Here is a 113,412-nt window from a genome sequence, read left to right on the forward strand (position 1 = left end):
ACCGCTCGCACGTGATCGACATGCTCGATGCGATGGCGCTGCGGGCGCTGATCGCCCAGGAGCAGCCGCACCTGGTGGTGCCGGAAATCGAGGCCATCCACACCGAGACCCTGGTCCAGCTGGAACAGGAGCAGGGCCTGCGGGTGATCCCGACCGCGCGCGCCGCACGCCTGACCATGGATCGCGAAGGCATCCGTCGCCTGGCCGCCGAAACCCTGGGCCTGCCGACCTCGCCGTACCGCTTCGTCGATACCGAGGCCGAATACCGTGCTGCCGTCGCCGCCATCGGCCTGCCGTGCGTTGTCAAGCCGGTGATGTCGTCCTCGGGCAAGGGCCAGAGCACCCTGCGCAGCGAGGCGGACATCGCCCCGGCCTGGGACTACGCGCAGACCGGTGGCCGCGCCGGTGCCGGTCGCTGCATCGTCGAAGGCTTCATCGATTTCGATTACGAGATCACCCTGCTGACCGTGCGCCATGCCGGTGGCACCTCGTTCTGTGCGCCGATCGGCCATCTGCAGAAGGATGGCGACTACCGCGAAAGCTGGCAGCCGCAGCCGATGTCGAGCGCGGCACTGGCGCGTGCCGAAGAGATTTCGCGCGCGATCACCGATGACCTCGGCGGCTGGGGCCTGTTCGGCGTGGAGCTGTTCGTGAAGGGCGACGAAGTGTGGTTCAGCGAAGTGTCGCCGCGCCCGCACGACACCGGCCTGGTGACGCTGGTATCGCAGGAGTTGAGCGAGTTCGCGCTGCATGCGCGCGCCATCCTCGGCCTGCCGATCCCGGTGATCCGCCAGAGCGGCCCGTCGGCGTCGTGCGCGCTGTTGGCACACGGCGAGGGCGTGCCGTACTTCAACAACGTCGCCGCTGCATTGCAGGTGCCGGATACTGCCGTACGCCTGTTCGGCAAGCCGAGCGTGCATGGCCATCGCCGCGTCGGTGTCACCCTGGCGCGCGCGGAAACCATCGACGAGGCGCGCGCCATCGCGCGAGATGCCGCCGACGCCATCGGCGTCGAACTGCGCCCGTAAAGCAAAAAGGGGACGGAGGGGATTAAGTCGTTTGTGCCACAAACGACTTAATCCCCTCCGTCCCCTTTTCAGGGCCGTCGACTCTACCGCACGTCCACCCACACCAGGTGGTGGTCGCTGCCGTCGGCGATCTTCGCTTCCGGGCTTTCATTGGCCGGCCAGAAGATGCCGCTGCCGACGTACTCGAAACCGGTCGAGGGCAGTACGTAGTCCAGGCGCATCGTGCCGGACTTCGGGCCGAAATCGCCGGTGGCATGGAACGGTGCGCCCTTGCGCTCGATGCCCTTGGCCGCATAGGCCAGGCTGGTCTGCTCGCCACCGACGCTGCGTGGGGTGGGGTAGCGCAGCACGCGGGCGTTCTCGATCAGTTCGACGATCGCCTCATGGCGGCCATCGCCATCGACCGGGTCGTTGTTGAGGTCGCCGAGGATCACGAAGCGCGCGTCCTGCGCCAGGCCGCCGCACTGACCCTTGTCGTCGCACAGCCATGGCTTGTCACCCTTGGACAGGTATTCCTGCCACAGGCGCAGTTCGTCATGGTTGCGCGCCGCGTTGCGCTTTTCCGGGCCGTCGAACACCGGCGGGGTCGGGTGCGACACCAGCGCGTGCACCACGCCGGCCGGGGTCTTCACCGGCACGTCCCAATGCGACTTCGACGACAGGCGCAGCTGCGACCACACATGGTCGTTGTAGAAGCTCTGGCCGGTACGTGGGTCGACCGGGCGGATCGCGCCGGGCATCGCGCTCCACTTCAGTAGCTGGAAGCTGCGCACCCTGGCTTCGTCGATCGGGTAGCGCGACAGCACCAGCATGCCGTACTGGCCCGGGTGCAGGCCGTAGCCCCAGGCATCGTTGCCGCGGCTGCGGCCTTCGCCACCGACCACACCGTTGTTGTCCAGGTCCAGGCCGCTGGGCACGCCGGTGTTGACCGGTGCCAGATAGCGGTAGGCGAAGTGCAGCGGCTTGCCGCCGCCGGGCTGGGCGACCTCCAGGTAGCGCTTCTGGAACAGGTCGGCGGCGCGATGGGCGTCGTCGAAGTCGAATTCGTTCAGCAGCACCAGGTCCGGGCGCACCTGCTGCAGCACCGCGGCGATCTTGCGCGCGTGTTCGCTGTCGCCTTCCAGCTCCTTGATCAGGCCACCGGCGTCATCGGAGTACAGCGAGGTGTTGTAGGTGGCCAGGCGCAGCGCAGCGGACGGCTTTTCGGTCATCGCAGGGGACGTGGCGAAGGCAGGGGCGGTGGCGCCGCAGAGCAGGGCCAGGGCGAGGATCAGGGGATGGCGGCGGGTCATGTTCATGGGCCGTATTGTGCACCCGGCCCGGTGTCAGCGGTTTGTCAGCGCCCGTCCAGATCCTTGTCGAAATCGTGCCAGCGGCGGCCATCGTAGGCTTCCAGCGGATGGAAGCGGCGCTTGTAGTCCATCTTCTGGTGGCCGCGGATCCAGTAGCCCAGATACACGTGCGGCAGGCCCTCGCGGCGCGCCCACTCGATCTGCTGCAGGATCGCGAAGGTGCCCAGCCCGCGCGCGGGGTGGTCCGGGTCGAAGAAGGTGTAGACCGCCGACAGGCCGTGCTCGGTGACGTCGGTCACCGCTACCCCCAGCAGCTGGCTGGGCTGGCCGTCGTGGCCGGGCAGGCGCATCTCCATGAAGCGGGTGTGCGACCAGCTGCCGATCAGGAACTGCTCGAACTCGTGCGGGCCGTGGTCGTCCATGCCGCCGTTGGCATGGCGGTGGGTGAGGTAGCGGTGGTACAGCGCGAACAGGTCATCGCGGGCGGTGGCGGCGGTGATCCGCACCTCCAGGTCGTCATTGCGGGTGGCACAGCGGCGCTGGCTGCGGTCCGGGGCGAAGCGGGCCACCGGGATGCGCACCGCCACGCAGGCCTGGCAGTGCGCGCAATGCGGCCGGTAGACCAGGTCGCCGCTGCGACGGAAGCCCCAGCTCAGTGCCAGTGGATAGAGTGCGCCGAGGCGGCGGTCGTTCGGGTCCAGCACCAGGTCGCGTGCCACCCGGTCCGACCAGTACCCGCAGGGGTGCTCGCCGGTCTGGAAAAGTCGCAGTTCGTCGTCTCTGTCGCCATGTATCGCCATGGGCACAGCATAGCCCCAGGTTGTCGCAGTGGCGGCGACTGTCCGCCGGATGAATGGAATCGGCAGTAGCGTCAACCGACGTCGCGCCCGGGCGTTGTTGTCCCCCGAGGGTGAAGTGATCACCCCGACGCTGTTCCCATCCCCAGGAGTGACCTCATGATCCGTACCCCCCTGCTGCTGGCCCTGCTGCTCGGCACCTCCGCATCCGGTATCGCGCTGGCGGCCGACACCCCGGCCACGCCGGCACCGCGCCCGGCCAAGCTGGACACCAACGGTGACGGCGTGATCGACCGCAGCGAGGCGGCCGCCAACCCGCGCCTGGCCGCGAAGTTCGACGAGCTGGACAAGAACAAGGACGGCAAGCTCTCGCGCGACGAGCTGCCGCGCTGGCAGCATGGCCGTCGTGGCCACGGCGGTGAGCGCTGGGCCGCGCTGGACGTCAACAAGGATGGCCGCATCAGCCGCGAGGAAGCCAAGGCCGATCCGCGCCTGGCCGCGCGCTTCGACCAGCTTGATCTGAACAAGGATGGCTACCTGGACAAGGCCGACCGCGAGCTGCGCATGAAGCAGCATCGTGATGCCTGGTTCGCCGCCGCCGACACCAACAAGGACGGCCAGCTGAGCAAGGCCGAGTTTGATGCGGCCAAGGGCCCGATGCATGGTGGCCCGCGCCATGGCGGTCCGCGCGACGGCGGCGCACCGAAGCCGCAGCGCTGAGGGTCAATGCAGTGAATGACGACAACGCCGGCGGCACTGCCGGCGTTGTCCGTTACAGGCGGCCGCTGCGCATCAGCGAGTACGCCACAAGCGCAATGACCATCAGGTTCATGGCGATGATGGCGGTGCGGCCGTACATCGATTCGAACTTCCAGTTGATGCCGGTTCGCCCGCGCCGCGCCGAATCGCGCGCGATCATCGGCGCCATCACCCGCTGCAGCGTCACCAGGCACTGGTAGTTGACCACGCCCAACCCGACCGCCAGCACCGTCAGCTGCGTCCAGACCGGTGCCTGCAGCACCACAGCCAGCAGGATCGCCAGGCACCAGAACATGCCGGTGGTGATGTTGAGGTAGAGGAAGCGGCGCACATCGGCCCGCTCTGCCGCAGTTTCGGTGTACGACATCAGGAAGCGCCCGCCGAGGTAGCTGCCGATCGCGCCACCCACCACGCCGCCGATCACCGCCCCCCAGCTTTCGGCCGGCAGCACATGCAGCTGGCCCAGGGTGGCGGTCAACGAGCCCATCGCGGTGCCTCCGGCAACGCTGGCGCCGCCGAGACCGAGCTTGCTGCCACCGACGCCGACGCCGGTGCCGATCAGGATCGCGGCACTGGCGGTGCCGGGTGCGGCCACCAGCACCATCGACACCACGGCGGTGGCGAATGCGGCGCTTGGTGCACTACTGCGCGCGAATTCGCCGAAGCGCTGCAGCAGGCCTTCGCGCACCAGGGCACGTGCACGCGACAGGCGCTTGCGCACGGCCGCATCGCTGAGCCCGAGCAGGTCGGCGACCTGTTGCGAGCGCTGTCCTTCGCGGTAGTACAGCAACAGGACTTCGCGGCTGTCGGCGGGCAGGGCGGAGATGATGTCCTCGGCGGCGATCTCCTCTTCCACCCGCTGCAGGCGATCGGCCGCACCTGGGGCCGGGTCGGCGGCCATGCCCATCGCCACCTCCGCGGCCTCGCCGGTCAGCGGCCGCCCACGCTGGGCGCGCAGCCAGTCGCGGGCCAGGTTGCGGGTGATCTGCCGCAGCCAGGGCAGGAAGCTGGTCGCGCTGCGCAGCTGGTGCAGCTGCTGCCAGCCCTTCACGAAGGCCTCCTGGGCGATGTCCTCGCTGGCCTGGCGGTCGCGGGTGATGGCCAGGGCGATGGCGGTGACCGTGTTCTGGCAGGCCAGCACGATGCGGCCGTAGGCATGCTGGCAACCGCTGGCGGCGGCGGGCAGTTCGCGTTCCAGGGTCTGGTCGATCGATGCGGCGAACGTCGTCATGGCGGCGGCTCTCCTGCTGGGATTGTGTCCCATGACGGAGCCGCGCGCCCAATGTGACCGACTTTCTGTGCTGACAAAAAAGGGACGGAGGGGATTAAGTCGTTTGTGCCACAAACGACTTAATCCCCTCCGTCCCCTTTTTGCAGTTGCCGGCCAGCGGCGGGTACGACCCGTGGGTTATTTCGATGGCTGGATGCGGACCCGGACTTCATCCTCTTCCGGTGCGGCCTGCGGGGCCGGTTGCGCCTGCTTCGGCTGGGCCTGCGGGGCAGGGGCCGGTGCTGCCGGGGCCGGGGCACCGCGATGGCGCAGGCCGATCACCAGCGCCACGCCGGCGATCACCACCAGCAGGGCGATGCGGATGCGCCAGGCCCAGCTGCGGCCGCCGCTGCCCTGTTCCGGCGTGTCGCGGAAGGCGAACTCGGCGGTCGGATGGTCGCGGCGGGTGGTGTCGAGCAGGCGCGCCTCACGCAGGATCTCGCGTGCACGCGGCTGGTCGTCGGCGCGCACGATCCATACCGCCGGGTAGGCGTTGGCGTTGCCGAGGTCGGTATAGCTGAACTGGCCGCGGCGACGGGTCTTGTACGAGCGCCCGTTGGTCACCTTGACGTCGATGCCATGCCCGCGCAGGAGCTCGGCCACGCCTTCGACGGTTTCCACGCGCTGGCTGCTGAAGATCTGGCGCATGGGTTTACTCCTTGGCCGGCACGGCGGCCGCGGCAGCCTGGTCGGGAACCACGCGGATCAGGCCTTCCTGCGCGGTGCTGGCCACCAGCACGCCATTGCGGGTGAAGAACTGGCCGCGGGCCAGGCCGCGCGAATCCTGCGCGCTGGGGCTGTCCAGCGAGTACAGCAGCCAGTCGTCGGCACGGAACGGGCGGTGGAACCAGATCGCGTGGTCGAGCGAGGCCATCTGCACGTGCGGGTGGTAGTAGCTGATGCCGTGCGGGAACGTCGCCGTGCCCAGCAGGTGGAAGTCCGAGGCATAGGCCAGCAGGGCCTGGTGCAGTTCCGGAGCATCGCCGACCGGCTCGCTCAGGCGCAGCCACACCTGGTGGTAGGGCGGGCGCTTGGGCGGGTTCAGTTCGTCGCGCGGGTAGACGTGGCGGAATTCGAACGGGCCGCCGCGCGACAGCCAGCGCTGCACCTTGATCGGCAGCCGCTCCAGCACTTCGGCCGGCAGCGGCCGGTTCGGTTCGATGTCTTCCGGCTGCGGCACTTCGGGCATCTTGTGCTGGTGCTCGGCGCCGGTCTCGGCCTGCTGGAACGATGCCGCGCAGAAGAAGATCACCTTGCCGTGCTGGATCGCGGTGACCCGGCGCACCGAGAAGCTGCCGCCGTCGCGGGTACGGTCCACGTCGTAGACGATCGGGTGGTCGATGTTGCCGGCGCGCAGGAAATAGGCGTGCAGCGAGTGCACGTGGCGGCCGTTGTCGACCGTGGCCTGTGCCGCAGCCAGCGCCTGGCCCAGCACCTGCCCGCCGAACACGTACTTGGTGCCGATGTCGCGGCTCTGCCCGCGGAACAGGTTGTCCTCCAGCCGCTCCAGCGTGAGCAGGTCGATCAGCTCGGAGACGACGGGTTCGGGCGTGTCGTTCAAGGGGGCGGCCACAGCAGTGAAAGAGGGCCTGATTATACCGGTCAGGGGTCAGATCCCTTTCGCCCGGCGAAAGGGATCTGACCCCGGGCGGGGCAACCGCTATTTGCCCAGCCGGGCTACCAGGGCCTGCAGGGCGTTCTGCGCATCCGGGGCGAACCAGGCCTCGACGAAGCGGTCGAGCTGGATCAGGTCCGGCTGCAGCGCCACGTGCAGGTCGGCGCGGGCGATGGCGCGGGTCAGCAGCATCGGCTGGCGCGGCTGCCTGAGCAGGTCCTGCAGCCAGGCAATCGCGCGTGCCACCACCAGGTCCCCCTCTGCCAGCTCATCCACCAGGCCGATCTGCACCGCCTGTTCGGCCGGTACCAGCGAACCGGTGGTCAGCAGCACGCCGGCGCGGTGCACGCCCACCGCACGGCGCAGCAGGCGCTGGATGCCCTCCGGCGCGATCAGGCCCACCTGCACCTCGTTCAGGCCGATGGCATATGGCCGCGACGGATCGGCGCTGCGGGCCATCACCCGGTAGTCGCAGCACAGGGCCAGCACGCAGCCGCCCGCCGGGGCGTGGCCGGTGATCGCCGCGACCACCGGGATGCGGCTCTCGGCCAGCGTGCGTACGGCGCCAAAGAAGGCGTTCCAGGTGTCCAGCAGCTTGTGCTTGTCATCGCCATGCGAGAGCAGGTGCGGCACGTCCATGCCGCCGGTGAAGATGCGCTCGCTGCCCGACAGCACGATGCCGTGCGCGTCTTCGGCCATGGCCAGCTCGATGGCATGGATCAACTGCCGGCACAGGTCGGTGTCCAGTGCGTTGACCGGCGGCCGCGCCAGGCGCAGTTCGCGGATGGGGCCATGGTTGATCACCTCGATGAGCGTCGTCATGCTGCGGTCTCGTTGCGAAGAAGGAACCTGGGCGATGATAACCAAACCATTCGTTGGCGTACTGTGGCTTCTGTGTGCGGCCGCAGCATCGGCCTCGGCGGCGGAATCGGGCTGCGTCACGGTGGATCAGGGCTGGGCGCGGTTGCCACCGAATCCGGCAATGCCGATGACCGCTGGCTACGGCGTCATCCACAACGGCTGCGGCAAGGCGGTGGTGATCACCGGCGCGACCAGCAGCAGCTTCAATGATGTGTCGCTGCACGAAACCACGATCACGGATGGGGTCAGCCGGATGCGCGCGATCGAGCGCCTGCCGCTGGCGCCGGGTGCACGTGCCGAGCTCAAGCCCGGTGGCCTGCACCTGATGCTGATGCAGGGCAAGGGCGCGCTGAAGGAGGGGCAGGCGGTGCCGCTACGGCTGCAGCTGGAAGGCGGCGGCGAAGCAAGTGCGACGCTGGCCGTACGCAAGGCTGCGCCGTAGCGGGATGGTCGTGCCGGCCGCTGGCCGGCAGCACGGGCAATGCCGGCCAGCGGCCGGCACTACCGCAGGGCCTTACGACCAGTCGTACGAGAACAGCACGGTGCGGCTTTCCGGCTCGTACAGCACCTCGACCGCGTCGGCGCCGGTGGCGCAGAGGATCGTGTAGTACCGGCCGCTGGCCGGCACGATCAAAGGGCCTTACGACCAGTCGTACGAGAACAGCACGGTGCGGCTTTCCGGCTCGTACAGCATCACGATCGCGTCGGCGCCGGTGGCGCACCAGTTGTAGCCGGCTACGCCGGCCACAGCGAAGAACTTGTTGCCGTTGCGGGTGATGATCACCGTTTCGGCATCGTCCGCAGCGTTGGGATCATCGGCAGCGTCGGTGAAGCCCAGTTCGAAGGCCGCGGGAATCTCCGCGGTCTCGGTCCAGTTGCCGAAGCCTATCGGTCCGCCCAGCGTATCCAAGTAGTCGCGTTCGCTGGCCTCACCCTTGCCGTAGCGCGAGTAGCAGGCGAGACGGCCGTGCGCGGCATGGTAATCGCGGGCCTTGGCGTAGCTGTCGCGCATCTGCGCGATGTGCTCCTGCGCATCCTTGTCCTGCACCGCCTCGCCGATGAAATAGCCCTCATTGCCGAGGAAGCGCATCTGGTTGCCGGCGGTCAGTTCGAAGGCGATCCAGTTGGTGCCGGTGAAATCGTTGTGGTGTTCTTCGGTGGTCTCGCCGATGCAGCCGTCGTACGGCTCGATCGGGCACAGCATCGTCGCCACCTGGCCGGCCAGTTCCGGCCGCAGCACGCCCAGGTCGATCTTCAGCAGCGGCAGCAGGTGCTGGCCGAGCCAGGCCTGGTCGGCGGGAAAGACGTCGGTGGGGAAGGGGACCATGCCGGGCAGCAGGTCGCGCAGTTCAGTCTGGTGGATCATGTCAGTCCATTGAATGGGATCGGTAGTGCCGGCCGCTGGCCGGCAACCTCATTGCAGCCAAAGCGTGCCGACCAAGGTCGGCACCTACCAGGGCGCGTCAAGTGGAGGCGCTGCGGATCGCCTCCGGCAGCGGTGCGCTCTTGCCGGTCTGCGTATCCATCCACACCACCACCACGTTGCCATCCGAGTACAGCTTCGACGCGTCCTGCTGGTCGACGATGCGGTGGCCGATGGTCACGCTGCTGTTGCCCAGGCGCTCGACGAACAGTTCGACCAGGATGTCGTTGGGCCACACGATCGGCAGCCGGTAATTGACGTTGGTCGCGGCCACCACCGGTGCGATGCGGTCGGTCATCGATACGCCGTCCACGCCCAGCATCCAGCGCACGCGCGCTTCTTCCAGGTAGGAAATGTACTTGGCGTTGTTGACGTGGCCCATGCTGTCCATGTCACGCCAGCGCACGCTGATCGGGATGCGGGCCAGGATCTTGTGTTCGCTGCTCATCAGGCGTCCTTCTTCTTCGATGTGCTCTTGCTGGCCTTGCCGGTGCTCTTGGCGGCCGCGGCCTTCTTGGCAACCTTGGCCGGCTTCTCAGGCTTCACCTTGCGTGGCGGGCGGGCGTCGGGCTTGTTGGCCACGGCAGCCGGCTGTTCCGGGCGCGCGCTGGTGGACGGCAGCATGCGCGCCAGGAACTGGCCGGTATACGACTGCGGACAGGCCGCCACGTCTTCCGGCGTGCCGGTGACCAGGATGGTGCCACCGCGGTGGCCGCCTTCCGGACCCAGGTCGACGATCCAGTCGGCGGTCTTGATCACGTCCAGGTTGTGCTCGATCACCACCACCGTGTTGCCTTCGTCGCGCAGCTTGTGCAGCACGCCCAGCAGCGCTTCGATGTCGTGGAAGTGCAGGCCGGTGGTCGGTTCGTCGAGGATGTACAGGGTGCGGCCGGTATCGCGGCGCGACAGTTCCTTGGACAGCTTCACGCGCTGTGCTTCACCACCGGACAGCGTGGTCGCGCTCTGGCCCAGCTTGATGTAGCTCAGGCCGACGTCGACCAGGGTTTCCAGCTTGCGTGCGATCGACGGCACCGGTTCGAACAGCTTCAGTGCATCCTCGACGGTCATTTCCAGCACGTCGTTGATGTTGAAGCCCTTGTACAGGATCTCCAGCGTCTCGCGGTTGTAGCGCTTGCCATGGCAGACGTCGCAGGGCACGTATACGTCCGGCAGGAAGTGCATCTCCACCTTGATCAGGCCGTCGCCCTGGCAGGCTTCGCAGCGGCCACCGCGCACGTTGAAGCTGAAACGGCCCGGCGAATAGCCACGCGCACGCGCTTCGGGCACCTGTGCAAACAGTTCGCGCAGGGGGGTGAACAGGCCGGTGTAGGTGGCCGGGTTCGAACGCGGGGTGCGGCCGATCGGCGACTGGTCGATGTCCACCACCTTGTCGAACAGGTCCAGGCCATCGATCTCCTTGTACGGGGCGATCGGGTGCGAGGAACCGTTGATCTCGTTGGCGGCCAGCGAGAACAGGGTGTCGTTGATCAGGGTGGACTTGCCGGAGCCGGATACACCGGTCACGCAGGTCAGCAGGCCCGACGGAATCGCCAGGTCCACGCCCTTGAGGTTGTTGCCGCTGGCCCCGCGCAGGTGCAGGGTCATCTTCGGGTTCGGCTTGTGCCGGCGCGCGGGGATCTCGATCGCGCGCTTGCCCGACAGGTACTGGCCGGTCAGCGAGCGCGGTGCCTCCAGGATGTCCTGCAGGGTGCCCTGGCCGACGATCTCGCCGCCATGCACGCCCGCGCCCGGGCCGATGTCCAGCACGTAGTCGGCCAGGCGGATCGCATCCTCGTCATGCTCGACCACGATCACCGTGTTGCCGAGGTCGCGCAGGCGGGTGAGGGTGCCGAGCAGGCGCTCGTTGTCGCGCTGGTGCAGGCCGATGGACGGCTCGTCGAGCACGTACATCACGCCGACCAGGCCGGCGCCGATCTGGCTGGCCAGGCGGATGCGCTGTGCCTCGCCACCGGACAGGGTGTCGGCCTTGCGTTCCAGGGTCAGGTAATCCAGGCCCACATCGACCAGGAAGCCGAGGCGCTCACCGATTTCCTTGACGATCTTCGCGGCGATCTCGCCACGCCAGCCCGGCAGGCTCAGTTCGCTGAAGAACTTCAGCGCCTCGTCGATCGGCAGCACCACCAGCTCCGGCAGCGGGCGGTCGGCCACGAACACGTTGCGTGCCGCCTTGTTCAGGCGCGCGCCATAGCATTCCGGGCACGGCTGTTCGCTGATGTACTTGGACAGCTCTTCGCGCACCGCCGGCGATTCGGTTTCCTTGTAGCGGCGCTCGAGGTTGGGAATGATGCCCTCGAAGCGGTGCTTGCGCTGGGTGCGCCCACCGGCTTCGGTGAAGTAGGTGAAGGTGATCGCCTCATCGCCGCTGCCGTACAGCACGGCCTGCTGCACATTCTGCGGCAGCGAGTTCCATGCCGCGTCGACGTCGAACCGGTAGTGCTTGGCCAGCGAGGCGATCAGCTGGAAGTAATAGGCGTTGCGACGGTCCCAGCCGCGCACCGCGCCGGCGGCCAGCGACAGCTCGGGATGCACCACCACGCGCGAAGGATCGAAGAATTCGGCCATGCCCAGGCCGTCGCAGCCGGGGCACGCGCCCATCGGTGCGTTGAACGAGAACAGGCGCGGTTCCAGCTCCGGCAGCGAGTAATCGCAGACCGGACAGGAGTACTTGGAGGAGAACAGCGTCGGCGAAGCGTCGGCACTGTCCAGGCTCTGCACCGAGGCCATGCCGTCGCCCAGCTTCAGCGCGGTCTCGAAGCTCTCGGCCAGGCGCTGCTTGATGTCCTCGCGCGGGCGGAAGCGGTCGATCACCGCCTCGATGGTGTGCTTCTGGCGCAGCGCCAGCGGCGGCACCGCATCGATTTCATGCAGCTCGCCGTCCACGCGCACGCGCACGAAACCCTGCGCGCGCAGCTGGTCGAACACCTGGGCATGCTCGCCCTTGCGGTCGCGGATGACTGGGGCCAGCAGCATGTAGCGCTGTTCCGGGTCCAGGGTCAGCACCTGGTCGACCATCTGGCTGACCGTCTGCGCCTCCAGCGGATAGCCGTGGTCCGGGCAGCGCGGGGTGCCGACGCGGGCGTACAGCAGGCGCAGGTAGTCGTAGATCTCGGTGATCGTGCCGACCGTCGAACGCGGGTTGTGCGAGGTCGACTTCTGCTCGATCGAGATCGCCGGGGACAGGCCCTCGATGTGGTCCAGGTCCGGCTTTTCCATCACGCTCAGGAACTGGCGCGCATAGGCCGACAGCGACTCGACATAGCGGCGCTGGCCTTCTGCATAGATGGTGTCGAACGCCAGCGAGGACTTGCCCGAGCCGGACAGGCCGGTGATCACGATCAGCTTGTCGCGGGGCAGGTCGAGGTCGAGGTTCTTCAGGTTGTGCGTCCGCGCGCCGCGGATGCGGATGAAATCCATCGCCATGGGGGATCCGGTTGTGGGGGCGTTGGCTGGGTGCCGGGCCAGCAGGGAACGGCAATCGGTCAGCCTACCGAGGTGACCAGATGGGGGCAATGGGCGACAATGCCAGCCCGATGTCTCATCTGGTGAGACAGGCCGTCAGGCAGGGGTCAGATCCCTTTTCACGGGGTGAAAAGGGATCTGACCCCGTTCCGGAGCCGTCCCCAGCGGCGTTCGGGGGTTGACTTGACCCGCGCCCGCTGATCTGCGTACAATTCCGCTCCTGTCCGCCCTCGATGGCGGCAGCTCAGACCACAATAACTACAGAGGAAGGCCTGGTCATGTACGCAGTACTGGTCACCGGCGGTAAGCAATACCGCGTGGCGCAGGGCGAAAAGCTCCGCATTGAAAAGCTCGAAGTCGAAGTCGGCAGCGAGATCAAGTTTGACAACATCCTGATGCTGGGTGACAGCGACGGCGTGAAGCTGGGCGATGCGCTGAAGGGCGCTGCCGTCACCGCCAAGGTCCTGTCCCAGGGTCGTGCTGACAAGGTCCGGATCATCAAGTTCCGTCGCCGCAAGCACCACATGAAGCGTCAGGGTCACCGTCAGTACTACACCGAAATCGAGATCACCGGCATCGCCGGCTAAGCATCAGGAGAAGCAGTCATGGCACATAAAAAGGGCGTAGGCTCCTCGCGCAACGGTCGCGACTCCAACCCGAAGTACCTGGGCGTCAAGATCTTCGGCGGCCAGGCCATCGAAGCCGGCAACATCATCGTGCGTCAGCGCGGCACCCAGTTCCACCCGGGCACCGGCGTTGGCCTGGGCCGTGACCACACCCTGTTCGCCCTCGTGGACGGCAAGGTGGAGTTCTCGGTCAAGGGCGCCAAGAAGCGTCGCACCGTCAGCATCGTCTCGGCCGACGCCTGATCCAGGCATCGCCGGCACCCGTGCCGCGGCATGGCCGTGCTGGATGAAGAGCACGCTGCATGGAGAGCCCCGCTTCGGCGGGGCTTTTCGTTAGAGTTGAAGCAAGACCGGCTGGGCCGGGTTGCCGGCCCGCGGCCGGCATGACATTCAAGGTGGCGGCCAACAGGTCGCGCCCATCGCAGGCATCGAAACAATGAAACTGGTAGACGAAGCAGAAATCGAAGTGTTCGCCGGCAACGGCGGCAACGGCTGCATTGGCTTCCGTCGCGAGAAGTTCATTCCGCTCGGCGGCCCGGACGGCGGCGACGGCGGTGCGGGCGGCAGCGTGTACATCCGCGCCGACGAAAACCTGAACACCCTGGTCGACTTCCGCCATGAGCGTATCTTCAAGGCGCAGCGCGGCGAGAACGGCATGGGCCGCCAGGCCTATGGCAAGGGCGGCGAAGACCTGACCATCACCGTGCCGGTCGGCACCGTGGTCATCAACGTTGCCACCGATGAAGTCATCGGCGACCTGACCCAGCACGGCGACCGCCTGCTGGTGGCCAAGGGCGGTCGCGGTGGCCTGGGCAACATGCACTTCAAGAGCTCGACCAACCGCTCGCCGCGCCAGGCGCTGCCGGGCGAGCCGGGCGAAGAGCGCACGCTGAAGCTGGAGCTGAAGCTGCTGGCCGATGTCGGCCTGCTGGGCTTCCCCAACGCCGGCAAGAGCACCCTGATCCGTGCCGTTTCGGCGGCAACGCCGAAGGTGGCCGATTACCCGTTCACCACGCTGTACCCGAACCTGGGCGTGGTGAAGGTGGAGAACCACCGCAGCTTCGTGATCGCCGACATTCCGGGCCTGATCGAAGGCGCTGCGGACGGCGCCGGCCTGGGTGCGCAGTTCCTGCGCCACCTGCAGCGCACCCGCCTGCTGCTGCACCTGGTGGACATCTCGCCGATGGAAGGCGGCGTGGAGGGCATTTCGCCGGTGGAGCAGGTGCGTGCGATTGAACGCGAGCTGGAGAAGCACGATCCGGAGCTGCTGAACAAGCCGCGCTGGCTGGTGCTGAACAAGGCTGACCTGATGTTCGAAGACGAGGCGCAGGCCGCGGCCGAGCAGATCGTCGCCGAGCTGGGCTGGAAGGAGCCGTGGTTCCTGGTTTCCGCGCTGGGCCGCGAAGGTACCTTCCCGATCATGAGCCGGATCATGGCCTTCTTCGATCGCCAGAAGGAAGACGAGCTGGAAGCCCGCAACGCGGAGTGAATGCCGTTGTGGTTCCATGCGGAAAACCCGGCTTCGGCCGGGTTTTTCATTTGGTAGTGCCGGCCGCTGGCCGGCAATCCCGGTGAACCGCAGGCAACAAAAAACCCGGCCGGGGCCGGGCTTTTGTCTGCTGCCCAACCCCGAAGGGCAGGGCGGCAACGCCGGATCAGGCGGCCTTGAGGGCCTTGATGCGGTCGTTCAGGCGGCTCTTGTGGCGAGCAGCCTTGTTCTTGTGGATCAGGCCACGCGCGCTGAAGCGATCCAGGATCGGCTGGGCAACGGCGAAGGCGGCTTCGGCGCCGGCGGCATCGTTGGCGTCCAGCGCCTTGATCACTTTCTTGACAGCGGTGCGCAGCATCGAGCGCTGAGCCACGTTGCGCGCGTTGCGCACGACGGTCTGCTTGGCGCGCTTCTTGGCGGACTTGATATTGGCCACGGTGGTGGTTTCCTGAAAAAATCGGTGTTATGGGAACAGCAAGCTAGCTAGTATGATGGCCCGAGAAATGCACGTCAAGTCGATTGTCAAGAGGGACGCTGAGTGAGTTCACCGAAGATGTTGCGGGGCCTGCTGTCGTTCAGCAGCATGACCATGGTCTCGCGGGTTCTCGGACTTGTCCGGGATCAGGTGATCACTACCACGTTCGGCACCAATGCGGTTACCGATGCGTTCTGGGTTGCCTTCAGGATACCCAATTTCCTGCGCCGGTTGTTCGCGGAGGGGTCCTTCTCCACCGCCTTCGTGCCGGTGTTCACCGAGGTGAAGGAGACCCGCAGCCACGCCGAACTGCGTGAGCTGATGTCCCGGACCGCCGGCACCCTGGGCGGGGTGCTGATGCTGGTCACCGCCCTGGCGCTGATCTTCGCGCCGCAGCTGGCGGTGGCATTCTCAAGTGGTGCTGACACCGACCCGGTCAAGCAGACCCTGCTGGTCGACCTGTTCCGCCTGACCTTCCCGTTCCTGCTGTTCGTGTCGCTGACCGCGCTGGCCGGCGGTGCGCTGAACAGCTTCCAGCGCTTCGCGATGCCGGCGCTGACCCCGGTCATCCTCAACCTGTGCATGATCGCCGGTGCGCTGTGGCTGGCGCCGCGGCTGGGCGGCACCCCGGAGAAGCAGATCCTGGCGCTGGGCTGGGCGGTGCTGGCGGCCGGTCTCCTGCAGTTGCTGTTCCAGCTGCCCTCGCTGAAGGGCATCAACCTGCTGACCCTGCCGCGCTGGGGCTGGAACCATCCGGGCGTGCGCAAGGTGCTGACGCTGATGGTGCCGACCCTGTTCGGTTCGTCGGTGGCGCAGATCAACCTGCTGCTGGATACCCTCATCGCGGCCAAGCTGACCGACGGCTCGCAGTCCTGGCTGTCGCTGGCCGATCGCTTCCTGGAGCTGCCGCTGGGTGTGTTCGGCGTGGCGCTGGGCACGGTGATCCTGCCGGCGCTGGCCCGCCACCATGTCAGCACCGACCGCGAGGGCTTCTCGCGCTCGCTGGACTGGGGCCTGCGCATGACCCTGCTGATCTCGGTGCCGGCGATGCTGGGCCTGGTGCTGCTGGCCGAGCCGCTGATCGCCACCCTGTTCCAGTACCGCCAGTTCACCGCGTTCGATACCCGCATGACCGCGCTGTCGGTATACGGCCTGAGCTTCGGCCTGCCGGCGTTCGCCCTGCTCAAGGTGGTGTTGCCGGCCTTCTACGCCCGCCAGGACACCAAGACCCCGGTGCGCGCCGGTGTTGCCGCGCTGGTGGCCAACATGGTGTTCAACTTCGCCCTGCTGGCCGTGCTGTACCAGGTGATGGTGCCGGACGCGCTGAAGGCACAGGGCGTGATGGCGGCCATCGGCAAGCAGCCGGGCCTGCACCTGGCACTGGGCATCGCCAGTGCGCTGTCCAGTTACCTGAACCTGGGCCTGCTCTGGTACTGGCTGGGCAAGACCGACGTCTACCAGCGGCGGCCGGGCTGGGGCGGCTATCTGGTGCGGCTGGGGGTGGCCTGCGCGGCCATGGTCGGCGTGCTGCTGGCCCTGCTGCACTGGGTCCCCGACTTCACCGGCATGGACAAATGGCACCGTATCGGTGGCCTGATGCTGCTGGTCGGCGGCGGCGGCGCGACCTACGTGGTGGCCATGCTGGCGATGGGCTTCCGCCCGCGCGACCTGCGCGGGCATTGATCGCGGTCCGTGGCGGCTATACTTCAGGGTTACACCATTGAAGCGGCGGCCCCGGTCGGGCCGGAACGAGAGTTGATGAGCAGGCTGTTCAGAAGCGTCGAGGGCGGGGAGCTGTTCCCCAACGGAAGCGTGGTCTGTATCGGTGCATTCGACGGCCTCCACCTGGGCCATCGTGCGCTGGTCCGCCACGCGGTTGCCCGCGCGCGCGCCTTGGGCGTGGCCGCAGTGGCCGTGGCATTCGAGCCGCTGCCGCGTGAATTCTTCGCCCAGGGCACGCCGCCGCCGCGGCTGACCCTGGCGCGCAGCAAGGTCGAGATCCTGCGCGAGCTCGGCGTCGATGCGATCGGCCTGCTGCGTTTCGACGCGGCGATGGCGGCGATGCCGGCCGAGACCTTCGTGCGCCGGTTGCTGGTGCACCGGCTGGGCGCCCGCGAAGTGTGGATCGGGCCCGAGTTCTGCTTCGGCAACCGCCGCCGCGGTGATCTGGCACTGCTGCAGGGGATGGGCGCCGAACTCGGCTTCACCGCGGGCGAGATCGAAGCGGTGGACCTGCATGGCGAGCGCATCTCCAGCACCCGCATCCGCCAGCTGCTGCAGGAGGGCGATTTCGCCCGCGCCAACGACCTGCTCGGCCGCCCCTACGCGATCAGCGGGCGGGTGGTGCGCGGGCGCCAGCTCGGCCGTACGCTGGGCTTCCCCACCGCCAACCTGCGCTTCCCGAAGACCCCGGCACTGTCGGGCATCTACGCGACCTGGGTGCACGGCGTGTTCGACCAGCCCTGGCCTTCGGTGTCCAGCTTCGGTACGCGGCCGACGGTGGAGGGCGTGGAGCCGCTGCTGGAAGCCCACCTGTTCGATTTCCAGGGCGACCTGTACGGCCGCCACATCGACGTGGAGTTCGTCGCCAAGCTGCGCGACGAAGAGAAATTCAATGATCTGGCGGCGCTGACCGACCAGATGCACCGCGACGCCGAACAGGCGCGCGCCATCCTTTCCGAACATAGATTGCGAGCCACTGCGTGAGCCAGGACTACAAGACCACCCTGAACCTGCCAGCCACCGAATTCCCGATGCGCGGCGACCTGCCCAAGCGCGAGCCGGGCATTCTGGCGCGGTGGGAAGAGCAGGGGCTCTACCAGCAGCTGCGCGACAACGCCGCCGGCCGCCCGCTGTTCGTGCTGCATGACGGCCCGCCATACGCCAACGGCCGCATCCACCTGGGCCACGCGGTCAACAAGATCCTGAAGGACATCATCGTCAAGTCGCGCTACCTGGCCGGCTTCGATGCGCCCTACGTGCCGGGCTGGGACTGCCATGGCCTGCCGATCGAGATCGCGGTCGAGAAGAAGTGGGGCAAGGTCGGCACCAAGCTTGACGCCGTCGAATTCCGCCAGAAGTGCCGCGAGTTCGCCGAAGAGCAGATCAACATCCAGCGCGTGGACTTCAAGCGCCTGGGCGTGACCGGTGACTGGGACAACCCGTACAAGACCCTGAGCTTCGATTTCGAAGCCAACGAGATCCGCGCGCTGGCCAAGGTCGTGGCCAACGGCCACCTGGTCCGCGGCGCCAAGCCGGTGTACTGGTGCTTCGACTGTGGCTCGGCGCTGGCCGAGGCCGAGATCGAGTACCAGGAAAAGGAATCGCCGGCGATCGACGTCGCCTACGCTGCACGCGATGCGCAGGCCATCGGCCAGGCGTTCGGCGTGAGCGTGCCGGTCGACGTCGAAGTGGCCGTACCGATCTGGACCACCACGCCGTGGACGCTGCCGGCCTCGCTGGCGGTGTCGCTGGGCGCGGAGATCAACTACGTGCTGGCCGAAGGCCCGGCCCACAACGGCAAGCGCCGCTGGCTGGTGCTGGCCGCGGCCCTGGCCGAGCGCGCGCTGCAGCGCTATGGCGTGGACGAAGTGGTGCTGCACGGTGAAACCACCGGCGCTGCGCTGGAAAACCAGCTGCTGGCGCATCCGTTCTACCCGGAGCGCGAGATCCTGGTGCTCAATGGCGACCACGTCTCCGACGAGGACGGTACCGGTGCGGTGCACACCGCCCCCGGCCACGGCCAGGAAGACTTCGTGGTCAGCCAGAAGTACGGCCTGCTGGACAAGTACAACGCTGGCCAGGTCACTCCGATCGACGGCCGCGGCGTGTACCTGGAATCGACCCCGCCGGCCGGTGACGTGGTGCTGGCGGGCCAGCACCTGTGGAAGGCGCAGGAGGCCATCGTCGGCGTGCTGCGCGACAACGGTTCGCTGCTGGCGTTCCATCCGATCCGCCACAGCTACCCGCACTGCTGGCGCCACAAGACGCCGGTGGTGTTCCGCGCCACCCCGCAGTGGTTCATCTCGATGGACAAGGCCAACCTGCGCAACGATGCGCTGGCCGCCATCGACACCGTCGGCTGGTTCCCGACCTGGGGCAAGGCGCGCATCCAGAGCATGGTCGACGGTCGCCCGGACTGGACCATCTCGCGCCAGCGCACCTGGGGCGTGCCGATCGCACTGTTCACCCACCGCCAGACCGGCGAGATCCATCCGCGTTCGGTGGAGCTGATGCAGCAGGTCGCCGACCGCGTCGAAGCCGAGGGCATCGACGTGTGGTATTCGCTGGACGCCGCCGAACTGCTCGGTGCCGACGCGGCCGACTACGAGAAGGTCACCGACATCCTCGACGTCTGGTTCGATTCGGGCGTGACCCATGAAGGCGTTCTCGCCGCGCGTGGCTTCGGCAAGCCGGCCGACCTGTACCTGGAAGGGTCCGACCAGCACCGCGGCTGGTTCCAGTCCTCGCTGCTGACCGGCGTGGCGATCGACAAGCGCGCCCCGTACAAGCAGTGCCTGACCCACGGCTTCACCGTGGACGAGCACGGCCGCAAGATGTCCAAGTCGCTGGGCAATGGCATCGAGCCGCAGGACATCATGAACAAGCTGGGCGCGGACATCCTGCGCCTGTGGATCGCCTCGGCCGACTACAGCAACGAGATGTCGCTGTCGCAGGAGATCCTCAAGCGCAACGCCGACGCCTACCGTCGCCTGCGCAACACCGCACGCTTCCTGCTCGGCAACCTGGACGGTTTCGACCCGGCGCAGCACCTGCAACCGCTCGAGCAGATGGTCGCGCTGGACCGCTGGATCGTGCATCGCGCGTGGGAGCTGCAGGAGAAGATCAAGGCAGCCTACGACGGCTACAACATGGCCGAGATCGTGCAGCTGCTGCTGAACTTCTGCAGCGTGGACCTGGGCTCGCTGTACCTGGACGTGACCAAGGACCGGCTGTACACCATGCCGACCGATTCGCACGGTCGCCGTTCGGCCCAGAGCGCGATGTACCACATCGCCGAAGCGTTCACCCGCTGGGTGGCGCCGATCCTGACCTTCACCGCCGACGAGCTGTGGGGCTACCTGCCGGGCGAACGCGCCGGCCACGTGCTGTTCACCACCTGGTACGACGGCCTGGCGCCGCTGCCGGCCGATGCCCAGCTCAACGCCACCGACTTCGACCAGCTGCTGGCCGTGCGCGAGCAGGTGGCCAAGGTGCTCGAGCCGATGCGCGCCAACGGTGCGATCGGTGCGGCGCTGGAAGCGGAGATCACCATCGCCGCCAGCGAAGAACAGGCCGCGCGCTGGCAGCCGCTGGCCGATGAACTGCGTTTCCTGTTCATCAGTGGCGACGTGCAGGTGCGCCCGGCGACCACCGACGAGGTGTTCGTCAGCGCCCAGCCGACCACCAAGGCCAAGTGCGTGCGCTGCTGGCACCACCGCGCCGACGTCGGCAGCAACGCCGACCATCCCGAGCTGTGCGGCCGTTGCGTGAGCAACGTGACCGGCGCCGGCGAAGTGCGGAGCTGGTTCTGATGGCCGCGCCCCGTCCGCATCCGAACGCCCTGGTCTGGCTGCTGCTGTCGGTGGCCATCATCGGCCTGGACCAGTGGTCCAAGGCCTGGGTGCTGTCCAGCCTGCCGGAGTTCCAGCCGGTGGTGGTCATCGACGGCTTCTGGAACTGGTACCGCACCTACAACACCGGCGCGGCATTCAGTTTCCTGAGCGACGCAGGTGGCTGGCAGAAGTACTTCTTCACCGCGCTGGCGATCGCCATCAGCGGGCTGATGGCGTGGTGGCTGCGCGGCACCGCCCGCGGCAACTGGAAGGCCGCGGTGCCGTATGCGCTGATCATCGGCGGCGCCATCGGCAACGTGATCGACCGCCAGGTGCACGGCCATGTGGTCGACTTCATCCAGTGGTACGTGGGCAGCTACACCTGGCCCTCGTTCAACATCGCCGACTCGGCCATCGTGGTGGGTGCCATCGGCATCGCGCTGTTTGGCCTGTTCGACGGCAAGTCCGCCAAAAAGGCGGATAATGCCAACCCGAAACCGTAAGCCGGCTGCCGCCGGGAGACTGAACTGATGGATGTGCTGCTCGCCAACCCGCGTGGTTTCTGTGCCGGTGTCGATCGTGCGATCGAGATCGTCAAGCGCGCGATCGAAACGCTGGGCGCGCCCATCTATGTCCGCCATGAAGTGGTGCACAACCGCTTCGTGGTCGACGACCTGAAGCAGCGCGGCGCGATCTTCGTCGAAGAGCTCGACGAGGTTCCGGACAACAACACCGTGATCTTCAGCGCGCATGGCGTGTCCCAGGCCGTGCGCCAGGAAGCCGAGCGCCGTGGCCTGAAGGTGTTCGACGCAACCTGCCCGCTGGTGACCAAGGTCCACTTCGAGGTCGCGCGCCACTGCCGTGCCGGCCGTGACGTGGTGCTGATCGGCCACGCCGGTCACCCGGAAGTGGAGGGCACCATGGGCCAGTGGAACCGCGAAGCCGGGACCGGGCAGATCTACCTGGTCGAGGATGTCGAGCAGGTCGCGACGCTGCAGATCAACCAGCCGGAAAACTTCGCCTACACCACCCAGACCACGCTGTCGGTGGATGACACGCGCGGCATCATCGATGCGCTGCGCGAGCGTTTTCCGGCGATGCAGGGCCCGAAGAACGACGACATCTGCTACGCCACGCAGAACCGCCAGGATGCCGTGCGCGACCTGGCCAAGCGCTGCGACCTGGTGCTGGTGGTCGGTTCGCCGAACAGCTCCAACTCCAACCGTCTGAGCGAGCTGGCCCGCCGCGAAGGCGTGGAATCGTACCTGATCGATGGTGCGCACGAGATCGACCCGGCATGGGTGGCAGGCAAGCAGCACATCGGCGTGACCGCCGGCGCCTCGGCGCCGCAGGTGCTGGTCGATGGCGTGCTGGCGCGTCTGGCCGAGCTGGGCGCCACCGGCGTGGGCGAGCTGGACGGCGAACCGGAATCGATGGTGTTCGCGCTGCCGAAGGAACTGCGCCTGCGCCTGGTCGACTGACCGGGCCTGACTCTGGTGGGTGCGAACCTTGGTTCGCACTGCGCAATGCGCCTGCATGCGCATCATCCGCTCCATATCTGGATGGATGCTACAACCATGGCCTTTGGTGACGGTGCTGCGCCTGCTACTGGTCTGGCAGCGGGGCCTCTCTCATGGCTGAAACTTGTCTGATGATGAAGACCCGTGCTCTCGCGCCGCTCATGGCTTGTTTAACAGGGTGATCATTTTGACGTGAATGTGACGCACTGTGATGAGCGGTCGTATCGCCTGTATGACCCTGGAACCTCTCTGCGAGCATTCAGCGTTGTGGTCTCACGCGCCTAGCCCTTGCCCCTTGGTGCCGGAAAGTTCGAAGGCCTTCTCGTTTCAGGTGTGATCGGTTGCAGGTAGCGGAGTCTTTAGGAGTTTTCCTATAGAGAGAAAAGATCCTTAGCGCCAGGATTTGAGCCGGATCGCTGGGATCCGGGGAATGGGGCTGGAATATGGTATGGAAATACCTGATTTTGATCTTTTCACTTATTTGTCCCGTCTACGCGAAGGCGCAAACTTATCCTGTAACTGGTTTGGGCCAATGCGTAGACTTCATCTCCGCTGCATCCACAACACTTACCTCGCAGATCCAGGCTCATTCGGGCGTCAGGGCATATGGTCTCCCTCCCAGCTATGACCCGCTTACGGCGAAAATACTGGTTCCGCCGTACTCTTGTGATAGCTTTGATCTGCCCGGGCTCTACAAGACCGTAGGCTATCTCAGTCATGAGCTTGGTCATCACGTGGCTGGTGTTCCCAATATTGATGCTCCGATTACCAAGGCGCAGTACGTTGAAAGAAATTGTGTGTGGGAGGCCAAGGCCGTTGTCAATAACGCGGTCGTGAGTGATCAGATTCGAGGATTTTCGGAAGGAACCGTTGAGATTCCGCTGATTTCCGAGAATTCCGCTACGCTTTGGGGCATGTGGTCAAGTGGTGCTTCGCTTGTGGATATTGGCAAGGCATTCTGTGACAACAACCATGTCGCATCGGGGAAAACCTATACCAAGCAGCATGAGGACTACTACGATGCCAACTATCCTTGGTGAATTCGTGAGAGTGCCCCTGAAAGCACTACTCATCTTGTCTGCGGTCATTCCCCTCGCAGCGGTTGCGGTGACACCTCCTTCTCAAATGTGGAGTGCCGCCTCAAGGGACTCCCAACTAGCAGCACTGGATTACATCGAGAGGCTGGAGGTGGTGCGAAGTGCTGGGCCGCAGGCCGCCGCTGATGCATTGGGTATTGAGAATGGCTTCCGCGCGAACTCCGCTTCGGCTTCCGGCATCGCCCGCAATTTCGGCGATATCGCGCTTCTGCCCCAACTTGAACAGCGATCCGGCCAGGTAACGATCGTCGTGAAGGCGTCGGGCGGATGCATCGAGCGGGATGTTGCCAAGGCTAGACTGCTCCTCGGAAAAATCGTATGGGCGCCGTTGGCCGATTCCCCCGCGCCGGTGTTTGGTTATGCACACTTCCAGGGCGGCTCCGCATCGACAGTGTTTTTCGATGCGACCGGCTCCAAGTGCTTGACCGGTGTGAGGATCGAAGATCCGACGAGATTGAAGGGGGCCATTGAGGCGGCTTACAAAGAAGGCGCATCAAACTAGACTTCCCTTCCGGGCGGCTTGCCAGGCCGGCGATCGGTCTGGCAAGCACGTTCCCTCATGGATTTGCGTAGACAGTTCTCTCGCCCCATGACCTTTGGCCATGGGGCAGGGCACGGCACAGGCCTAGCATCGGAAGATTCTCCGTTGTTGGAAGTTGCCCGATGAAGACCCGAGCCCTGGCGATGTCGTTGCTGTTCGCGCTGGCGGCCACGCCTGCACTTGCGCAGACCTCGCCACCGGCCAACGCGGCAGCCCCAGGACTGCTGCGCATCGATGTGGACGCGCGCGATCTGGCCCGGCGCATCTTCAAGGTGACCGCCACCGTGCCGGCCAAGCCCGGCCCGATGACCCTGCTGTACCCGCAGTGGATTCCCGGCAACCATTCGCCCACCGGCCCGATTGACAAGCTGGCCGGCCTGCGCGTGACCGCCAACGGCAAGCCCCTGGCCTGGCAGCGCGATCAGTACAACGTCTATGCGTTCAAGGTGAACGTGCCCGAGGGCGCCAGCGAGATCGTCGCCCACTTCGATTTCCTGTCCTCGCAGGGTGGCAGCCAGGGCCGGGTGGTGATGACCCCGGAAATGCTCAACCTGCAGTGGAACGCCAACTCGCTGTATCCGGCCGGCATCGACGCGCGCCAGCTGCAGGCGCAGGCCAGCGTGACCCTGCCCAAGGGCTGGTCGTTCGCCACTGCATTGGAGACCGCGCGCCGCGACGGTGACACCGTGGTGTTCAAGCCGATCTCGTATGACCATCTGGTCGATTCGCCCTTGTTCGCCGGCGAGCACTATCAGCGCATCGATCTCGATCCGGGCGCGAAGGTACCGGTGCACCTCAACGTGTTCGCCGACGACGCCAAATCGCTGAAGCCGAGCGAGGCGCAGATCACCCTGCATCGTGCGCTGGTGCAGCAGGCCGACAAGCTTTACGGCGCGCGGCACTACAACCACTATGAGTTCCTGCTGGCATTGACCGACCGCCTCGGTGGCATCGGCCTGGAGCATCACCGTTCCAGCGAGAACAGTGCCGACCCGGGCTACTTCACCGAGTGGGACAACAACGCGTGGATGCGCGATCTGCTGCCGCACGAGTACACCCATTCCTGGAATGGCAAGTACCGTCGCGGCGCCGATCTGGCCACCGCCAACTTCAACACGCCGATGGGCGATAGTCTGCTGTGGGTCTACGAAGGCCAGACCCAGTTCTGGGGCCAGGTGCTGGCGGCGCGTTCAGGGCTGTGGTCGGCCGCGCAGGCGCGCGACATGCTGGCCAACGTGGCCGCGACCTATGACCGTGGTCGCCCGGGCCTGGCCTGGCGGCCGCTGCAGGACACCACCAATGACCCGACCATCGCGCAGCGCCGCACGCTGCCTTACCGCAACTATCAGATGAGCGAGGACTACTACTCCGGCGGCCAGATGCTGTGGCTGGAAGTGGAGGGCAAGCTGCGCGAACTGAGCGGCAACCGGCGTAGCCTGGATGACTTCGCACGTGCGTTCTTCGGGGTCGGCAACGGCGACTGGGACGTCAACCCGTACACCTTCAACGATGTGGTCGCGACCTTGAACGGCATCGCGCCGTATGACTGGGCGACGTTCCTGCGCGGGCGCCTGGACGGCCACGGTTCGTTGACCGGCGGCCTGGAACTGGCGGGCTGGAAGCTGGTCTACCGCGATACGCCGAACGATGCCTACAAGGCACAGGAAAAACGCGCCAAAGCGGCGCTGCTGGCGTACTCGCTGGGTGCGACCGTGCTCGACAGCGGCGTGGTCGGCGACGTGATCTGGGACAGCCCGGCATTCAATGCCGGCCTGGCGCCGGGCATGAAGGTGATTGCCGTTGGCGGGCGCGAATACAGCAGCCAGCGCTTGAAGGATGCGGTAGCTGCGGCGGCGAAGGACAAGGCGCCGATCGTGTTGCTGGTGAAGCAGTTCGACCGCATCGAAACGATGAACATCGCCTACCACGGTGGCCTGCAATACCCGGCGCTGGAGCGCATCGCCGGCAAGCCTGACCGCCTTGCGGACCTGTGGAAGGCGCGATGAAGCCGCGCGCGCGCGAGGGTCTGATCCTGCTGATGGCGATCCTCGCCATCATCGGTGCGTTCCTGCACAGCGACGGGCACTGGCTGCATTGGCTGGCCAAGCCCACGACCACGCTGCTGATCGCTGCCATCGCCTGGCGAGTGCACGATCCCGCGCAGCCGTCTTACCGCCGCGCGGTGCTGGCCGGCATGCTGCTGTCGTGCGTGGGCGATATCGCGCTGATGTTGCCGGTGGATGCGTTCGTGCCGGGGCTGGTCGCGTTCCTGCTGGCGCACCTCTGCTACATCGTCGCCTTCCGCGATGGCCTGCGTGCCGGACGTGGCCTGCTTGCCGCCAGCGTCCTGCTCGGCGCGTTCGCTGTACTCAACGTGCTTGGCCTGTGGCCGCACCTGCCGGCACCGATGCGCATTCCGGTGCTGGCGTACGTGGTGGTGCTGGCATCGATGGCGGTGCTGGCCCTGGCGCGGCAGTGGCGCAGCCCGAAGCCCGATGCCGTGGATGCCAGCAGCTCCCGCTGGGCGGCCGCCGGTGCGCTGCTGTTCGTCGCCAGCGACTCGCTGCTGGCCTGGGACCGCTTCGCCGGCGGCCTGCCACTGGCCAGCCTGCTGGTGCTGTCCACCTACTACGGCGCGCAGTACGCCATCGCCCGCTCCGTGAAACAGCAAAAAGGGGACGGAGGGGATTAAGTCGTTTGTGCCTTGGTGCCGTCTGCGACTTAATCCCCTCCGTCCCCTTTTTGCGTTGACTATCGGAGGGTCGCGTTGCCGGAACGGCCCTCTGCGTCGAAAGAGAGGCGTGCGGACTGGCGATCACCGGCGACCTCGTCCGGCAGCCAGACCAGAGTGCCACCCTTGCGCACGATCACATAGACGTGGCCGACTTCACCGGGAGTGCCCATCAATGCGTTGCGCTGTGCCTGCAGTGCCTGGGCCACGCGCGGCACCGCCTCGAAATCGATGTTGGCCAGCGCCGTGCTGCTGCGGCGCAGGGTGATGGTGGGCGCGAAGCGCTGCGGATTGACCGGGTCGCCCTTGCGCCACTGGCCGCGTTCGAAGTGGTAGCTGTCCACGCGCGACGGCTGCTGCGGATCCACCAGGTCCAGATTGATCCGGCCATCGTCGTAGAAGTGGATGCTGTGGAATATCGTCAGCCGGTGCCCGGCCAGCGCAGGCATCTGTTCCAGTGCCTGGCGGGCGGCCAGCAGGTAGTCCGCATCGAACAACCGGTTGTTGCGTTCGGGCACCGGCGGCAACCGCGGCTCGGTCATCGGCGCGAGCGAAGCTGGCCTCTCGCGCGCTGGCGGCATGGCGATCGGCGCGCTTGCGCTGTCGGCCTGCACCGAATGGCCCAGTGTTTCGCCCAGCGTCTGCAGGGCTCCGCCTGCCACGGCGACGCCGGCCATCACCAGCAACACCACGGAGAACACCAGCCGGGTCGAGGGCGGCTGCTTCATACACCCTCCAGGCGAACGTTGCGGCGATCTTCCGGGTCGTACAACAGCGTGACCCGCTCGCGCGGAAGATTGGCCAGCTCGATCAACGGGATGAAGCGGCGCACGCTCACCTGCTGCACGCCACCTTCGCGGTCGATGTATTCCAGCTGGAACTCCACCTGCGGCTGCTCGTTGAGATAGGTGCCGGTCTGGCGCAGCTTCAGCACCTTCGCATCCACGCCGATGCCGCGATACTTCAGCGCGTCACCGCGGGCGTCGGCCTGCAGCAGCCGGCCGAGCAGGCGCAGGCCCAGCGCGTAGCCGCACAACACCAGCGGGCACACCAGCAGCGGATGACCGAGCGACAGGAAGGTCCAGCCCAGTCCCTCACTCTGCAGCCGATAGGCGGCCACATAGGCACTGGCCACCGCCACGATGCCGATCGCTGCGCCGACACCACGACGCCAGAGGCTGGCGACATCCAGTTCAGGCTGGGCACCCTCCAGCACCACGTTGGGGAACGCGCCCGGCATCCGGCTCAGGCGTACCTCGATACGCTGGCCGGCAACGAAACGCTGCAGGTGCGGCTTGCTGTCCACCACCAGCATCTGTTCGTTGATGGGCGTGCCGGACAGGTTCTGGAAGCCCAGCTGCAGCTTCCACTGCGCGAAGCCGCGCACGTGCACGCCGGTCTGCTCGGCCTGTTCGATCAACGCGTCGCGCGGCTCACCGCCGGCCAGGATGTTGCGCACCCGATGCAGCGCGCGCGGCGGGCCCAGCAGCAGGTAGTGCAGGAAGGCGAGCAGCAGGGCCAGCCACAGGATCACCGACAGCGCGAGCAGCAGCAGGGCCAGCCATGGCGCGCTGCGGTCGGCCAGTTGCACCGGCCACGACGTGCCGACATAGAGGATGCAGGGGAAGGGCAACGCGAAGAACAGCAGGAACGCGCCCCAGAACCAGAGATAGGCCTTCATGGGGTGGTGGGGAACCGATGGAACAGGGCGCGTAGGGTACTACGCTCAGCGGATCTGCAGGGTCAGCAGGAAGTAGCGGCCGAGCGGATCGTCGAGCCCCGGCATCTGGCCACCGTTGCCAACCAGATAGTTCACCGGTTGCGTGTCGAGCACGTTGTGCACGTCCAGCGCGGCGACCACGCGCGGCCCCAGGCGTCGTGCGAGATGCAGGTTCCAGCGCAGCTGCCGGGGGTTCATGCAGTGGTTCTGCTCGCGCTGTTCCTCCGGGCATTCCGCACCGGGCAGCCAGGCGCGCGTGCGCCCCACCTGGTTGCCGCGCAGGGCGATGTCCCAGTTGCTGTTCTGCCACTGCACGTTCAGCACGGCGGCCATCGTCGGCGTGACATGGCCGCGCAGGTCCACCGTTGCATCATGGCCACGTTCGCGGCGCAGTTCCTGCTGCTTCAGCGCATCGAGCGAGAACAGCCACTGGCCGGTGCTGCCGGTATCGATGTGGTACTCCCCGCGCAGTACAAAGTTGCGCGAGGTGGTGCGGCCGATGTTGTCGAAGGACAGGCGCAGGTTGCTCAGGTGGCCGTCCTCGTCCAGCTCCCAGGTGCCGGGGTTCCACACCGCGTCGGCCGGTTGCAGGGCCAGGATCTCGTTGCGCAGTTCGACGATGTTGTGGGTGAGTGACAGCGAGAACGTATCGGTCGGCGTCCAGGTCGCGGCCAGGGAATGGCTGCGCGACCGCTCGGCCTTCAACGCATCGTTCTCCACCACGTCCACGGTGACGCTGCAGCGCCCGTTGCCGCTGCTCTGCGCGCAGTCGGGCAGGGCGCTGGAGGCCGGCAGCTCGATCGCACCGAAATAGCCCGGGGGGCGCCGCTGCTCGAACAGGCTGGGCGCACGGTAGCCGCGCCCGCTGGCAAGCAGGAAGGACCACCGGGGCGTGGGGCTCCAGCGCAGGCCCACGCGGGGTGAAAAGGCCTGGTAGTCGCCATCGCGGTCCCAGCGTGCGGCCAGGTCCATGCGCAGCGTGTGCGCCAGGGGCAGGCCGAGTTCGGCGTAGGCGCCGCCACTGCGGCGCGCCAGGTGGCGCTGCTCCTGCGGCAGGCCCAGCGCCAGGTCACCCTGGCTCAGCAGGGCGTCGGGATGCGAGGTCCAGCGCTCCTGGCGCAGGTCGATGCCGGTGGCCAGCTGTGCAGCACCTCCGGCCAATGGCATCAGCTCCCGCTGCATGCCCCACCAGCCCTGCCACTGCTCGGTGCGCCCGCGATTGCGGATCGACGGGAACAACTGCTCGGCCGCGCCCGCCGGCAACGAGGTGAAGCCGGGCAGGAAATCCAGTGTCTCGGCGACCCGCAGCAGGGGCTCGGCGCGCACGGTGCCCGACGTGGACAGGCTGACATCGCTGCGCTGTGCGCTGATGCCGGCATCCCAGCTGCGCCGGCCCTGGTCGCGGCCAATGCCGGAGGTGACGTCGGCGTCGGTGGCACGTACATGCGGACGCACGTTGCCAGCTTCGCGCAGCACGCTGTTGAAGGTGAACCCGTACAGGCCGATGGCAACGGCGGTTGGACCAAGGTCGAAGCGTTGCCGGTTGTGGCTGGCCCGCGCCTCGGCGTAGGCATAGCGACCTTCGCCGCGCTCATGCCGGTAGCGCAGGTAGGCCGAGGCGGTATCCGAGGCCGGTTGCAGCGAGCGTGGTCGGGCGCTGTCGAACCAGCAGGCACCATCGCGCCGCGTCAATGGGCCTTCGCAGCGTTCTGCCGGCCAGTAGCGTCCATCGCGGAACGCGCCGATCAGGTACTGCGAGGTTTCCGCATGCCATTGGCGGCGATCACCGGCCACGTGGTCGATGCGGTGCAGGTCGATGCCGGCGAACCAGCGGTCCCCTCCGTCGCGCACGCCGCCGGTGGCCGCCTGCACGCGATACTGGCCAGCGTCGCCGCGCCCGCTCAGGCCGGTCTGCAGCATGGCTTCCGGGCCGTCAGCCTGGTCGCGCAGGATGATGTTGACCACGCCGGACATCGCGTCGGCGCCATAGATGGCCGAGGCGCCGCCACGTACCAGCTCGATGCGTTCGACGAAGCTGAGCGGAATTCCCCCAAGATCGGTGAGCCCACCCTGTTCCAGCGACACCATGGGATAGCGTGGCAGGCGACGGCCATTGACCAGGAACAGGGTCGCACGCGGGCCCATGCCGTCCAGGCTGGTGGTGGTGGCCGCACCCACCGGCAGGTACTGCGAATCGCCACTGCGCGAGGTGCTCATCGCCGGGTGGCCGTTCATGCCCGGCAAGTGCCGCAGCAGGTCGAACAGGCTGCCGTAGCCGCTGCGCAGGATGTCATCGCGGTCGATGATGGTGACCGGCAGCGTGGTCTGCACGGAGGTGCGCGGCAGCCGGCTGCCGGTGACATGGATCGGCGCCAGTTCCACCTGCGGCGGCGCGTTGGCGGACTTGTGTGGCGAACCTGCTGCGGGCGTGGCGCGTGCCGCGACCGACGGTGGCGATGGTGGCGCGGGGCGGGTGCGGCGGACGACGAATCCGCCAGCAGGCGTACGCAGGATGTTCACCGGCATGCCCGCGACCAGTTCCTTCAGGGCCGCAGCCGCATCGCGGTGGCCATGGGTGCCGGCCGTGCGCAGGCCATCCAGCTCACGCGCATCGAACAGCAGGGCAATGCCGCTCTGGCGCGCCCATTGCTGCAGGGCCGGCGCCAGCGGGCCTGAGCCAACATCGACCTCCAGGGTGCCCGCTTGCTCGGCCGCAGCGGCGGACGGCAGCGCGGGGATGCCCAACGCGAGGCAGAACAGGGTGCGGAGCAGCAGCCCCCCCTGCAGCGCGCCCGGTACTGCCATCACCGCAGGCCTCCTCAGTACGTGCGGCGCAGTTCCAGCGCGCCATCCGGTCGCGTCTGGCCAGCCACCGACCAGCCCAGTTCCAGTGCCGACAGCAGTTCCTGCGCGTCGCCGGCACGGAAGGTACCGCTTACCGCCAGGCTGGCGATCTCCGGATCGGCGATCACCAGCGGCGTGTGGCCGTAGCGGTTCATGCGTTCGACCACGATCGACAGCGGTGTGGCATCGAACACCAGCTGTCCCTGCAGCCAGCCTTCAGCAGCGGCATTGGACGACAGTGCCGGACCGGGCTGGATGCGGCCCGACGGCAGTACCTGCAGTTGCTGGCCGGGCGCCAGGGTGTGCTGGGTGCCCCCGCTGCTGACTTCCACCGCACCTTCCAGCAGTGCGACTTCGACCAGGCCATCATGCAGGCGTTCTACCTGGAAGGTGGTGCCGATGTCGCGGATGGTGCTGTCGCCGGCGCGTAGCTGCAGGGCCTTGCCCGACGGTGCGACCTGCAGCTGCAGGCGGCCACGTTCCAGCACCAGGTTGCGATGGCGCCAACCGAAACGGGCGTGCAGGGTGGTGCCCGCATCCAGCGTGGCCACGCTGCCATCGGCAAGCGTCTGCAGCCGGGGCTGGTGGGAATCGTTGGCGTAGCGCAGCGGCGTGGGGTTGCCGTCGACGGCAATCATCCAGCCGATCCCGATGGCCAGGCAGACGCCTGCGGCAGCGGCCACTGCCGGCAGCCAGCGACGCGGCGCCGGGCGTGCCGCACGTGCCTCGGCGGTGCGCAGCCACGGGTCGGCGGCCAGTTCCTCGCCCTGCTGGAACAGGGTCTCGGCCTGGACCCAGGCAGTAACATGGGCCGGGTCCTCGGCCAACCAGTCCTCGAACGTCTCGCGCTCGCCCGGCGTACAGTCCGGAGCCTCCAGCCGCGCCACCCAGGCGCTGGCGCGTTCGAACAGCTGCGTATCTTCCCTGGGCCTGGCGTGACTCATCCGTTGTCCCTGTCGTTGTGCAGCGGATCCGTTCCGAGTTCCTGGCGCAGGCCCTGCAGGGCGCGGGCGATGTGTTTTTCCACGGTCTTGGCAGTAATTCCACAGTGCCGCGCGATCTGCGTGTAGCTCATGCCGGTGATCCGGTTGAGCAGGTACACCTCGCGCGCGCGCTCGGGCAGCTTGAACAGGGCCTGCCGCAGCAGGGACAGCATCTGCCCGGACTCGGCCTGGCGCAATGGATCGGGCGACGTGCTGGAAGGCTCGTTGCCGCCATCATGTTCGGCGAGGGACAGATGCGGCCGCGACTGCGACGAACGGCCGCGGTCTGCCAGGCGGTTGCGGGCGATACGATACAGCAGCAGCCGCAGCTCGTCGGCACTGTGCGCGCGATAGCGGATCAGCCGCTCCATGCAGTCCTGCGCGATGTCCTCGGCATCCTCCGGCCCGACACCGCGCGTGCGCAGGAACGCACACAACGGCGCGCGTTCCTCCCGCACGAACGCAATGAACGCGTCCGCCGGCGCGGACAGGTCCGGCGCGCGATGGATCAGAGGAGAGGGGGCGGACAGGGCTGGCCTCGGACGTCGGTGGCGGGTACGTCTTCGAGTTTTACGCGACGATGACCGGATGGGGAAGAGTGTGCGTGGCCCACGAATCCATTGTGAATGCGTTCATGTTTCGAGGGGCGCTGCACTGGGGGAGGGCGCACCGTCCGGACGTTGAACTTTCGACCCGTGCGTTGCGGGTGGAGAGAGAGAACACATGAAGCATTCGAAGTTGAGCCTGGCCCTGGCAGCGTTGCTGGGCATCACCGCCATGGCGGCGGTTGATGACGTCATGGCAATGAATTATCACGTGCAGGACGATCGCGTCTTCCTCAGCGGCGGCGTAACCGTTGCCGATGTGGTGGCGCTGCCCGCGCTGCTGGCCAAGGCGCAGGCCGAAGGACGCCCGATCCGCGAAGTCGTGCTTCGCACGTCCAACGGTGGCGCGCTGATCGCCGGCGAGTGGCTGCAGGCGGTGATCCGCACCCAGGGCCTGGACACGATTGTGTCCGGCCACTGCATTTCGTCCTGCTCGATCATGCAGTCCGGCGGCGTCAACCGTTATCTCGGCGGCGACCTGCCGCTGGTCGATTCGGTGCAGATCCATGCCGCCAGCAGTGGTGGCAGGATCACCTACGCACCGTCGCCGCGCATGACCCAGATCTACACCGGCAACTATGGCGGCGGCATGGATGCCGGCCTGCTGCACAAGGCCATGTATGAGGTGGTGCGGCCCAATGGCCTGCTGGTGTTCCGCGACCCGGCGCGCACCACGGGTACCTCGGTCACCTTCGATCCGGATGGCAGCGGCAGCAAGCTGGAGTCGTTCCCGGGCCAGGACATCCGCGGCAACAACATCATCAACACGGCAGGCTATCGCGATCCGGGCGACACCCTGCATGTGACCAGCAACGTCAGCGGCGACATCAATCCGGGCTACCTGCGCACCGCGCGCCAGTTGCAGGCCTTCGTCGACGACGATTTCGCGCGCTGGAACACCGACTGGGCCAGCACCTACATCAACTACGCGGTGAGCCTGTACAACGTCTCCACGCGGGGGCCGAACGGCATCGGCACGCAGTCGCTGCAGCAGCTGCTTGCCGACCCCGACCTCCAGGATGAGCTGCGCGGCCAGTTGCGGCTGGCCGATCTGGATGCGTCCACCCTGGCAGGTTCGGCGGGCGTGATCCGTGTCAGCAATGGCGCCACCTGGCGCACCGCCGAAACCACCGGCGCCGATTTCATGCTGGTCGACAACGGCACCATCGCGCTGGAGGGCGGCGCGCTGCGTACCCCCGAGCTGCGGGTGATGCCGGGCAGCGTGGTGGTTGGCCATGGCGATATCGCATCGGTCGGCACCGACAGTGATGCGTTGCTGGATGGCACCGGCCCGTCCTGGCGCGAAGACGGCTTCAACCGACTGCGCGTGTTCGGCACGCTGATGCCGCGTGGCGGTGATCTGGTGACCCACGGCTACGTCAACATCATGCCCGGCGGGCAGGTGCTGTTCGATGTTACCGAGGCCGGGGGCACCGGCAGTGGCCGCCTGCGCGTCGGCAGCTTCTACGATGGCGGGGCCGAAGAGGGGGCGCTGGTGATCGCGCAGGGCGCACACCTGGCGTTGAACGTCGCCCAGGGCTTCTATGCCGGCACCTACCGCCGCGATCTGGTGGAAGGGCCGATCTACCAGGGCGGTTTCCAGGATGCCGTGCGACTGGGCGACACCGGCTACAGCGCCAGCATCACCGCGGGCGAAGTATTCCGCCCGCGCCACAATTCGCTGCTCAGCTTCAACGTCAACCAGACGGCCGACGGGCTGTGGCTGACCGCCAACCCGGGCTTCGATCAGCTGGGCCTGTTTGCCAACGGCACCTCCGGCGATGGACTGGGGCGCGCGCTGGCAGCCGCATCGGATCGCCAGGACAGCGGCCTGAAGTCGCTGCTCGGCGCACTGCAGTTCGCCGACCGCGATGTGATCGCACAGCAGGCCGGCGCCCTGCGCGGTGATGCACACGCCAGCCTGCGCCTGGCCGACAATGCACTGCTGGGCAGCATCGGCAACGTGGTGCAGCAGCACCAGGCGGCGATGCGCAGTGGCGGCGATGCCGATGGCCTGGCCTCGCAGGCGGCGCAGTCGGTGTCGGCGCAGCCGGGCATGCGCCATGGCAGCCTGTTCAACCAGCTGGCCATGCATCTGGTCGAGCCGGCCGGCGAGGCTGCTGGCGACAGCCGCGCGGCGGGTGGCAGCCGTGGCCTGTGGGCGCGCGGTTTCGCCAGCCATGGCCGCATCGACGCCGACGGTGGCGTGGCCGGCCTGAGCCATAACATCGGCGGCATCGTGGTCGGTGCCGACACGCACGTGGCCGATGACCGCGTCACCCTCGGCGTCAGCGTGGCCGCCGCGGACATGTCGACCAAGGCCAGCGATGGCTCCGGTTTCAGTGGCGACGTGCGCGCGCTGGATGTGGGCGGCTACCTGGATGCGACCTATTCGCGTGGCTACCTGTCGGCGGCCGTGCGCTACACCGACCTGCGCCACGATACCCGCCGCAGCCTTTCGGCCATCGATGGCCTGCAACAGCCGCTGCGCGCCCGATACAGCAACGACGCGATCTCGGCGCGGGTCGAACACGCGTTCTCCTTCACCACCGGCAAGGGACTGGTGATCCAGCCGCTGCTGCCGGTGGTGGATTACGCGCGGACCTCGGCCACCCGCTTCAACGAAGAGCAGGGCGCTGGCGCGCTGGTGGGGCGCAGCGGCAGCCTGGAGAGCATCCGCGTGGGTGCCGGCCTGCAGCTGTTCAAGACCTTCGAGGGCAACAACGGCGAGCGCATCACCCCGCGTGCCCGCGTGGCCTGGCAGAAGGAGCTGGGCGATTCACAGGCGCGCTACAGCACCGGTTTTGCTGCGGCCCCGGACCTGGTGTTTGGTGCCAGCAGCCAGGCCGTGGGCGAGCAGGTGCTGGCCTGGAACGTGGGCGTGACCAGTCGCGCCAGCGAGCGCCTGTCGATCATGGCCGACTACGTGGGTGAGCGCCGCGACGGGCAGATCCGGAACGGCGTGATGCTGGGCCTGGGCTACCGGTTCTAAGGGGTACCCGGCCCCGGCGATATGCGTATCGCCGGGGCCATCCCATCAGGGCGGGTGCTGCGGTAAGGTCGGCAGGGAACTCCCGCCAGGCCCCGTCATGCAGATCGCCGTCTTCAGTGCCCGCCCCTACGATCGTCGTTTCCTCGACGAGGCCAACCAGCGCGATGCGGCCGGGCAGGGCTTTGCATTCGTGTATTTCGATGCCGCGCTGGACGTGCATACCGCTGCGTTGGCACAGGACTGCGCCGCCGTCTGCGTGTTCGTCAATGACCGCCTCGACGCGCCGGTACTGCACGCGCTGCATGCGCTGGGCGTACGCGCCGTACTGCTGCGCTGTGCCGGCTTCAACAATGTGGACCTGGCCGCCGCGAAAGCGCTGGACCTGTTCGTCGCACGGGTGCCGGCCTATTCCCCCGAAGCCGTGGCCGAGCACGCGCTGGCGCTGGTGATGACGCTCAACCGGCAGACCCATCGCGCCTACAACCGCGTGCGCGAGGGCAACTTCATGCTCGATGGCCTGCTCGGGCGCACCCTGCATGGGCGCACGGTCGGCATCGTCGGCACCGGCAAGATCGGCCTGGCCACCGCGCGCATCTTCAAGGGCATGGGCTGCACCGTGCTGGGGCATGATCCGTATCCGTCGCCGGCCTTCGCCGGCGTGGGCGACAGGGTTGGTCTGGATGAACTGCTGGCGCGGGCCGACATCGTATCGCTGCATTGCCCGCTGACGCCCGATACCCAGCACCTGATCAACGACGCCTCGCTGGCGCGGATGAAGACCGGCGCGATGCTGGTCAACACCTCGCGCGGCGCGCTGGTGGATACCCATGCGGTGATCCGCGCGCTGAAATCGCGGCGGCTGGGTCATCTGGCCATCGACGTCTACGAGCAGGAAAGCGCGCTGTTCTTCCAGGACCTGTCCGGCGAGATCATCGACGACGAGGCCTTCCAGCGCCTGATGACCTTCCCCAACGTGCTGGTGACCGGCCACCAGGGCTTCTTCACCGTAGAGGCGCTGCAGGAGATCTCGGCAATCACGCTGGGGAACCTGCGGGATTTCGCCGAGGGGCGGGTGTGTGCGAACCGGGTGGGAGCGTAGACACGCTGCGGAAGTGGGCCTCACCCAGTCCCCACCTGGGGTATTTACTTTGGGTGAATATCATATGAAGCTGTCGTGAAGGGGGGCTTGTCCTCCCTTGAAGTACAGGGGGCGCAAGGGACGGCGCAGCTGCTTTCTGGCCGGAACATGACGCCAGCACACGTCGGTGGATTACAGATCGTCTGGTGATTGCCGACGCAATTGGACAAAGGGATGTTCCATGCGTATCTGGCAGTGGCAGGCGTTGTTGGGCGCGGCATTGGTCGTGTCATCCGGGTGGACCTGGGCGAGTAGCCCGGTCACCCCGCATACCGAGTACTACAAAAAGATCAAGAACAGCGAGGGGCTGGCACCGCTGACCTCGAGCCTGTTCGGGGATAGCATCAGCCCCAGCTCGGGGTCGACCGAATTTGTCGTTACCGACATCGACTTGCCAGGCAACAACGCGCTGCCGGTGCGATTGCAGCGTCGTCTCGCTGTGCAGTCCTTCAAGGACCGGCAGCCGTTGGGGGGATTCGGCAGCTGGGACATCGAAGTCCCCTACATGCACGCCACCTTCGACTCCATCTGGAAGTGGAACGAGTCGGGTAATGGCGCCACCCAGCGTTGCTCGCAGACCTTCTACCCCAAGACGCGTACCGGCGTGGGCACCTTCGAGATATGGACCGGCGTGCAGGTGCGTGTCCCCGACCAGGGCGAGCAGGAGATGCTGCTGATCGCCAACGCCTCCAACCCTAAACCCACCAACGGTGAAACCTATCGCTGGGGTACTCGGGGCAACATGCGCCTCAGTTGCCTGGGCTCGACGGCCAATGGCTATCCCGGTGAGGGATTCCTGGGCGTGGATGCATCGGGGAATCGCTACTTCTTCAATGTGGGTATTGAACGAACAGCCGGTTTCATGGATCTCGGCCAGGGCGTAGGTTCAAAACTGGTGCGTGTTCTGCTGATGGCCAGTCGGGTCGAAGATCGCCACGGCAACTGGGTAGCCTATGACTATTCGGGCGACAAGCTGGTTGGCATTCGCGGCAGTGATGGTCGCGCCATCTCCATTGCCTATGCCGGGGACCGTATTGCAAGTGCAACAGCCAATGGCCGTACCTGGAGCTATGAGTACAACGAGGGCTCCGGTGCAATGGGATTCGCACGCTGGCCTGCGCTGCGTGCCGTGCAGCAGCCGGATGGTGCTCGCTTCGGCTATGAGTACAGCTGGCAGGACGGCGGATTCGGGGGCCTGAACCCGGAGTATCAGAGCTGGGATGGTGAACCGAAGCTCTGCATCAAGCCCACGTTCGAGCAGTCTGGATTCACCCTGATCGCGACCCATCCATCAGGAACGCGTGGACAGTTTGAGTTCAAGTACCTGCGCCGCACCCGGCTGGGTGTAAAAAGTACCGCTTGCGCAGACATGGGCGGTGGGCGCTACGCGCAACGCGCCTCCAATGCGTTCGACCTCTTCGCGATCACCAGCAAGACGCTGACGGGGCCCGGGTTGGGCAGTTTGACCTGGACGTACGAGTCGGGCGGATATGACTCGGGCCTGGCCAACTCCGCAGTGTCGACGATTGTGGAGCCAGATGGTACGCGCCGTCACAGTGTGTTCGGACGAAAACTCGACGAGAACGAGGGGCAGTTGCTGCAGGAGGCGGTGCGTGCGCCGGACGGTCAGATCGTCCAGGTCATCACCAATACCTATATGAGTTCGGACGAGGTCCAGGCCGGACCGTTCCCGGACAGCTACGGTTCGATGACCGCGGCCGATGATCCCTTCGCCGTCAAGATTCGTCCCCTGAAGCAATCTGTGCTCAGCCAGGATGGCGTCAACTTCGTCAATACGACCGATCAGTTCGATGCGCATGTGCGGCCGGTGGTGCAGACCGAGAGTAACTCGTTGGGGCGCGCGCGAACGCTGAGAACCACCTACTTCGACGACACGGGTCGTTGGATACTCAGCCAAGTCGCGCGCAGCACACAGAGCGTTGGCGGCGTTGAGATTGAGACCGAACGCACCGAGTTCGACTCGATGGCGCGCCCGCAACGTACCTACGCCTTCGGCGCGTTGCAGCAGACGCTGGGCTATCACGCCGATGGCACGCTCGCCTCCGTGGCCGATGGCAAGGGCAATGCCATTGCGCTTGGCAGCTGGAAGCGTGGCCTGCCGCAGAGTGTCGCGTACCCGGACGGCAGCAGTGCCTCGCTGCAGGTCGATGACAATGGCTGGGTGCGCGCAGCGGTGGAGCCCAATGGTGCCAGCCGAAGCTTCGACTACGACGGGATGGGCCGAATCGTACTGGCGACCCAGGCCGCCAATGACAGCGTGGCCTGGAATCCTTCTACAACGCGATTCTTCCAGGTGGCGGGAGCGGAGATCGGGCTGGAAGCGGGACATTGGAAGCGCGAGTCCAGTACCGGCAACGCACGCGCGGTGACGTACTACGATGGGTTGTGGCGCCCAGTATTGGAAGAGTCGTTCGACGCTGCGGACCGTGGCGGTACATTGCGCCAGACGGTGACCCGTTATGACAGCAATGGGCGCCTGGTTTTTACCTCCTATCCGACGCGCGCGGCGTCCGACTTCCGCTCGGCGCTGCCCGGCACCCATACCGGCTATGACGCGCTCGGGCGCCCCAATCGCAGCGAGCAGGACAGCGAACTGGGCCGGCTTGTCACGACCACCGAGCAGATCGGCGGAGGCAGCGTAAGGGTGACCAATCCGCGCGGCATTGCCACCACCACCGACTACTTGATGTACGGCAAGCCCAGCCAGGACACGCCCATCCGGATTCTCCACGCGGAAGGGGTAGTGACGGAGATTCAGCGCGACACGCTGGGCAAACCGCTGTCGATCCTGAGGCGCAACTACGATGGCAGCGTCAGTGTACGGCGCCAGTACGTCTATGACGGCGCCCAGCGGCTGTGCAAGAGCATGGAGCCTGAGACCGGTGCGACCGGCATGGGCTATGACGCTGCAGGCAATCTGCTCTGGTCTGCCTCGGGCCTGACGTTGCTGGGCCCTCAGTGCGACAGCGACGCTGCCTATGCGTCGCCTTCGCGGGCTGACCGCAGCTACGACAGCATGAATCGCTTGCTGACCCTGCGTTTCTCTGATGGCCAGGGTGATCAGGACTGGAGTTATTGGCCGGGCGGGAAAGCCAAGCGTGTGCAGACGCGCAACAACGGCGCCGTCACCACTAACGACTACACCTACAATCTGCGTGGACTGCCCACGTCCGAGAGCGTGGCCTACGACGGTGGCGAGGCCTGGGCGCTGGGCTATGGCTACGATGCAAACGGCGCCTTGGCAACCCATGTGCAGCCGTCCGGCCTGACGATCGACTACGGCCCGAATGCGCTGGGGCAGCCGACGCGAGCCGGAGCCTTCGCCACCAACGTGCGCTATTACGCGAACGGCGGCATGAGCGGCTTCACCTATGGCAACGGCGTCGTGCATCAGATGACGCAGAACGCGCGCGGCCTGCCCGATCGCAGCACCGACAGTGGTGCAGGTGGCAAGGTCATCGATGACGGCTACGACTACGATGCCAATGGCAATGTGGCGGCCATCAGTGACGGCCTGCCGGCAGCCCCTGGAAACCGCGACATGCGTTACGACGGCCTGGATCGTCTGACCACGGTGACGGCGGCCAGCTTCGGAAACGCAAGCTATGCGTACAACGTTCTGGACAATATCGTCACCGCCAGCGTTGGTGCACGGCGGCAGTCCTTTGAGTACGACTTCAACAATCGGTTGACGAACGTGCGGGATGTCGGCAGTGGTGCGACCGTGACCGGGCTTGGCTATGACAGCCAGGGTAACCTGAAGATCCGCAATGGCGTGGCGTTCCGGTTCGACTACGGCAATCGCCTGCGCGAGGTCGATGGCAAGGAGGCCTATCAGTACGACGCGCATGGACGCCGCACCCTGGCCAGTGCGCCCAATGGCAACATTCGTTCCCTCTATGGGCAGGATGGCGTGCTGCGCTATCAGCACGATCAGCGCCAGGCGAAGGGCTTTGACTATATCCAGCTCAACGGCAGCCTTGTTGCCAAGCGTGCCGTGGATATCGCGCCTGCAGCACTGGTCGTAACGGTTCCGGGTTACAGCGCGGACGGTGCGTTTGCGGTGCAGTGGACAGCCGTTGCCGGTGCGCAGCGTTACGAGGTGCAGGAGTCGGGTGGCGGTGACTGGCAGGCTGTCTATCAAGGGCCTGCGCTGAACGTTTCGCTGGCCGGGCGAAGCTCCGGCGTCTATCGCTATCGTGGCCGTGCCTGCAATGGCACTGTCTGCGGTGCTTGGGGTGTGGAAGCCTCCATCCAGGTGGAGCTTGCTCCCACCGCTGCGCCGGTGATCACTGCACCGGCGCAAGGTATCAACGGAACCTATTTCCTGAGCTGGTCAGCGGTACAGGGTGCCGCCCGCTTTGTGCTTGAAGAGGCCGTGGGTGGCGGATGGAGCGTGGTCTTTGATGGTGCTGGCCGCACCTATCAAGTGACCAGCAAACCGGCAGGCACCTATCGCTATCGGGTCAAAGCATGCAATCCACAGGGCTGCGGCGTCTACTCGGCCGAAGCGGCGATTACCGCGCTGTATGCCCCATCCGTACCCGCACTGTCGGTACCTGCTGCGAGCTACAACGGCAGCTACGCCGTCTCTGTTTCGAGCGTGGCACAGGCCAGCAGCTATCGCATTGAAGAACAATTCAACGGAGCAGCATGGACTGAGATCAACCGGATCAGTGGGAATCAACTGGCCATCAGCGGACGAATCGCCGGCAGTTACGCCTATCGTGCCTTTGCATGCAATGACGCCGGGTGCAGTGCGTCAAGCGCCGTAGGCAGTATCGTCGTGACATTGCCACCGGTCCAAGCCACGGCGATCAATCTCGGTGGCGTGAGCTACAGTTCAACCGTGAGCATGTGGTGGGGCGCAATCCCCGCAGCGACGAGCTATCAGCTGATGGAGCAGCTCAATGGGGGTGGCTTCGGACTCGCCCAGGAAGACGGTGCGACCGCCGTGGCCCGAGGCGGCCGCTGGCCGGGACAGTGGGACTACCAGGTGCGTGGCTGCAATGTCGCCGGTTGCGGACCGTGGTCCGCGGTAGCGGGCGTGCGCGTGATTGGTCCTCCGGCGACCCCGGTTCTGCGCGTGCCGGATGGGGTGGGAATCGGCGCGGCTTACTCGATCTCCCTGCTGGAAGTGGCGGACGCGACGCGCTATGAAATCGACGAAAGTACTGACGGCGCCAACTGGTCGCTGATTGCGGGGGATCGAGCCGTTTCCCTCAGCAAGGGCGGCGGAGGCAACTTCTACTACCGTGGTCGTGCTTGCAATCCCGCAGGCTGCAGCCCCAGTTCTGCTGCTGGCCTGGTTGCGATTTCCAGTGCGCCGGCCGTACCTACGGGTGTGAGGATCGTAAAGAGCGGCCCCAACATCTGCTCGGTCATCTGGAATGCGTCGCCGGGTGCCACCTACTACAACATGCGTTCAAGCAGCGGCGGCGCGACCTATAGGGCAGAAGGCATCGGCTACGACCTCGATACGCGCTGCCAGGGTGGTTACAAGGTGCGTGCCTGCAACGCGCAGGCGTGCTCGGCCTGGTCGAACTGAGGTGGGCGCGATGAACGCAGGAATGAAGATGCTGGTGAGTCGAACCGTAGGTGGGGCCGCGCTGATTCTGGGTGGACTGTTCAATCAGGCTGCTGCGGAGACGATTACCTATATCCATACCGATGCGTTAGGGTCACCGGTCGCTGAGACTGACGCGGCTGGCAGCGTTATCCGGCGTACCACCTATGAGCCCTATGGCGCCGTGGTTGGTGGGTCCGTTGCTGATGGGCCTGGCTATGCAGGGCACGTGAGTGATGCTTCGACGGGCTTGAGTTACATGCAGCAGCGGTATATGGATCCAATCCTTGGTGTGTTCCTTAGTGTGGATCCGGTGTCGCCCCAAAGCGATTCGGTGGGAGCATTCGGACGCTACAGGTATGCCAATTCGAACCCATATCGCTACTTTGATCCCGATGGCCGGCGAGCATGTGGCAAAGACACTGACTGCCAGTTGGAGCAGGGGGCATACGGTGGTTCTTCTGCAGGTCGAGGAACGATGGGCACGGGGGCAGTGGGAAGCAGGCAGTCAACTTCGGCGTCACCAAGTTACGGTCGCTCTCCGCAATCGACTGATCCTGCTTGGACGAGAGATCCTGGGCTGAAGCGGCAGATGGAGCGAGCTTGGCAGGACTCCAACCCCGATGCGCCAACTGTATTGTGGGGGCAACCTGGATCGCTGAAGCGGGAACAAGGAGGGTGGATCGTGGCTCCGAACCTGGTTGGCGCCCCTCAATTGATTCGTGCTCAACCTGGTACTCGTGCTCAAATGGGGCAGGATGTGCTTTTCAAGCCTTCAGAGTTTCAGTGTGGTTGCCGAGTTATAGGATTCTTCCATACTCACCCGAATACTCGGGAAGAGGGTTATCGCCCTGCAGCTAACGGGTATGACTATCAGTTCCTTGAAGAAATGGGAGTGCCTGGGATGATTAGAAGTCATGAGGGTTATGAGTTCGTACCTATCATGGAGGGACGCAGATGAAACGCTCAGTCATCTTGAAAGTGGGGCTGCTGTTTTCATTGCTGATGGCAGGCGGCTGTGCAGCGAAGGAGCCCCGAGGTGAGAAGGGGTTGGAAGGGCTAGAAAGATGCGTGACGACAATCGAGACTTACGTCCAAGAGACGAGGGGATGGAAACGGGAGATGTATCGCATTGCGGAGGAGTCTTCCGGCACCGCAGATATTGGCTTCTCAGTCCAGCACGTCCATGACAGGGTTCTGCTGCCAGAAGGTGGACTGAAGTCATTTCATGTTGATCTCGACCAGCGATGTTCCAAGGTCATCCGTGAAAGCCACTATCAGTAGCTGGTAGCGGCTTGTTGGCCCATGAAGAGGGTAGATGCGCAGCCATTGACCGCATGTTGCTTGTAGTCCTACAATGTCCAGCTAGGCCGGAATAGCTCAGTTGGTAGAGCGGCGCATTCGTAATGCGTAGGTCGCAGGTTCGACTCCTGTTTCCGGCACCAGTTGTAGTGAAAAGCCCCGGCCTTTGGTCGGGGCTTTTTGTTTGCGCCCGCCGGTTATCATAGGATGGTGACCTCACTGAAGGCTGCAAGCCTTCAGCAACGTCTCGTCATCCCCGCATCCCGTGCCAGCCACCACGCGAGCTGCCGGAGATAACCACCTGCAGCTCCCGCCAACGCGCCGATCAGCAGGGGTGCAAGCACCGTGGTCCCACGCGCGGCCCGCTCCCGCACCCAAGGCAGGACCGCCACCACCTGCGCAGTCAGCAACAGCATCAGCACGTCCAGCCCCAGCGCATCCACCACCGGCAACAACGGCAGCAGATCCGGATTGCAGGCCAGCACGATCACCAGTGCGGCACCCAGCACGGCCATCAGGCGGCGCCCGGCGGGCAGGGTGGTCCAGTGCAGCAGTCGGTTGATCAGGTGCATGGCATTCCTTGTGTCATGTGCCGGAATCCTCATCAGGCTTGATCGGCCGCACCGGCTGCCGCAGCACGGTTTTCAACCGCGCCGCGTCGGTCCTGCGCGGGTCGCTCAGGTAGATCTCATGATGGGGGCCGGCGAAGGTGTAACCCAGTGCGGGCATCACTTCGTCATGCAGATGCGCCAGGACGGGGCCTTCGTCGTCGTAGGCGCCCACGTGCAAGGTCTGCAGGCTGGGGCCCTCGGCAAGGATTTCATGGCGGAGGCTGGGCGGCGCATCCCCCAGTTTCGCGCGCGCCTTGCTGATCGCGGCCTGCCACTGCGTAGGGCCGATGCCCTCGGGCGTGCGGATCATTACGGTCCAGGCCCACTCATCCTTGCGTCGCGCGATGAAGCTGGCCGGGTCCTCGGCGCTCCACAGCGCCTCCAGCGGTGGCACCACGTAGTCGCGCCCTTCGGCCTTCAGCGCGAACTTCAATGCATAGCTCACCGAATACAGCCACTGCACGGCCTGCAGGTAGGCGGGGGCCGTGTTCGGGTCGCCGCGACCATCGACCATCAGGTAGGGCAGGGGCGGCACATCGACCGGTACGAACCTGCCGGCGGGCGGTTGATAGAGCGCCCGGTCGCGCTTCTTGAAGTCGATCTTGTCCATCGGGGGCTTCCTCCTGTGCAGAGCATCCCACGCCAGGTACCCGCCAGTACGCTGAACCGGTTCAGGTGACTTTGCCGAACGAGGGCGAATGGCCCCACGAGCGCGCGGGGCCGCGACGCAGTCCTGGGTCATGGGCCCGTCACACCTGCGCGGTGCGACAACGTGTCGCAGCCAGAATCGGGCCTTTCCTGCGCTCGATCAATGTCAATGCCTTTCTTAAATGGTGGGTGACGGCCTAAAATTGAAAGGCTGACTCGACCCCACCTCCCTGCCTGTCTTCCGGACCGGTGGGACCGGCTTTTGGCCGGAACAGGCAGGGACGGGGAACGGCATTCCCTCGCAATTGGATCGACCGATGATTCCGTTGAAAACCCTTGGGCGCTGGTTGCGCCCGGGCCTGCTGCTGTCGTTGCTGGTGATGCTCACCGGTTGCGATGCGGTGGCCATCCTCAGTCCGAAGGGCCAGATCGGCCAGGATGAGAAGACCCTGCTGATCACGGCCACCGTGCTCATGCTGCTGGTCGTCATCCCGGTCATCATCATGACCCTGACGTTCGCGTGGAAGTATCGCGCCTCCAACACCAAGGCCCGTTACGAGCCGAAGTGGTCCCACTCGACGGCGATCGAGGTGGTGGTGTGGTCCATTCCCTGCATGATCGTGCTGGTGCTGGCGGTCCTGACCTGGCGTTCGTCGCACGCACTGGACCCGTATCGTCCGCTGGATTCGGACGTCAAGCCGGTCACCATCGAGGCGATCTCGCTGGACTGGAAGTGGCTGTTCATCTATCCGGAAGAGAAGGTGGCGGTCGTCAACGAAATCAAGTTCCCGGTCAACACGCCGCTGAACTTCAAGATCACGTCCGATTCGGTGATGAATGCGTTCTTCATCCCGCACCTGGGCAGCATGATCTACTCGATGGCTGCGATGGAGACCAAGCTCCACCTGATCGCCAACGAGACCGGCGAATTCCCGGGCATGTCCTCGCACTACAGCGGCGCGGGCTTCGCCAAGATGCACTTCACCGCCTACTCGGTCACCGATGCCGAATACCGCCAGTGGCTGGACCAGGTCCGCGCCGGCGAGCAGACCCTGGACAAGGCCTCGTTCAAGGCGCTGGGTGAAGCACGCAACGCCGAGTGGTATCCGGTCACCTACTTCGGCAAGACCGAAGAAGGCCTGTTCGACTGGGTCATCGCCAAGCACATGGGCGACAACAAGCATTACGGCATGAAGCACTCGCATGCCGGTGCCGCCGCTGCCGATGCCGCCACGCATGAAGCGCACGAGGGCCATGCCCCCAGTGACGCGCATGATTCCAAGGAATCGGGTGAAAACCTGGATGCCAACGAACACGAACACGCAGGCCATGCCGGCCACGCGGGTTCGGGAGAATGAACATGTTGGGAAAACTCTCTCTTGAGTCGATCCCCCACGATCCGATCGTCCTGACGACGTTGATCGGCGCGGTTCTTGGTGGCCTGGGCGTCGTCGCCCTGATCACCAAGTTCAAGCTGTGGGGCTATCTGTGGAAGGAGTGGTTCACCTCGGTGGATCACAAGAAGATCGGCGTGATGTACCTCATCGTCGCCTTCGTCATGCTGCTGCGCGGTTTCTCCGACGCCATCATGATGCGTACCCAGCAGGCCATCGCCGTCGGTGGCTCCGAGGGCTACCTGCCGCCGCACCACTACGACCAGATCTTCACCGCCCACGGCGTGATCATGATCTTCTTCGTGGCGATGCCGCTGATCACCGGCCTGATGAACCTGGCCGTGCCGCTGCAGATCGGTGCGCGCGACGTCGCGTTCCCGTTCGTCAACTCGCTCAGCTTCTGGCTGTTCGTGTCCGGTGCGGTGCTGATCATGCTGTCGCTGTGGATCGGTGAGTTCGCTGCCACCGGCTGGCTGGCATTCCCGCCACTGTCGGGCATCGAATACAGTCCAAGCGTCGGCATGGACTACTACATCTGGGGTCTACAGGTCGCAGGCCTGGGTACCACGCTGAGCGGTATCAACTTCTTCATCACCATCCTGAAGATGCGTACCCCCAGCATGAAGCTGATGCAGATGCCGGTGTTCACCTGGACCGCCCTGGTGACCAACGTGCTGATCGTCGCTGCCTTCCCGGTGCTGACCATCACCCTGGTGCTGCTGACCCTGGACCGTTACCTGGGTACGCACTTCTTCACCAATGACGGTGGCGGCAACGCCATGCTGTACATCAACCTGATCTGGATCTGGGGTCACCCGGAGGTGTACATCCTGGTCCTGCCGGCGTTCGGTGTGTTCTCCGAAGTCATCGCGACCTTCTCGCGCAAGGCGCTGTTCGGCTACAAGGGCATGGTCTATGCCACCGCCTGCATCGGCGTGCTGTCGTTCATCGTGTGGCTGCACCACTTCTTCACCATGGGCTCCGGTGCCAACGTCAATGCCTTCTTCGGCATCACGACGATGATCATCTCGATCCCGACCGGCGTGAAGATCTTCAACTGGCTGTTCACCATGTTCCGCGGCCGCGTGCACTTCACCACCCCGGTGCTGTGGACCATCGGCTTCATGGTCACCTTCGTCATCGGCGGCATGACCGGCGTGATGCTGGCGATCCCGGCCATCGACTTCGTGCTGCACAACAGCCTGTTCCTGATCGCCCACTTCCACAACGTCATCATCGGCGGCGTGGTGTTCGGCATGTTCGCCGGCATCACCTACTGGTGGCCGAAGATGTTCGGCTTCCGCCTCAATGAGTTCTGGGGCAAGTGCGCGTTCTGGTGCTGGTTCATCGGCTTCTACGTGACCTTCATGCCGATGTACGTGCTGGGCTTCATGGGCATGACCCGTCGCCTGCAGAGCACGGTCAACCCGGCCTATGAGCCGCTGCTGCTGATCGCCGCCGCAGGTGCCTTCATCGTTGGCGCCGGCATCCTGTGCCAGATCATCCAGGTGGCCGTCTCGATCCGCGACCGCAAGAAGACCGTCGACCTGACCGGCGACCCGTGGGATGCCCGTACGCTGGAGTGGGAAACCTCTTCGCCGCCGGCCTTCTACAACTTCGGCACGCTGCCGGAAGTCACCGAGCTGGACGATTTCTGGGAGCGCAAGCAGCGTGGTGAAGCCTGGCCGAAGCCGGCCAAGTACACCGACATCCACATGCCGCGCAACACCGGCACGGGCGTTGTCATCGGTGCTTTCAGCCTGGTGTTCGGCTTCGCGATGATCTGGCACATCTGGTGGCTGGCCATCGTCGGCTTCGTCGGCATGATCGCCACGTTCATCTACCGCACCTTCGACCAGGACGTGGACTACTGGGTCCCGGCCGCCGAGGTGGAACGCATCGAGAACGAACACCGCAAGCACCTGGAAGCCCAGGGCCTGGTGAAGTCGGAGCTGAAGGCATGAGCACCAATACCTCGACCCTGAGCCACGGGCACGCCGCGCACGCGGCGGCCCATGGCCATGACGACCACGAGCACCACGACACCGGCGGCAACACCGTCTTCGGTTTCTGGGTGTACCTGATGAGCGACTGCCTCATCTTCGCCTCGCTGTTCGCCACCTACGTGGTGCTGGCAGGCGGTACCGATGGTGGCCCGACCGCGAAGGACCTGTTCGAACTGCCGTTCGTGGCGTGGGAAACCGCGCTGCTGCTGACCTCGTCGCTGACCTTCGGCCTGGGCATGATCGCCATGCACCGCAAGCAGGTTGGCCAGATGTTCCTGTGGCTGGCGGTTACCTGGCTGCTGGGCTTCGGCTTCATGTGCATGGAAGTCTATGAGTTCCAGCACCTGATCCATCAGGGCTACGGTCCGGACCGCAGTGCCTTCCTGTCGGCGTTCTTCGCCCTGGTCGGCACCCACGGCCTGCACGTCAGCGCCGGCCTGCTGTGGCTGCTGGTGATGTTCGTGCAGCTGAAGAAGTACGGCCTGACCCCGACCAACAAGACCCGCATGGCGTGCCTGAGCCTGTTCTGGCACTTCCTGGACCTGATCTGGATCGGCGTGTTCTCCGTCGTCTACCTCAATGGAGCGCTGTAATGGCACATGACAACCACGCACACGACCACGGCACCGGCGGCGAAAGCCACGGCAGCGTGAAGTCGTACCTGATCGGCTTCGTGCTGGCGGTGGTGCTGACCGTCATCCCGTTCTGGATGGTGATGTCGGGTGATTTCTCGCGCACCGTCAACGGTGTGGTGATCGCGGTCACCGCGGTGCTGCAGATGCTGGTCCACCTGGTGTTCTTCCTGCACCTGGACCGCTCTTCGGAAAGCCGCTGGAACGTCAACGCTGCGGCCTTCACCGTTGTGGTGATCGGCATCATCGTGATCGGCACCCTGTGGGTCATGCACAACATGAACGTGCACATGATGCACTGACGTCCTCGCGACGTTGCCACGCAGAAAGGCCGCCCTCGGGCGGCCTTTCTGTTTGCTGTGGTTGCGCGTTTGGTGCACCCACCAGGCTGGTAGTGCCGGCCGCTGGCCGGCAATTACGCGAAGCCGGCCAGCGGCCGGCTCTACCAGGAGATCCACGCCATGCGTGGATGGGGTCAGATCCCTTGCCTGCGGCAAGGGATCCGACCCCGGACCTGGCGCCTCACCCCACCCGGCGCAGGAATTCCTCGGCGTCCATCGGTCGGCCCAGGTGGTAACCCTGCAACTGATCACACCCCAGTTCGCTCAGGTACTCGCGCTGCGCCTGCGTCTCCACGCCCTCGGCCACCACCTGCAGCTGCAGGGTGCGGCCCAGCGCGATGATCGACGAGACGATGGCGGCGTCCTCGTCATTGCGCTCCAGGTCGTGCACGAACGCACGGTCGATCTTCAGTTCGGTGGCCGGCATGCGCTTGAGGTACAGCAGGCTGGAATAGCCGGTACCGAAATCATCGATGGCGATGTGCACGCCCATTGCGGTCAGGTCGTTGAGAATCGCGAGGCTGGCATCGACGTCCTTCATCGCCGTGGTCTCGGTGATCTCCAGGGTCAGCCGCGCCGGTTCGATCCGGTGCCGGTGCAGCACCTCGCGCACGCTGTCCAGCAGTGCCGGCGAGGCGAACTGCAGCGGCGAGAGGTTCACCGCCATTGTCCATTCCGTATGCCCGGCCTGGTGCCATGCCCGCAGCTGCGCACAGGCGCGGTCCAATACCCAGTCACCGATCGGCAGGATCAGGCCGCTGCGCTCGGCAATGGGGATGAACACGTCCGGCGCCAGCAGGCCCAGCTCCGGGTGCTGCCAGCGCAGCAGCGCTTCGGCCCCGGTGGCCGGTGCGCCGGCGGCAGGGAACTTGGGCTGGTAATGCAGGATCAGTTCGTCGCGGGCGATGGCCTTGCGCAGGTCCTGCAGCAGGCGCAGCTGGCGGTTGGCACTGAGCTGCATCGACGGGGTGAAGAAGGTGTAGCCGTTCCGCCCGGTTTCCTTGGTGTGGTACATCGCCGCATCGGCGTGGGCCATCAGCTCGCGCTCGTTGCCGGCGTCATCCGGGTACAGGGCAATGCCAAGGCTGGCGCTGACCTGCAGTTCGGCCGCATCCAGCAGGAACGGTTCGCCGGCCGCGGCGATGATGCGCTCGGCCACCACCACCGCATCGTCGGGAATGTCGATGGCCAGCACGATCACGAACTCATCGCCGCCGAGGCGGGCCAACGTATCCTGCGGTCGCAGCTGGCCGCCGATGCGCTGTGCCACCGCCACCAGCAGGCGGTCGCCGAGCTGGTGGCCGTACGCATCATTGACCGCCTTGAAGCCGTCCAGGTCGCAGAACATCACCGCCACTGCATGGTTGCGGCGCCGCGCCTTCTCGATGGCCTGCTCGATGCGGTCCTGCAGCAGCATGCGGTTGGGCAGCTGGGTCAACGGGTCGTGCAGCGCGGCCTGGATCAGCTTGTCGTTGGCGTGCGCCAGCGAATCGGCCAGCAGACCGGTGCGCACGCGCATCTGCCGGTCGAACAGCGAGGCGACCAGGGCGATGCCCAGCGTGGCCACGGTGGTGACGATCACCAGCACTGCCAGCCAGCGCGTGTCGATGCCGCCACTGCCGACGGCGCCACAGATGCTGCCTTCGGGGAAGCGCGCCGCCGCCATGCCGGTGTAATGCATGCCGACGATGGCCAGGCCCATCACCAGCGAAGCAAGCGCGCGCAGCAGCAGGGTGTTGCGCCGCTCGGCGCGCAGGCGGAAGGCGATCCACAGTGCGGCGCCGGCGGCACCGATGGCCACCGCGATGGAGGCGGCAAACCAGCCCGGGTGGTAGTCGATGCCGGGCTGCATGCGCATCGCCGCCATGCCCAGGTAGTGCATGGTGGCGATGCCCAGGCCCATCAGCACGGCCCCGGCCAGCAGCCGGCGCCACGGCAGGCTGGGCCGCGACACCAGCCACAGCGCATAGGCCGAGGCGCCGATCGAGACCGCCAGCGAGTACAGGGTGATGCCAAGGTCGTAACCCACCGGAATCGGCAGGTCGAAGGCGAGCATGCCGATGAAGTGCATCGACCAGATGCCCAGGCCCATGGCCGCCGCGCCGCCGGCCAGCCACCAGCGGGCCACGCGACCCTCGGCCGTGGCCAGGCGCCCGGCCATGTCCAGCGCCGTGTACGAAGCAAGAATGGCCACCAGCAGGGAGATGATGACCAGGCTCTGACTGTAGCTGCCAGTCATGATGAATCCAGTGGGGGAGGGAGGGGCGCCCGCAAGGCGCACGCCCGCGACCCCTATCGGCGCAGGTGGGCAGGACTTGAGTGGTCGCAGCACCTGCGACCCGGCTCGGCTATCCTGCCACGCCTGTTCCCGTTGCTGGAAATCATCCGATGGCAAAAGCCCGCACCGCCTACGTCTGCAATGAATGCGGCGCCGAATTCAGCAAGTGGCAGGGCCAGTGCACCGAGTGCAACGCCTGGAACTCGCTGTCGGAAATCGTGCTGGAAAGCGCGGCGGCGGCCAAGGCGCCGGCTTCGCGCCGGGCCGGCTGGGCCGGCAAGATCGACCCGCCGAAGATCACCGCCCTGAAGGACGTGGAGCAGACCGAGCATCGCCGGGTCTCCACCGGCATCGGCGAGTTCGACCGGGTGCTGGGCGGTGGCCTGGTCGAGGGCGCGGTGGTGCTGGTCGGTGGCGATCCGGGCATCGGCAAGTCGACCCTGCTGCTGCAGGCGGTGGCGAAGATGGCGGCCGAACTGCCGGTGCTGTACGTCACCGGCGAGGAATCGCTGGCGCAGGTCGCCGGCCGCGCGCACCGCCTGGAGCTGCCGCTGGACGGGGTCAACGCACTGGCCGAGACCGGGGTCGAATCGATCCTGCAGCATGCGTCCAAGGCCGGCCCGCGGCTGATCGTGGCCGACTCCGTGCAGACCCTGTGGACCGAGAGCCTGACCGCTGCGCCGGGATCGGTCAGCCAGGTGCGCGAGAGCGCGGCGCGGCTGGTCCGGTTCGCCAAGGAGACCGGCACCGCCGTGTTCCTGGTCGGCCACGTGACCAAGGAGGGCGGCATCGCCGGCCCGCGCGTGCTCGAGCACATGGTCGACGCGGTGCTGTATTTCGAGGGCGAGAGCGGCAGCCGCTTCCGCCTGCTGCGCGCGTTCAAGAACCGCTTCGGTGCGGTCAACGAACTGGGCGTGTTCGCGATGGGCGACAAGGGCCTGAAGGAGGTCTCCAATCCATCGGCGATCTTCCTGTCCGGCGGCAGCACCCATCAGCCGGGCAGCTGCGTGATGGTCACCCGCGAGGGCACCCGGCCGCTGCTGGTCGAGGTGCAGGCGCTGGTCGATGCGTCGCCGCTGTCGAATCCGCGCCGTGTCGCGGTCGGCCTGGAGCAGAACCGCCTGGCCATGCTGCTGGCGGTGCTGCATCGCCATGGCGGCGTACTGGTCGGCGACCAGGACGTGTTCGTCAATGTGGTCGGTGGCATCCGCGTGCAGGAGACCGCGGCCGATCTGCCGGTGCTGCTGGCGGTGTTGTCGTCGCTGCAGGACCGGCCGCTGGCGGAAAAGACGATTGCGTTCGGCGAGGTGGGCCTGTCCGGCGAGATCCGACCGGTGCCCAATGGCGAAGACCGCCTGCGCGAGGCCGCCACCCATGGCTTCAAACGCGCCATCGTGCCCAAGGCCAATGCGCCCAAGGGCGGATCGGTGAAAGGCATGGAAGTGATCGCGGTGGAGCGCCTGTCCGAGGCCATCGACGCGGCGTGAGGCACTGGGGGGACTGCTGCGGGGCCTGCCTCCACATACGTCATATACGGCAACGGTCAGGCTGGCTGTGCTAGTTTTTCCCGCTCGACGAAGGCGCCCTCTGGCGCCTTTCCGTGCCCAGGAGTAAACGATTACATGCAGGACACCGCGCTCACCGCCCCCAACGCCGAGATCCGTCGTGCCGGGGTCGATCTCAATGGACTGATGACGGTGCTGGGCAAGCACCTGTATTCCACCCCGGTGGTGGCGCTGCGCGAACTGGTGCAGAACGCGCACGACTCGATCATCCGCCGCCGCATCGAGCAGCCCGGCGTCCAGGTGCCTTCGCGCATTTCGGTGCAGGTCGATGCCGGTGCCGGCGTGCTGCGCATCACCGATACCGGTGCCGGCCTGACCCGCCAGGAGATCCACGACTACCTGGCCACCGTCGGCGTCGGCTATACCCGTGGCCTGCGCCAGGGCGGCGAGGATGATGAAGGCCTGATCGGCATGTTCGGCCTCGGCTTCCTGTCGGCCTTCGTGCTGGCGCGCCGGGTCAGCGTGCGTACCACCTCGTACCAGACGCCGGAGCTGGGCCATCTGTACGTGTCCAGCAATGCCGAGCAGTACACCGTCAGCGAAGTGCCGGCACGTGCGGTCGGCACCGAGGTGGAACTGGAGCTGCATCCGGACTTCCTGCCGCTGGCCAACGAGGCGCGCCTGCACGAGGTGCTGGGCCGCTACTGCGCGCTGCTGTCCGAACCGATCTTCATCGGTGCTGCGACCGAAGCGCTCAACCCCGAGCCGCCGCCGTGGCGGGGGCAGGGTGACGTGGCCGTGCACCCGGTGCAGGCACGCCGCCAGGCACTGCAGTTCGCCGCGCGCTTCGAGCACGATTTCGAGCCGATCGTCACCGTGCCGCTGCGTGCCGACGGCAACAGCGATGCCACCGGCCTGCTGTGGGTGCAGGATGGTGCCACCTATGGCACCAGCGACAACCGCAACCTGTCGGTGTTCGTGCGCGGCATGCTGCTGGATGACGATGCCCGTGACCTGCTGCCGCCGTGGGCTGGCTTCATCGGCGGGGTGATCGAATCCTCGCGGCTGACTCCCACCGCCAGCCGCGAAGACCTGCAGCGCGATGACCAGTACCGCGCTGTGCAACATGCCTTGCTGGAGGCGCTGATCGATGGTCTGGCCGACGTTGCGCGGCAGCAGCCGGAGGCGTGGCGACGCGTATTGAGCCGCCACAACGAGGCGCTGCTGGGCGCGGCGCTGTGCGATGACCGCCTGTTCGACCTGCTGATGGAGCATGTGCGCGTGCCGACCTCGCAGGGCGACCTGCCGGCCAGTGCCCTGCCGGCGCGCGGTGCCGTGCATGTCATCCTCGACAATGGCGGTGGCTTCGAAGAGATGCTGTTCCGCGCGATGGGGGTGCCGGTCGCGCATGGCCATCGTTACGCGGTGGTGCCGTTCCTGCGGCGCTGGGCCCAGGCCAAGGGCCTGCGCCTGGTTGAACTCGGCACCGAGCAGGGCAATCGCGCACTGTTCCGCAGCGATGACAGCCTCGACGATGCGCAGCTGGCCTGGCTGCGCGAACAGCTGGGTGATGGCGAGCAGCTGCTGCCGGCGCGTTTCAGCCCGGAAGCACTGCCGGTGGTGGTGGTGCCCGACCGCGAGGCCGAACTGAAGCAGCGCCTGGAAGACGACGAGAACGACAAGCGCGTTTCGATGGCGGCGCTGCGCCTGGCGCGCCAGTTCACCGCACGCATCGAATCGCGCGCACCCTCGCGGCTGTACCTCAACCTCGACAACCCGGCGGTGCAGGCGCTGCTGCGCGCCCAGCGCGAGGGCCACCCGCAGGCCGAAGCGGCGGCGCGCCTGCTGCGCTCGCTGAAGATCATCGTCGCTGCGCAGGGCCGTCCCTTGGCCCGGGCAACGACCGCCACGCAGGGCCCGGATCTCAACGGCGCCTTTGCCGATATCGCCGGTGCCCTGCAGCAGATGCTGCGCTGAGCACCGCGCCCTCTCATCCAGCCTTCGCTAGACAGGAGTACTTACCCCATGGACATCTGGAACTGGGTCGAAAAACTGCAGGGCGACCTGCGCCAGGCCGGCCAGGCGCAGAACGCGCACCTGCTGAACCGCCTCGCCGACGAGGTCAGTGAACTGCAGATCGACCGTGTCGATGCACTGCTGCCCGAAGCACGCGCACTGGGCAAGGCGCTCGACAACCCCTGGGTCGACGTCTACGTCGGCCACTGGGCGCTGCGCAACCGCGTCGGCAACCGTGTTGAAGGCGAGAGCGCGCTTGGCGAAGCCGTTTCGCTGTTCGAGCGGGCACACCGCGAAGACACCCTGGAATGCCCGCAGTCGATCTGCGTGACCCAGGACCTGGCCGCCTGCTACGGCAACATCGATGGCCCGGGCTGGGTGCCCGAGCGCATCGAGGTGTGCGACGAGACCCTCGGCCGCATCGATCCCAGCTGGGCCTGCTTCCAGTGCCTGAGCTGCGAGAAAGCCGATGCGCTGCTCGACGATGGCCGTGGCCAGGAGGCGCTGGATTACCTGCAGGCGCAGGCCGACGCCGTGGAGGCCTGTGGCAAGGAAGTGTTCGACAGCTTCCCGGAGATGCAGATCAAGATCCTGCTCGCTGTCGGCCGCGCCGACGAGGCACTGGCGCTGATCGAGAAGCGCGAAGCCGAAGTGGCCGCCTCCGGGGAGTACGAGCCGGCCAACTGCACGGTGCCGCGTCGCCTGTCCAAGGCATGGGCGTTGGCCCAGCTGGGCCGCGACGAAGAAGCGCTGCAGCAGCTGGTGCCGTGGAGCGAGCTGACCCCGAACTACTGGCGGCTGTGGGCGAACACCGCCGCAGCGCTGTGCCAGCGTGACCCTGCGCGCAATACGTGGGACCTGGGCACGCGCTTCAACACGATCATCGAGCACTTCGCCCGGGTCGGATCGCATCGCCTGCTGATCGAAGTGGCAGCGCTGAGCCTGGAGCTTGCCCTGCAGCGTGGTGCGCGCTGGGTGGCGCTGCGCCAGCTGGAACTGGCCCGCACCCATCTGGCGCAGCTGCGCCAGGACCGGGGGGCGGCAGCGCTGGTGGCCGGCCTGGCGGCACGCATCGATGCATTGCCGGATGTCGCACAGCTGCCGGTGCCGGCCGGCGAGCTGCTGGCATGGCTGGACGCGCAGGGTGAACAGAACCAGGCGCGCGACCCCGAGCGCGAGGCGCAGTGGTTGCTGCAGGCGCAGGCGCAGCTGCCCGATGACGAGGCCTTGGCCGAGATGGCCGCCTCGGCGCTGAGCGCCTGCGGCGCGCAGGCCGAGGCGCGAGCGCTGTTGTGGCGGTTCGTACGCAGCCATGCGCAGAACGATGGTCCCGCAGCCTACACGCTGATGCGCTGGCTGGCCGAGCAGGGGGACGACGACGGCCTGCGCCAGCTGGCCGAGGTCTACCGCAGCAGCGTGCCGGTGTTCGCGCACTGGTGCGACGTGCAGCGCGCACGCCGGGTGTCCGACTGGCCGGCGCTGGAGCAGGCGGCCCGATCGCTTCTGGAGCTGTCTCCGGGCTCGCACGGCGCGCGCGGCACGCTGGCGCGCATGTACATGGAAACCGGCCGCTTCAGCGAGGCCCAGGCCTGCTATGCGCAGTTGGTGGAGCTGCTGGACGAGCCGAACGCCGCGCATTGGGACCACATGAGTGCGGCCAGCGCGGCGCGCGACTGGGACGCGGTGCGCCGCTCGGCCGCGGCGATCGGCATGGAGCTGTCCAGCCAGGAAGGTGTGGTCGAGGAGCCATGGGGCTGGGTGATCATCCGCAGCGAAGAGAACGGCGAGCCGATGGAGTACTACGCCCGTCGCAGCGGCCCGGTGACCGCGCGCATCGTCGAGAATGCGCCGTCCAACCGCGCCCAGCAGGTGGGCGACTGGGTGGTGTTCGATGCCGCACTGGTGCATCCGGCACCTGAGGAGGAGGAAGCGCGCGAGCATTTCATCCCGACCTATGCGCAGGTGCATGTGCTGGAGCGCGGCGGCTTCGCCCGCAGCTGGATGATCGATGGCGCGCACCCGGGCGAAGAGGCGTGGAATGCCTTCGTCGAGGCGGCCGAAGCACAGGGTTGGAAGGTGTGGTCGCACAGCCGCCCGGACTACACCGTCACCGACCCCGGTAGGGAGGAGGGCACGCTGCCCGGCCTGCTGTTCACCGTCGCCCAGCCGCAGGACCATGCGCCGCTGGCGCTGCACCGCTTCCTCCAGCAGCACACCGCGACGTGGCCGCATCCGCATTGCTGGCTGCGCCTGGCTGAAGCCTGTGACCAGGATCGCCAGCCGCACCTGGACGTGATCGAGCGTTACGGGCTGTAAGCCGGGTATCGGGTAGTGCCGGCCGCTGGCCGGCAGCACCGGGATATCCTGTAGTGCCGGCCAGCGGCCGGCACTACCTCAGGGACAGATACATGCGAAAGACAGGGATGTTCGTGATCGCCGGGCTGCTGCTGGCCCCCACCGTGCAGGCCGCACCGGCCTGCCAGGAACCCATGGCCGTTGCCCGTGCCTTCTTCGAAGCCACGACCGGCAATGGTGACCTGCTGGAGCCACTGCCCGCGCTGGTCAGCCCGGCGTTCGGCAAGGCACTGCGTGGCGAGCGTGCCTGCCAGCAGCGCGAAGAGGGCATCTGCACGATCGATTCCGACCCGTGGCTGGATGCGCAGGACGGCGACATTGAAACCCCGGTGCGTTATCGCTGGAAAGAGGCCTCGGCCACTGCCGGCCAGGTCGAGATGCGCTATGCGGTATGGAAGAAGGCCTACGTGACCCGTCTGCCGATGGTGCGCCAGGGCCAGGGCTGCTGGCAGGTCGATGACATCCTCACCAACAGCGGCCGTTCGGTGCGGAAGATCCTGGCGCAGCCGGTGCCCTGACCGGCGGCAGCATCCACGCAGGGTGCGGTCCAGTTGCCGGCCAGCGGCCGGCACTACCAGGTGATGTTGGGTGGGTGCCGACCGTTGGTCGGCATGCCTTTATCGCGAATGCCCGAACACCAGTTCGATCACGAACTGGCTGCCGAAGAACGCCAGCAGCAGCAACAGCATTGCCGCCAGCGTCCAGTGCACCGCCTTCATGCCGCGCCAGCCGTAGCGGCGACGGCCGATCATCAGCACGCCGAACACGATCCACGACAGCACGCTCAGCACGGTCTTGTGCACCAGCTTCTGCGCCAGCAGGTCATCGACGAACAGCACGCCGGTGACCAGGGTCAGGGTCAGCAGCGCGAAGCCGACCGTGATCACCCGGAACAGCAGCGATTCCAGGTCGGCCAGCGGTGGCAGCGCGCGCAGCCACGGGCGGAACTCGCGGCGGCGCAGGGCGCGTTCCTGCAGCCACAGCATGATCGCCAGCAGCGCGGCGATGCTCAGCGTGGCGTAGGCCAGCAGCGCCAGCCAGGCATGGCTGGCCAGGCGCCAGCCCAGCACCTTGCTCGGCTCGTGGCCGTAGCCGTGATAGGCCAGAAGCAGTACCGCGGCCAGTGGGAACACCACCACGCCCAGCGCCGACATGCGGCCGCGCGCGCCCACCAGCGAGGTCAGCCAGGCCATGCCCAGGCCGACCAGCGACAGCGCGGCGAAGAAGTGCATGTCCGGCCCGCCGTTGGTGCGCATCGCCACCATCACGTGGTAACCGCCATGCAGCAGCATCGCTGGCAGGGCCGGCCACAGCCAGGTGGGGGAGCCGGTGCTTTCATCGCGGCCGAGCGCGCGCACCAGCAGGGCACTGGCAGCCAGGTAGAGCAGGACGGCGATGAGAACGATTGTCATCGTTGCAGTTTCGCATACCCCTGTGATGCTGGCGACGGCCCGGTGGTCGCAGTCCGGGCGGACAGCCGGACCCGTTATACTGTCTGCCTTATTGTCCCCCGCTTTCAGACAGGTTGCGCCGCATGTTCGAGTCCTTGACCCAGCGCCTTTCCGGCACCATCGAGCGCCTGCGTGGCCGCGGCCGCCTGACCGAGGAGAACATCCGCGAGGCGACCCGCGAAGTACGCATCGCGCTGCTCGAAGCCGACGTCGCGCTGCCGGTGGTGCAGGCCCTGATCGAGCGCATCAAGGTGCGCGCGGTCGGCCAGGAAGTGCTGAAGTCGCTGACCCCGGGCCAGGCCCTGATCAAGGTCGTGCGCGACGAGCTGACCGCGGTGATGGGTGCCGAGGCCAGCGACCTGAACCTCAATGTGCCCGCTCCGGCCATCATCCTGATGGCGGGCCTGCAGGGCGCCGGCAAGACCACCACGGTGGGCAAGCTGGCCAAGCACCTGAAGGAAAAGCGCAAGAAGAAGGTGATGGTGGTTTCGGCCGACGTCTACCGCCCGGCCGCGATCGAGCAGTTGAAGACCCTGGCCGAGCAGGTCGGCGTGCTGTTCTTCCCGTCCAGCGCCGACCAGAAGCCGGAAGCCATCGTCCGCGCTGCCATCGACGATGCCCGCAAGTCGTTCGTCGACGTACTGCTGGTCGATACCGCCGGCCGCCTGGCCATCGACGAAGCGATGATGGCCGAGATCAAGGCCCTGCACGCTGCCGTGAACCCGGCCGAAACCCTGTTCGTGGTCGACGCCATGACCGGCCAGGACGCGGCCAACACCGCCAAGGCCTTCGGCGACGCGCTGCCGCTGACCGGCGTGGTGCTGACCAAGACCGACGGTGACGCCCGTGGCGGTGCCGCGCTGAGCGTGCGCTACATCACCGGCAAGCCGATCAAGTTCGTCGGTGTCAGCGAAAAGCCGGAAGGCCTGGACGTGTTCCATCCGGACCGCATCGCCAGCCGCATCCTCGACATGGGCGACGTGCTGTCGCTGGTCGAGCAGGTGGAGCAGCAGGTCGACAAGGACAAGGCCGCCAAGCTGGCCGAGAAGGTCGCGAAGGGGAAGAAGTTCGACCTGAACGACATGCGCGACCAGCTCGAGCAGATGCAGAACATGGGCGGCATCGGCGGCCTGATGGACAAGCTGCCGGGCCTGGGCAACATCCCCGACCACCTGAAGCAGCAGGTCAGCCAGGGCAAGGAAGTGCCGCGCATGATCGCCATCATCGGCTCGATGACCAAGAAGGAACGGCGCAACCCGAACCTGCTCAACGGCTCGCGCCGCGCGCGCATCGCCAAGGGTTCGGGCGTGACCCCGGCCGACGTCAACAAGCTGATGAAGCAGTACATGCAGATGGAAAAGATGATGAGCAAGATGGCCGGCGGCGGCATGAAGGGCATGCTGCGCAGCATGAAGGGCATGATGGGTGCCATGGGCGGCCGTGGCATGCCGTTCCGTTGATGACGGCCCCGTCCGCAGTGTGATGTAGCGCCCGAGCCCACGCTCGGGCGGCGGCGCGCAAGCGCCGCAGCAGGTGGTCGGGCAGCAGGCTCGACTCTTCCCCTGTCCCGCGCGCACCATGGGGGCCTGTCCGAAACGATGGGCCATCATGCAGAGTTCCGCTGTAACTTCCCGCGTCGAGGCGTTCTGCCGGCGCTTTGGCATTTCCGTTCCGATCCTGCTGGCACCGATGGCCGGTGCCTGCCCCGTACCGTTGTCCGCCGCGCTGGCCAATGCCGGCAGCATGGGGGCGATGGGCGCGGTGCTGTCGTCGTCGGCCGATATCGGTCGCTGGATGGAGGACTTCCGCGCGACCTCCACCGGCCCGGCGCAGGTGAACCTGTGGCTGCCGGACCCCGCACCGAGCCGTGATGTCGCTGCCGAGGCCGCCAGCCGCGCTTTCCTCGCGCAGTGGGGCCCGGACGTGCCGGCCAGCGCCGCCGACGCCACGCCTGCCGATTTCGAAGAACAGTTCGCTGCGTTGCTTGCGGCACGCCCGACGGTGGCGTCGACCATCATGGGCGTGCTGCTGCCGCGCCACGTGCAGCAGCTGAAGGACGCCGGCATTGCCTGGATCGCCTGCGCGACCACCTTGTCCGAAGCGCGTGCCGCACAGGACGCCGGTGCCGACGCCGTGGTGGCGCAGGGCATGGAGGCCGGTGGCCATCGCGGTGCGTTTGATCCGGCAATGGCCGAACGCCAGCTGGTCGGGCTGTTCGCGCTGTTGCCGCGCCTGGCCGATCACCTGCAGATTCCGGTGATCGCTGCCGGTGGCATCGCCGATGGCCGTGGCATTGCTGCCGCACTCACCCTGGGGGCCAGCGCCGTCCAGATCGGCACCGCCTTCCTGCGCACGCCCGAGGCGGCGATCGCGTCGGCGTGGGCCGATGGGCTGGCCGCCAGCGAACCGGAAGATACCTGGCCGACGCGCGCGTTCAGCGGCCGCCTTGGCCGTGGCCTGGCGACCGCGTATGTGCGCGCCGCTGCTGCCGAAGGCGCCCCTGCGCCGCGCCCGTACCCGGTGCAGCGTGGCCTGACCGCGCCGATGCGCAAGCAGGCCGTGCAGGAAAATCGCCTGGCGGCGATGCAGGCCTGGGCCGGGCAGTCGGCGTGGATGGCGCCTGCACAGCCGGCCGCCGACGTGCTGCGCGGCATGTGGGAACAGGCGCAGGCGCTGCTGCGATGAGGGTCACCTGCAATGGCCAGCCGGCGCAGGTGGCGGACCTGCTGCCGGCGCTGGTGAACTACGGCCACTTCACCTCGCTGCAGGTGCGTGGTGGTGCAGTGCAGGGGCTGGACCTGCATCTGGCGCGGCTGTCGCAGGCCACGCGCGAACTGTTCGGCAGCGAACTGGACACGGTGCAGGTGCAGGCGTGGATGTCGCAGGCGCTGCGGCAGGCCGGCCTGGCCGATGCCTCGCTGCGGGTGACGGTGTACTCGCGCCGCTTCGATTTCCGCAATCCGCTGGCGGCCGTGCCGGTGGACGTGCTGGTGGCAGTTTCAGCGCCGGTGGCCCTGGCCGCGCCCAAGCGCGTGCGCAGCGTGGCCTGGCAGCGCGAAATGCCGCAGATCAAGCATGTGGGCACGTTTGGCCTGTTTGCCGAGCGGCGCGCGGCGATGGCGCAAGGATTCGACGATGTGCTGTTCGTAACCGCCGATGGCGACGTGAGTGAAGGGAGCACCTGGAACCTGGCCGTGCACGATGGTGAACGGCTGCTCTGGCCGCAGGCGCCGGCCCTGCGCGGGACCGCCGAAACGTTGCTGAAGCAGCATTGGCCCGGCGCACAGTTGACGCGGCCGTTGGCGCTGGCTGAACTGGACAGTGTGAAGGCCGCTTTTGCCTGCAACGCCAGCGGCCTATGGGCGCTGGACGCCATCGACGGGCATGCCCTGCCAAGCTCGCAGACGCTGGCTGAACAGGGCAGGGCGGTGCTGGCAGCGGTGCCGTGGCAGCCGCTTTCCTGAACGAGGCGCGTGATTGCCGATCGCTGGGCATAGCCGGACGCTACCTTGAAGCGTTGCAGCCGGTAGCGCCGGGCCATGCCCGGCGGATGCGTCCGCAGCGAACAACACTCAGGAGTTCCAATCAGATATGGGTACGGTCACCGAGCAGCATCGCGCGGTAGCGATGCACGCAATCAAGGTCATGGGCGCTGAGGGGCGGCCCAAGGTCCAGGCCTTTCACGATGATCATCGCCTACGTTCGGTCGATATCCTCACGATGTTCAGCTCTCCGGAAGCAGGGCTGAAGTCCATCTCGTCCATCGGCCTATCGGATTCTGTGTTATGTCATGCGGAGGGGCACGAACTGGAAACGCGCGTCGAGCTGTGTGCGTGTGCAGAACAGGACGCGCTGCATTGGGACAACGTCGTCGCCTCGACGGCTTTCGCGATCATGCGCGATCGTGCGGCGGTGCAGCCTGGTAGCGTGATTCCCGACATCCTGCAGGAATACTTCCCGTCGACCCGGATGCCGCACGTCTATCTGGTGCCGCCCTTCTTCTGGAATGACGCCAGGTTCCCGGGGCTGCAGTTCCCGCCGGTTGCCATCAACTGGCTGCAGTGCATCGCCATCCACGAATCCGAGCGGCAACTTGTCGAGCGGATTGGCGGCGATGCATTTGACGACCTGCTGCAGCGGCACGAGGTAGATGTGCTGGACATGCATCGGGCGCCGGTAGCGGGAGCGCTCTGACGCTATCGCCCCGGGAATCTTGGAGGGGCGGTCGGAGGTTGATCACTTTGCTGAACGAAAGTGGCGAGGCATAGCACTGCGCTACCGTGAAGATGGATACAGCCCGGGGTTGGCTCGGCCGGGCTCTGCCGCTATAATCGCCCGCTTACCTCGCCATCCTGGCGACTGGGCAATAGGAAAAACACCATGGTCAAGATTCGACTGACCCGCGGCGGCGCCAAGAAGCGTCCGTTCTACCACATCATCGTCACCGACGTGCGCAGCGCGCGCGACGGCCGCAACATCGAGCGCGTTGGCTTCTACAACCCGGTTGCCCAGGGCGCCGAGAAGCGCATCGAGCTGGACCTGGCCCGCGTTGACCATTGGGTCAAGAACGGCGCCCAGCCGACCGACAAGGTCCGCAACCTGATCAAGGAAGCGACCAAGTCCCAGGCCGCTGCGGCCTGATCCTGACGGGCCACGCTTCGGCGTGGCCCTCTTGGTTGAAGCAGATGAAAGATATCGAGCGCCGCATCCTGCTGGGCAGGGTTGTCGGCGCTTTTGGTGTGCGCGGCGAAATCAAGCTCGAGTCCTGGACCGAGCCACGTTCCGCCATTTTCCGTTACCAGCCGTGGATCGTGCGCAGCCCGTCCGGCGTGGAAACCACGATTGAAGGTGTGCGTGGCCGCGACAGCGGCAAGCACCTGGTCGCCCGTTTCCCCGGCGTCGAGGACCGCGATACCGTCGAAGCGATGCGCGGCACCGAGATCTACGTGGCCCGCAGTGCATTGCCGCCGCCGAAGCCCGATGAGTACTACTGGGTGGACCTGGAAGGCCTGGACGTGAAGACCACCGAGGGCGTTGCCCTGGGCCAGGTCTCGCACCTGTTCAGCACCGGCGCCAACGACGTGGTAGTGGTCCGCGGTGACCGAGAGCGGATGATTCCGTTCGTGCAGCCGGACTTCGTCAAGTCGGTCGACTTCGAGGCCAACCTGGTCGTGGTCGACTGGGATCCCGAGTTCTGAATGTGAGCATGCGTTTCGACGTCATCACCCTGTTCCCCGAGTTCCTCGCCCAGTCCGCCGGACTGGGCGTGGTCGGGCGCGCGCAGGAAAAGGGGCTGTTCAGCCTGCACGGCTGGAACCCCCGTGATTACGCCGAAGGCAACTACCGCCGCGTGGACGACCGTCCGTTCGGTGGTGGCCCGGGCATGGTGATGCTGATCGAGCCGTTGCAGGCCTGCCTGCAGGCGATCCGTGAGGCCGATCCGACCCCGGCGCGGGTGATCTACCTCAGCCCGCAGGGGGCGCCGCTGACCCAGGCCAAGGTGCGGGAACTGGCGGCGCTGCCGCGCGTGGTCCTGCTCTGCGGCCGCTACGAGGGCATCGACGAGCGTTTCCTGGAGGCCAATGTCGACGAGGAGATCTCCCTCGGCGACTACGTGCTGTCCGGGGGGGAACTGGGCGCGGCGGTGATCATCGACGCCGTGGCCCGCCTGCAGGACGGTGCCCTGAACGACGCCGAATCGGCGGCGCAGGACAGCTTCGAGGGCGACCTCGGCCTGCTCGACTGCCCGCACTACAGCCAGCCGGCCCAGCACCCGCTGGGTGACGTGCCGGACGTGCTGCGCTCGGGCAACCACGCGGCCATCGCCGCCTGGCGCCGCCAGCAGTCGCTGCTCCGGACCGCCGAGCGGCGCCCGGACCTGCTGGATGAACAGGCACTGGGCAAGGCCGACCGCAAACTGCTGGAGCAGGGCCGCCAGACCCGGAACCAGAAGGCCAGCCCCTAGCGCAGGGCTGGCGTTATCGGCTATCATGGCCAATTCCCGTCGGCCCTGGTCGGCGCGCGCAGTACCCAAAACAAACGTGCAGCACAGTCCGGTGACTGCATGAGCCTACGTTGTCGATACGACACGCCCACCCGAACAAGAATCGGTGTAACCCATGAGCAAGCTGAACAAGTCCATCGTCGCGGAATTCGAATCCGCCCAGATCACCCGTGAACTGCCGAAGTTCAGCCAGGGCGACACCGTTGTCGTCAACGTGAAGGTGAAGGAAGGCAGCCGCGAGCGCGTGCAGGCCTACGAAGGCGTCGTCATCGCCACCAAGAACGCCGGCCTGAACTCCTCGTTCACCGTCCGCAAGATCTCGCACGGCTACGGCGTCGAGCGCGTTTTCCAGACCCACAGCGCCATCATCGACTCGGTCGAAGTGAAGCGTCGTGGTAAGGTCCGCGCCGGCAAGCTGTACTACCTGCGTGGCCTGGAAGGCAAGGCCGCCCGCATCAAGGAAGACCTGGCTGCCGCTGCTGCCGCCAAGGCTGCCCGTCTGGCCGACAAGGCCTGATAAACAACTTCGGTTGTTGCCGCGACGGCCACCTTCGGGTGGCCGTTTGCGTTTCCGGCATCGCATCGGCCACGATCAGGTGATGAACGACATCAACCTTCGCTATCCGGCCGTGATCCAGTCGGCGTTGCGCTTTCTCGACGGCAAGGGGCTGGCACGCGTGCAATCGGCGCCGTTGCTGCATCGCCTGTTGTGGCGCCTGGGCATCGCACTGCCGCCACCGATCCTGGCCGGCTTTGGCACCAACGCGTTGGTGCAGGGCCTGCTGTTCGGGCTGTTCTGGACCGCGCTGATGTGGCTGATGCTGTGGCAGGGCAGCGAACGTCCGCTGGTGCTGTTGCTGGTGGCCGGTCTGGTGGCCGGCGCGCTGTTCGGCCTTGTGATGGCGGCGCTGATGCGCTCGCTGCGCCGCCACCGCAAGCTGCCGGATTGGCGCCAGTTCCGGGCGCGGCAGGCGGACTGAGCCGATGGCGCACTGCGCCGTGACCGCTGGCTACGGGCCGCGCTAGGCTGCGGTTTCATCCCGATGGACGTGCCGTGCGATGCCTGCCAAGCGAACCGCACCTTCCACCGCGCCCACGCTGTTGTCCGGCGGCAACCCCCGGATCGCCAAGGGCGAGGGCGATGCTCCGGTGCAGGCATACATCGCCGCCATGCCGGACTGGAAACGCCCGGTCGGCGCACAGCTGGATGCGTTGATCGAACGGGCCGTACCCGGCGTGCACAAGGCGGTGAAGTGGAACTCGCCGATGTATGCGGTGGCGCCGGGCGAAGGCTGGTTTCTCAGCTTCCATTGCTTCACCCGCTACATCAAGGTGGCGTTCTTCCGTGGCGCGGCGCTGAAGCCGGTGCCACCCGAGCCGTCCAGGAGCGCCGATACGCGCTACCTGCATATCGCGCAGGATGGCGTGCTGGATGAAGCACAGTTCCTCGACTGGGTGCGCCAGGCCGCCGCGTTGCCCGGCGAGCGCATGTAAGCCCGGCATTCCGATTCCTTTCCCGAGAGACCCTGATGGCCATGCATGCTCCGAACCCTGACGATGCCGGAACCCCGGCGACCGAACTGATCGATGCACGCATCGCCGAACTGGGAGACTGGCGCGGCGAAACGCTGGCACGCATGCGTGCGTTGATCCACGAGGCGCTGCCCGACGTGCAGGAAACCTGGAAATGGCGGGGTACACCGGTGTGGGAGCACAACGGCATCCTGTGCACCGGCGAAACCTACAAGCAGGCAGTGAAACTGACCTTCGCCAACGGTGCGGCGCTGGCGGACCCGAAGGGCCTGTTCAACGCCAGCCTGGAGGGCAACACGCGGCGTGCGATCGACATCCATGAAGGCGCGATGCCGGATGCCGCTGCGTTCAAGGCGCTGCTGCGCGCAGCGGCGGCGTTCAACGCGGCGAAGAAGAAACGGTAGAGCCGGCCGCTGGCCGGCTGTTGCGCGATGCTGCTGGAGAGGTGTGAGGTTGCCGGCCAGCGGCCGGCACTACCTTGTCATTGGCCGGTCCATGAGGTTGCCGGCCGGCGGCCGGCACTACCGCAGCGGTGCGGCATCCGGGTCGGCCACCGGCGACGGCGGACAGGCCGGAATCTCCGACGGCGTCGCCAGTTCTTCGGCATGCGAGGGCTTGCCCATCATCTTCGCCTTGCGCCAGCCGCCCCAGCGGTAATACGCCAGCGACAGCAGCATCGACATCAGCGAGCTGACCGGGAAGCTCCACCAGATTGCATCGGCGCCCCAGTACGGCTGCAGCAGTTCGGCGAACGGCACGCGCACGCCCCACAGCGAGCCGGCCAGGATCAGCAGTGGCGGAATCACCGCGCCGGTGGAGCGCACCACGCCGGAGATCACGAAGCTGACGCCGAAGAACAGGAACGAGCCGATCACCACATGGTTGAGGTGGCGGGCGATGTCCAGCGCCTGGCTGGCCGGCGGCAGGAACAGCGCCAGCAGCTGGCGATCGAACACAACCAACGGCAGGATCAGCGCGCCGGTCAGCAGGAAGTTGAACAGCACGCCCTGGCGTGCGGTACCGCGCACGCGGTCCCAGCGCTGCGCACCGACGTTCTGTGCGGCCATCGAAGAACACGCCGCACCGATCGCCATCGCCGGCATCTGCAGGTAGTTCCACAGCTGCAGGGCAGCACCGTAGCCGGCGGCGGTGTCGGTGCCGTACTGGTTGACCATGGTCATCAGCAGGATCACCGACAGCGAGATCAGCACCATCTGCAGGCCCATCGGCACGCCCTTGACCACCAGCGCCTTGAGGATGGTCATGTCGAGCTTGAACAGGCGCAGGTCGGCGCGGCCCAGCCACAGGGTGTGGCGCTTGTGCCGCATGTACAGCAGCAGGCCGGCCAGCGACAACGTCTGCGCGACCAGCGTGGCCCAGGCCGAGCCGGCGATGCCCAGCGCGGGGAAGGGCCCCATCCCGAAGATCAGTACCGGGTTCAGCACGATGTCCAGTGCCACCGATACCATCAGGAAGCGGAACGGCGTGCGCGAATCACCGGCACCGCGCAGGGCGGCGGTGAGGAAGGCGAACGCGTACAGCGTCGGCATCGCCAGGAAGATGATCTGCAGGTAGGCCTCGGCCAATGGCAGCGAGGCGGCCGGCGTGCCCATCGCTGCCAGCAGCGGATGGGCCATGAACCAGCCGGCGATGGCGATGATCACCGACAGGCCGATGAAGAAGGTGGCACTGGTGCCGACCACGCGCCGCGCCTGCGCGATGTCGCGCGCGCCGATCGCCTGTCCGATCAGGATGGTCGAAGCCATGCCGAAGCCGAACACCGAGCCGATCAGGAAGAACATGATGTTGTTGGCGTTCGCGGTGGCGGTCAGTGCCGCCTCACCGAGGAAGCGCCCGACCCAGACCGCATTCACCGAACCGTTCAGCGACTGCGCGATGTTGCCTGCCAGGATCGGCAGGGAAAACAGCAGGAGATTGCGGCCGATCGGGCCGGAGGTCAGGTCAAGCGGCGCTTTGGCCATGGAGTGGTGATCGAATCCCGGGAGGCGCACACTAGCACCAAGCCGGTTTGCGGGATGTGGCAATGCATCAACGACTGCAGGTGAAGTGGAGCCTGGCGCTGGCCTTGATCAGCGTCGTACTGGCCGCATGTTCGACAGGTGACCGGCCGGGCGATACCCAGGTGCGGCCCACCGACCGGCCCGAGTGCCTGGTCGGCAGCCAGCGCCAGGATCTTTCTGCCGGCGTACCCACCCTGATCGGGGGCAGCGGCTGCCGCACCGACCCCGACAACCCGCGTCCCCTGAACAAGCGAACGGAGTAGTCCCTGCCGATGACCGAGCTTTCCCCGCTGCCGCCCAGTGTCCGACTGGACATCTGGCTGTGGGCGGCCCGTTTCTTCAAGACCCGCAGCCTGGCCAAGCAGGCCATCGAGACCGGCAAGGTCAGCGTGGCTGGGCAGCGCCCGAAATCCTCACGCGCGGTGCGCGTCGGCGAGCAGCTGCAGGTGGATCGCGGCGAGGAGCATTTCGAGATCCAGGTGCTGGGGCTGAGCGATCAGCGCGGGCCGGCGCCGGCGGCGCAGCAGCTGTATGCCGAGAGTGAGGCCTCCAGGGCCCGCCGCGCCGAGCAGCGGGCGCGGCGCATCGCCGCACGCGATGGTTTCCAGCCGCCGGAGCACAAGCCGGACAAACGCGCACGGCGGTTGATCCGCGCGCTCGGCGATATCGACGCGTTGTAAGTTGCAGGGCGCCAGACCGGGTCCGGCGCCGCCTTGGCTCAGCGCTTGCCGCCCAGCAGGCTGCCGCCGATCTTCAGCAGATCGCCCACGCCGAGCTGGCCGTCACCGTCCTGGTCCAGCACGCTGCCAAGCAGGCCGCCGGCAAGACCACCCTGTTGCTGCACCTGCTGCTTTTCCTGGCCGAGGGCCTGGCTGAGCGAGCCGGCATCGGCCTGGCCACCACCAAGGCGCTGGGCGAGGAAGGCCATCACGATCGGTGCAAGGATCTGCAGCAGCTGGCTGGTACGGCCGCTGTCGAGCTGGGTGGCCTGGGCCAGGCCGGTTTCCACCTTCTGCTGGCTGCCGCCGAAGATGTGGCCGAGGATGCCGGCACCGTCGCTGGCGGCGCCACCGCCACCGCCGCCCAGTACCGAGCCGAGCACGCTTCCCAGGTCCAGGCCGCTGTGGTTGTTCTGCAGTGCACCGAGCAGCGCCTGTGCGCCCTGCGGCTGCGAGGCGTTGTTGCCCAGCGCGCCCATCAGCACCGGCAGCGCGGCACTGATCGCACCGGAGGCCTGGGTATCGCTGATGCCGAGCTGCTGCGATACCTGCTGCAGCGGGGCGCCCTGCAATTTGGCGAGAAGTTCGTCGGTCAGGCTCATCTGCGGAATCCTTGATTGGGGTTGGGCGTGCAGAAGGTACGACGCAGACCGTTAAAACGGCGACGCCGCCTCACGGGGAGGCGGCGTGGCGTTCACGGGGCAGGGCGATCAGAGCTCGATGTCTTCGGCACCCGGGGTCGCGGTGGGGAAGTCCGCTTCCGGCTGGGCCGGCTTGAACGGATCCGTTGGCTGGCTGGCCAGCGCCTTCAGCGCCGCGGCAACACCAGCGCCATAGGCCGGGTCGGCCTTGCTGCAGTTGTCGATGTGGCGCTGCTTGATGAAGTCCGGCGCATCGCCCAGGGCACGGGCGGTGTTGGCGAACAGTCGCTCCTTCTGTGCCTGGTTGTAGCTGCGGAACAACGCACCGGGCTGGCTGAAGTAGTCGGCGTCGTCCTCACGGAAGTTCCAGAAGTCGGCGTCGCCCCGGATCTTCATCGGCGGTTCGCGGTACTGCGGCTGTTCCTGCCACTGGCCGTAGCTGTTGGGTTCGTAGTGCGGCAGGCCGCCGTAGTTGCCGTCCACGCGCATCGCACCGTCGCGGTGGTTGCTGTGCACCGGGCAGCGCGCCGCGTTCACCGGAATCTGGTGGTGGTTGACGCCCAGGCGGTAGCGCTGCGCATCGGAGTAGGCGAACAGGCGCGCCTGCAGCATCTTGTCCGGCGACGGGCCGATACCCGGCACCAGGTTGCTCGGCGCGAACGCCGACTGCTCCACGTCCTGGTACCAGTTGACCGGATTGCGGTTCAGTTCGAACTGGCCCACTTCGATCAGCGGGTAGTCGCTCTTCGGCCACACCTTGGTCAGGTCGAACGGATGGATGCGGTAGGTTTCCGCCTCCAGTTCCGGCATGACTTGGATGAACAGTTTCCACTTCGGGAAGTCGCCCTTCTCGATCGCGGCGAACAGGTCGCGGCCGTGGCTTTCGCGGTCATGGCCAACCAGGATCTGCGCCTGCGCGTCGGTCAGCGATTCGATGCCCTGCTGGCTGACGAAGTGGAACTTCACCCAGAAGCGCTCGCTGTCGGCGTTGGTGAAGCTGTAGGTGTGCGAGCCGAAACCGTGCATGTGGCGGAAGCTGCGCGGAATGCCGCGGTCGCTCATCACCACGGTCACCTGCAGCAGGGCTTCGGGCAGCAGCGTCCAGAAATCCCAGTTGTTGCGTGCGCTGCGCAGGTTGGTATGCGGGTCGCGCTTGACGGCCTTGTTGAGGTCGGCGAACTTGCGCGGGTCGCGCAGGAAGAACACCGGCGTGTTGTTGCCGACCAGGTCCCAATTGCCTTCTTCGGTGTAGAACTTCAGGGCGAAGCCGCGGATGTCACGCTCGGCGTCGGCGGCGCCACGCTCGCCGGCCACCGTGGTGAAGCGGGCGAACATCTCGGTCTGCTTGCCGACCTTCTCGAACAGCTTGGCGCGGGTGTACTTGCTGATGTCGTGAGTGACGGTGAAGGTGCCGAATGCGCCCGAGCCCTTGGCGTGCATGCGGCGCTCGGGAATGATCTCGCGGTTGAGGTTGGCCAGCTTTTCCAGCAGCCACACGTCTTCCATCAGCAGCGGGCCACGCGGGCCGGCGGTCTTGCTGTTCTGGTTGTCCACCACCGGTGCGCCGAAGGCCGTGGTCATCGGCGTGACCGGTTCATCGCCGTGCTTCTGCTTCGGGGTAGTGCTCAGCTCGCGCTGCTGCTGGGCGCCTTCCGCAGGCGACGGCGCGGTGTGATACGGACATTTCGGGCTGTTGTTATCGGACTGGCTCATGGCTGGCTCCTGCGGGTGAAGACGGGATGGAACATCTTCACTCGACTTTAGCTAGGGCCGGATGAAATGAATAATCGAATGATCCGCTCAGTTTGATAGTTTTTGTCAATTGAAACGAAGAATCAGATTTGCCGGATCTTTCGATAGGCCTCCCGCATGGCGGCGGGAAGCCAGGGGTGCGCGCTGCGGTTACAGCAGTGCTTTCAGTCGGTACAGCGCTTCCAGTGCCTGCTTCGGCGTCAGTTCGTCCGGATCGATGGCGGCCAGTGCTTCCTGTGCCTTGTTCGACGGCGCCGCGAACAGGCCGAACTGCTGCGGTGCATCCAATGCCTGCGGCGCCAGCTCGGCGGCATGGCTCTCACCGCCGCGCTGTTCCAGCTCGGCCAGTCGACGGCGCGCCTGCGCCACGGTGGCGCGCGGCAGGCCGGCCAGTGCGGCCACCTGCAGGCCGAAGCTGCGGTTGGCCGGGCCGTCCTTAACGGCGTGCATGAACACCAGCGCTTCACCGTGCTCGACGGCATCCAGGTGCACGTTGGCGATGCCGCTGCGGCCGCCCTCGTGCTGCTCGTCGGCCAGCGCGGTCAGCTCGAAGTAGTGGGTGGCGAACAGCGTGTAGCAGCGGTTCTGGTAGGCCAGGTGGCGGGCCACCGCGTCGGCCAGCGCCAGGCCGTCGTAGGTGGACGTGCCACGGCCGATCTCGTCCATCAGCACCAGCGAATGCGCGGTGGCGTGGTGCAGGATGTAGCTGGTCTCGGCCATCTCGACCATGAAGGTCGACTGCCCGCGGGCGAGATCGTCACCGGCGCCGATGCGGGTCAGGATGCGGTCGATCGGGCCGATCAGCGCCCGGCTGGCCGGCACGAAGCTGCCGATGTGGGCCAGCAGCACGATCAGCGCGTTCTGCCGCATGTAGGTCGATTTACCACCCATGTTCGGACCGGTGATGACCAGCATGCGGCGGTCCGGATGCAGATCCAGATCGTTGGGTTCGAACGGCTGCTCGCGCACCGCCTCGACCACCGGATGGCGGCCACGCTCGATCTTCAGGCACGGTGCCGTTTCAAGTTCCGGTCGCGACCAGTCCAGCGCCTGCGCGCGTTCGGCGAAGGCGGCCAGCACGTCCAGTTCGCTCAGCGCAGCGGCGCACTGCTTCAGCGGTTCCAGCTGCGCGCCGAGGGTATCCAGCAGCTGCTCGTACAGGTACTTCTCGCGCGACAGCGAACGGTCGCGCGCGGACAGCACCTTGTCCTCGAATGCCTTCAGTTCTTCGGTGATGTAACGCTCGGCATTGGTCAGCGTCTGGCGGCGGGTGTAGTGCACCGGCGCGCGATCGGACTGGCCCTTGCTGATTTCGATGTAGTAGCCGTGCACGCGGTTGTAGCCCACCTTCAGGGTGGGAATGCCGCTGCTCTCGCGCTCGCGCAGTTCCAGGTCAACCAGGAACTGGTCGGCATGGGTGGACAGGCGGCGCAGCTCGTCCAGCTCTTCATCGAAGCCATCGGCCAGCACGCCGCCGTCGCTCAGCTTCAGTGGCGGCATTTCGGCGATGGCGCTGGCCAGCAGCTGTGCGCACGCGTCGTGCTCGCCCAAGGCGGCATGCAGTGCCTGCAGGCGCGGTGAATCCAGCGGCGCCAGCACTTCGCGCACCGCCGGCAGCAGGCCCAGGCCATCGCGCAGGGTGGAGAAATCACGCGGGCGCGCCGAACGCAGTGCGACGCGGGTCAGGATGCGTTCCAGGTCGCCGAGGCGGCGGAACTGTTCGCGGATGTCGGCATCGCTGCCGCGATCGATCAGGGTTTCCACCGCATGGTGGCGCTGTACCAGTACCTCGCGCAGGCGCAGCGGGCGGTGCAGCCACCGGCGCAGCAGGCGCCCGCCCATCGGCGTCACCGTGCTGTCGAGCACGCCCAGCAGGGTATTGCGGGTATCGCCGTCGACGCGCGTATCCAGTTCCAGGTGGCGGCGGGTGGCGGCGTTCATCGCGATCGCCTCGCCGGCGGTTTCCATCGCGATCGAGGTCAGGTGCGGCAGGCGCTGCTTCTGGGTTTCCTCGACATAACCGAGCAGGGCGCCGGCGGCGGCGGTGGCACGTGGCTTGTCATCGATACCGAAGCCGCTCAGATCGTGCAGCTTGAAGAAGTTCAGCAGCTGGCGGCGGCCGCTGTCCGCGTCGAACAGCCACGGCGCACGGCGGCGCACGCCGGTGCGCTGGCGCAGGAAGTCGGGCCAGTTCTCCTCGTCGGGCACCAGCAGCTCGGCCGGTTCCAGTCGGGCCAGTTCGGCTTCCAGCGCGTCGTCGGTCTCGACTTCATTGACCAGGAAGCGGCCACCGGCCAGGTCGGCCCAGGCCAGGCCGTAGCCCTGCTTCGTGCGCGACAGCGCCATCAGCAGGGTGTCACGGCGCTCATCCAGCAGCGCTTCGTCGGTGACGGTGCCGGGGGTGACGATGCGCACCACCTTGCGTTCGACCAGGCCCTTGGCCAGCGCCGGGTCGCCGATCTGCTCGCAGATCGCCACCGACTCGCCCAGCGCCACCAACCTCGCCAGGTAGCCTTCATAGGCATGTACCGGCACGCCGGCCATCGGAATCGGCGCGCCGCCGGAGCTGCCACGCTGGGTCAGGGTGATGTCGAGCAGGCGCGCGGCCTTGCGCGCGTCGTCGTAGAACAGCTCGTAGAAGTCGCCCATGCGGAAGAACAGCAGCAGGTCCGGATACTCGGACTTGGCTGCGAAGAACTGCTTCATCAGCGGGGTGTGTTCGGCGGACTTTTCTTTGGACATGGGGCTCGTGAATCCGGGGCGTCCGTTCGCGCCGGAGGGCAGCGGCAACGGAGCGGGTACAGGGCCGTCCATGGTAACTGCTGGGGCACAGGGCTGCGGCTACCGGTGGCAGGCGGGTACCGCACAGCAACGGGGTCAGGCCGGGACCAGGGTGATCTGCCGGTGGCTGGCAAAGATATCCATCACGATCTCGAAGTAGGTTGGGCCCTCGCCCCGTTGCAGGGCGTCCAGCTGGCGCGCAATGGTCCGCGTGTTGAAGGTGCCCGGGGCTTCCAGCTTGGACTGCAGCCACTGGCATGTGCTAGTTCGTCCCAGTGCGGCGCGGCTGTGCTCGATATCACTCCAGATCACCGTTGCCCGCTCATGGCCGGCCAACGCGCCATGGACGCCATGCAGCAGATCATCCAGGGCGTCCAGGCTTGGCCCGAGCTGCCAGTCCTCGCCGGGCATGAACACGCGGTTGATCTCCGCGTACAGGCTGGGGATGTCGTGAATGGCACAGCCTTCGATCTGCAGGATGAGCGACATATCTCGACTGTAGCGTTGTTCCCTGTGCGTTGGACATGGCTGAGCGCCGGATGCTTTGCGGACCCATGCTGGGGTTTGGCAAACTACTTTGCTGAGTCAAAGTGCTCGGCACTCCCGTCGTGGCGCGCGCCGGTTTGCAGGGAAGAAAACGACGTGACCCATCGCCAATAGCAGGGCCATCAGCTGGTAGAGAGTTCGCCCGAAGTCTTCTTCTTCATTGATTGGTGCCATCGGCAGCAGGACCCCCTCGGGCGCGTTCAACTTCCACTGTCAATGATGACTGGCTGGGTGATGGAAATAGATTCTCCTCCTGTATCATCGGCAAGAAAGGTCTGGGAAATTGTTTCTGGGATGGTCAGTAAGTTTGTATCTGCATCTCCGGTGCGATGGGGGTTGTTTGATCTGTCCCCGTTGTGAGCAGGGTGAGGTGTTGAAAGCTCAAGTAAAGGAGCGCGGCGTTCAGATATTTGTCTGCGACGAGTGCGATGCCGTGTGGTTCTCCTTCGCTGCTATAGGGGTCTCTCCGTTCAGAGACCTTGAGCGGTATCTTGAGGAAATTTCCGTCGCGCGGTCCTGGGAGTCAATTTCCGTGGACAGGCATGAGTAGAAAGTACGCAGTTTCCATGCACTCCTCGACCGTATTGCCTCAGCGCAGCGCGTGGGTCAGTGCAGCATGGGGTGACCTTCCCGTCTCCCACTTCCAGAGCGACGAAAATCTCAATGACTGCAGTTTTATTGACTTGAAGGTCAATAAGTGGGAGATCAGTGGCAGTCGATTGCAATGGGGTCTGGACCCCTTCATCAGGGTTGAAATACTCAAGGGTCGGGGCCCTGCGATGGCAGATGCCAGATTGCAGCCCTGACGGTAGTCGCGAAGCAGCGCGTTGTTCCTCTGGACAGAAGGGTGCCGGAATCGATGGGCTTCATCCTCCCCCTCCGTCCATCAAGTGACGGTTTCTGCGGTCACGACTCGCAAGCGCTGCGTGATGACTGCGATTGATGTGCTCGTGCATTGATATGCCCGGCAGGAATAACCACCTCCATTAAGTGTTTCCTTCACACCTGTCTGCACAGTTCCATAGATTTGGATCGATACAATAATATCGACCCATAAAGTTTCCCTGTGCTGCGCCGCCATCGATCGTACGGCCATGATCAAGGGAATTGAGATGCTCGCCTTACGCAACCTCCGAGTGGGATCCCGGCTGGGTGCCGGGTTTGGATTGCTGCTGCTGTTCATCGTGGCCATCGTTGGCCTGGCGCTGTACGGAAATCACCTGAAGTCCGCCCAGTTCGAGAAAGTGGTGGACGTCAACATGGTGAAGATGCGGCTGTTGAACGACATGCTGGATACCAACAACGCGGTGTTGATGCACCGCCGCCTGATGGTGATCAAGCGCGGCGAGGATTTTGACAGGGATTATCAGAAGGCGCAGGAGCTGTCGCAGACCTACGACGGTATCTGGGCCAGGTACATCAGGATTCCGCGCGACGCGACCGGCGATACCCTGGTGGCGAAAATCGACGCGGCACGCAAGGCCACCGACGCCTCCACCCGGCATCTTCACGAGCGCATGAAGGCCGGGGATTTCGACGGCGCGGCCAAGGAACTGCTTGCCGAGCAGGGGCTGGCAACCGCGTGGAACGAAGCGATCTCGACCCTGCTGCGGCATCAGGAGACACTGACCGAGCGCAGCCGCGAGGAATACCGTTCAACCGAATCCTGGACCGGCACGCTGTCGATCGTGTTCGGCGTGTTGAGCCTGGTACTGGGCTCGCTGGCCGCGTGGGCCATCACCCGCAGCCTGACCCGCCCGCTGGAAGGCGCGGTGAAGCTGGCCGACGGCATCGCCAATGGGCGGCTGGACAACAGCATTGACGCCTCCGGCAACGATGAGGTCACGCAGCTGCTCAGGTCGATGCAGCGCATGCAGGCGCAGTTGCAGTCGGTGATGGCGGCGCAGGGCGAGTTGGCGCGCCAGCACGATGCGGGCAGCCTCAGCTATCGCATGGACGAGAGTGCCTTCCCTGGTGACTACGGGCGCATGGTGCACGAGACCAACGCGCTGGTCGGCTCACACGTGCAGGTACAGAACCGGCTGATCGAAGTGATGAAGCATTACGCCCGTGGCGACCTGTCGGTGGACATGGATCCGCTGCCGGGCGAGAAGGCGGCGATCACCCAGGCAATGGACGAGACCAAGACCAGCCTGTCGGCGATCAACAGCGAGATCCGCCGGCTGGCGACGGCCGCGGCGGCGGGCGACTTCAGCCTGCGCGGCGATGAAGATCGCTTCGCCTACGATTTCCGCGACATGGTGGCCGGGCTCAATCGCCTGATGCAGACCACCGACGAGAACCTGGTGCAGGTGTCGACCCTGCTGCAGGCGATCTCGCGCGGTGACCTCACTGTGCGCATGCAGGGTGACTTCCACGGCGTGTTCGCCCGCATGCGCGATGACTGCAATGCGACCGTCGATCAGCTCAAGCAGATCGTCGGCCGCATCCAGGCCAGTGCGTCCAGCATCAACCTGGCGGCAGGCGAAATCGCCTCGGGCAACACCGATCTGTCGCGGCGCACCGAGCAGCAGGCGGCGAACCTGGAAGAGACGGCGGCGTCGATGGAGGAGCTGACCTCCACCGTGAAGCAGAACGCCGAGCACGCCCGCCAGGCCAACCAGCTCGCCATCGGTGCGCACGGTGTCGCCTCGCAGGGCGGCGAGGTGGTCGGCCAGGTGGTCACCACGATGTCGGCCATCGAGGCCTCGTCGAAGAAGATCGCCAAGATCATCTCGGTCATCGATGGCATTGCCTTCCAGACCAACATCCTGGCGTTGAACGCGGCGGTGGAAGCCGCGCGTGCCGGCGAGCAGGGCAGGGGCTTTGCGGTGGTGGCCAGTGAGGTGCGCACGCTGGCACAGCGCTCGGCCGGTGCGGCCAAGGAGATCAAGGGCCTGATCGAAGATTCGGTTGGCAAGGTCGCCGATGGATCGGCGCTGGTCCGACAGGCAGGCACCACGATGGGCGAGATCGTTGCTTCCGTGCAGCGCGTGACCGACATCATGGCCGATATCTCTGCTGCCTCGCAGGAGCAGAGTTCGGGCATCGAACAGGTGAACCAGGCGGTGGTGCAGATGGACGAGACCACGCAGCAGAATGCGGCACTGGTGGAAGAGGCCAGTGCTGCGGCGCGTTCCATGGAGGAGCAGGCGAACCTGCTGGCCGAGGCGGTTTCGGTGTTCCGCACCGGCGCGGTAACGGCGGCTGCAGCCGTGCGTCCGGCCCTGGCTGCGGTGGCCGCGAAGGTCACCCCGGTGCGCAGGGCGGCAACGCTGTCGCCGCGCATCGAGCCGACACTGGCAGCCAATGCCGGGGGGTGGGAAGAGTTCTAGCAGAGGGCAATGCCGGCAGGGAGACGGCGCCCATCACGATGGCTGATCGTGATGGGCGCGGATTTTCTTCCTGAACGCGCGATGGCCGATGAGGCCGCGGACACGCGCATTTCACTTCCGGTTGCCAGCCGCGGGAGGACACTTGCGCCATACCGGAACCTAGGAGATGGCCATGAAGACCTCGACCCGATTGCTTGTGCTGGGCACCCTGCTGGCGGCTTCGTCGGTGGCCGGCGCGCAGACCTATGGCCCGCGCGATGAAGGACGCCGATTCAACGATGGCAGCCGCGTGGTCTGCAAGAACGTGGAAGTGCAGCGCAACTCGCGCGATCCGAACCGCATCGCCGGTACGGCCACTGGCGCGGTGATCGGCGGCCTGCTGGGCAACCAGGTGGGCGGCGGCAATGGCAAGAAGCTCGCTACCGTGGCCGGTGCTGTTGCCGGTGGTGCGGCGGGCCGCCAGATCCAGGGCAACAGCCAGCAGAAGAACGGCGACCGCGTGGTCGAGCGCCGCTGCGAACGCGTCTATCGCTGATCGATCGCCGACGGCCCCCGTTTTTCCCCTTCCACATCGCAGTACTCGAACGCCGGCCTTGCGCCGGCGTTCTTCATTGCAGGAAAAAGGGACGGAGGGGATTAAGTCGTAATCCCCCAACCGGCCGCTTACGACTTAATCCCCTCCGTCCCCTTTTTTGCGAGGAGGCGCCAGGTGGCGAGGCTGCCGTAGAGCAGCAGCAGGACGGTGAGGGTGATCAGTTCGTGGCTGACTTCGGCCAGGCTGGCGTCCATCTGGTTCAGGCGCACCATCAGGTTGATGCCGGAGGTGGTCGGCAGCAGCTGCGCCAGCCAGACCAGCGGTTGTGGCGTCATCACCGAGGGCCACGACAGGTTGGCGAGGAAGAACAGCGGGATCGAGGTGGCGATGATGTACTGGAAGGCGCGTTCGCGGGTGCGGAAGAAGCTGCCGACGAACAGGCCGAAGGCCACCGTCGCCGCGATGAACAGCGTGCCACCCAGCAGCTGGCCCAGCGGGTTGCCTCCGCGTGGATAGTCCTGCACCCAGGCAGTGAACCCGGCATACCAGAACAGACCGAACAGGCCGATCAGGCCGAAGCCCAGTGCCATGCCGGCCAGGGTCGGCAGGTCGAAGCGCAGGCGCCGGCCGAGCGCGAGGCGGCGGCCGCCGAGCAGGACGCCGATGCCCATCAGCAGCGTCTGGTGCACGATCAGTTCGGCCACGCCGGGAACGATGGCGCTGCCATAACCTTCCTGCGTGTTGTACAGGGGGCGCTGCACAAGCGTGACCGGCGGTGCCTGCGGTGCGCCCATGAAGGCGGCCTGGCCGACCACGGCATCACGCCCGAACGCACCCAGCGCGTCAGCCACGCTGCCCAGCACCCAGCTGGCGCGGCCCAGGTAGGCACCGTTGCCAAGCAGTACCAGCTTGGCCGGGTGGCCGCGCAGGATGTCGCGCTCCAGATTGGCCGGGATCACGACGATCCCTTCGGCATGGCCGGCTTCCAGCTGCCGGCGTGCGCTGTCGACGTCCGCGGGTTGACCGACCACGCGCGCAACGCGCAGTGCGTCGAGCTTGCGCAGCAGCTCGCGGCTGGTCGCGCTGTGGTCTTCGTCCACCACCAGCACCGGCAGGTTGCCGGCCACCTGGTGCCGGTAGGCGGCTGGATAGAAGAACGAGTACAGGATCACCGCCCCGACCATCACCACGATCGCGTAGCGGTCGCAGAGCACTGCCATCAGGGTCTGCCGCAGGCTGCGCCAGAGTGCGCTCATGCGTCGGCCCCTGCGGGCTGTGCGGCGGCAGGTGTGCGCGCAAAGGCGATCAGGCGCAGGCCGCCGACGCCTCCTGCCACCACCGCCATCAACAACAGCGTGGCCAGCGGCCACACCGAAACCTGCAGCGGCGAACCGATGAACTGCTGCTGGGTCTGCAGCTTGATGTAGGCGCTGAGGGGCAGCAGCTGATGCCAGGCGCGGGTGAACAAGGGACCGTCGAGGACCGGGAAGGTGGCACTGGAGAAGGCCAGCGCGGTGCCGATGCTGAGGCCGACCGCCGACAGCGCGGTGCCCATGTCGCGGGTCACGCCGACGAAGAACAATGCGTAGGCGGCCGTGGCCAGGTAGAACAGCGGCTGTGCGAGCAGCAGCAGGAATACGCTGCCCGCCACGCCATCGCCACGCAGCCAGGCCAGGTAGCCGATGCCGAGCGCGCCATACACCGAGAACAGCAGGATGTACGGCGCGACCTTGCCGGCAATCGCCGCCCACGGCGCGCGGCCCAGCCAGGCGGGCAGGGTGCCGTCGCGGATCTCGCGGCCAAGACTGCCGGCCACTGCAAGTGCCAGTACCAGCGACAATACCGCCGGGAAGATCAACGGCAGCAGGAACAGCTCGTAGCTGCGTGCCGGGTTGTACAGAATGTCCGACTGCACCGCGATGGGTGCCGCGCGCAGCTTGCCCGGGCCGACCTGCAGGCCGATGCGCTCGCGCAGCAGGCGCGCGTTCCATGCGGAAACCGCGTCGCCGATGTCGCGCGACGCCGACTGGCCGGTGGTCATGTAGGTGGCGTTGTAATAGGCAAACACCGTGCCCTGGCGCCCACGCAGCGCCTGCCGGGTGACATCGCGCGGCACCAGTACGATGGCGAACACATCCAGCCGACGCAGCTGCGAACGTGCGTCTTCCAGGTCCACCGGCTGGCTGGCGACGCGCACGCCGGGGCTGGCATCGAGCATGCGCAGCAGCAGGCGGCTGTCACTGCTGTGGTCGAGGTCGACCACCGCGATCGGGATGTCGCGCATCACCGAAGGCGTGAACATCCACGCCATCACCACCAGCATCAGCAGCGGCAGCACGGTGACCAGCAGCAGGTCGGCGCGGTTGCCGCGCAGCGACTGCAGCTCGCGCCGCCAGCTGGCGGCGAAGCCGCCGCGGCCGGGGTTCAGTGCTGGGGCCATGCGAACAGCACGCTCATGCCGGGGCGGAAGCCCTCGATGCGGCGTACCGGGCGCACCCGCACCTCGAAGCTGCGGACGTCGTAGCCGGACGACTGGCGGGTGGTACGCCAGGTTGCATAGTCGCCGGCCGGATTGATGAAGTAGACCTCGAATTCGCCGTCCAGGCCGAGCGCCGGCACGCTGCCCTGCAGCTTGCTGCCGACCTTCAGGCCCTGCATCTGCGATTCGCGCAGGTTCATGGCGACCCACATGCGGTCGATGTCGACCAGGGTGAACACCGGGTAGCCGGCCGGCACCAGCTCGCCCGGGTCGGCCATGCGCTTGTTGATTTCGCCGGCGACCGGCGCGCGCCCTTCCACTTCGACACGCGCGGCGTTGACCTCGGCCACCGCGCCCTGTGCCTGTTGCACCTGGCCCTGCGCGGCACGCTTGTCCTGCTCGCGCGCGCCGGCCAGGGCCATGTCGTACTGCGCGCGCGCGGCACGGGCCAGTTCACGCGAACTGGTGGCCTGGGCATGCGCTTCATCACGCTTCTGCCGGGTCATCACCCCTTCGTTGAACAGGTTCTGCACGCGCTGGTAAGTGGCTTCAGCCAGCGTCGCACCGGCTTCGGCCCGCTTCCAGTTCGCTTCGGCGGCGCGGATGTCTTCGCTGCGCGCGCCTTCGTCGGCCTTGTCGGCCACTGCCTGTGCGGCGGCCAAAGCGCCGTGCGCCTGCTGTTCCTTGGCGGCCACTTCGGGGCTGTCGAGCAGGAACAGCACCTGCCCGGCCTGCACGCGGTCGCCCTCGCGCACCTTCAGTTCGGCCACGCGCGCGGTGATCTTGGCGGCCACGTTGATCGTGTCCGCATCGGCCATGCCCTGGATCTGGTCGGCCGGGCTGCGCCAGGCCAGCCACAGGCCGAGCACCACCACGACCAGCAGCACCACTACCAGGATCGGTCCCAACCGGCGCTTGCCCGGGGGCGTCGTCGCATCGTCGTGCAGCACATCACTCATGGTCGATCACCTCGTCCGCCCGCCGCCGGAACTCTTCGAAACGGTCCATCTGTCCACTGACCTCCAGCAACTGTGCCAGCGCAATATCGTATTGGTAGGCGGCCTGTGCGCGCTCGACGCGGGCGCCGCCCAGGCCGAGCCGCGCGTCGATCACATCCAGCGAAGTCGCCTGGCCTTCGCGGAACGCCAGCTCCTGCAGGCGCAGGTTTTCCTGTGCCTGGGCAATGCTGCTGTCGAGCAGCACGTACTGCTGGCGTGCGGTTTCCAGCTCGTTCCAGGCCTTGCGCACACCCAGTGCGACCTGGTTCTCGGCCTCGCGCAGGCCCGCTTCGGCCTGGTCCTGCTGCGCACGCGCGGCGCTGATCTGCGCCGGCCGCGAGTTCGGCGACAGGAAGGTGTACTTCAGGCCGATGCCGAACGCCCAGTCCGGATCGGTCAGCATCTCGTCGCGGCGACGGAAGTCGTACTGGCCGAAGGCGAAGATCTGTGGCTTCAGCTTGGCCTGCTGCACGCGCACGCCCTGTTCGGCCTGCGCCACCATCGCCCGCAGGCGCGCGATCTGCGGCTGCCGCGCCTGCGCGGTGCGTTCGAAGCTGGCCACCGGTTCCAGTGGCACGCGCTGCACGAACAGCGGCGACACCGGCTGCACCTCGCCGCCACTGCGCAGCAGCGTGGCCAGTGCGGCCTTCAGCGTGGCCAGGTCGTTCACCGTCTTCTGGTATTCGCGCTCGGCCTTGTCGCGGGCCACGGTGGCCTGCAGGCGCTGCGCGCGGGTGGCGAAGCCCTCGCGTTCCAGCTTCTCAGCGTCGGACAGGTGGCGGTTGAGGCCATCGCGCACATCGCGGCGCACGTCCACCGCCTGCTCGGCCAGGCGCTGGCCAAAATAGGCCTGGGCCAGCTGCACGGTCAGCGATTGGCGTTGTGCTTCGCGCTCGGCGCTGGCCTGTTCGTGGGCGGCACTGGCCGCACGTTGCGCGGCCGGAATCACGCCGCCGGTGTACAGCGGCAGCACCGCAGTCACCACCGGGCGGGTACGCCAGTCGCGTTCGGTGAACGACAGCGGCGAGTCGATGCCAAAGGCCTCGGCCACCGGAGCCAGCGAACCCAGGGGCAGGGTGAGCGTCTTCTGGAACTGCAGCCGGCGCACTTCGCCGGTGATCTCCGGCAGGCGCAGCAGGCGGGTCGCGTCCTGAAGGTCCTGCTTGTTGCGCACGGCGGCGTCGGCAGCGGCCAACGCATCGGAGACCTGCTCCAGACGTTGCCGTGCCTGTTCCCAGTCCAATGCCGGTGCGTCGCTGGTGGGCTGCGCGGTGGCAGCGAATGGCAGGCAGGCTGCCAGCGCCAGCGCGGCCTTCGCGCGGTGCATCCTTGTACGTCGGCCGATCACGCCCATGCCGTCCCAGTAGTGAAGAAGTGCGCAAACGGTAGTGCGTGCAGCGTGAAGCCCGGGTCTGCGATCATCGGTTTGTCCTCAACGAAGGGGGCCTCTGGCCGCAGTGCGCAGCGCCTGGGTGATGTGCTGCAGCGTGCTTGAGCGCACGGCGGCATGCTGCCAGTACAGCGGCACATCGAGCCAGCGGCGGGGTTCCAGTACCACCACGCGGCCGGCGCGCACGGCGGGCGCGACCAGGGTTTCCGGAGCCATGCCCCAGCCGAGTCCGCACGCGGCGGCTTCGACGAAACCGGTGGAGGAGGGCAGGTAGTGTAGCGGCGGCTGCAGCCGCGCGCGGGTCAGGCGCCGCACGAAGCGCCACTGCAGTTCATCTTTGCGGTTGAACACCAGCATCGGTGCGTGCGCCAGGGTTGCGGCCTGCATGCCATCGCGGAAGTACTGGCGGGCGAAGCCGGGCGAGGCGATGGCGTGGTAGCGCATCGCGCCGAGCGGGTGCACGTTGCATCCCTTCACCGGTTGGCTTTCGGCGGTGACCGCGCCGAGCACGCTGCCATCGCGCAGCAGCTGCAGGGTGTGGTCCTGGTCGTCCATGCGCAGGTCGAACAGATAGCCGTGGCGCTGGTGCAGGTCGGCGATGGCCGGTACGAACCAGGTATCAAGCGAGTCATCGTTGACCGCCAGGGGGATCGGCGTGCGCGCAGCGTCGCTGCCACGCTCGGGTAGCAGCTCGGCCAATGCCTCGGCCTCCAGCGCCTGCATCGGTCGCACCCGGCGCAGCAGCGCTTCACCCGCGGCAGTCGGCCGGCAGGGTGCCTGGCGCACCACCAGTACCTGCCCGAGCCTGTCCTCCAGGGCCCTGATCCGCTGCGACAGTGCTGACGGGCTGATCGACAGGCGGCGTGCCGCAGCCTCGAAGCTGCCTTCCTCCAGCACCGCGGCAAACGCGGCCAGTTGCGGGTGTACCAGGTCCATGCCGGTGCCTCTTCAGTTTTCCTGCACAGGATAAAGAAAAATCAGTTTGTCTAATCAAGGCGGTTGGCGGCACCCTGCGCGTCCCCTCGCTGCCTGGCCTGTCCCGATGTGGATTGCCGCTACCGCCGCCGGCCTGTTCGCAGGTGCCGGCCTGATCATCGCCATCGGCGCGCAGAATGCCTTCGTGCTGCGCCAGGGCCTGCAGCAGCGCAATGTGGGGACGGTAGTGCTGGCCTGCGCCGGCGCGGATATCGCGCTGATCCTTGCTGGCGTTGGCGGCATGGGCGCGCTGGTGCTGCAGTGGCCGCTGCTGCTGCAGGTGCTGCGCTTCGGTGGTGCGGCCTTCCTGTTCTGGTATGGCCTGCGGGCGGGGCTGCGCGCGTGGCGCGGTGGCAGTGCCCTGGCCGCCGCCGAGGCGCAGGGCGGCAGCGGAAGGCAGGTACTGCTGACCTGCCTGGCGTTCACGCTGCTCAACCCGCACGTCTATCTGGATACGGTGGTGCTGCTGGGCAGTCTGTCCACGCGCTACCCCGGTGACCTGCGCTGGGCGTTCGCCGCCGGTGCCTGCGCCGCCAGCGTGGCCTGGTTCTGCACGTTGGGCTATGGCGCGCGCCTGTTGCAGCCGGTGTTCCGCAGGCCGGGCGCCTGGCGGGTGCTGGATGCCGCCGTGGCGGTCTTCATGTCCTGCCTCGCCACGCTGCTGCTGTTGCGCCCGCTCTAGGCCGCGTCCACCGCGCACTGCGGGGTTTCGCCGGGGCGCAGGGTCAGCACGCGCACGCCGCTGCGGGTGACCGCCACGGTGTGCTCGAACTGCGCCGACAGCTTGCCGTCGCGGGTGTAGACCGGCCATTGGTCCGGCTGCTGACGGATGGCCGGCTTGCCCTGGTTGAGCATCGGCTCGATGGTGAACACCATGCCTTCTTCCAGCACCATGCCGGTGTTGGGATGGCCGTAATGCAGGATCTGCGGTTCCTCGTGCATCTGCTGGCCGATGCCATGGCCGCAGTATTCCTTCACCACGCTGTAGCCGTGGCTGCGCGCGTGGCGGGCGATGGCGTGGCCGATATCGCCCAGGCGCGCTCCCGGGCGCACCGCAGCGATGCCTTTCCACATCGCCTGGTAGGTGGCCTGCACCAGCCTGCGCGCGGCGTAGTCGACCTCACCGACCAGGTAGGTGGTGCTGGAGTCGGCGATGTAGCCGTTCTTCTCCAGGGTGATGTCGAGGTTGACGATCTGGCCGCTGCGCAGCACGTCGGCGGTGCTGGGAACGCCGTGGCAGACCACGTTGTCGATCGAGGTGTTGAGCACATACGGGAAGCCGTACTGGCCCTTGCTGGCCGGCCGCGCCTGCAGCTCATCGACGATCATGCGCTCGACGAAGTCGTTGATCTCCATCGTGCTGCGTCCCTGCAGCGGCAGCTGGTCGAGCGCGGCGAACACCTGCGCCAGCAGGCGCCCGGATTCGGCCAGCAACGCGATTTCGTGCGGCTGCTTGATCATCGTCATGTCAGGCCCGCCCGGGCGCCAGCGCCTGCGGCTGCACCCCGGCTGCCCGCAGTTCGCTGGCGACGATGTCCTGGAAGCTCAGCGTGGGGTTCATCTCGCACAGCATGCCGACCCGGATCCAGAAGGTGGCCTGGGCGTTGATCGAACGGCTGGAGACGGTGCAGGCACGGCGCAGCTGGTCGTGCAGGGTGTCATCGATGTTGACGATGCCCATGGGCGGTCCTGGCGGAATGGATATACGAAGCATATATGTTCCGTATATCCGCCTCAAGCCCGCATCGTTCAGTCCACGTGGGTGGCAAAGCGCAGTCGGTTGCCGTCCGGGTCACGCAGGAGCATCTCGCGGCTGCCCCATCCGGTGTCGTGCGGTGGCTGCTCGATCGGTACGTTGGCGGCACTGAAGGCGCGGTGCAGGGCGTCGACGTCTTCAACGATGAAGTACACCGCGCCGCCGACCTCGCAGTCGCCGCTGTGTTCGGTGAGGAAGATCGTCTGGCCGTCGCGGGTGAGCTGGGCGAACAGCGGGAAGCCGGGTTCGAAGCGGTGTTCCCAGTCGACCACGAAACCCAGCCCCTGCACGTAGAACGGCAGGGTGGTGTCGGCATGGCGCATGCGCAGTTGCGGGATGACGGTCTGGGGCATCGCGAGGTTCCGGGGCGGGAGTCCAGTGTAGTGCCGGCCGCTGGCCGGCATCCCGGCGAGCCTGGGAACGATGAGGTTGCCGGCCAGCGGCCGGCACTACCGAAGCCACGCCGGCCAGCGGCCGGCACGACCGGCGCGGTCAGCAGGCGGTCGGCACGGCGGCCATCGCCGCCAGCAGTTCGCGATTCACCTGCTGGTGCCGTGCCTGCCACACCGGCAGATCCTCGGCGCTGACGTCAGGTTGGCCGTCCAGCGACGACAGCCAGCGCTTGAAGCGGCTCTGGTAGTTGGCCAGCGACACTTCGCCGGTGATGTCGCTGCCGACCAGGCCGCCGGCGCGCAGCGCTTCGATCACCACCAGTGCGTGTTCCAGCTGGAAGCGGCCCTGGTCCCAGTTGCTGCGGGCGACGTCCTCGGCGAACACATCCTTGTCGATCGACAGGTAGGTCGGTTGCGGCGACTTGGCCTGCTCGGCGGCGAACGCGGCAACCAGTGCCTCCGGGTGCTCGAACCGTCGGAATGCACGGCCGCTGCCGAGGCGGTGGCCCCAGCCCACGTCCACATCCATGCACCAGTAAGTCAGGCGCCCGCCCATCAGGGGGCGCCAATGGTTCTCCCAGGCGTGGCCCAGGCCGATGTCACTGGAGGTGATGCCGAGCACATGGATGTGCGAGATCTGCGGCAGCTTGCTGGCCGCGTTCACCCACGACCCGCAGTGCATGCCGAACGGGAAACGCATGTTGTCCGGATGGTTGTCCAGCACCACCAGCTGGAACGGCTGGTGCGCGCGCATGCGACGCAGCAGCGGCAGGCTGAGGTGGTGGAAGTCGCCACTGCCGAGCATCACCGTGCCGAGCTGGGCCGGCAGCGGTGCCAGCACTTCAGCGGCGAAACGGTCCAGGGTTGAAGTGCTGCAGGCGAAGCGCAGCGGATCGTGCCACTGCGGCAGCGCCAGGGTCTGCGCCTGTGGCAGCGGCAGTACGCCACCGTCCAGGTCCAGGATCAGCGGAAAACGCGCCGACATCGTTCAACCGCCTCCATCAGGTTCGCCCTGCAGGTACGGTGCCAGCTTGCGCAGGGTAGCGCGCAGCAGCGGGGAGCGGGCGTGGATCGCGTGCCGGGTGGAGGTGAAGCGGGCGCCCAGCTCGGCCTTGATCCGCGAGTCGGTCCAGCCGGCCACGTAGTGGCTCAGGCCGTGCTGCAGCGCGTATTCGAGGTTGTGCATCCAGCTGACCGCGTACAGGTTGTGCTCGCGTGATTGCGGGTAGGCCAGGCCGATGTACTTGTCCACCAGCTTTCCGGCGTGGATGTAGCACAGGTTCCAGCCGATCAGCAGACCCTGGTGGCGGTACAGGAACATCCGTCCCTGGCCCTGGCTGTCGGCCAGCAGGTATTGGAAGTAGGCCACGTCGAGCTGGTCGAAATGCACGGCGCTCTGCGCGAACACGCCCAGGTACAGCGCGTACAGTTCGGCCTGCAGTCGCGGGTCTGCGAGGGCCGGATCGCCGGTGGCGATGCAGTCGATCTGCAGGCCATCGCGCGAGCGCAGCTTGCGCCGGATGTTCTTGCGGCGCGAGGACGACAGGCGTCCGAGATAGCCATCGATCGAATCGAAATCGATCGCCACCCAGGCCAGCGGCATGCCTTCCAGTTCGACGAAGCCGCGTGCCAGCAGCGCCTGCAGGAAGGCGCTGCTGTGTGCATTGGCCGCGTCGTCCAGCAGCGGCGAATCGATTGCCAGGTCCTTGACCACCAGCAGCCGGGAATCGCCGATCGCGTGACGCGTCACGTCCTCGGCCAATGCCTCTGGTGCGACGTGCGCGGGCAACGGGGTGTACTCGGTGCTGGTGGCACCGACGAAGCGGGTCTTCCAGGTGATCCAGGGCCGCCACAGGCGCGACAGCGGCAAGCCAAGCAGCTTGCCGCGCAGGTCGTCGTCCATCGTGGTGGTCAGGTCGAGCGGCGCACGGAAGGTCGGCAGGCCGCTGGGAAGCAGGCCTGCCTCGAATCCAAGCGGCGGGTGGGCCAGGAAGCCCTCCAGCAGCGCGGCCGGTTCCAGCGCGGTGCTGGATGCGCGTGACGTCATCTCCATCGGCACGGGAACCGGCAGCGCATCGACCTCAGCCCTTGGCCTTGGTCAGCGCCTGGTCGAGCAGGGTGATCGCCAGGTCGATCTCTTCGTAGCTGATGTCCAGCGACGGCGCGAAGGTGATCACGTTCTTGTACCAGCCACCCACGTCGAGCACGAGGCCCATGCGCTTGCCGTCGTGCAGGAGGTCACCGGCCAGGCCGATGTCGACCATGCGGTCCAGCAGTTCCTTGTTGGGGGTGTAGCCGTCGGTCTGGCAGATCTCGGCGCGCAGGGCCAGGCCCAGGCCGTCGACGTCGCCGATCTCCGGGTGACGCTTCTGCAGGCCACGCAGGCCGTCCAGGAAGTACGCGCCCTTCTCCGGCACGGTGCGCTCGTAATCCATTTCCTTGCCCAGCTTCAGCACTTCCAGGCCGAGGCGGGTGCCCAGCGGATTGGAGTTGAAGGTGGAGTGGGTGGAGCCCGGCGGGAACACGGTCGGGTTGATCAGTTCTTCGCGCGCCCACAGGCCCGACAGCGGGTTCAGGCCGTTGGTCAGCGCCTTGCCGAACACCAGCACGTCTGGGGTAACGCCGAAGTGCTCGATCGACCACAGCTTGCCGGTGCGCCAGAAACCCATCTGGATTTCATCGACGACCATCAGGATGCCGTACTTGTCCAGCACGCGCTTGAGGCCAGTGAAGAAGTTGCGCGGCGGGATGACGTAGCCGCCGGTGCCCTGGATCGGCTCGACGTAGAACGCGGCGTACTCGGCCTGGCCGACCTTGGGATCCCACACGCCGTTGTACTCGCTTTCGAACAGGCGCTCGAACTGCCACACGCAGTGGTCGGAATACTCGTCCGGGGTCATGCCCTTCGGACGACGGAACGGGTACGGGAACGGGATGAACATCGCGCGCTCGCCGAAGTGGCCGTAGCGGCGGCGGTAGCGGTAGCTGGAGGTGATCGACGAGGCACCCAGGGTGCGGCCGTGGTAGCCGCCCTCGAAGGCGAACATCAGGCTCTTGCCGCCGCGCGCGTTGCGCACGATCTTCAGCGAATCTTCAATGGCCTGCGCGCCGCCGACGTTGAAGTGCACGCGGCCGTCGAGGCCGAACTTCTGGTGCATGTCCACGGCAATGGTCTTGGCCAGCTGCACGCGGGTCGGGTGCAGGTACTGGCTGGCGACCTGCGGCAGGGTGTCGATCTGGTCCTTCAGCGCGTCGTTCAGGCGCCTGTTGCTGTAGCCGAAGTTGCAGGCCGAGTACCACATCTGCAGGTCGAGGTAGGGCACGCCCGCACCATCGAACATGTAGCTGCCTTCGCCGCGCTGGAAGATCTTCGGCGGGTCGACGTAGTGGACGGTGTCGCCGAAGGAGCTGTAGCGGGCTTCGTCGGCCAGCAGCTGCGCGTCGGAGGCAGCCGCGTCGGCGTTCTTGTCAAAAATGTTCATGCAGTTCGGTTCCGTGAAGGACGTTCGAAAGGGGTGACGGGGAGCGCGCCTGGAAGGGAGTGCTCAGGCGGTGGCCAGCAGCAGGGGCAGTGCGGTGGGCTGCGGGCTGGCGTCGAGGCGACGTGGCTGCAGCAGGCTGCCATCGAGCAAGCGCGGCAACAGTGCGATTGCATCGTGGAAGGTATCGATGGCGGCATGCTTGATGCCGGCCTTCGTGCAATGGGTGATCAGGCGGCGCTTGGCGAACACGAAGTCGGCATCTTCGGAGACGCAGAAATCCGAGCTGCCATCGCCGATCATCAGCACGCGTGGTGCTTCGTCGGCACGCGCCTGCGCGGCGCAGGTGCACTTGCAGGTACCACTGCGGCATCCTTCGGCCTGGTAGGGCGACTCCAGTTCCCAATGGTCTTCGCACCAGCGCAGGTGGTTGGCCACCACCGGCAGTCGCGACAGGCCGTGGTTGGCGAGGATGCGGTGGATCGCATAGTCCAGGCCGTCGCTGACGATGCGCAGCGGCACGCCCAGCTGTTCGGCGCGGCTGACAAAGGCGGCGAAGCCCGGATCGATCTGCACCTGGTCCAGGTGCGCGTCGAGCGTGGCCGGGTCCAGCTTCAACAGCCGCACCTGGCCCTGCATGCATTCACGCGAGCCGATCTTTCCCGCCTTCCATTGGTCTTCCAGTTGCTGCCAGCCCGGCTGGCCGTACTTCTCCAGCAGCGAGTCGATGACATCTTCGAGGCTGATGGTGCCATCGAAGTCACACAGGATGCTCCAGTGCATGGGCAGGTCCGTCGATGAAAGAAACGTCCGGCACGATGCCGGGGCAGGCTCAATGTAGGCAGGCAGCCTTTCTCGTTCCTTTCCTGTTGAAAGCCTGCACCGCCGGGTGGGGAAAGTGTTCAGGAATCGAGCGTGCTGAATGGGCGTGATGCCGTGAAAACCGCGCTTTCAGGGCTGCGCAGCGGCCAGCGCCCGCAGGATCTGCGCGGTCTCTTCCCGGGTCTGCCAGGCGCTGTTGCCGAGGGTCAGCATGCGTGCGGCGAAGTCGCGCGCGTTCGGCATGTCGTCCTGCGGCACGATGCCACGCAGGTAGGCGTAGTCGGGCAGGGCATGGATGAACATGCGGCTGGCACCGAGGCCGCGCGGCCACAGTTCGTCCAGTGCGGCATCGCGCGCGCGCTGGCTGGGCAGCAGCAGCATCAGCATCGGCCAGGTGCCGCCGGTGCCGGCCAGGCCATCGACCACCTCCACCGCCGGCAGCTGTGCCAGCTGCACACGCAGCTGCAGTGCGCGCAGGCGCCCGGCCTGCAGGAACGCAGGCAGCCGCCGTGCAGCGTGGGCGCCCACGTTCTGCCGCCACTGGCTGACCCGGTGCTGCGGGATGTCCAGCGGGAAAATGTCTCCGACCGCGTCTTCCAGATCGCCGCGTTGCAGGGCGCTGCGCAGCGGATTGCCGTACACCAGCGACAGCAGCGAGGGGCGGTAACAGGCGGCAAGACCCAGCAGCTGCACGCTGCGAAGCAGCTCCCAGCGCAGGCTGAAACGTACCTGTTCGGCGGCATGTTCGGCCAGCGCGGCGCGCAGCTCGTCATCGCGGCTGACCAGCAGGCCGCCTTCATGCAGGCTCAGCCCCTTGCCGGCGGCCAGGCTGAAGAATCCGATGTCGCCACGCAGCCCCACGCTGCTGTTGCCGACCCGTGCGCCCAGCGCCTGTGCGGCATCTTCGATCACCCAGGCACCGGCGCCGCGTGCGACCTCGCAGGCCCGTTCGACATCGGCGATGCGCCCGCCGAGGTGGGTGGGCAGGATCGCCAGCGTCCGTGCGTCGGCCAGGCGCGAGAGCTGTGCCGGATCAAAGTCGAAATGGCCACGCCGGGTATCGCACAGCTGCACGCGCAGGCCGAGGCTGTGTACCGCGATCGGCACCAGCGGACAGGTATAGGCCGGCAGGATCACGGTATCGCGCTTGGGCGCGCGCTTGCGCAGGGTGCGCAGTGCGATCAGCAGCGCGTGGGTGCCGGAACAGGTCAGCTGCAGCGGCGGTGTGCCGAGCTGGGTGGCCAGGATGTCGCGCAGGTCGCCGCCGCCGGGAAGGAAGTCGCTGGCCTGCATCGGCAGGCCAGCGGTCGGCGGCAGTTCGCGCGCGAACAGGCTCATCGCAGCCCGCTCACGAAGTGCTGTCGGCGGGGCTGTGCGGGTCGTCCGCTTCGGCGCGGCCGAGGCAGACGATGCCAGCCACGATCAGTACCGCACCGACAAGGTGGTGCAGGGTGAGCGGCTCTTTCAGCAGCCAGGCCGACAGCAGCAGCACACTGATCACCTCCAGGTGCGAGGCCGCGAACGCCGGGCCGATCGGCGCATGGCGCAGCAGGCTCATCCAGGTGAAGAACGCGCCGATGTAGCCGAGGACCGCGCCGTATACCCACGGCTGCGACAGCACGCGCAACAGCCACGCGGTGTTGGCCTCGACCGGCAGCGCGGCGTCACCGGCGTACTTGAAGCACAGCTGGGCCAGCGTGTCGAAGGCCATCAGCAGGGGAAAGCCGATCACATACAGGCGCCTCATGAGCCGGCCCCCACCACCGCCACGCCCGCCGTGACCAGCAGCATGCCGGTCACCCGCAATGGCGTGAGCTTTTCGCGGAACAGGATGCGGCCGGCGATCATCAGCGCGACGATGTTGATCGAGCCCAGCAGCACGCCCTTGGACAACGGCACCAGCGACAGGAACGCGATCCAGGCAACGAACTCAAGCACGTAGCAGGCGATGCCGATCCACAGCCAGGGGCGGCTGAGCATGTGTTTCCAGCGTTGCAGTCCTTCGCCATCCTGCGGGTCGCTGGCGGCGGCCTTGAAGGCGAGCTGGCCACCGGTATCGAGCACCACATTGGCCAGCCACAGCAGCGTGGCGAGTGCCCCCATCTCAGGCCACCGCCTTGAGCACGCCGCTGCGTTCACCGATTTCGGTGAAGAAACGCGCGCTGCGGCGGATCACCTCGCGGCGTTCGCGGTCGATCGTGATCATGTGGTAGCTGTCTTCCAGCACCACCAGTTCCTTCGGGCCGCTGACCCTCGATATCACCAGTTCGGCGTTGCCCATGCTGGCCACGTCGTCTTCGCGGGCGTGCATCACCAGGCACGGTGCGGTGACCTGGTGCAGGTGGCGGCGGGTCCAGTTGCTCAGGGCGCGCATCTCGGCCAGCGCGTGCCAGGGGTTGCCCGGCAGGCCGGCCGCGGCGCTGTCGCCGGACAGCATGGCGGCACTGACCTGCGCACGCAGGCGCTCGTCACGCAGGCCATAGGGCGGTTCTTCCATGAACATGCGGTCGCGGCCGATGTTGAAGCGCTTGAACCACGGCAGCAGGAACGACAGGCGGGCCACGGCGGGAATGTTCCAGCCGTCGTAGCGGAAGGTGGCGCCATACACGCCGACGCCGGACACCCATTCGGGGCGGCGTGCAGCCAGCGCCAGCGCCAGTACCGCGCCCATCGACAGGCCGCCGACGAACAACTGGTCGACCTTGCCACGCAGGCTCGCCGCTGCATCTTCCACGCCCTGGTACCACTGTTCCCAGGTGGTCGCCAGCAGGTCATCCACGGTGCCGCAATGGCCGGGCAACTGCACGCCGTGTACGGTGAAGCCGGCGTTGTTCAGGCCCTTGCCCAGCATGCGCATTTCCGCCGGGGTGCCGGTCAGGCCGTGGACCAGCAGCACGCCCTGCGGGCCACCGGGGAGGAAGAAGTCGTGCGATTCGGTCACCTGGCGGCTCCGGGACGGCAGTGGGGATGGTCAGGATCGCAAGCGCGATTTTCGCCAGCCTTTCAGCGCCCCGGTACGGGTCAGGGGGCCTTCAGCAGCGGCAGTGTGATGGCGACCTTCAGGCCCCCACCGGCGCGGTTGAGGAAGGTAAGGCGGCCGCCGGAATGCTCCACCGCTTCGTGCGCGATGGCCAGGCCCAGGCCGGTGCCGCTGGCTGCGGTGCCAGGCGCTCGGAAGAAGCGCTCGCCCAGCCGTGGCATCACGTCCTCGGGCACGCCGGGGCCGTTGTCCTCCACGTACAGTTCGACGTCATTGTCATCCAGCGCATGCACGCCGACCGTGACGGTCGCATCGCGGCCGGCATAGCGCAGCGCGTTGTCGATCAGGTTGTCCAGTGCTTCCTGCAGCTGGGCACCGTTGCCGAGCACGCGCAGCGGGTGGGGGCTGCCGCGGTAGCCAAGATCAATGCCATCGCGGATCGCTTCGGGCACGCGCATGCCGACCCACTGCGGCACCAGCTCGCACAGGTCCAGTGCCTCCACGGTATCGGGCACGGTCTGCGCCCGGCTCAGTGCGAGCAGCTGGGTGCTGACCCGGGCGGTGCGCTGGTTGAGCCGGCGGATGTGCTGCAATGCCTCGCGCACCGTGTCCGGGTCACCATGGGCCAGCGCCTGGTCCACATGCAGGGCCATGCCGGCCAGCGGCGAACGCAGCTGATGCGCGGCATCGGCGATGAAGCGGTTCTGCAGCGTGATCATTTCCGCCTGGCGCGCGAACAGATCGTCGATGGTGCTGATCAGCGGCTGGATCTCCTCCGGCACGTCGGCGTCGGAGATCGGTGCCAGTTCGCCACGGCGCTGCGCCAGGCGGGTCCTCAGCGGCGTGAGGATGCGCAGGCCGTAGGTCACGCCGAACCAGACCAGCGCTGCGGTGCCCAGCGCCAGCATGGTCATCAGCGGGATGATGATCATCAGGATCTCGCGCGCACGCTGGCGGCGGTCGGCCATGCTTTCGGCCACGGTCACCGCCAGCTCGTCCTGCGGATCGTTCATCGCCTGCGTGCAGACGGTGGCCATGCGCACCTGCTGGCCATTGAGGTTGCCGTCGTACAGGGCCGGATGCACGCCGGTGCAGTCCTGAGAAGGGGCATACGGGCTGAAGTCCGCATTGCCGCTGAGGGTGCCCTTGCGGCTGCTGTCGACGTTGAAATAGCGATGGCCGTCGGGGTCGTACTCGATCAGGAAGCGCGCCTGCGGAGACAGGTCGCTGGTCACCGGCATGGTGCTCAGCATCTGCGCGAACGAGTGCGTGTCGTCGATCAGGTTACGGTCGTGGATGCGGTTGGAATAATCCAACGCAACGTAATAGGCCAGGATCGTATTGAAGGTAAGCAGGCCCAGCATCGGCAACGCCAGGAAGGCGAGCAGGCGCCGACGCAGGCTGGGGGGGCCGCTGATCACGGGGCGCTGTCGTCCTGCGCGTCTTCCAGCATGTAGCCCAGTCCGCGCACGGTGCGGATGCCCATGCCGCCGGGCTGCAGCTTGCGGCGCAGGCGGTGCAGGGCGATGTCCAGGCCGTTGTCGGTCAGGTCCTGGCCCCAGTCGCACAGCGCCTCCACCAGCTGTGCGCGCGAGACGATGCGCTCGGCCCGTACCGCCAGCGCCGACAGCAGGCCGAACTCGCGTGCGGTCAGTTCCAGCGACTGATCGTCGATCCACACCCGATGCCCGGCCAGATCGATGCGCAGGCGGCCGATGCGCAGGTCCGGGTTGCCATTGCTGGTCACGCGGCGCAGCTGTGCGCGCACGCGGGCTTCGAATTCGTCCAGTGCGAATGGCTTGACCAGGTAGTCGTCGGCACCGAGGTCGAGCACGCGCACGCGTTCGGCCAGGCCGTCGCGGGCGGTCACCACCAGTACCGCCAGGCCATCGCCGCGCTGGCGCAGGCGCTGCAGCACGTCGCGGCCATCCAGCTGCGGCAGGCCCAGGTCCAGCACCAGCAGCGCGTATTGGGTCGAACCCAGCGCGGCGTCGGCGTGCGCGCCGTTGTCGACGTGGTCGACCACATGCCCCTGCCGGCGCAGCGAGGCGCACAGGCCGGAGGCGATGTCCGGGTCGTCTTCAGCAATCAGAACGCGCATGCGCGGGGAGCTCCTGTAACGGTCGGGCCCAGCGGGTGGACGGGGCGGGCCTCTCGGCTGCCGAGGGTAGCCGCAAACGGGGGGAAGGTGGAGCGCGCCGGCACCTCCCGGCACCGTCGCGCTGTCCCGCCATTCAGTCCTGCAGGCCCGGCTCACCCAGTGCCAGCGGCACCCGTGAGCCGTCCAGCAGGCCGCGGCTGAGCCTGCCATCCTCGATGAACAGCAGTTCGCCGTTCTCGCCGTTCTTGATGCTGCTGTCGATGGCGATCACGCGGTCGCCATGGAAGCTGCTGACGTGCGGCATCGAGGTGTGGCCGACCACGATGCGCGTGAGCTGCAGGCGGTCGAGCACGGCCTGTACCCCCGCGGTGTCGAGGCGGCCATCGAAATAGCCGCGGTACCAGATCGGGCTGGTCTTGCCGTCATACAGCGGTGCGGTGGCCGGGTCGGCCTTCACTTCGGCCTTGGGCAGGCCCAGAGAGGCCTGGTAGGCCGCATTGGTGCGTACCGGGTCCAGCGCCAGCTGCAACGCCTCGGGCGAGATGCCGCCATGCAGGAACAGGGTATCGCCGATCTTCAGCAGCACCGGGCGGGTGCGCAGCCACTGCCCCATCACCGAGTCGGCGCCATACAGTTGCGGGTAGCTGCGGCCCAGCAGCTGGGCGCTGCGCAGGTACTTCGGGTTGACGTAGCGCAGGTCGTCGTACAGCACCATGGTTTCGTGGTTGCCTAGCACGAAGTGCACTGCGCCACCGGCGGCGGCGGCCTGCTGCTGCAGGCCGTACAGCAGCCAGAACGCCTCGGTCACCTGCGGGCCGCGGTCGAATACATCGCCAGCGATGACCAGCGTGTCCTTACCCAGGGCCCAGCGATCCTGGGCGTCGATGACCTGGTGGGCGCGCAGCAGGCGCACCAGCAGCCCGTACTGGCCATGGATGTCCGACAGCGCGACGATGCGCGGCGCGGCCGGCAGCACGGAGACCGAGGCCGCATTCGGCGCGGCCACGTGCACGGTGTGTTCGTAGCCACAGCGCGGCGCGATATCGGTGCCCGTCGTGTTGATGGCCAGCGAGCGCGACTCGACCTTGTCGTCGCAGATCCACTTGGCCTGCAGCTGGTCGCCCTGGCGGAATACATAGGGGCCATCGGCCTGCACGTGGTCGGCGGGCGCGGCAACCTCGCGGGCCTGCGTGGTTGCTGTGGCGCAGGCCAGCAGCGGCAACAGCAGGGCGGTCAGCAGGGAAGGGCGATAGCGCGGCATCGGCGGCGTCCGGCGGCCGAAACCTCCGATGCTAACCGGCGCGGCCGGATCGTGGTGTGCGCGAATGGGCGGATCAGGCGCCGCGCCGGTCGTCCTTGAGCTTGCGCACGCGGGTGGCGGCGGCCTGCAGCGGCTGACCGTCGCGCCCGTGCGGCTGCATGTAGGGCAGTGGTCGCCGCGTGCTGGATTCGATCAACTGCGAATGGGCTTCACCGGCGCTGAAGCGATGGCGTTCTCCCCACTGGCGCAGCGCGACCAGCAGCGGGAACAGTTCCTGGCCGGCGTGGGTGAGCACGTATTCCTGGTAGGCCGAGCCATCGGAGGCCGGTTGCAGTTGCAGGATGCCGGCCTCGACCAGCCTGCGCAGGCGATCGCTGAGGATGTTGCGCGCCGCGCCGAGGCTGCGCTGGAAGTCGCCAAAGCGCGTGACGCCGTCGAAGGCATCGCGGATCACCAGCAGTGCCCAGCGATCACCGAGCAGGTCGGCGCTGCGGGCAACGGGGCAGGGACTGTTGGCGTGCATGCTGTGGCCTCCGAATGTGGTTGCAGTTTAAAACCAATGGCGATAGCCTGCATCAAGTTTCAAATTGCAACTACATCATGAGCGCATCGATGTCCCGCCCATTGCTGACCCTGCTGGCGGTCGCGGCCGGCGCCAGCGTTGCCAACGTCTACTACGCGCAACCGCTGCTGGATCGGCTGGCACAGGCCTTCGCACTGGACCGTGCCGTGGCGGGCGCAGTGTTGGCGGCAACCCAGGCCGGCAGTGTGCTGGCATTGCTGGGCCTGCTGCCGCTCGCCGATCGCGGTGACCGGCGACGCCTGCTGCGGATGCAGTTGATGGCGCTGGTGCTGGCCCTGCTGTGGCTGGCAGCGGCACGCACGGCCGGTTGGCTGTTGTCGGGCATGCTGCTGGCCGGGCTGTTGGGCACCGCGCTGACCCAGGGCTTGATCGCCTATACCGCCACGCTTGCGCCGCCCGAGCAGCGCGGGCGCCTGGTGGGCGTGGTGCAGGGCGGCGTGTTCATCGGCCTGTTGCTGGCGCGCGTTGTATCGGGCGCGGTCGCGGCCACCGTCGGCTGGCGGGCGGTCTATCTGCTGTCGGCAGCGCTGATGGCGGCCCTGGCCGTGCTGCTGTGGCGGCGCCTGCCGGCGGTGCCGGTGCCGGCGGTACCACCGCGCTGGCGCGAACTGCTGGGTTCGATGCTGGGCATGCTGCGCCGGGACCGCGCGCTGCGCGAGCGTGGGCCGCTGGCATTGCTGCTGTTTGCTGGCCTCAACGTGTTCTGGGCGGCGGTGCCGCTGCCGTTGTCGGCGCCTCCGTTGCAGTGGTCCACCGCGGCCATCGGCGCACTGGGCCTGGCCGGCGTAGTGGGCGCCTTGATGGCGGCGCGGGTCGGGCACTGGATGGACCGCGGTTTCGCCGGTCGGGTCAGTCTTGGCGCGTTGCTGCTGATGCTGGCCGCGTGGTGGCCGCTGCTGGGCCTGCCGCAGTCGCTGTCGTTGCTGCTGCTGGGCGTGATCGTGCTCGACCTCGGTGGGCAGGCACTGCACGTATCGAACCAGGCGCTGCTGCTGCGTGCACCGGCAGAACAGCATGGGCGCCTGGTGGCGTTGTACATGCTGTTCTATGCAGTGGGCAGTGGTGCCGGTGCGGCTGCCGGGCCCTGGATGCAGGCCCGGCATGGCTGGCCTGCGGTGTGCCTGCTGGGTGCAGGCATCGCGGCGCTGGCGCTGCTGTGGTGGGCAGCATGGCGGGTGGTGGCGTCCAATGCATCGGCTGGCGCGCGGAACGGTAGAGCCGACTGTCGGTAGAGTCGACTGTCAGTCGACTGCTCTTCGCCCCGCGTGCGAAAAATCCCGCGCTGCGCGCGATAGTCGACCAGCGGTCGACTCTACCTGTCCTGTCGTCATCGCTGCAGTGCACGCCGCCCCGGGGCTTCCTCAAGGTCCGCGCTGGCCACTACCACGCGGTTGCGGCCGCTGCGCTTGGCCTCGTACATCGCCGCATCGGCCCGTGCCATCAGCCGCTCGTAGTCCGGGTGGCCGTCATGGCCGGCTACGCCGATGCTGGCGGTCAGTGCCAGTACCTGGCCGTTGGCCAATGCCACCGGTGACTGCGCGATCTGCCGCCGCAGGCTTTCGGCGATCACCGCGGCCTGTGATTCGCTGGCCGCGACCAGCACCACCACGAACTCCTCGCCGCCATAGCGGAACAGGTAGTCACTGCCGCGGGTCAGCTGGCCGAGCAGGCCGGCGACGTGCTGCAGCGCGCGGTCCCCGGCGTCGTGGCCGTGGCCGTCGTTGATCGCCTTGAAGTGATCCAGGTCGAGCAGCAGCAGCGAGAATGGCGTGCGGTTGCGCGTGGCCAGCTCGATCTCCCGGCGCAGCACGGTAGGCAGGAAGCGGCGGTTGAGCAGGTTGGTCAGCGCATCGCTGCCGGCATCCAGCTCACCGATGCGCTCGAACAGCAGCGTCATCAGGGTGCGGATGGCGGCCAGGTCCTCGCGGATGGCCGGCAGCACCGCCAGTCGTTGTGCCGGGGCATCGTTGCTCGCCCGCTGCAGGTTGCTGTCGATGCGGGCCATCAGCTGGCCGACCTGCCGGGTCTCGCTGCTCTCGCCGAAGCTGGGGATGCCCTTGTGGGTGAACCACAGGCCGAACTCGGAAGTGGCCAGGCTGGCGCTGTCGCTGGCCTGTACGTGGCCAGCGAGCGCGTAGAGCAGGGCGTTCTCCCAGTCCAGCAGCAGTGCGCGCTGGCGTTCGCGTTCGGTGCCGACGTTCTGCACCAGCGAGAACAGCCGGTACGCAGCATCGGCGCGGGTCGAGCGCTCGCGTGCATGGGTATAGGCCAGGGTCATGCCTTCCATGGCGATGTCCATGATCGCGCTGAGGCAGTCGATGGCGGCGAACGCAGTGGCACTGTCGGGCGCGTCGTCGTGCAGGCGCACGAACAGTTCGTGCTTGAGCACGCGCGCGCCGCGGGTGACCAGGTCGACCGGAATACCGACCCGGGCATGCACATCGCCGATCACCCGCTGCGAGGCAACGGCGCCGGCAATACCGTCGGCATTGGTGGTCAGCAACTGCACCAGCCAGCGCTGCATGGCCGGCTGCAGGCGCTGCTTGACCTGGTCGTGGGACAGGAAGCGGCGTGCACGCCCGTCCTGCAGCAGCACTTCGTAGAAGCGTTGGGCCAGCGCCGGCGGGGCATCGGCGGCGGCGGCGTGCAGCAGCGCGGTGGCGGCAGGGCCGGCCTGTTGCAGGCAGTGCTGCCAGGCCTCGGCCAGCGGTTGGCTGGCATCGTCCAGTTGGGGTGGTTCCACGTCGATCTCTGACTGCGTACGGCAAACCACGGGTATCGGCCGCGGTGGCGCACGGTTGATGGCGGGTTGGCCGGTCAGTTTATGCGCGATGCAGGGTTGCACGGCGCGCAAAGCACGTCGGCGCCGCGGCGGCAATGAGTGAACGCATTTGAGAATCACTCGCATTGATGGGAGAATGCGCGCACGGATCGGGCCGCAGGCGACTGCAGCGACGCTCCGCCTCCCCCTCGTCGTTGCCTCAAGCCCTTTGCCAGAGGCCCCGTTGCCCTGCCAGAAGGTCCAGACCATGTCTCCTGCCGTTGTCCTTTCGCCGCGCCCGCTGGCGCTCGCCGTTGCCGCCCTGCTGGCGGGAAGCGCCCTGACCGCCCAGGCCGGAACCGATGCCACCGATATCGACACGGTGCATGTCACCGCCTCGCAGATTGCCCGCCAGGCACTGGGTACCTCGACCATCACCGCCGAGGACATCGCCAAGCGCCCGCCGGCCAACGACATCGCCGAGCTGCTGCGCACCATGCCGGGCGTCAACCTCACCGGCAACAGCGCCTCGGGCCAGTACGGCAACAACCGCCAGATCGACCTGCGTGGCATGGGGCCGGAAAACACCCTGATCCTGGTCGACGGCAAGCGCATCGGTGCGCGTGACGCCGTGCGCATGGGCCGTAGCGGTGAGCGCAATACCCGCGGTGATACCAACTGGGTGCCGGCGGAAATGATCGAGCGCATCGAAGTGCTGCGCGGCCCTGCGGCGGCACGCTATGGCTCCGGTGCGTCCGGCGGCGTGGTCAACATCATCACCAAGCGCCCGACCGGCGACCTGACCGGAGCGGTCGACCTGTATGGCCTGGTGCCCGAGCACAGCGCCGAAGGCGGCAGCGAGCGCGTCGGCCTGCAGCTGAGCGGGCCGATGACCGACACCCTGTCGTTCCGCCTGTACGGCAACCTCAACAAGACCGACGCCGACTCACTGGACCTCAACCGCCAGTACGCCACCAACCCGAACGCGGTGCCACCGGCTGGCCGCGAGGGTGTCAAGAACCGCGACGTCAACGCGTTGCTGCGCTGGGACATCACCACCGACCAGGTGGTGGAGTTCGAAGCCGGCACCAGCCGCCAGGGCAACATCTACGCCGGTGACCGCGCGGTCAGCACTACCGGTACCTCGACCGGCGTTGACCTGGCGGCGCTGGCCGAAGGCGAAGCGGAAACCAACCGCATGTACCGCAACACCGGCGCGATCACCCATCGCGGCCGCTGGGGCGACGTGACCTCGCGGGTGACCGCCGCGGTGGAAGCGGTCAACAACTCGCGCATCAATGAAGGCCTGGCCGGTGGCCCGGAAGGCAGCTTCAACGGCACCGACTGGTCGACCTCGCGCCTGCGCAACTACCAGCTGGATGGCGAAGTGAGCTTCCCGACCTCGCTGGGCAGCGCCGAGAACATCTGGACGCTGGGCTTTGAATACCTGGACAGCCGCCTGACCGACCCGTACTCGATGAGCCAGTCCAGCAGCAGCGGCGGCGGCATCCCGGGGCTGTCGGCCGATCGCGCGCGGGGCAAGGCCGACGCGCAGACCACCGCAGTGTTCGTCGAAGACAACATCTACCTGGGTGAGCGCTGGATCGTCACCCCGGGCCTGCGCTTCGACCACCACAGCCAGTTCGGCAACAACACCAGCCCCAGCCTCAATGCGCAGTTCCGCATCAACAGCGACTGGGTGGTGAAGGGCGGCATCGCCCGCGCGTTCAAGGCGCCGAACCTGTACCAGTCCAATCCGGACTATCTGTACTACACCCGTGGCAACGGCTGCCCGAATGCACTGCCGAGCCTGGGTGCCGGTTGCTACATGCGCGGCAACGCGGACCTGAAGGCGGAAACCAGCCTGAACAAGGAACTGGGCATCGAGTGGGCACCGCAGAGCGGCTGGCAGGCCTCGTTGACCTACTTCCACAACGACTACAAGGACAAGATCCAGGCCGGCTACACCCAGATTGGCCTGACCGCCGACACCAAGGGCCGCATCTTCCGCTGGGAGAACGCGCCCAAGGCGATCGTGCAGGGGCTTGAAGGCAACCTGGTGATCCCGCTGCTGGGCGAGCAGGGCAACCGCCTGAAATGGAGCAACAACTTCACCTACATGGTGGAAAACGAGAACAAGAGCACCGGCCAGCCGCTGTCGGTGATCCCGAAGTACACCGTCAACACGATGCTGGACTGGCAGGCCACCGACAAGCTGTCGGTGCTGCTGACCGGCACGTTCTACGGCAAGCAGAAGCCGGCCACCGCCAACATCAACAATGATCCGCGCTGCACCGGCAGCTGCGATCCCTCGATCGCGCTGCAGGACCGCGGTGCCTACAACATCTGGGGCGTGAGCGCGCGCTACAGGGTGACCGGGACCGTCAGCTTCGGCTTCGGCGTGAACAACCTGGCCGACAAGCGCCTGTTCCGCGAGGCCAACAGCAGCGATGCCGGTGCGGCGACCTACAACGAACCGGGCCGCGCGTACTGGGCCAGCCTGCGCTTCGGGTTCTGACCGCACGCGGACGCCGGTCCGCTGCGGTCGCCAGGCCAGGCCTGGCGCTGCCGGCCACGCTCCGGTAGCGCCGGGCCATGCACGGTGAGGGATCGCCTGGGCTGCAATGTTATAAACACCGTAATAGTCTCCCCCGCCAGCACGGCGTAGCCTGCACCGCATCGCAAAGGAGCTGTTGCCATGGGCCACGACCACGATCACCTGCCATCCCAGATCCGCCACGAGAAACCCTTGTGGTGGGCCCTCGGCCTGACCTCCACCTTCCTCGTCATCGAGGTGGTGGGCGCGTTCTGGACCAACAGCCTGGCGCTGCTGTCCGACGCGGCACACATGGCCACCGATGCACTGGCACTGATGATCGCGCTGGTCGCGGTGCGGTTGAGCCGACGCCCGCCGGACGCGCGCCGCACCTACGGCTATGCACGCCTGGAAGCGCTGGGCGCGATGATCAACGGCGCCATGCTGTTCGTGGTCGCCGCCTACATCCTGTGGGAGGCGATCGGTCGTTTCCGCGAACCGCAGGAGATCGCATCTTCGGGCATGCTGGTGATCGCCGCCGCAGGCCTGGTCATCAACCTGATCTCGATGCGCCTGCTGCAGGCCGGCAGCGGCGAGAGCCTGAACGTGAAGGGCGCCTACCTGGAAGTGTGGGCGGACATGCTTGGCTCGGTGGCGGTGATCGCCGGTGCGTTGTTGATCAAGTGGACCGGCTGGAAGCCGATCGACCCGATCCTGGCGGTGCTGATCGGCCTGTGGGTACTGCCGCGCACCTACGTGCTGATGCGCGAGGCGATCAACGTGCTGCTGGAAGGCGTGCCCAAGGGCATGGACGTGGCCAAGGTACGCGACAGCCTGTCCGGTCATGCTGCGGTGCTGGACGTGCATGACCTGCATGTGTGGGCGCTGGCCTCCAGCACGCCGGCGCTGACCGCGCACATCGTGATGCGCGACGGCACCGACGCCGATGCGCTGCGCCGTGAGCTGGGCGGGCGCCTGCACGATGACTTCGGCATCGAACACGTGACGCTGCAGATTGAAGCGGACCACTGTGGTGAAGCCTGCGCTGGACCGGCGTCGGCCAAGAGCGGCGCGCAGCAGGGCCATGAAGGCCACGACCACGGTGAGGACGCGCAGGGCCATCGCGGCCACGTGCATCATTGAATGAAAATGAAAGCCGCACCGGGGAATGCCCGGTGCGGTCATTCGTCGCGTCGCGAGGCCAGCCGATCCGCCAGCCGGGTCGGTTCCGGCAGCCGGTAACCGCGCAGCGTGCGCTGCACCCAGTCCAGCGCGGTATCGGCACTGACCCGATGGCCGCCGGCCACGAACAGCGGCTTGCAGCGCACCTTGCTGCGCAGCACCCAGCCCAGTTGTTCGTCGCCATCCTGCAGCGGCGCATGTGCACCGGCCTCGGCGCCCGGTTCGACGAACCGGCCCACCAGCTTCGACTTGGCCACGCCGATGCTGGGCAGGTCGGTGACCACGCCCAGATGCGCGGCCACGCCCAGCCGGCGCGGATGGCTGATGCCATGGCCATCGACGAACACCAGGTCCGGCGTGCGCGGCAGCAGCGCCAGCGCGGCCAGCAGTGCCGGCAGCTCGCGGAAGCTGAGCAGGCCGGGGATGTAGGGCATCACCGTGGGGATGCGCGCGATCTCCTGCGCCACGGGCTTCAGCGTCTCCACGTCCAGCAGTACCGCCGCGGCGCGGGTGATGGCGCCGTCGTCTTCAAAGCCAACATCCAGCCCGGCCAGCCAACGGACGTCGCGTGGCAGGCGGTCCTGGCGCTCCACGCGGCCGGCCAGCTGGAGCTGCTGCGCGCGTGCCGCGGAGACGCTGCCTTCCCAACGTCCGGGATCGATCACCGTATTCATCGGTCACAGCATCGCACGGGCGGCGCCACGGCCCGGTGAGCGGCGGCCGGGCTACAATGGCGGCCTGCCTTTCCTCGCGTTGGAGACCCTGCAGTGACCCGTAAACTCGTACTGTTGCGCCATGGCCAGAGCCAGTGGAACCTGGACAACCGCTTCACCGGCTGGGTCGATGTCGACCTGACCGAGCAGGGGCGCCGGGAAGCGGCCGCCGCCGGTCGCCTGATGCGCGAGGAAGGCCTGCAGTTCGACGTCGCCCACACCTCCGTGCTCAAGCGTGCCATCCACACCCTGCAGGGTGCGCTGGCCGAGCTGGAGCAGGACTGGCTGCCGGTGAACAAGTCCTGGCGCCTCAACGAGCGGCACTACGGCGGCCTGCAGGGGCTGGACAAGGCCGAGACCGCGGCCAAGCACGGCGAAGAGCAGGTCAAGGTCTGGCGTCGCTCGTACGACATCCCGCCGCCGCCGATGGACCTGGAAGATCCGGGCCACCCGATCCATGACCGCCGCTACGCCGGTCTGGACCGCAACGCGCTGCCGGGCACCGAGTCGCTGGCCACCACCCTGGACCGCGTGCTGCCGTACTGGCACGACGCCATCGCGCCGCAGCTGAAGGACGGCAAGACCGTGCTGGTCACTGCCCACGGCAACTCGCTGCGCGCGCTGTACAAGTACCTCAACAATGTCTCGCGCGAGGAGATCCTCGAGCTGAACATCCCGACCGGCATCCCGCTGCTGTTCGAACTGAACGACGACCTGACCGTGCAGTCGTTCCGCTACCTGGGCGACCCGGAAGCAGCGCGCAAGGCCGCCGAAGCCGTGGCCAACCAGGGCAAGGCGAAGTAAGAAGCACAAGGCCGGCGCAAGCCGGCCTTCGCTTTTGTCGAGCCGAGCCCACGCTCGGCCGGCGCTGTCGCAACCCGGTAGAGCCAACCCATGGGGGCTGCATCAGCCAGCTACGAGGGATCCATGCGGCGCACCTTCGGCGGCCGCAACGCGGCAATGTCGATGACGTGTTCCTGGCATATCACCTGATAGTGCGTGAATGGGCCCGGGTAACTGACATCGGCAAAGGTGGCATGGTCCAGATAATCGAGGAACTTCGAACGGCTGTAGCGGCGGAACAGGTTGCCGCTCCAGGTTTCGGCGTCGTCCCAGCTCTGGTAGGACTCGTTGTGCACGGCGTAGCTGATGTAGTGGTCCCAGATCAGCTCAAAACGCTGCGAGTGGGGCATCACCTCTATCGCACGTGCATCATCGATTGAACGTCCATGAGCGAGCTCCACACGGGAGGGCTTTCCGACCACCAGGCCTTCCTCGACGACCAGGCGCAGACGATTCGCTTCCGGCTCGCCGATGCCCGCCAGGAACAGACACTCACAAGCGTCGATGGCCTGCAGCAGCGCAGCTTCGTCCATGGTCATGAAGTCCAGTGATCGCGGAAGCCAGAGCATAGCGGCATGCAGACGGAGCCGCGCCATGCGCTCGTGACCTTTGGCCGGTCCCCAGCGTCGCTCCCGCGGCTACCCTGTGAAATTACCCGCAGGAGAGCCTCATGAACGTCCGCAACCTGGTCCCGCTGGGCCTGACCATCGCCATCGCTGCCTCACTGGCGGCCTGTGGCAAGAACGAAACCGCCCCGGCGGCCAGTGCCGACGCCAAGCCGGCCTTCGACCTGTCGCAGATCAAGACGCCGCTGATCTCGCTCAACAGCGCCGACCTCGATCCGGCCATTCCGGCCTGTACCGACCTCAATGGTTTCGTCAACAGCAAGTGGCTGAAGGCCAACCCGGTGCCGGGCGACCAGACCACCTGGGGCAGCTTCGAGATCCTGCGCGAGCGCTCGCTGGAAGTGCAGCACGCGCTGGTGCAGCAGGCCGCCGCCAGCCAGGCCAAGGCGGGCTCGGTGGAAGCGAAGATCGGTGACATCTGGAAGACCGGCAACGATGAAGCGAAGATCGAAGCTGCCGGCCTGGCGCCGCTGCAGCTGCAGCTGGACAAGATCACCGCGCTGAACGACACCGCCGCCATCACCCGGTACCTGCGCGACAGCCAGGCCGAGGGCAAGGGCGTGCTGTTCTCGCTGTTCGCCAATGCCGACTACAAGGATTCGGCCAACGTCATCGCCTACGTCGGCCAGGGTGGCCTGGGCCTGCCGGAGAAGGGCTACTACTTCGACGATGCGCAGGCCAAGATCCGCGACGCCTACGTGGCCTATATCGCACAGGTGCTGACCCTGTCCGGCGTGGACGCGGCGCAGGCCGCCGAGCAGGCGAAGGCCGTGATGGCCTTCGAAACCCGCCTGGCCAAGGCCTCGATGTCGCGCATCGAAATGCGTGACCCGGCCAAGCGCTACAACCCGCTCAGCGCGGCTGAGGCCGACAAGCTGACCCCGAACTTCAGCTGGACCGCGCTGTTCGAGACCCTCAAGGTGCCGGCCGCGCAGAAGTTCTCGCTGGCCCAGCCGGGCTTCTTCGGTGAAATGGACAAGATGCTGGCCGATGTGCCGGCCAGCACCTGGCAGGCCTACCTGCGCTTCCACACCATCGACGACGCCTCGCCGTACCTGAGCAGCCAGTTCGAGAAGGCCAACTTCGATTTCTATGGCACCACCCTGCGTGGCCAGAAGGAAATGCAGCCGCGCTGGAAGCGCGTGCTGGAGTCGGTCAACGGTGGCATGGGCGAAGCCCTGGGCCAGCTGTACGTCGACGCCGTGTTCCCGGCCGAGTCGAAGGTCGCCATGCAGCACCTGGTGGAAAACCTGTCGCAGGCGCTGAAGGCGCGCCTGGAGCAGCTGCCGTGGATGGGCGAAGAAACCAGGAAGAAGGCCCTGGAGAAGTGGGCCAGCTTCACCCCGAAGATCGGTTACCCCGACAAGTGGCGTGACTGGGCGGGCCTGCAGACCAACGGCGACAGCTACCTGGGCAACATGCAGGCGGCGCGTGCGTTCAACTACCGCTACATGCTGGACAAGATCGGCAAGCCGGTGGACAAGACCGAGTGGGGCATGACCCCGCAGACCGTCAACGCGTACTACAACGCCACCAAGAACGAGATCGTGTTCCCGGCGGCGATCCTGCAGGCACCGTTCTTCGACGCCAAGGCCGATCCGGCGCTGAACTACGGCGGCATCGGTGCGGTCATCGGCCACGAGATGATGCACGGCTACGACGACTCGGGCAGCCAGTTCGCCGCCAACGGCAACTTCGACAACTGGTGGACCGACGCCGACCGCAAGGCCTTCACCGAGCGTACCGACCAGCTGGTCGCGCAGTTCGACGGCTATGAATCGGTGCCGGGCGTGTTCGTGAAGGGCAAGCTGACCCTGGGCGAGAACATCGGCGACCTCGGCGGCCTGACCGTGGCCTACGACGCGTTGCAGATGGCGCTGAAGGAAGACCCGAAGGCGAATGTCGAAGTGGATGGCCACAGCCAGGACCAGCGCTTCTTCATGAACTGGGCCACCGTGTGGCGCCGCAACTTCACCGATGGTGAGCTGCGCGTCCGCCTGAACACCGATCCGCACGCCCCGGCCAACTTCCGTGCCAACGGCGCACCGTCGAACATGCCGTCCTATGCCGCTGCATTCCAGTGCAAGGCCGGCGACGCGATGGTGCGTGCCGACGACAAGCGCGTGGTGATCTGGTAATCGATCACCCGTGACTGCGTGATGCGAAAGGCCCGGCGAATGCCGGGCCTTTTGTCTTCCAGGCCGGTAGCGCAGCGCCGACTGGTAGAGTCGACTGTCAGTCGACTATCGCGCGCAGCGCGGGATTTTCGCGATCTGGACGAAGAGCAGTCGACTGACAGTCGACTCTACCGACGGGTCGTTTCACCTTCCGGAAGATCTCAGGCCAGCTCCGGCTCCCGCGCCAGCATGCGATGGAAGCGCTGCAGCACGTAGGGATCCACCAGCCCTCCAGACTGCGAATCGATGATCCGCAACGCGGTTTCGTGCTCCATCGCGTCGCGGTACGGGCGCACGCTGGTCATCGCATCGTAGGCATCGGCGATGGTGACGATGCGCGCGCCCAGCGGGATGGATTCGCCGCGCAGCCCATCGGGATAGCCGCTGCCATCGAAGGCTTCGTGATGGGCGCGGATCAGCCGCGCCACGGGCGCGGCGTCGCTGCGGCCGGTGGCCAGGAAGATGTGCTCGCCGCGCGCCGGATGCTCGCGCATGATCGCGCGCTCCTCATCGGTATGCCGGCGCGGTGCCAGCAGTACGTCGTCGGGAATGCCGATCTTGCCGATGTCGTGGAAGCGCGCGGCCAGGCCGACCTGCGCACAGGCCTCGTCGTCGAGATCGCAGTGCGCGGCCAGCCGCTGCGCGAACAGGCCGACGCGGTCGCAGTGATGGCGGGTGTAGGCGTCGCGCATCTGCAGCGACATCGAGAGGGCATCGATCAGGCAGGCCTGCGCGTGCAGCAGGTCGGGGGCGGGTACGGCGTCAGGAAACATGGTCATCCGCCCGCACCGGGTGGGGACCGGTGCGGGGTGTTCGGGGGGCGATCAACCCGGGGCGAGGGTGGTCAGAAGGGCGCGGGCCGCGTTGAAGCGGTCTTCCGGCAACGGCAGCGGGTGCTTGATGCGCAGCTTGTCGGGCCCTTCCATGGCGTACAGGTTCGGTTGCTTCTGGATCAGCTGGATCACCGCCATCGGGTCGATGTTCGGCTTGGATTCGAACACGATGCGGCCACCATTTTCGCCCAGGTCCAGCTTGCGGATGCCCAGCGTGTTGGCCTTCAGCTTCAGCTCGGCGATGGCGAACAGGTGCTTGGCCGCATCCGGCAGCAGGCCGAAGCGATCGATCATCTCCACCTGCAGTTCGCGCAGCGCATCGCTGTCGCGCGCGCTGGAAATACGCTTGTACAGGGTCAGGCGGGTATGCACGTCCGGCAGGTAGTCTTCCGGGATCAGTGCCGGCACATGCAGTTCGACCTCGGCACCACGCACTTCCTCGCCGGCATCAAGGTCGGGCAGCTTGCCCTGCTTGATGCTGCGCACCGCGCGCTCCAGCAGCTCGGTGTACAGGCTGAAGCCGACCTCGGCCATCTGCCCGCTCTGGTCCTCGCCGAGCAGTTCGCCGGCACCGCGGATTTCCAGATCGTGCGTGGCCAGGGTGAAGCCGGCGCCCAGCTCGTCCATCGAGGCGATCGCTTCCAGGCGCTTCTCAGCGTCGGGGGTGATCGCGCGGCGGTCGGGCGTGATCAGGTACGCGTAGGCGCGGTGGTGCGAACGTCCGACGCGGCCACGCAGCTGGTGCAGCTGGGCCAGGCCGAAACGGTCGGCACGGTTGATGATGATGGTATTGGCGTTGGGGATGTCGATGCCCGACTCGATGATCGTGGTCGACAGCAGCACGTTGAAGCGCTGCTTCTGGAAATCCAGCATCACCTTTTCCAGCTCGCGCTCGGGCATCTGCCCATGGGCGATGCCGATGCGCGCCTCCGGCACCAGCTCGGACAGCTCGCGCTGCATGCGGCCGATGCTTTCCACGTCGTTGTGCAGGAAATACAGCTGGCCACCACGCGCCAGCTCGCGCTGGAAGGCTTCGCGCAGCAGCGCGTTGTCCCACTGGGTGATGAAGGTCTGCACCGCCAGCCGGTTCGGCGGCGGCGTGGCGATGATCGACAGGTCGCGCAGGCCGGCCATGGCCATGTTGAGCGTGCGCGGAATCGGTGTGGCGGTCAGGGTCAGCAGGTGCACGTTGGCGCGCAGCGCCTTCAGCGCTTCCTTCTGGCGTACGCCGAAACGCTGCTCCTCGTCGACGATGACCATGCCCAGGTCCTTGAACTTCACGTCCGGCTGCAGCAGGCGATGGGTACCGACGATCACGTCGATGGTGCCGGCGGCGACCTTTTCCAGCTCGGCCTTGATTTCCTTGGTGGTCTTGAAGCGCGACAGCACCTCGACCTTCAGCGGGTAATCGGCGAAGCGGTCGCGGAAGTTGCGGTAATGCTGTTCGGCCAGCAGCGTGGTCGGCACCAGCACAGCCACCTGCTTGCCGGCACTGGCGGCCGCAAAGGCCGCACGCACCGCCACCTCGGTCTTGCCGAAGCCGACGTCGCCGCAGACCACGCGGTCCATCGGCTGGCTGCTGGCCAGGTCGCGCAGGGTGGCGTCGATCGCGGCCAGCTGGTCCGGGGTCTCCTCGAACGGGAAACCGGCCGCGAACGGCTCGTACATCGCGCGGTCGACCTGCAGTGCCAGGCCGGCACGCGCCTGGCGGCGGGCCTGGATCTCCAGCAGTTCGGCGGCGACGTCGCGTACTTTCTCGGCGGCCTTGCGCTTGGCCTTGCTCCACTGCTCGCCACCGAGCGAATGCAGCGGCGCGGTTTCCGCCGACGCACCGGAATAGCGGCTGATCAGGTGCAGCTGGGCGACCGGCACATACAGGCGGTCGCCCTTGGCATATTCGATTTCGAGGAACTCGCCGGGCATGCCGCCGACGTCCATCGCGATCAGGCCACGATAGCGGCCGACGCCATGATCCTCGTGCACGATCGGCGCGCCCTCGGTCAGTTCACCGAGGTCGCGGATGATCGCTTCCGGCTCGCGGCCGGCACGGCGCGTGCGCCGGGTGCTGCCGGCGCGCTCGGGGAACAGCTGGCGCTCGGTCAGCACCGCGATGCGCGGATCGTCCAGCGCGAAGCCATCCTCCAGCGGTGCCACCGCGATCGCGAAGCGCGCGTCGTCGGCGAGGAAGCTGGGCAGGTCGGCCACCACCGGCGGCTTCAGCTCGGCGGCCTGCAGCACTTCCAGCAGCGCCTCGCGGCGGCCGGGTGAATCGGCGGCGATCAGTACCCGGCCCGGATAATGGCCGAGGAAGGATTTCAGCGCCTCGCCAGCGGGGGCTTCGCGCGCGGCCACCGGCAGCGGTGGCAGCGGCTGGTCGCCCAGCGCGTGCGCGTCGGCGATGCGCGCATGGTCAGCCGCCCACACCTCGATGCGCGGGGCTTCGTTCAGGCGCTCGCGCAGCAGCTCCGGCGACAGGTACAACGCCGACGGCGGCAGCAGCGGGCGCTCCACATCATGGCGGCGCTGCTCATAGCGGTCCGCAGTCTGCGCCCAGAACGCGACGGACGCTTCATACGCACCGGCACAGACCACCGGCAGGCTGCCGCTGGGCAGGTAGTCGAACAGGGTTGCGGTGCGTTCGAAGAACAGCGGCAGGTAGTACTCGACGCCGGCCGGCGCCAGTCCGGACTTCAGGTCCTGGTACAGCGAACTGCGCCGGGTATCGACATCGAACCGCTCGCGCAGCGTGGCCAGCACGCGGGCGATGCTGGCTTCATCCATCGGCACTTCGCGGCCGGGCAGCATGTGCACCGCCTCGACCTTGTCCAGCGAACGCTGGCTTTCCGGGTCAAAGGCACGGATCGAGTCGATGTCCTCGTCCAGCAGTTCCACCCGCAGCGGCTCGTCGGCACCCATCGGGTACACGTCGAGCAGGCCGCCGCGCACAGCGAAGTCGCCCGGATCCATCACCTGCGGCACGTTGCGGTAGCCGGCGCTTTCCAGGCGGCGCTTCTCGGCTTCCAGGTCCAGGCGCTGGCCGACCTTCAGGTCGAAGCTGCCACCGATCACGTAGCTGCGCGGGGCCAGCTGCTGCAGCAGGGTCTGCACCGGCACGATCACCAGGCCACGCTTCAGCGCGGGCAGGCGGTGCAGGGCGGCCAGGCGCTGCGAAATGATGTCCGGATGCGGACTGAAGCGGTCGTAGGGCAGGGTTTCCCAGTCCGGGAAGGCGACCACCGGCAGGGCCGGATCGCCGCCGAGCAGGGTGTGCAGGTCGGCTTCGAGCTGGTTGGCACCGTGGTTGTCACGGGCGATCACCAGCAGCGGGGCGTCGTGCGCACGCGCGGCCTGGGCAAGGTACCAGGCCAGGGCGGTCGGCGAGGCGGGGGCGCGCCACCAGGCGCGGAGCTGGCCGGCGCGCGGCAGCGGCGGGGCGGGGTATGAGGTACGCGACATGGACCCCGGATTTTAGCAGAAGCCCGATCGAAGCCCGGTGGGTCGTGCCGGCCGATTGCCGGCAGCCTCATGTGCCGTTGGGGTAACGCAGTTCAGGCCAGCGGCCGGCACTACCGGCAGGCATCGCCGGGCGGGGCCCGGCGCATCTGTCAGTTGTCCAGCTCCAGCACCATCCGCACCAGGCCTTCGGCACCGGCCGGGTGCGGGACCGGCTTGAAGCCCAGCGAGGCGGCCA

At 66.8% G+C, this 113,412-nt stretch carries 99 protein-coding genes and 1 tRNA gene (2 of these 100 cut by a window edge); 50 read left to right on the forward strand and 50 right to left on the reverse strand.

Annotated elements, in window-relative coordinates:
- Positions 1-1,028 carry the 3' portion of a formate-dependent phosphoribosylglycinamide formyltransferase gene (gene purT, locus AC5P98_RS02020; protein ID WP_014646362.1) on the forward strand. It extends 160 nt beyond the left edge of the window, so 1,028 of the gene's 1,188 nt are visible here — the last part of the coding sequence; the start codon falls outside the window, past its left edge; its stop codon occupies positions 1,026-1,028.
- A gap of 83 nt (positions 1,029-1,111) precedes the next feature.
- On the opposite strand, the gene AC5P98_RS02025 is transcribed toward purT, so the two are convergent.
- Together AC5P98_RS02025 and AC5P98_RS02030 are read right to left on the reverse strand one after the other, a co-directional pair.
- Positions 1,112-2,326: an endonuclease/exonuclease/phosphatase family protein gene (locus AC5P98_RS02025; RefSeq protein WP_032961376.1), complete on the reverse strand. Its 1,215-nt coding sequence runs from the start codon at positions 2,324-2,326 to the stop codon at positions 1,112-1,114.
- Between the two features lie 38 nt (positions 2,327-2,364).
- The gene (locus AC5P98_RS02030) at positions 2,365-3,120 is read right to left on the reverse strand and encodes an arginyltransferase (protein ID WP_046429513.1); all 756 of its coding nucleotides are present in this window, start codon (positions 3,118-3,120) and stop codon (positions 2,365-2,367) included.
- Between the two features lie 156 nt (positions 3,121-3,276).
- On the opposite strand from AC5P98_RS02030, the gene AC5P98_RS02035 reads away from it, so the two are divergent.
- Positions 3,277-3,837, forward strand: a complete 561-nt coding sequence (locus AC5P98_RS02035; RefSeq protein WP_014646365.1) for an EF-hand domain-containing protein — start codon at positions 3,277-3,279, stop codon at positions 3,835-3,837.
- A gap of 52 nt (positions 3,838-3,889) precedes the next feature.
- On the opposite strand, the gene AC5P98_RS02040 is transcribed toward AC5P98_RS02035, so the two are convergent.
- The 4 genes from AC5P98_RS02040 to AC5P98_RS02055 form a co-directional block, all read right to left on the reverse strand.
- The gene (locus AC5P98_RS02040) at positions 3,890-5,107 is read right to left on the reverse strand and encodes an RNA polymerase sigma factor (protein ID WP_049404123.1); all 1,218 of its coding nucleotides are present in this window, start codon (positions 5,105-5,107) and stop codon (positions 3,890-3,892) included.
- 177 nt (positions 5,108-5,284) lie between these two features.
- Complete coding sequence (locus AC5P98_RS02045) at positions 5,285-5,794, reverse strand: pathogenicity-like protein (protein ID WP_032959105.1); 510 nt, start codon at positions 5,792-5,794, stop codon at positions 5,285-5,287.
- A 4-nt stretch (positions 5,795-5,798) separates the two neighbouring features.
- Positions 5,799-6,719 carry an acyl-CoA thioesterase II gene (tesB, locus tag AC5P98_RS02050; protein ID WP_005408551.1) on the reverse strand — a complete coding sequence of 307 codons (921 nt, stop codon included), beginning with the start codon at positions 6,717-6,719 and terminating at the stop codon, positions 5,799-5,801.
- 87 nt (positions 6,720-6,806) lie between these two features.
- Positions 6,807-7,583, reverse strand: coding sequence for an enoyl-CoA hydratase/isomerase family protein (locus tag AC5P98_RS02055; protein WP_014646368.1), 777 nt, complete (start codon positions 7,581-7,583; stop codon positions 6,807-6,809).
- A 34-nt stretch (positions 7,584-7,617) separates the two neighbouring features.
- On the opposite strand from AC5P98_RS02055, the gene AC5P98_RS02060 reads away from it, so the two are divergent.
- A complete protein-coding gene (locus tag AC5P98_RS02060) occupies positions 7,618-8,064 on the forward strand; it encodes a copper chaperone PCu(A)C (protein ID WP_041863160.1) in 447 nt (148 codons plus the stop codon).
- A gap of 198 nt (positions 8,065-8,262) precedes the next feature.
- On the opposite strand, the gene AC5P98_RS02065 is transcribed toward AC5P98_RS02060, so the two are convergent.
- The 3 genes from AC5P98_RS02065 to uvrA form a co-directional block, all read right to left on the reverse strand.
- Positions 8,263-8,988, reverse strand: a complete 726-nt coding sequence (locus AC5P98_RS02065) for a hypothetical protein (protein ID WP_049419389.1) — start codon at positions 8,986-8,988, stop codon at positions 8,263-8,265.
- Between the two features lie 97 nt (positions 8,989-9,085).
- Positions 9,086-9,493 (reverse strand): acyl-CoA thioesterase, encoded by a 408-nt coding sequence (locus tag AC5P98_RS02070; RefSeq protein ID WP_032956469.1) that lies wholly within the window; start codon positions 9,491-9,493, stop codon positions 9,086-9,088.
- Positions 9,493-12,486, reverse strand: a complete 2,994-nt coding sequence (gene uvrA, locus AC5P98_RS02075; protein WP_049404440.1) for an excinuclease ABC subunit UvrA — start codon at positions 12,484-12,486, stop codon at positions 9,493-9,495. The genes AC5P98_RS02070 and uvrA overlap by 1 nt, the downstream gene beginning before the upstream one ends.
- A gap of 317 nt (positions 12,487-12,803) precedes the next feature.
- On the opposite strand from uvrA, the gene rplU reads away from it, so the two are divergent.
- From rplU to cgtA, 3 genes are all read left to right on the forward strand, one after another.
- Entirely contained in the window at positions 12,804-13,112 is a 309-nt protein-coding gene (gene rplU, locus AC5P98_RS02080) for a 50S ribosomal protein L21 (RefSeq protein WP_005408557.1), read from the forward strand.
- An 18-nt stretch (positions 13,113-13,130) separates the two neighbouring features.
- The gene (gene rpmA / locus AC5P98_RS02085; protein WP_005408558.1) at positions 13,131-13,394 is read left to right on the forward strand and encodes a 50S ribosomal protein L27; all 264 of its coding nucleotides are present in this window, start codon (positions 13,131-13,133) and stop codon (positions 13,392-13,394) included.
- A gap of 193 nt (positions 13,395-13,587) precedes the next feature.
- Positions 13,588-14,640, forward strand: coding sequence for an Obg family GTPase CgtA (gene cgtA, locus AC5P98_RS02090; RefSeq protein WP_049404438.1), 1,053 nt, complete (start codon positions 13,588-13,590; stop codon positions 14,638-14,640).
- A 166-nt stretch (positions 14,641-14,806) separates the two neighbouring features.
- Here the strand turns inward: cgtA and rpsT are convergent, their stop codons facing one another.
- Entirely contained in the window at positions 14,807-15,076 is a 270-nt protein-coding gene (gene rpsT, locus AC5P98_RS02095; RefSeq protein ID WP_005408560.1) for a 30S ribosomal protein S20, read from the reverse strand.
- A gap of 117 nt (positions 15,077-15,193) precedes the next feature.
- On the opposite strand from rpsT, the gene murJ reads away from it, so the two are divergent.
- The 9 genes from murJ (at position 15,194) to AC5P98_RS02140 (ending at position 26,520) form a co-directional block, all read left to right on the forward strand.
- Complete coding sequence (gene murJ, locus AC5P98_RS02100; protein WP_049404435.1) at positions 15,194-16,798, forward strand: murein biosynthesis integral membrane protein MurJ; 1,605 nt, start codon at positions 15,194-15,196, stop codon at positions 16,796-16,798.
- Positions 16,799-16,873: 75 nt separating this feature from the next.
- Complete coding sequence (locus AC5P98_RS02105) at positions 16,874-17,821, forward strand: bifunctional riboflavin kinase/FAD synthetase (protein ID WP_049404434.1); 948 nt, start codon at positions 16,874-16,876, stop codon at positions 17,819-17,821.
- Positions 17,818-20,649 carry an isoleucine--tRNA ligase gene (gene ileS, locus AC5P98_RS02110; RefSeq protein WP_049404432.1) on the forward strand — a complete coding sequence of 944 codons (2,832 nt, stop codon included), beginning with the start codon at positions 17,818-17,820 and terminating at the stop codon, positions 20,647-20,649. Before AC5P98_RS02105 ends, ileS begins: the two co-directional genes overlap by 4 nt.
- The gene (gene lspA, locus AC5P98_RS02115; protein ID WP_014646377.1) at positions 20,649-21,173 is read left to right on the forward strand and encodes a signal peptidase II; all 525 of its coding nucleotides are present in this window, start codon (positions 20,649-20,651) and stop codon (positions 21,171-21,173) included. The genes ileS and lspA overlap by 1 nt, the downstream gene beginning before the upstream one ends.
- Before the next feature lie 27 nt (positions 21,174-21,200).
- Positions 21,201-22,151, forward strand: a complete 951-nt coding sequence (gene ispH, locus AC5P98_RS02120; protein ID WP_005408565.1) for a 4-hydroxy-3-methylbut-2-enyl diphosphate reductase — start codon at positions 21,201-21,203, stop codon at positions 22,149-22,151.
- A 482-nt stretch (positions 22,152-22,633) separates the two neighbouring features.
- Positions 22,634-23,230, forward strand: a complete 597-nt coding sequence (locus AC5P98_RS02125) for a hypothetical protein (protein WP_126411839.1) — start codon at positions 22,634-22,636, stop codon at positions 23,228-23,230.
- A complete protein-coding gene (locus AC5P98_RS02130) occupies positions 23,211-23,789 on the forward strand; it encodes a hypothetical protein (protein WP_046429524.1) in 579 nt (192 codons plus the stop codon). Before AC5P98_RS02125 ends, AC5P98_RS02130 begins: the two co-directional genes overlap by 20 nt.
- A gap of 161 nt (positions 23,790-23,950) precedes the next feature.
- Positions 23,951-25,834, forward strand: a complete 1,884-nt coding sequence (locus AC5P98_RS02135) for a M61 family metallopeptidase (RefSeq protein ID WP_049404430.1) — start codon at positions 23,951-23,953, stop codon at positions 25,832-25,834.
- Positions 25,831-26,520: a lysoplasmalogenase gene (locus AC5P98_RS02140; protein ID WP_049404429.1), complete on the forward strand. Its 690-nt coding sequence runs from the start codon at positions 25,831-25,833 to the stop codon at positions 26,518-26,520. Before AC5P98_RS02135 ends, AC5P98_RS02140 begins: the two co-directional genes overlap by 4 nt.
- 59 nt (positions 26,521-26,579) lie before the next feature.
- Here AC5P98_RS02140 and AC5P98_RS02145 read toward each other — a convergent pair whose 3' ends face one another.
- The 5 genes from AC5P98_RS02145 to AC5P98_RS02165 are packed head-to-tail and all read right to left on the reverse strand — an operon-like array spanning position 26,580 to position 32,597.
- On the reverse strand, positions 26,580-27,287 hold the full coding sequence (locus AC5P98_RS02145) for a hypothetical protein (protein WP_049404427.1): 708 nt from the start codon (positions 27,285-27,287) through the stop codon (positions 26,580-26,582).
- Entirely contained in the window at positions 27,284-28,240 is a 957-nt protein-coding gene (locus AC5P98_RS02150; RefSeq protein ID WP_049404424.1) for a hypothetical protein, read from the reverse strand. Before AC5P98_RS02150 ends, AC5P98_RS02145 begins: the two co-directional genes overlap by 4 nt.
- Positions 28,241-28,285: 45 nt before the next feature.
- Positions 28,286-31,084: a TonB-dependent receptor plug domain-containing protein gene (locus AC5P98_RS02155; RefSeq protein ID WP_495229835.1), complete on the reverse strand. Its 2,799-nt coding sequence runs from the start codon at positions 31,082-31,084 to the stop codon at positions 28,286-28,288.
- Between the two features lie 14 nt (positions 31,085-31,098).
- Complete coding sequence (locus AC5P98_RS02160; protein WP_049404421.1) at positions 31,099-32,067, reverse strand: FecR family protein; 969 nt, start codon at positions 32,065-32,067, stop codon at positions 31,099-31,101.
- Positions 32,064-32,597 carry an RNA polymerase sigma factor gene (locus tag AC5P98_RS02165; RefSeq protein ID WP_075076110.1) on the reverse strand — a complete coding sequence of 178 codons (534 nt, stop codon included), beginning with the start codon at positions 32,595-32,597 and terminating at the stop codon, positions 32,064-32,066. The genes AC5P98_RS02160 and AC5P98_RS02165 overlap by 4 nt, the downstream gene beginning before the upstream one ends.
- 232 nt (positions 32,598-32,829) lie before the next feature.
- On the opposite strand from AC5P98_RS02165, the gene AC5P98_RS02170 reads away from it, so the two are divergent.
- From AC5P98_RS02170 to AC5P98_RS02195, 6 genes are all read left to right on the forward strand, one after another.
- Positions 32,830-35,703, forward strand: a complete 2,874-nt coding sequence (locus AC5P98_RS02170) for an autotransporter domain-containing protein (RefSeq protein WP_049404418.1) — start codon at positions 32,830-32,832, stop codon at positions 35,701-35,703.
- Between the two features lie 97 nt (positions 35,704-35,800).
- Positions 35,801-36,802 (forward strand): 2-hydroxyacid dehydrogenase, encoded by a 1,002-nt coding sequence (locus AC5P98_RS02175; protein ID WP_049404415.1) that lies wholly within the window; start codon positions 35,801-35,803, stop codon positions 36,800-36,802.
- A 220-nt stretch (positions 36,803-37,022) separates the two neighbouring features.
- Complete coding sequence (locus tag AC5P98_RS02180) at positions 37,023-42,410, forward strand: RHS repeat domain-containing protein (RefSeq protein WP_049404413.1); 5,388 nt, start codon at positions 37,023-37,025, stop codon at positions 42,408-42,410.
- 28 nt (positions 42,411-42,438) lie between these two features.
- Positions 42,439-43,389, forward strand: a complete 951-nt coding sequence (locus tag AC5P98_RS02185; protein ID WP_227863666.1) for an RHS repeat domain-containing protein — start codon at positions 42,439-42,441, stop codon at positions 43,387-43,389.
- Complete coding sequence (locus tag AC5P98_RS02190; RefSeq protein WP_041863164.1) at positions 43,386-43,712, forward strand: hypothetical protein; 327 nt, start codon at positions 43,386-43,388, stop codon at positions 43,710-43,712. Before AC5P98_RS02185 ends, AC5P98_RS02190 begins: the two co-directional genes overlap by 4 nt.
- Before the next feature lie 85 nt (positions 43,713-43,797).
- A tRNA-Thr gene (locus AC5P98_RS02195) sits at positions 43,798-43,873 on the forward strand.
- 93 nt (positions 43,874-43,966) lie between these two features.
- Here AC5P98_RS02195 and AC5P98_RS02200 read toward each other — a convergent pair.
- Together AC5P98_RS02200 and AC5P98_RS02205 are read right to left on the reverse strand one after the other, a co-directional pair.
- Positions 43,967-44,302 carry a hypothetical protein gene (locus AC5P98_RS02200; RefSeq protein ID WP_049404411.1) on the reverse strand — a complete coding sequence of 112 codons (336 nt, stop codon included), beginning with the start codon at positions 44,300-44,302 and terminating at the stop codon, positions 43,967-43,969.
- A gap of 13 nt (positions 44,303-44,315) precedes the next feature.
- Positions 44,316-44,951, reverse strand: a complete 636-nt coding sequence (locus tag AC5P98_RS02205) for a GyrI-like domain-containing protein (RefSeq protein WP_049404409.1) — start codon at positions 44,949-44,951, stop codon at positions 44,316-44,318.
- 355 nt (positions 44,952-45,306) lie between these two features.
- Between AC5P98_RS02205 and cyoA the strand changes: the two genes are divergently transcribed.
- Genes cyoA through cyoD form a run of 4 tightly spaced genes read left to right on the forward strand, consistent with a single transcriptional unit; the run spans position 45,307 to position 49,323 of the window.
- Entirely contained in the window at positions 45,307-46,347 is a 1,041-nt protein-coding gene (gene cyoA / locus AC5P98_RS02210) for a ubiquinol oxidase subunit II (RefSeq protein ID WP_014646391.1), read from the forward strand.
- A gap of 2 nt (positions 46,348-46,349) precedes the next feature.
- Positions 46,350-48,347 carry a cytochrome o ubiquinol oxidase subunit I gene (gene cyoB, locus AC5P98_RS02215; protein ID WP_032956371.1) on the forward strand — a complete coding sequence of 666 codons (1,998 nt, stop codon included), beginning with the start codon at positions 46,350-46,352 and terminating at the stop codon, positions 48,345-48,347.
- Positions 48,344-48,982: a cytochrome o ubiquinol oxidase subunit III gene (gene cyoC, locus AC5P98_RS02220; RefSeq protein ID WP_014646393.1), complete on the forward strand. Its 639-nt coding sequence runs from the start codon at positions 48,344-48,346 to the stop codon at positions 48,980-48,982. Before cyoB ends, cyoC begins: the two co-directional genes overlap by 4 nt.
- Positions 48,982-49,323, forward strand: coding sequence for a cytochrome o ubiquinol oxidase subunit IV (gene cyoD / locus AC5P98_RS02225; protein WP_005415725.1), 342 nt, complete (start codon positions 48,982-48,984; stop codon positions 49,321-49,323). The genes cyoC and cyoD overlap by 1 nt, the downstream gene beginning before the upstream one ends.
- 220 nt (positions 49,324-49,543) lie before the next feature.
- Here cyoD and AC5P98_RS02230 read toward each other — a convergent pair whose 3' ends face one another.
- Positions 49,544-51,601, reverse strand: coding sequence for a putative bifunctional diguanylate cyclase/phosphodiesterase (locus tag AC5P98_RS02230; RefSeq protein WP_049404407.1), 2,058 nt, complete (start codon positions 51,599-51,601; stop codon positions 49,544-49,546).
- 149 nt (positions 51,602-51,750) lie between these two features.
- Here AC5P98_RS02230 and radA point away from each other — a divergent pair, with 149 nt between their 5' ends.
- The 4 genes from radA (at position 51,751) to AC5P98_RS02250 (ending at position 58,034) form a co-directional block, all read left to right on the forward strand.
- Complete coding sequence (gene radA, locus AC5P98_RS02235; protein ID WP_014646395.1) at positions 51,751-53,127, forward strand: DNA repair protein RadA; 1,377 nt, start codon at positions 51,751-51,753, stop codon at positions 53,125-53,127.
- A gap of 135 nt (positions 53,128-53,262) precedes the next feature.
- Positions 53,263-55,122, forward strand: coding sequence for an ATP-binding protein (locus tag AC5P98_RS02240; RefSeq protein ID WP_049404405.1), 1,860 nt, complete (start codon positions 53,263-53,265; stop codon positions 55,120-55,122).
- A 48-nt stretch (positions 55,123-55,170) separates the two neighbouring features.
- Positions 55,171-57,477 carry a tetratricopeptide repeat protein gene (locus AC5P98_RS02245; protein WP_049404403.1) on the forward strand — a complete coding sequence of 769 codons (2,307 nt, stop codon included), beginning with the start codon at positions 55,171-55,173 and terminating at the stop codon, positions 57,475-57,477.
- 92 nt (positions 57,478-57,569) lie between these two features.
- Positions 57,570-58,034, forward strand: coding sequence for a hypothetical protein (locus AC5P98_RS02250; RefSeq protein ID WP_049404401.1), 465 nt, complete (start codon positions 57,570-57,572; stop codon positions 58,032-58,034).
- Between the two features lie 99 nt (positions 58,035-58,133).
- On the opposite strand, the gene AC5P98_RS02255 is transcribed toward AC5P98_RS02250, so the two are convergent.
- Positions 58,134-58,928 (reverse strand): cytochrome C assembly family protein, encoded by a 795-nt coding sequence (locus AC5P98_RS02255; protein ID WP_014646399.1) that lies wholly within the window; start codon positions 58,926-58,928, stop codon positions 58,134-58,136.
- A 122-nt stretch (positions 58,929-59,050) separates the two neighbouring features.
- Between AC5P98_RS02255 and ffh the strand changes: the two genes are divergently transcribed.
- The 11 genes from ffh (at position 59,051) to AC5P98_RS02310 (ending at position 66,908) form a co-directional block, all read left to right on the forward strand.
- The gene (ffh, locus tag AC5P98_RS02260) at positions 59,051-60,427 is read left to right on the forward strand and encodes a signal recognition particle protein (protein WP_014036403.1); all 1,377 of its coding nucleotides are present in this window, start codon (positions 59,051-59,053) and stop codon (positions 60,425-60,427) included.
- 148 nt (positions 60,428-60,575) lie between these two features.
- Positions 60,576-61,652, forward strand: coding sequence for an NAD(P)H-dependent flavin oxidoreductase (locus AC5P98_RS02265; RefSeq protein WP_495229836.1), 1,077 nt, complete (start codon positions 60,576-60,578; stop codon positions 61,650-61,652).
- On the forward strand, positions 61,649-62,431 hold the full coding sequence (locus AC5P98_RS02270; RefSeq protein ID WP_495229837.1) for an aminotransferase class IV family protein: 783 nt from the start codon (positions 61,649-61,651) through the stop codon (positions 62,429-62,431). The genes AC5P98_RS02265 and AC5P98_RS02270 overlap by 4 nt, the downstream gene beginning before the upstream one ends.
- 127 nt (positions 62,432-62,558) lie before the next feature.
- Positions 62,559-63,161 (forward strand): suppressor of fused domain protein, encoded by a 603-nt coding sequence (locus AC5P98_RS02275; protein WP_495229838.1) that lies wholly within the window; start codon positions 62,559-62,561, stop codon positions 63,159-63,161.
- A gap of 186 nt (positions 63,162-63,347) precedes the next feature.
- The gene (gene rpsP, locus AC5P98_RS02280; RefSeq protein WP_005415733.1) at positions 63,348-63,608 is read left to right on the forward strand and encodes a 30S ribosomal protein S16; all 261 of its coding nucleotides are present in this window, start codon (positions 63,348-63,350) and stop codon (positions 63,606-63,608) included.
- Between the two features lie 44 nt (positions 63,609-63,652).
- On the forward strand, positions 63,653-64,165 hold the full coding sequence (rimM, locus tag AC5P98_RS02285) for a ribosome maturation factor RimM (protein WP_005408595.1): 513 nt from the start codon (positions 63,653-63,655) through the stop codon (positions 64,163-64,165).
- 8 nt (positions 64,166-64,173) lie between these two features.
- Complete coding sequence (trmD, locus tag AC5P98_RS02290; RefSeq protein ID WP_134966310.1) at positions 64,174-64,932, forward strand: tRNA (guanosine(37)-N1)-methyltransferase TrmD; 759 nt, start codon at positions 64,174-64,176, stop codon at positions 64,930-64,932.
- A 154-nt stretch (positions 64,933-65,086) separates the two neighbouring features.
- A complete protein-coding gene (gene rplS / locus AC5P98_RS02295; RefSeq protein ID WP_005415736.1) occupies positions 65,087-65,488 on the forward strand; it encodes a 50S ribosomal protein L19 in 402 nt (133 codons plus the stop codon).
- 82 nt (positions 65,489-65,570) lie between these two features.
- Positions 65,571-65,951, forward strand: a complete 381-nt coding sequence (locus AC5P98_RS02300) for a DUF6404 family protein (protein ID WP_032956354.1) — start codon at positions 65,571-65,573, stop codon at positions 65,949-65,951.
- A 79-nt stretch (positions 65,952-66,030) separates the two neighbouring features.
- A complete protein-coding gene (locus tag AC5P98_RS02305; protein WP_197557396.1) occupies positions 66,031-66,465 on the forward strand; it encodes a DUF1801 domain-containing protein in 435 nt (144 codons plus the stop codon).
- 35 nt (positions 66,466-66,500) lie between these two features.
- Positions 66,501-66,908 carry a DUF1801 domain-containing protein gene (locus AC5P98_RS02310; protein ID WP_164109840.1) on the forward strand — a complete coding sequence of 136 codons (408 nt, stop codon included), beginning with the start codon at positions 66,501-66,503 and terminating at the stop codon, positions 66,906-66,908.
- 117 nt (positions 66,909-67,025) lie between these two features.
- On the opposite strand, the gene AC5P98_RS02315 is transcribed toward AC5P98_RS02310, so the two are convergent.
- Positions 67,026-68,486 carry an MATE family efflux transporter gene (locus AC5P98_RS02315; RefSeq protein WP_495229839.1) on the reverse strand — a complete coding sequence of 487 codons (1,461 nt, stop codon included), beginning with the start codon at positions 68,484-68,486 and terminating at the stop codon, positions 67,026-67,028.
- A 62-nt stretch (positions 68,487-68,548) separates the two neighbouring features.
- Between AC5P98_RS02315 and AC5P98_RS02320 the strand changes: the two genes are divergently transcribed.
- The gene (locus AC5P98_RS02320) at positions 68,549-68,788 is read left to right on the forward strand and encodes a hypothetical protein (RefSeq protein ID WP_032956346.1); all 240 of its coding nucleotides are present in this window, start codon (positions 68,549-68,551) and stop codon (positions 68,786-68,788) included.
- A 9-nt stretch (positions 68,789-68,797) separates the two neighbouring features.
- Entirely contained in the window at positions 68,798-69,205 is a 408-nt protein-coding gene (locus AC5P98_RS02325) for an RNA-binding S4 domain-containing protein (RefSeq protein WP_495229840.1), read from the forward strand.
- Positions 69,206-69,243: 38 nt separating this feature from the next.
- Here the strand turns inward: AC5P98_RS02325 and AC5P98_RS02330 are convergent, their stop codons facing one another.
- The 4 genes from AC5P98_RS02330 to AC5P98_RS02345 form a co-directional block, all read right to left on the reverse strand.
- Positions 69,244-69,846 carry a DUF937 domain-containing protein gene (locus tag AC5P98_RS02330; protein WP_014646409.1) on the reverse strand — a complete coding sequence of 201 codons (603 nt, stop codon included), beginning with the start codon at positions 69,844-69,846 and terminating at the stop codon, positions 69,244-69,246.
- A gap of 108 nt (positions 69,847-69,954) precedes the next feature.
- Positions 69,955-71,598, reverse strand: a complete 1,644-nt coding sequence (locus tag AC5P98_RS02335) for a catalase (protein ID WP_049441489.1) — start codon at positions 71,596-71,598, stop codon at positions 69,955-69,957.
- A 189-nt stretch (positions 71,599-71,787) separates the two neighbouring features.
- Positions 71,788-74,379: a DNA mismatch repair protein MutS gene (mutS, locus tag AC5P98_RS02340; RefSeq protein WP_111144173.1), complete on the reverse strand. Its 2,592-nt coding sequence runs from the start codon at positions 74,377-74,379 to the stop codon at positions 71,788-71,790.
- Positions 74,380-74,514: 135 nt separating this feature from the next.
- Entirely contained in the window at positions 74,515-74,907 is a 393-nt protein-coding gene (locus AC5P98_RS02345; RefSeq protein WP_049419269.1) for a barstar family protein, read from the reverse strand.
- Between the two features lie 1,169 nt (positions 74,908-76,076).
- Here AC5P98_RS02345 and AC5P98_RS02350 point away from each other — a divergent pair.
- The gene (locus AC5P98_RS02350; RefSeq protein ID WP_495229841.1) at positions 76,077-78,299 is read left to right on the forward strand and encodes a methyl-accepting chemotaxis protein; all 2,223 of its coding nucleotides are present in this window, start codon (positions 76,077-76,079) and stop codon (positions 78,297-78,299) included.
- 166 nt (positions 78,300-78,465) lie between these two features.
- A complete protein-coding gene (locus AC5P98_RS02355; protein WP_014646414.1) occupies positions 78,466-78,834 on the forward strand; it encodes a glycine zipper 2TM domain-containing protein in 369 nt (122 codons plus the stop codon).
- A gap of 128 nt (positions 78,835-78,962) precedes the next feature.
- Here the strand turns inward: AC5P98_RS02355 and AC5P98_RS02360 are convergent, their stop codons facing one another.
- The 5 genes from AC5P98_RS02360 to AC5P98_RS02380 all read right to left on the reverse strand — a co-directional run bounded on the left by AC5P98_RS02360 (position 78,963) and on the right by AC5P98_RS02380 (position 84,637).
- Entirely contained in the window at positions 78,963-80,090 is a 1,128-nt protein-coding gene (locus tag AC5P98_RS02360) for an ABC transporter permease (RefSeq protein WP_014646415.1), read from the reverse strand.
- A complete protein-coding gene (locus AC5P98_RS02365; RefSeq protein WP_049419415.1) occupies positions 80,087-81,274 on the reverse strand; it encodes an ABC transporter permease in 1,188 nt (395 codons plus the stop codon). The genes AC5P98_RS02360 and AC5P98_RS02365 overlap by 4 nt, the downstream gene beginning before the upstream one ends.
- A complete protein-coding gene (locus tag AC5P98_RS02370; protein ID WP_049419414.1) occupies positions 81,259-82,272 on the reverse strand; it encodes an HlyD family secretion protein in 1,014 nt (337 codons plus the stop codon). The genes AC5P98_RS02365 and AC5P98_RS02370 overlap by 16 nt, the downstream gene beginning before the upstream one ends.
- Positions 82,265-83,665 carry a TolC family protein gene (locus tag AC5P98_RS02375; protein ID WP_049419413.1) on the reverse strand — a complete coding sequence of 467 codons (1,401 nt, stop codon included), beginning with the start codon at positions 83,663-83,665 and terminating at the stop codon, positions 82,265-82,267. Before AC5P98_RS02375 ends, AC5P98_RS02370 begins: the two co-directional genes overlap by 8 nt.
- A gap of 78 nt (positions 83,666-83,743) precedes the next feature.
- Complete coding sequence (locus AC5P98_RS02380; protein WP_049419412.1) at positions 83,744-84,637, reverse strand: LysR family transcriptional regulator ArgP; 894 nt, start codon at positions 84,635-84,637, stop codon at positions 83,744-83,746.
- A 106-nt stretch (positions 84,638-84,743) separates the two neighbouring features.
- Between AC5P98_RS02380 and AC5P98_RS02385 the strand changes: the two genes are divergently transcribed.
- Entirely contained in the window at positions 84,744-85,358 is a 615-nt protein-coding gene (locus AC5P98_RS02385; RefSeq protein WP_014646420.1) for a LysE/ArgO family amino acid transporter, read from the forward strand.
- Here the strand turns inward: AC5P98_RS02385 and map are convergent.
- From map to AC5P98_RS02460, 15 genes are all read right to left on the reverse strand, one after another.
- Positions 85,355-86,137, reverse strand: a complete 783-nt coding sequence (gene map, locus AC5P98_RS02390) for a type I methionyl aminopeptidase (RefSeq protein ID WP_032958075.1) — start codon at positions 86,135-86,137, stop codon at positions 85,355-85,357. The two genes, AC5P98_RS02385 and map, sit on opposite strands and share 4 nt — an antisense overlap.
- A 7-nt stretch (positions 86,138-86,144) precedes the next feature.
- Positions 86,145-86,357 carry a ParD-like family protein gene (locus AC5P98_RS02395; protein WP_014646422.1) on the reverse strand — a complete coding sequence of 71 codons (213 nt, stop codon included), beginning with the start codon at positions 86,355-86,357 and terminating at the stop codon, positions 86,145-86,147.
- 68 nt (positions 86,358-86,425) lie between these two features.
- Complete coding sequence (locus tag AC5P98_RS02400; RefSeq protein ID WP_014646423.1) at positions 86,426-86,785, reverse strand: bleomycin resistance protein; 360 nt, start codon at positions 86,783-86,785, stop codon at positions 86,426-86,428.
- A gap of 139 nt (positions 86,786-86,924) precedes the next feature.
- On the reverse strand, positions 86,925-87,809 hold the full coding sequence (locus tag AC5P98_RS02405) for an arginase family protein (protein ID WP_049419411.1): 885 nt from the start codon (positions 87,807-87,809) through the stop codon (positions 86,925-86,927).
- Between the two features lie 3 nt (positions 87,810-87,812).
- Positions 87,813-88,877: a GNAT family N-acetyltransferase gene (locus AC5P98_RS02410; RefSeq protein ID WP_049419410.1), complete on the reverse strand. Its 1,065-nt coding sequence runs from the start codon at positions 88,875-88,877 to the stop codon at positions 87,813-87,815.
- A gap of 28 nt (positions 88,878-88,905) precedes the next feature.
- On the reverse strand, positions 88,906-90,306 hold the full coding sequence (locus tag AC5P98_RS02415; RefSeq protein ID WP_032958036.1) for an aspartate aminotransferase family protein: 1,401 nt from the start codon (positions 90,304-90,306) through the stop codon (positions 88,906-88,908).
- Positions 90,307-90,369: 63 nt separating this feature from the next.
- Positions 90,370-91,086, reverse strand: coding sequence for an MtnX-like HAD-IB family phosphatase (locus AC5P98_RS02420; protein ID WP_032958035.1), 717 nt, complete (start codon positions 91,084-91,086; stop codon positions 90,370-90,372).
- Positions 91,087-91,254: 168 nt separating this feature from the next.
- Complete coding sequence (locus AC5P98_RS02425; protein WP_014646428.1) at positions 91,255-92,463, reverse strand: DegT/DnrJ/EryC1/StrS family aminotransferase; 1,209 nt, start codon at positions 92,461-92,463, stop codon at positions 91,255-91,257.
- A gap of 10 nt (positions 92,464-92,473) precedes the next feature.
- Complete coding sequence (locus AC5P98_RS02430; protein ID WP_032958031.1) at positions 92,474-92,872, reverse strand: DMT family transporter; 399 nt, start codon at positions 92,870-92,872, stop codon at positions 92,474-92,476.
- Positions 92,869-93,228: an EamA family transporter gene (locus AC5P98_RS02435; protein WP_014646430.1), complete on the reverse strand. Its 360-nt coding sequence runs from the start codon at positions 93,226-93,228 to the stop codon at positions 92,869-92,871. The genes AC5P98_RS02430 and AC5P98_RS02435 overlap by 4 nt, the downstream gene beginning before the upstream one ends.
- Position 93,229: 1 nt before the next feature.
- On the reverse strand, positions 93,230-94,066 hold the full coding sequence (locus tag AC5P98_RS02440) for an alpha/beta hydrolase (protein WP_032958029.1): 837 nt from the start codon (positions 94,064-94,066) through the stop codon (positions 93,230-93,232).
- A gap of 80 nt (positions 94,067-94,146) precedes the next feature.
- Complete coding sequence (locus AC5P98_RS02445; RefSeq protein ID WP_049419408.1) at positions 94,147-95,526, reverse strand: sensor histidine kinase; 1,380 nt, start codon at positions 95,524-95,526, stop codon at positions 94,147-94,149.
- Positions 95,523-96,206 carry a response regulator gene (locus AC5P98_RS02450; protein WP_014646433.1) on the reverse strand — a complete coding sequence of 228 codons (684 nt, stop codon included), beginning with the start codon at positions 96,204-96,206 and terminating at the stop codon, positions 95,523-95,525. Before AC5P98_RS02450 ends, AC5P98_RS02445 begins: the two co-directional genes overlap by 4 nt.
- A 133-nt stretch (positions 96,207-96,339) precedes the next feature.
- Entirely contained in the window at positions 96,340-97,467 is a 1,128-nt protein-coding gene (locus tag AC5P98_RS02455; protein ID WP_049419407.1) for a metallophosphoesterase, read from the reverse strand.
- A gap of 73 nt (positions 97,468-97,540) precedes the next feature.
- Positions 97,541-97,990 (reverse strand): winged helix-turn-helix transcriptional regulator, encoded by a 450-nt coding sequence (locus tag AC5P98_RS02460; RefSeq protein ID WP_014646435.1) that lies wholly within the window; start codon positions 97,988-97,990, stop codon positions 97,541-97,543.
- 89 nt (positions 97,991-98,079) lie between these two features.
- Between AC5P98_RS02460 and AC5P98_RS02465 the strand changes: the two genes are divergently transcribed.
- Positions 98,080-99,282, forward strand: a complete 1,203-nt coding sequence (locus AC5P98_RS02465; RefSeq protein ID WP_425603905.1) for an MFS transporter — start codon at positions 98,080-98,082, stop codon at positions 99,280-99,282.
- Positions 99,283-99,377: 95 nt separating this feature from the next.
- On the opposite strand, the gene AC5P98_RS02470 is transcribed toward AC5P98_RS02465, so the two are convergent.
- Entirely contained in the window at positions 99,378-100,793 is a 1,416-nt protein-coding gene (locus tag AC5P98_RS02470) for a GGDEF domain-containing protein (RefSeq protein WP_032958025.1), read from the reverse strand.
- Positions 100,794-101,079: 286 nt separating this feature from the next.
- On the opposite strand from AC5P98_RS02470, the gene AC5P98_RS02475 reads away from it, so the two are divergent.
- Positions 101,080-103,329, forward strand: coding sequence for a TonB-dependent siderophore receptor (locus AC5P98_RS02475; protein ID WP_049408862.1), 2,250 nt, complete (start codon positions 101,080-101,082; stop codon positions 103,327-103,329).
- A gap of 180 nt (positions 103,330-103,509) precedes the next feature.
- Complete coding sequence (locus AC5P98_RS02480; protein ID WP_495229842.1) at positions 103,510-104,490, forward strand: cation diffusion facilitator family transporter; 981 nt, start codon at positions 103,510-103,512, stop codon at positions 104,488-104,490.
- Between the two features lie 38 nt (positions 104,491-104,528).
- On the opposite strand, the gene nfi is transcribed toward AC5P98_RS02480, so the two are convergent.
- Positions 104,529-105,203, reverse strand: coding sequence for a deoxyribonuclease V (gene nfi, locus AC5P98_RS02485; protein ID WP_049408848.1), 675 nt, complete (start codon positions 105,201-105,203; stop codon positions 104,529-104,531).
- Positions 105,204-105,296: 93 nt separating this feature from the next.
- Between nfi and gpmA the strand changes: the two genes are divergently transcribed.
- Complete coding sequence (gene gpmA, locus AC5P98_RS02490) at positions 105,297-106,046, forward strand: 2,3-diphosphoglycerate-dependent phosphoglycerate mutase (RefSeq protein ID WP_014036448.1); 750 nt, start codon at positions 105,297-105,299, stop codon at positions 106,044-106,046.
- A 110-nt stretch (positions 106,047-106,156) separates the two neighbouring features.
- Here the strand turns inward: gpmA and AC5P98_RS02495 are convergent, their stop codons facing one another.
- Complete coding sequence (locus AC5P98_RS02495; protein WP_234413139.1) at positions 106,157-106,618, reverse strand: hypothetical protein; 462 nt, start codon at positions 106,616-106,618, stop codon at positions 106,157-106,159.
- 137 nt (positions 106,619-106,755) lie between these two features.
- Here AC5P98_RS02495 and AC5P98_RS02500 point away from each other — a divergent pair, with 137 nt between their 5' ends.
- On the forward strand, positions 106,756-108,849 hold the full coding sequence (locus AC5P98_RS02500; RefSeq protein ID WP_049408849.1) for a M13 family metallopeptidase: 2,094 nt from the start codon (positions 106,756-106,758) through the stop codon (positions 108,847-108,849).
- A 200-nt stretch (positions 108,850-109,049) separates the two neighbouring features.
- Here the strand turns inward: AC5P98_RS02500 and AC5P98_RS02505 are convergent, their stop codons facing one another.
- The 3 genes from AC5P98_RS02505 to AC5P98_RS02515 all read right to left on the reverse strand — a co-directional run.
- Positions 109,050-109,667, reverse strand: coding sequence for an HD-GYP domain-containing protein (locus tag AC5P98_RS02505; RefSeq protein ID WP_049408850.1), 618 nt, complete (start codon positions 109,665-109,667; stop codon positions 109,050-109,052).
- A gap of 45 nt (positions 109,668-109,712) precedes the next feature.
- A complete protein-coding gene (gene mfd, locus AC5P98_RS02510) occupies positions 109,713-113,177 on the reverse strand; it encodes a transcription-repair coupling factor (RefSeq protein WP_049408851.1) in 3,465 nt (1,154 codons plus the stop codon).
- Between the two features lie 149 nt (positions 113,178-113,326).
- Positions 113,327-113,412, reverse strand: partial view of a GNAT family N-acetyltransferase gene (locus tag AC5P98_RS02515; RefSeq protein WP_014646444.1) — the 3' portion only. It continues 460 nt past the right edge of the window; only the last 86 of its 546 coding nucleotides appear in the window; the start codon falls outside the window, past its right edge; its stop codon occupies positions 113,327-113,329.

The sequence above is a fragment of the Stenotrophomonas sp. YJH_SMC_135 genome, assembly GCF_059372355.1.

Excerpts from the sequence above, each read along its gene's own strand:
- AC5P98_RS02025 (WP_032961376.1), bottom strand. The coding sequence starts at position 2,326 with ATGAACATGACCCGCCGCCATCCCCTGATCCTCGCCCTGGCCCTGCTC.
- AC5P98_RS02030 (WP_046429513.1), bottom strand. The coding sequence starts at position 3,120 with ATGGCGATACATGGCGACAGAGACGACGAACTGCGACTTTTCCAGACC.
- AC5P98_RS02035 (WP_014646365.1), top strand. The coding sequence starts at position 3,277 with ATGATCCGTACCCCCCTGCTGCTGGCCCTGCTGCTCGGCACCTCCGCA.
- AC5P98_RS02040 (WP_049404123.1), bottom strand. The coding sequence starts at position 5,107 with ATGACGACGTTCGCCGCATCGATCGACCAGACCCTGGAACGCGAACTG.
- AC5P98_RS02045 (WP_032959105.1), bottom strand. The coding sequence starts at position 5,794 with ATGCGCCAGATCTTCAGCAGCCAGCGCGTGGAAACCGTCGAAGGCGTG.
- AC5P98_RS02055 (WP_014646368.1), bottom strand. The coding sequence starts at position 7,583 with ATGACGACGCTCATCGAGGTGATCAACCATGGCCCCATCCGCGAACTG.
- AC5P98_RS02060 (WP_041863160.1), top strand. The coding sequence starts at position 7,618 with ATGATAACCAAACCATTCGTTGGCGTACTGTGGCTTCTGTGTGCGGCC.
- AC5P98_RS02065 (WP_049419389.1), bottom strand. The coding sequence starts at position 8,988 with ATGATCCACCAGACTGAACTGCGCGACCTGCTGCCCGGCATGGTCCCC.
- AC5P98_RS02070 (WP_032956469.1), bottom strand. The coding sequence starts at position 9,493 with ATGAGCAGCGAACACAAGATCCTGGCCCGCATCCCGATCAGCGTGCGC.
- uvrA (WP_049404440.1), bottom strand. The coding sequence starts at position 12,486 with ATGGCGATGGATTTCATCCGCATCCGCGGCGCGCGGACGCACAACCTG.
- rplU (WP_005408557.1), top strand. The coding sequence starts at position 12,804 with ATGTACGCAGTACTGGTCACCGGCGGTAAGCAATACCGCGTGGCGCAG.
- rpmA (WP_005408558.1), top strand. The coding sequence starts at position 13,131 with ATGGCACATAAAAAGGGCGTAGGCTCCTCGCGCAACGGTCGCGACTCC.
- cgtA (WP_049404438.1), top strand. The coding sequence starts at position 13,588 with ATGAAACTGGTAGACGAAGCAGAAATCGAAGTGTTCGCCGGCAACGGC.
- murJ (WP_049404435.1), top strand. The coding sequence starts at position 15,194 with ATGTTGCGGGGCCTGCTGTCGTTCAGCAGCATGACCATGGTCTCGCGG.
- AC5P98_RS02105 (WP_049404434.1), top strand. The coding sequence starts at position 16,874 with ATGAGCAGGCTGTTCAGAAGCGTCGAGGGCGGGGAGCTGTTCCCCAAC.
- lspA (WP_014646377.1), top strand. The coding sequence starts at position 20,649 with ATGGCCGCGCCCCGTCCGCATCCGAACGCCCTGGTCTGGCTGCTGCTG.
- ispH (WP_005408565.1), top strand. The coding sequence starts at position 21,201 with ATGGATGTGCTGCTCGCCAACCCGCGTGGTTTCTGTGCCGGTGTCGAT.
- AC5P98_RS02125 (WP_126411839.1), top strand. The coding sequence starts at position 22,634 with ATGGTATGGAAATACCTGATTTTGATCTTTTCACTTATTTGTCCCGTC.
- AC5P98_RS02130 (WP_046429524.1), top strand. The coding sequence starts at position 23,211 with ATGCCAACTATCCTTGGTGAATTCGTGAGAGTGCCCCTGAAAGCACTA.
- AC5P98_RS02135 (WP_049404430.1), top strand. The coding sequence starts at position 23,951 with ATGAAGACCCGAGCCCTGGCGATGTCGTTGCTGTTCGCGCTGGCGGCC.
- AC5P98_RS02140 (WP_049404429.1), top strand. The coding sequence starts at position 25,831 with ATGAAGCCGCGCGCGCGCGAGGGTCTGATCCTGCTGATGGCGATCCTC.
- AC5P98_RS02145 (WP_049404427.1), bottom strand. The coding sequence starts at position 27,287 with ATGAAGCAGCCGCCCTCGACCCGGCTGGTGTTCTCCGTGGTGTTGCTG.
- AC5P98_RS02150 (WP_049404424.1), bottom strand. The coding sequence starts at position 28,240 with ATGAAGGCCTATCTCTGGTTCTGGGGCGCGTTCCTGCTGTTCTTCGCG.
- AC5P98_RS02155 (WP_495229835.1), bottom strand. The coding sequence starts at position 31,084 with ATGGCAGTACCGGGCGCGCTGCAGGGGGGGCTGCTGCTCCGCACCCTG.
- AC5P98_RS02160 (WP_049404421.1), bottom strand. The coding sequence starts at position 32,067 with ATGAGTCACGCCAGGCCCAGGGAAGATACGCAGCTGTTCGAACGCGCC.
- AC5P98_RS02170 (WP_049404418.1), top strand. The coding sequence starts at position 32,830 with ATGAAGCATTCGAAGTTGAGCCTGGCCCTGGCAGCGTTGCTGGGCATC.
- AC5P98_RS02175 (WP_049404415.1), top strand. The coding sequence starts at position 35,801 with ATGCAGATCGCCGTCTTCAGTGCCCGCCCCTACGATCGTCGTTTCCTC.
- AC5P98_RS02180 (WP_049404413.1), top strand. The coding sequence starts at position 37,023 with ATGCGTATCTGGCAGTGGCAGGCGTTGTTGGGCGCGGCATTGGTCGTG.
- AC5P98_RS02185 (WP_227863666.1), top strand. The coding sequence starts at position 42,439 with ATGCTGGTGAGTCGAACCGTAGGTGGGGCCGCGCTGATTCTGGGTGGA.
- AC5P98_RS02190 (WP_041863164.1), top strand. The coding sequence starts at position 43,386 with ATGAAACGCTCAGTCATCTTGAAAGTGGGGCTGCTGTTTTCATTGCTG.
- AC5P98_RS02200 (WP_049404411.1), bottom strand. The coding sequence starts at position 44,302 with ATGCACCTGATCAACCGACTGCTGCACTGGACCACCCTGCCCGCCGGG.
- AC5P98_RS02205 (WP_049404409.1), bottom strand. The coding sequence starts at position 44,951 with ATGGACAAGATCGACTTCAAGAAGCGCGACCGGGCGCTCTATCAACCG.
- cyoA (WP_014646391.1), top strand. The coding sequence starts at position 45,307 with ATGATTCCGTTGAAAACCCTTGGGCGCTGGTTGCGCCCGGGCCTGCTG.
- cyoB (WP_032956371.1), top strand. The coding sequence starts at position 46,350 with ATGTTGGGAAAACTCTCTCTTGAGTCGATCCCCCACGATCCGATCGTC.
- cyoC (WP_014646393.1), top strand. The coding sequence starts at position 48,344 with ATGAGCACCAATACCTCGACCCTGAGCCACGGGCACGCCGCGCACGCG.
- cyoD (WP_005415725.1), top strand. The coding sequence starts at position 48,982 with ATGGCACATGACAACCACGCACACGACCACGGCACCGGCGGCGAAAGC.
- AC5P98_RS02230 (WP_049404407.1), bottom strand. The coding sequence starts at position 51,601 with ATGACTGGCAGCTACAGTCAGAGCCTGGTCATCATCTCCCTGCTGGTG.
- radA (WP_014646395.1), top strand. The coding sequence starts at position 51,751 with ATGGCAAAAGCCCGCACCGCCTACGTCTGCAATGAATGCGGCGCCGAA.
- AC5P98_RS02240 (WP_049404405.1), top strand. The coding sequence starts at position 53,263 with ATGCAGGACACCGCGCTCACCGCCCCCAACGCCGAGATCCGTCGTGCC.
- AC5P98_RS02245 (WP_049404403.1), top strand. The coding sequence starts at position 55,171 with ATGGACATCTGGAACTGGGTCGAAAAACTGCAGGGCGACCTGCGCCAG.
- AC5P98_RS02250 (WP_049404401.1), top strand. The coding sequence starts at position 57,570 with ATGCGAAAGACAGGGATGTTCGTGATCGCCGGGCTGCTGCTGGCCCCC.
- AC5P98_RS02255 (WP_014646399.1), bottom strand. The coding sequence starts at position 58,928 with ATGACAATCGTTCTCATCGCCGTCCTGCTCTACCTGGCTGCCAGTGCC.
- ffh (WP_014036403.1), top strand. The coding sequence starts at position 59,051 with ATGTTCGAGTCCTTGACCCAGCGCCTTTCCGGCACCATCGAGCGCCTG.
- AC5P98_RS02265 (WP_495229836.1), top strand. The coding sequence starts at position 60,576 with ATGCAGAGTTCCGCTGTAACTTCCCGCGTCGAGGCGTTCTGCCGGCGC.
- AC5P98_RS02270 (WP_495229837.1), top strand. The coding sequence starts at position 61,649 with ATGAGGGTCACCTGCAATGGCCAGCCGGCGCAGGTGGCGGACCTGCTG.
- AC5P98_RS02275 (WP_495229838.1), top strand. The coding sequence starts at position 62,559 with ATGGGTACGGTCACCGAGCAGCATCGCGCGGTAGCGATGCACGCAATC.
- rpsP (WP_005415733.1), top strand. The coding sequence starts at position 63,348 with ATGGTCAAGATTCGACTGACCCGCGGCGGCGCCAAGAAGCGTCCGTTC.
- rimM (WP_005408595.1), top strand. The coding sequence starts at position 63,653 with ATGAAAGATATCGAGCGCCGCATCCTGCTGGGCAGGGTTGTCGGCGCT.
- trmD (WP_134966310.1), top strand. The coding sequence starts at position 64,174 with ATGCGTTTCGACGTCATCACCCTGTTCCCCGAGTTCCTCGCCCAGTCC.
- rplS (WP_005415736.1), top strand. The coding sequence starts at position 65,087 with ATGAGCAAGCTGAACAAGTCCATCGTCGCGGAATTCGAATCCGCCCAG.
- AC5P98_RS02300 (WP_032956354.1), top strand. The coding sequence starts at position 65,571 with ATGAACGACATCAACCTTCGCTATCCGGCCGTGATCCAGTCGGCGTTG.
- AC5P98_RS02305 (WP_197557396.1), top strand. The coding sequence starts at position 66,031 with ATGCCTGCCAAGCGAACCGCACCTTCCACCGCGCCCACGCTGTTGTCC.
- AC5P98_RS02310 (WP_164109840.1), top strand. The coding sequence starts at position 66,501 with ATGGCCATGCATGCTCCGAACCCTGACGATGCCGGAACCCCGGCGACC.
- AC5P98_RS02315 (WP_495229839.1), bottom strand. The coding sequence starts at position 68,486 with ATGGCCAAAGCGCCGCTTGACCTGACCTCCGGCCCGATCGGCCGCAAT.
- AC5P98_RS02320 (WP_032956346.1), top strand. The coding sequence starts at position 68,549 with ATGCATCAACGACTGCAGGTGAAGTGGAGCCTGGCGCTGGCCTTGATC.
- AC5P98_RS02325 (WP_495229840.1), top strand. The coding sequence starts at position 68,798 with ATGACCGAGCTTTCCCCGCTGCCGCCCAGTGTCCGACTGGACATCTGG.
- AC5P98_RS02330 (WP_014646409.1), bottom strand. The coding sequence starts at position 69,846 with ATGAGCCTGACCGACGAACTTCTCGCCAAATTGCAGGGCGCCCCGCTG.
- AC5P98_RS02335 (WP_049441489.1), bottom strand. The coding sequence starts at position 71,598 with ATGAGCCAGTCCGATAACAACAGCCCGAAATGTCCGTATCACACCGCG.
- mutS (WP_111144173.1), bottom strand. The coding sequence starts at position 74,379 with ATGTCCAAAGAAAAGTCCGCCGAACACACCCCGCTGATGAAGCAGTTC.
- AC5P98_RS02345 (WP_049419269.1), bottom strand. The coding sequence starts at position 74,907 with ATGTCGCTCATCCTGCAGATCGAAGGCTGTGCCATTCACGACATCCCC.
- AC5P98_RS02350 (WP_495229841.1), top strand. The coding sequence starts at position 76,077 with ATGCTCGCCTTACGCAACCTCCGAGTGGGATCCCGGCTGGGTGCCGGG.
- AC5P98_RS02355 (WP_014646414.1), top strand. The coding sequence starts at position 78,466 with ATGGCCATGAAGACCTCGACCCGATTGCTTGTGCTGGGCACCCTGCTG.
- AC5P98_RS02360 (WP_014646415.1), bottom strand. The coding sequence starts at position 80,090 with ATGAGCGCACTCTGGCGCAGCCTGCGGCAGACCCTGATGGCAGTGCTC.
- AC5P98_RS02365 (WP_049419415.1), bottom strand. The coding sequence starts at position 81,274 with ATGGCCCCAGCACTGAACCCCGGCCGCGGCGGCTTCGCCGCCAGCTGG.
- AC5P98_RS02370 (WP_049419414.1), bottom strand. The coding sequence starts at position 82,272 with ATGAGTGATGTGCTGCACGACGATGCGACGACGCCCCCGGGCAAGCGC.
- AC5P98_RS02375 (WP_049419413.1), bottom strand. The coding sequence starts at position 83,665 with ATGGGCGTGATCGGCCGACGTACAAGGATGCACCGCGCGAAGGCCGCG.
- AC5P98_RS02380 (WP_049419412.1), bottom strand. The coding sequence starts at position 84,637 with ATGGACCTGGTACACCCGCAACTGGCCGCGTTTGCCGCGGTGCTGGAG.
- AC5P98_RS02385 (WP_014646420.1), top strand. The coding sequence starts at position 84,744 with ATGTGGATTGCCGCTACCGCCGCCGGCCTGTTCGCAGGTGCCGGCCTG.
- map (WP_032958075.1), bottom strand. The coding sequence starts at position 86,137 with ATGATCAAGCAGCCGCACGAAATCGCGTTGCTGGCCGAATCCGGGCGC.
- AC5P98_RS02395 (WP_014646422.1), bottom strand. The coding sequence starts at position 86,357 with ATGGGCATCGTCAACATCGATGACACCCTGCACGACCAGCTGCGCCGT.
- AC5P98_RS02400 (WP_014646423.1), bottom strand. The coding sequence starts at position 86,785 with ATGCCCCAGACCGTCATCCCGCAACTGCGCATGCGCCATGCCGACACC.
- AC5P98_RS02405 (WP_049419411.1), bottom strand. The coding sequence starts at position 87,809 with ATGTCGGCGCGTTTTCCGCTGATCCTGGACCTGGACGGTGGCGTACTG.
- AC5P98_RS02410 (WP_049419410.1), bottom strand. The coding sequence starts at position 88,877 with ATGGAGATGACGTCACGCGCATCCAGCACCGCGCTGGAACCGGCCGCG.
- AC5P98_RS02415 (WP_032958036.1), bottom strand. The coding sequence starts at position 90,306 with ATGAACATTTTTGACAAGAACGCCGACGCGGCTGCCTCCGACGCGCAG.
- AC5P98_RS02420 (WP_032958035.1), bottom strand. The coding sequence starts at position 91,086 with ATGCACTGGAGCATCCTGTGTGACTTCGATGGCACCATCAGCCTCGAA.
- AC5P98_RS02425 (WP_014646428.1), bottom strand. The coding sequence starts at position 92,463 with ATGAGCCTGTTCGCGCGCGAACTGCCGCCGACCGCTGGCCTGCCGATG.
- AC5P98_RS02430 (WP_032958031.1), bottom strand. The coding sequence starts at position 92,872 with ATGAGGCGCCTGTATGTGATCGGCTTTCCCCTGCTGATGGCCTTCGAC.
- AC5P98_RS02435 (WP_014646430.1), bottom strand. The coding sequence starts at position 93,228 with ATGGGGGCACTCGCCACGCTGCTGTGGCTGGCCAATGTGGTGCTCGAT.
- AC5P98_RS02450 (WP_014646433.1), bottom strand. The coding sequence starts at position 96,206 with ATGCGCGTTCTGATTGCTGAAGACGACCCGGACATCGCCTCCGGCCTG.
- AC5P98_RS02455 (WP_049419407.1), bottom strand. The coding sequence starts at position 97,467 with ATGCCGCGCTATCGCCCTTCCCTGCTGACCGCCCTGCTGTTGCCGCTG.
- AC5P98_RS02460 (WP_014646435.1), bottom strand. The coding sequence starts at position 97,990 with ATGCACGCCAACAGTCCCTGCCCCGTTGCCCGCAGCGCCGACCTGCTC.
- AC5P98_RS02465 (WP_425603905.1), top strand. The coding sequence starts at position 98,080 with ATGTCCCGCCCATTGCTGACCCTGCTGGCGGTCGCGGCCGGCGCCAGC.
- AC5P98_RS02475 (WP_049408862.1), top strand. The coding sequence starts at position 101,080 with ATGTCTCCTGCCGTTGTCCTTTCGCCGCGCCCGCTGGCGCTCGCCGTT.
- AC5P98_RS02480 (WP_495229842.1), top strand. The coding sequence starts at position 103,510 with ATGGGCCACGACCACGATCACCTGCCATCCCAGATCCGCCACGAGAAA.
- nfi (WP_049408848.1), bottom strand. The coding sequence starts at position 105,203 with ATGAATACGGTGATCGATCCCGGACGTTGGGAAGGCAGCGTCTCCGCG.
- AC5P98_RS02495 (WP_234413139.1), bottom strand. The coding sequence starts at position 106,618 with ATGGACGAAGCTGCGCTGCTGCAGGCCATCGACGCTTGTGAGTGTCTG.
- AC5P98_RS02500 (WP_049408849.1), top strand. The coding sequence starts at position 106,756 with ATGAACGTCCGCAACCTGGTCCCGCTGGGCCTGACCATCGCCATCGCT.
- AC5P98_RS02505 (WP_049408850.1), bottom strand. The coding sequence starts at position 109,667 with ATGACCATGTTTCCTGACGCCGTACCCGCCCCCGACCTGCTGCACGCG.
- mfd (WP_049408851.1), bottom strand. The coding sequence starts at position 113,177 with ATGTCGCGTACCTCATACCCCGCCCCGCCGCTGCCGCGCGCCGGCCAG.